Here is an 85639-nt window from a genome sequence, read left to right on the forward strand (position 1 = left end):
GGCTTCGCTGCTGCTTGTTGCTGCACAGCCTCTGTCTTGGCTGGTTCTGTATTCGAGGAACAGGCAGCTGTAGTTAGAAAGAGCAGCGAGGCTCCAAGAACGAAATATTTTCTCATCATTATTCCCCTTTCATCATTGAATTCCCCCTTATTCTACCATCGCTTGAGGAATTCTACATGATTCCAATTGATGAAATTTTGGTAAAGCCCTATTAATACATAAAAATTGTATAGAAAACTAAATGATGATGAATTGAGAATAATTGAAATATATGTCGATTTTATTCTTTTTCATGTCTTTATTATGATATGTTTATAAAGCGTGTGGTTAATTATGGATATTTTATATTTATCTAACAGAAAAAGAAAGGATGAAATTTATGTTTGGGGAAGTGTTATTTGAAGTTAGAAAAAAGCTAACACCTATGTTTGGATTACTATGGCTTTTAACCCTTATTGCAATTATTTCCTTTGCAATCTACAAAAGTCAGCATTATATACTGAGGGATACACTTGAGTATTTTTCCTTTGTGCTGAACAGTGCTCTACCGATCATCTTTCCAATTATCACCGTTTTAGTGTACGTTGCGACATTTTCGGGAGAAGTGCACCATCGATTTTTGGTCTATACCCGCATGCGCAGACCTATTCTCACCACTTTATATATCAAACTCTTAGCAAACATAATATTAACCTTTTTATTCTTTTTCAGTCTCATTTATATATGCTTTCTGTTCGCTTATTATATTGAACCTCATATTGGTATTGCTAAGTATGAACCAGCGGGATTTGGGTTAACCAAAGACAATATTGAAGCAGATACTTACACCCGATATACATTTACCCAGCTTCTCCAATATGGAACTATAACTTACAGCATTTTATACTCTTTCTGGGTGGCAATGAACGCTGCGTTATATGCAGGCATCAGCTTTTTTCTAGTATTGTTTATTAAGAATCGTTTTCTAGCGCTAAGTCTTCCTTTTATCATCTATGTAATTACTATATTTACGCTTATTTCATTAGATTTAGAAATCTATCGACTTAACTACGTTATTTTTCCTTTTGATCGTGTCCAAGATCCCCTGTGGAAACCATTTATTCCATTTATAATTCTGCTTTTAATTCTTCTTTGTTTCTTACTGTATGTAAAACGTAATCCCTCTAAAGTAGATAGCTTTTCATGAGGTATCTTAGAAGTACTCTCGATGAATTCTCAACTTGGAAATGGTCAATGTTGTTTGTTTTATTGTTTATATTTGGATCGAGTCAGCGGCAGCTTCTTATTCAATCTTCCATAACTATTCAATCTAGCTTAAATCAATGGGATATCCTCATCGGGGTCTCTGGAGATCCTATGATCCTGCTGTATCTCATTCTTCCCTTTATGATGCTACTATCCATTTTAACGATTAGAGAAACTTGGAATTCAACCTATTTTATACGTCTACAAAGCTGGCGGAACTGGATGGAATATACCATAACAAGATTTGCTCCTGTCGTAATAGTCAGTACGATTCTAATAATGATTACCTCACTTCTTCTCACTCTAGGATTACCATATGAAGCTAATTGGAGTTTATTCAGCACAGCAGACCTCTCTACCTTTAATCAAATAAGTTCACTAGCTAAAGCGTCTAATCTATCCCCTTACTTCATACTTATTCTTCAGATGGGTATACTCTCTTGCTTCTTACTCTCCTTACATGCTTTAATGGCTAGCTTTTATCTTTATTTTTCTAATTCGATGTATATAGGCATCATAAGTTTTGTTCTTTATGTATACAGTCTAATAACTTTTAGATATTTCCCGGAATTTCCAAAGCTAATTATATTTAACTATATGACATTTGCCTCAAGTTACGGAGCATATCATGCAGTATACCCAGCATTTGTGACCACGATAGGTATTATCATTATGGCTATTTATATAGTACCTCTATTAAAAAAATGGCGGTGAGTTACACCATGTGGCAGAAATCTTACTATCCATATGTAGGGTATGTGTTATTGTGCATATTGGGTATTGCTAATCCTTTTCACATTTCTTGGATTAACTCTGTTACTATCTGGGATACATTATTTCTTCGCTTCTACGGTGTATCCGTACAGGGTGGATTTTCATTGTTATCCTTTCTCTTTTATGTCGTTGTATTCATGGGTTTAGTGTATTTCTTTCAAGTGTATATTACAGATTACTTATCTGGCCGCTTCTACTATGCTGCAATCCGAAATCGGTCCCTCTATCGCTTATTCACGCGGCTAGGGATTCGTGTTGGAGTATGGGCTATCACCTTACTAGTTGGCTTATTCCTACTTACAACACTGATTGGACTGGCATCTGGACAATCCCTTGAACCGAAACTTACCGTAAAGGCGGATGTAGGTCTCTATCAAGTACTGTATCAGTTTCTAATTAATGGCTGGTTGCAGAGCATGAGTGGAATGATCCTCGTATTTATCTCTGCTTGGCTGTTCAAGGATGTATCCTACAGTCTAGTAATCCTAGGCTTGCTGGTCCTCGCCATTCTACCTATGTTTAATGTCGGCAGCTGGCTACCTGCGGGACTGAATAGTATGGGATATATAAGCGGTCAGTGGAAAGATCTAATTCAAATAACAGCGAAGCTTGTCGGTTATTTAATCATTGAGATCAGTGTAGTCATTTATATATTCAAGAAAAAAGACATAGCATTATATTAATTCGGGAGAAGTAGTTGCTTACACACTACAAATTTTATAAAGGACGGGGACGATGTTATGAAGCTGATAGAGGTTCAACATGTTACTAAATCTTTTAGAGGACAAGTGTTACTAGACCAAGCTAATGCAACCTTTGAAAAGGGCCATATATACGGCATTACAGGTCCCAATGGATCAGGGAAATCTGTGCTGTTCAAGCTCATTTGTGGATTCATTAAACCCGATCAGGGGGAAGTTATTATTCATCCTAATTACAGGGCAAAAAACGCTAATTTTCCTAGTAACTTTGGTATTATTATTGATCGCCCAGGTTATTTGGCGGGTCACACTGGGTTTGAGAACCTAAAAAAATGGGCTGAGATCCAGCATAAAATTAGTGATCAAGATATTCAACATACGATGCGTATAGTAGGACTCGATCCTTTTGCTCGCCAAAAGATGAAAAGCTATTCTCTTGGAATGAAACAAAAGATTGCCCTTGCTCAAGCAATCATGGAAAATCAAGAAGTGCTGATTTTGGATGAGCCGTTCAATGCGTTAGATATCGATAGCGTAAATGATATTAGATCCCTACTCCTCGACTACAAACAAGAAGGCAAAACGATTATTCTAACCAGCCATAATCAAGAAGACATTGATTTATTATGTGATCAAGTATATCAGATTAGGAATAAGAAATTAGAACTGGTAGCTCCTAAAGTAGTGACAAAACCGAAAGTTACCGTTTAGTTATAAATGACATGAAAACTAAAACGTCCTGATTCCTCCTTGCATAGGAGAAGTCAGGACTTATTTTACATTCCTTCTACGAACTCTTGAGCCTCATAATAAATTTCATGAAATAGAGCTAATTTAATAGATGATTCCTCTATTCTATAGTCAATTCCACACTTCACCCAATGCAGCTAAAAATAGATCATTCAGCTGTTCTTGTTGATCTGTCATTTCGGCAGAAGGAAATGAAGCAGCTGATTGTTCATAATGTTGAATTTGTGCCTCTATAAAATTATGGATAGACTGAATTCGCAGCTCCATATCTAGTTCGTCTCCTGCCATTTTGCGCCTAAGTAAGTCTTGAATCTGCTTATCCAAGTCACTTCCCTTAGGTACTAGCATATCCACTAACTGTTGGAACTCCATGGGTGGCATGGTGTTATACTTCTCAATCCACTGGCAGGCTAAAAGAGGCCGCAGCACGTAGAAGTATTTTTTCAGCTTGACCTGTTCCCCTTGCAGATATTGGCGAAAGTTCCCCTTTGCCATGTGCAGATAATGATAACAGCAAGCCCTTGGTGAAAATGTATCTGCCGAGAACGCACGAATCTGTTCCGTAATAGAGTAATTTTCTTGATACAGTATAGGGGATTGCAGCCACTCAAGTAGGGGTGGATTCGATTTGGCGAATAGCTTCAGCGCTTTCTGAAGATCCCAGCCATTAATATCTAGCAAATTGTTAATTGGACGCTCAATGACATCCCTTTTCTCATAGAGAGATAAGTACCACTCTACAGGGCGGATGTAGATGAACCTCACATCATAATCACTATCCTGAGAGGGGAATCCCCATGCTCGACTGCCCGATTCACAGGCATACAAAATACGTACGTGTTCTTCTATTTCAATACGGCGTAATTCTTCTAAAATTTGCTTTCTATAGTTGGGCATGAATCTTACCTCCTGATATGTATTGCGCTTTGATATATCTGTTATTTATACAAGAATCATCGTTCATTGGAGTGGATCTGAACATGGCAAAAGTATTACGAATCATGAAATGTTTTCCTTAACGCCCTACTAAGTCGCCTGTTACAATGGGTGTACTTGATGAACGGGGGATTATAGTGGCTAAGGAAAGTTTTGATAAAGAAATCCAGTTTCTACGTATGCTTGTATTAACAAGCGGAGCTTATACACGCCAACAGTTCGCCGAGCGGCTGGGCATTTCTGTACATACCTACGATAAAACGGTACGTAAGCTCAAAGATATCGTAACTACGACTCACCATCATATGCCGCAAAAACAAGGTCAAGAATTCGCAGATACTCTTCGGTTCAACTATTACGATTCCACAGGTCCCATGCTGCTCTTCTTATTTAGAGCCAAATCCATGAAAGAATCGGAGTCCTACCGATTGTCCTTGCTCCTTGAAGCCCTGAACGAGAGTGCGCTGACTACCAAAGAACTCTTAGACCTATGCTGTACTAAATTCCCTTCAGACCTTCCTCAGCCTGATGAGAAGACGATTCGCTCGGACTTAAAATATCTGGAAGAGGTGGGCGTTATTGCTCGGACTGTTGGAGTACGCCCTTACCGCTATCGTATTCGCAACGAACTGGTACAAGAATTAACAAGTGAAGAATTATATGATCTATATGCATTCATAGATGTAATGGCAAATACACAGGTGCCTTCGGTACAGGGCTTTCTTCTTCGTGATGGTCTGCACAAACATCTACTGCACAAACATCCGGCCCCTGGCTTAGACGTCCTGCCTTTCCTGTATAAGTATCACTACTACTCCCGAATTCTGGACGAGGCACATCTATATACCTTACTTGGAGCTATACGAACTCATCACAAGATCCAGTTTCTATACTTCTCACCCAAATCGGACAAAAGTTATGCTTCCCAGAACACGAATCCAAATTTCGAACGAGAGACTACGGGTACGCTTCAAAAAATACTGCCCCTGAAGATCGTCTATGATCATCAATATGGGAGATGGTATTTGCTAGCGAATGCAAGAGAGGGCATTCGTAAATTCCGCGTGGAAGGCATGACCCAGATTGAGGAACATGTACAGGTCCACGCAGACTATTTTGAGAGTAAACGGAAGGAACTTGAGGCCAAAATCCAGTTCAGTTGGTTGATTGATACGGGCAAACCGGTTGAGGTCGTGGTGCGCTTCTTCAGTCCTGGTAAGCATGAGCCTAACTTTGTGAAGCAACGTGTTCTCTTGCAGGGGCAATGGGGCCAGATCGTAGAGGAAGACGAAGCGGGCTTCCTGTATAAGATCACCGTGAATGGAACTACCGAGATTAAACCTTGGCTGCGAAGTTTCGGGTCAAGCTGTGAGATTATAGAGCCCAGACACCTCCGACAAGAGATGATTGCCGAATGGAAGGAGATTGCAACGTATTATGAGTCTATTTGAAAAAATATTTAACTATCAGATTCTCAGCCGTCTCGAAGAGTCCGGTACGTTCATGATCACTTCTCAAGAAAGAGATTGGCTCACGCTAATGCTACAGCACCCTGCCGCTACAATGGCCTTCTCGGCGGAGACGCTGGAGACGTTGAATATGCTTTTCCCTAAGCCATCGCTAGCTGAGGCATTGGATGAGAACCTACTAATTGAGAAGGCGCGAAGCCGGGAAGTTCAAGTCTTTCACCCTTTGCTCCCATCACTACGTGGGCACATTATGCATCAGCATGGGCTTCAGATAGCTTATGAGATTCGGAACGGACGTATGCAATCGGCCCAAGGATTTCCCTACAAATTAGAATACTCTATGGTCAAAAGAGAATGGTACCTGCTCTGGTATCACCGCTCAAATCGCACACTAATGAATACCAGATTAAGCAAGATTATCTCCTTTGATCTAGAACCCATAGTAAAAGATGAAGCAGACCGTATGCTTGCTGAGATTTCCCGCCTCTTAGAATCTAGCCAAACCGAAGTCACTATTGAGGTGGTGCCCCGATATAACCAAGAATTATCCCGCATTTTGTATGCATTCTCCTGCTTCGAGAAAGAAGTAAGCTATGAGGCAGAGCAAGACCAGTACCACATACGAATAAGGTTACCTATGAATGAATATGAGTATTTGCTGTCGAAAATTCGTTTTCTCGGCCAGCGGGTTCGTGTCATTGAGGGGGATTATCTACAGCGACGGATGCGAGAAGCATCACGCAAAGCACTAGCTCGTTATGGAGAGGATTAAGAATGAGACGAATGTAGAGAGAAAGCAGCACAAATAAAGAGCCCCTGCGGGCTCTTTATTTGTTGGCGGTATGAGGTGGACTGGTCCACCTCAACTTTTTTACAGAGGGTAATATACTTTTGATTTTTGTATTTCAATATATAAAATTCTCCAAGGAAAAGGTATGACTCAGTTACACCTTTGCTTGGCGAACTAATGATATTGATTAACGGATAGAGTGACGGAGGTGATCCTGCCACTGTATTTGTTCCAATTCTAGACTCATGGAGGGTTGTGTATGCGATTTATGTTCTCGTTGAATCATAATCTGCATAAGCTCTGATCCTCTCTGCCATGCACTTCGTTTTCGTTTATCTATTTCTTCTATTCCATGCCGTGTGAACTTCTTTGAACTCTGATTCTTCTTTGATCCTACTCCTTGAACTATATTGCGATTCGTTAACATACTTACCTCCACTTTTTTTGTGAGAGGAAGCGGTATATCAGATTTATCTCTTCCGCCCTCTCAACTCTACCCTGTCTAAGTTTGTAAATCTCATGAACCTTCTCATTTTCAGCACTCCTTTCGTTTGTTTAGAATTCCTCAATTAATTTACCATAGTGTGGGTTATATGTAATTGGATAGAATAACTTTAGTTGAATAGTAGTAGGTTTGAGCAATAGCCGTGGTTGTTCAGAAGTTTAAGGGAAGGCGGATGAGGAACGTAAAGTTAGGATCCATATACTATCTAAAGAGTGGGCTGATTCAGAAATTAAAAAAATTCGCATTCCATACGGAGTGCGACTCGCTACAAAATATAAACCTACGGAAGTTCTGGCACTTCCGTACCATATTCTATTTCGTATAGTTTGGCTACGGATCTCGACATGGGCATTTACTCCTTGGTGTATACCCGTCCTCGTGGCATAGGAAATTAGATAGCATTTAAATCTTAAATACCCCTAGTCTGTTCTGGAACAAGCTGTCAAGGCTCACTCAGACCTACTAAGGGGTATTTTGAATTCCATAATGATATGCTCCAACCTGTATATTATATTTAGAAGAAAAACATTTGTAGCATCCCCAGGACTACGGATGCCGTGACAAGCATGTTGGCAACCTTCTCCGATCTGAACTTGAAGAGCATTCCTATAACAGCTAGCAGTCCGAAAACGATGGCAACCATGCGCTCTGTCGTCTCATTTGATGGCAAAGCGGTGAAATTCATAAATGTGATTAAAATAGCCATGACTACGAGTAGTACAAAAGCTATGTTTCTCCATTTAGCATCTTTAGCGGCCAACAACATTCCAATAAATAAAATACTCGCTAGTGCAATGACTACAAATAAAATTAATAGTTCTCCCATGCTTGCATATCCCTTCTTCTAAGTATTGCTTCTTATTAACCTTTTTTAGAGAGTCTAAATAATCCCTTTTGACTAGATTAATTCAATGAAGATCTATAAAAAAAAGAACTCTGGACATAGATACCGTAATTACCGTACCCATTCTAGAATCCTTATTAAAGGTATGCATTTTTCCCATATAAAACAATTCAATCTATGCGTTAGATCTTACATTTAAAACTTTCATTTAAAACTATGACTACAACCCACTATACGTGACGTAGAATTTGAGTTTCAATTTACTATAAAATTGATCTCTTGCAGATAAGGATTACGCTGAACTAGTTGTGCCCAACGATCCATCATCCCCGGAAGTTCAGGAACATGTCCAAGTCTTTTACGCAACATCCAAGTGATGCCTGCCAAAGCTTCAAAGATATCCAACTCGGCTTGCGGAATCGGGATGGCTGCAAGATAGAATGATCGGAATAATGCCGAATACTTCTCAGGTATATACACTTGCTGGAGAACCCATGACCAAGCAAAATCATAGCGAATATCCCCCAACTGTGCATTCGTCCAATCGATTAAGGTATATCGCCCCTGCTTCTCTAGCACATTGAACAAGTGAAAATCTCCATGAATAAGATGATTCTGCTCCATCGTCACTGAAGACATAAGTCGCTGTAAAGTCGGATATAAGTCTGTGTAATGCTCAATTCCCGGATAGCTGTAGGAAACAAAATCATATTTGGGGAGATCTATATTTTTGAATATATCCATAGATAGGCTATGTAAGTCTATTAGAATTTTCACAATATCTTTTAGCTTCTCTTCGGTCAGCTGATCTGCATTCACTCCCTCATAAGTGGTGAGTAAGACAGACTCCAATTGTTCGTTAAGCCCCCAACCTAGTGGAGTAGATACCGATACGCCTTGCTTAATTAACAACGTTAATATTTGATACTGCATACGAATATCGGGCCTTGCATGTTTATTCCATACTTTTAACACATAACTATCTTCACCAGCTTGGATGCCGACCACTTCCGCTTCATACCCTTGAATCATCGCTGTAGTCGTTAAGCTATCCTCTAACTGCAATAACTCCTCTACCTTTTCCGTACGTTCTTGCCACTGAATCGTACTTAGCACATTTCCCAACTTCCTCATCCTCTCTTTTGGAACATGTAATCTGTATCAGCTCTAACCTGGTGCGTACTCATTATAAAAAGGGTGTGATTAGAGCATTATAACAAAATATAGCATTAATTTTCCAATTTATTACTTTAGCGCTAACTCTACTAAGTCTTCCTATGACAACGGTCGTAGTACCTGGTACTAATACCTGTTATACTATAAAGAAATATCATTCACATTAAAGGAGAGGTTCTATTGAAATTTCAACAGTGGAACGCACCTGAACACTATAATTTGACATCCGAGATGGAAAATCATCCTCCTGAGCAGATGGCTTTACAATGGCTCAGTGACCAAGGAGATTACGAAGAAATCACCTATGGTCAACTGATGGCTAAAGCCAATCAACTCGCACATGGCCTCCAAAAACAAGGACTTACCAAAGGCGACCGTGTGTTAGTCATCGTCCCACGCCAAATTATTGCCTACGTTATCTACCTAGCTTGCCTTAAGGTGGGACTCGTTATTATTCCTTCATCGGAGATGCTGCGGGCTAAAGATATTTCTTATCGGTTCCAGCACTCGGGCGCTAGAGCCATCATTGCTTGGTCTACGCTCACAGCCGAGGTGGATCAGATTGAAGAAGACCATCCTCACCTAGAGTTTCGTATGGCGGTAACCGAAAAAGCGAACGTGACCATCCCAGGTTGGCTGAATATAGCGAAGTTGATGGAAGATCAGCCCGATACGTTCACTACTGTGCCTACACATCGCGAAGATACGGCTATATTGGCATATACATCAGGCACAACTGGCAATCCCAAAGGTGTTGTTCACAGCCATGGCTGGGGGTATGCACATCTACGAATTGCCTCAACATTATGGCTCGACATCAAACCCGGGGATAAAGTGTGGGCCACAGCTGCACCCGGTTGGCAAAAGTGGATCTGGAGTCCATTTCTCTCCGTGCTGGGTAAAGGAGCTACTGGATTTGTATATCACGGCTCATTCCAGCCCCATCAATATCTGACAATGATCAAAGAGTACGGCATCCAAGTGCTCTGCTGCACACCTACAGAATTCAGAATCATGGCCAAAACCGACCAGTTGGAAACCTATGATCTGTCTTCCTTACGTAGTGTGGTATCCGCAGGCGAACCGCTGAATCAAGAAGTCATTGAAGTGTTCCGCAAGCATCACCAGATTACGATTCGAGATGGATACGGTCAGACCGAGAGCACACTGCTCATCGGTAACCTGATGGACAACCCCGTAAAGCTTGGCTCGATGGGTAAAGCCATTTCGCCTGGGCTCATTGAGATCATAGATGAGTCCGGTCAGCCGATGCCCGCAGGTCAGGTAGGCGATATTGCCGTTCATTTGGACATGCCTGCCTTGTTCCGCAGCTATTATAATGATCCAATGAAGAAAAAGAACAATGAACGCGGTGAATACTTTGTGACAGGAGATCGTGCACGTGTAGATGAGGAAGGTTATTTCTGGTATGAAGGCCGTAATGATGATATCATCATCAGTTCAGGCTACACTATTGGGCCTTTCGAGGTAGAAGAAGCCCTCACTAAGCATGCGGCTGTTCAAGAGTGTGCCGCTGTTGCTAGTCCGGATGAGATTCGTGGTGCCGTGGTCAAAGCTTTTATCGTACTCATGGAAGGTATTGAGCCAACGAACGAGCTGGTCAAAGAACTTCAGAACCATGTCAAGAAGCTTACTGCACCCTACAAGTATCCTCGCAAAATTGAGTTTGTAGCTTCTCTTCCTAAGACTAATTCAGGTAAAATCCGCCGTGTGGATTTGAGAGCACAGGAATATAAAAAATCATAATACAGCAACCCCCTAATTCTCTTCTTACGGAATAGGGGGGGGTTTTCTCCAAGCTTGACTTGAGTATGACTTGAGCTTGAATCCTCTTAAATTGACAATATCGTGGATACTCTAAGCATTATTACTATCAGAGAAAAGATCGATTCCTACAACCGAGGGTCAATTTCTTTTTCCCGGCTCACTTCGAAAAGAAGATTAGCCACAACTTCTTTATATGCTGTATGTTCTGGACTAATGTCTTCCCATTTAACAGCAAGCATTTGTTGCCCTAGACGATACTCATTTAATGAAGTACGAAGTTTGGACTGGATGTTCTTTTGCTTCAATAATTTGGTGTACTTATGTGGAAGGCGGTAGTCATAACCATAAATTATGGACAAATATTCTGGGTTGCGTACTTTCATATAGGGCACGGTTTTGAGATTCACAACTTCCGGCTTAATGACTACCCCCTCCATATGTTGGTCCACCGTTAACTTGGAGAAATACTCCGCTGCTTGCGCATAGCTTTCTTCTTCTGTTAGATCAAGCTTCATCCATTCATCTTCCATAAGGATATGGCACAACTCGGAAGTAGGTTCATTCGGAATTCGTTCCTCTCCATGCTCATAGATCATCTTTAATATATTAAAAGGCTTATATTCTAGCTCTCCATCTTCGGCGTAGATATCCAGCTGCTTCTTATAAGTCTCATAGGCAGCCACATGTTCTTCTAAAGGAACATATTTTTGTATGATATCATGTAGATGTTTATAGTTCTGATACACATACGAACCATACTTCTCATGTAAAGCAGATTTATTAGTATGGAACTGATCGCGCTCGAAATCACTCGCTTCATAGTCCGCCATCAGCTTGCCAAGCGCCTGATCAAAACCTTGTTGTTGCAGAAATTGGAATTCGCTCTCTAAAGCTTTCTCTATAGGCTTGAACTGCTTCTCGATTAACCCCTCCCCTAGAGCCTTCCAAGGAAGCAGCTCCCCATCTAAGATGAGCATGGAGACTTTATTCTGTTCCATGTATTCCCCGAATCGATGCAATAGCTTGGTATAAATCTCATGAAGATCGATATGTGTGATCTTATATCCATTACGGCTTACTGCGAAGCATTGGTCCCTATCCTTGTGCAAATAAAGGTTCGCCCTAGATCCCATGTATTTAGGCTGTAATACCACTTGGTTCACCCCGCGCTGAGCAAAATAATTCAGCCCTTGCTTCAGAGATTCAAGCTCGTGTGTATCTTCGTCCTTATCCGCTGGAGACATCGTTCCCGAGATGAAATTCACTTGATTTTTGGATACATAGTGCAGTCTGCGAAGCTCCTCATCACCCAGTTCTTGCAGAGTGACTTTTCGTTGTTCATGGAATAACGCTGGAAGTTTTTCGTTCATTCGGCCTTCTACCGACTTATAAGACCTCACAATTGGCTTGTACGTAATCATGACGGACGAAAGACTGTTACCCAGCACGCTTCCTGTATCGATATGAATTTTATTATGGATACGAAATGCATGCTTTGCCGCGATATGCCCAAAAATGTGATAGGGATGATTTTTTACCGCTTCCTCTTTAAGAAAACCTAGTTGCCCCTCTACGGATTCCTCATGGTTAATTCTAAAGTTACGTTGATGACGAGCAGAATGGCTATCCAGCTTGCCTATATATTTATTTTGGCATGGGGCATGCGTTACATAATATGAAGAACTACTTGAACCTTGATACTTATAGAAAGGCTTAGAATTTAGATACAAATGATTGAACTTCTCCAGCAGTGCATCATCGTTCGCTAGAACCTGCGTAGAATTAAAATAATGATCTAACAGTTCAGCATCTACCCCACTAACTTCACCCTTCATGTATTTATAGACGAAATTCTCGTGATTCCCTATCACTAATAAAAAATGCTGCTGATTCTCGTAAATGAACTCTATGATTTCCTTGGTGTGTTGACCTTTGTCAATCCAGTCCCCTGCCAATATGATCTTCGTATCTCGAACTCTGTCCGTGGCCTCAAGCTTATGATCTTCAATAATAAACCCGTAGCTTCTTAGAAGGCCTTGAAGATCATCGATACATTCATGAACATCACCAACGATAATGTACTTGCTATTATGTGGCAAAATAGTAGATAGATATTCATCCAGGTTCTCTATGACGACCTTGTAGTTCGCATTTCGCTTACCTTCTGGAACATCGTAGAAATCTTTAGCACGTATTCTATGAATCTTGGTATACCCTTCTCTGGAAAGTGAGCCAAGTACATCCTTTTTCAGACGTTGGAGATGGCTTGTGATGAGTTTCTTAGATCGATCGGAGGCGTAATAATCTTCTCTATTTCTATAATCAAATAAAATCACTTCCACATTGTAATTATGCATATGCGCAACATTACGAACCTGTGACCTGAATTCATCGGACAGACCTGTTGTATCTACTACAATAAATTCGGCATGAACAGGAAACCTAGTGGCCATCTTCAGACGTTCAAATAAAATATGGAATGCCTGCTCACTTGCCTCGAGCATCACTTGATCGTATTTATCATACTCGAACCCTAACAGATCCTGCCGAATCTGATCTGATGAGAGATATTGAACGTTAGAGCGCATCGATGTATCCGCATCCCGGAATGCAAGCTGGGGCATGAGAACTTCCTTAGCAAAGGTCGTCTTCCCGCATTCTGTGGATCCAATGAGCATAAAAATGGTGTGTACTTTTGTAATAATCTCCATGGTCAGGCTTCCTTTCTCTTAAAAATAACGCCTTGCGTCGTACAAATAGAATTCACACGGTCTCCAATAGATAAGAACTCATATTCTAGATTCATGTCCTTAGCAATGGACTGCATCCAATATTGGAAAGCCTCTTCACCCATTTCCCAGCGGTGGTCGTCATGTCTGAACTCTTCTATGGCGTAATAGATATTGAAGTCTTGGTTCGGTGTTGTGATAATGAACTGCTCAAAGTTCAGCTGGGTACAGATGTGCCGAATGAACTGCTCGGCCTCCACCTCACTCATATGTTTAATTACTTCGGTTAGAATGATGTCTACCTGTTCTCCATTATATTGCTCCACAAAACGGTCCAAGGATGAGAATGTAGCAATATGATCTACCTGCTTGGATATCGCTTTACGCTGCACAATCTCCAGAAGTTCTTCATTAATATCTATCGCATAATACATATCTTCTATTTTTGAAGCATAGGACAGGGCATAATAACCTTCGCCACAGCCTATATCCACAATCGACTTATTAAAAGGGAGTAGCCCTGCAATGTAATTTCTACGTTGTAACGCTGTTCCTCCAAAATCAAACTTGATCTCATAGCGATCTGTTTTTTCCAATGCCGCCTTGTATTTCTTATAGCGTTCTTTGGATGACAAGAAGTTCCGCACGAACAAATTACGAATATAAAAAGGGGCATCGATGATATTTATACTCTTACTATATTTGCTAAGTACGTCATCCGATATATCCAGATACTCTTTACCGAATAAGGATAAGAACAGACAAAGAACGCTAACCACATGAAGCAAATGATAGAGACTTGTCTGCGTGGTCACGGTCAAAGCATAGCTTTTATGAGCATAATGACGAATTTCAAAAGAACACTCAGGAACATGTTTCTCGAAGAACTCAATATATTGAACCCGATCGATATGAATCATATTTATAAAAAAAGAATGCGTATATCCTACTACATCCCGTTCGTCCTGAACTTTCATCGGATACGAGAGAAATTCATTAATTGCGCTCAGAGGGAACAACGGTGTATTATACCGGGATACATTGAGGTACTCGAACTGCTCATGTTCATCCTGCTTGTAGGATATTTCATTGCTAGCATCCTTAAAGTACACATTGTAGGTACAGTCATCGCTGTACCAGCCATATCCCATACCTTTTCGAATCGCACGGAGCTGCATCCCGGAATTCGGATTTTTTTTCATGAGAAAAGAAAACTGTGGATGTGAAGATTTCAATTGAATAATAGCCATGTATGGATCTTCCCCTAGTCATTAAATTTACATTGATTGTTAGTGTAGTAGTTCATGACCACTGTTCCAACTTCTGGATATATCTTCTCATACCCATCTCCTAATGAATACGGCAAAAGTATTACAATGTGTAATTTAGAGTTCACTCCATAATGTTTAAGAAATCCATAGCTCGGGTATATTTTAGTAAGCAACGCAGAAGTACCCCATACTAAGGAGGCAATAACTATGAATACTAAAAAGACGTTATTTACTACACTAGCATTGGGTGCAGTATACCTGATGAAAAACAAAGATACGCGTGATAAAATTATGAGCGGCATTCAATCCGTGTCCTCACAAGTAAAAGCTAAGAACTCGCAAGGCAACGTGTAACGCTGCCTTACAGATGATAGATTGTAAAAAAAGGGACGTCCTAGCCACAAGAAGTACTGGCTGATAGACATCCCTTTTTTTGTTGATCACTAAGTTTTAAAGACAGACACTCACGAACAGATATACAAGTACTTATCATTTCTAATGGACTTATCACCTGAAACAATCAAGTTATTTAGAACCCTTTAATTAATGCTTATACTTTAATTCATCATACATAGGAAGCCATTCTCCGTATCCGTACCTAGCTTTCACAGCACTTTCTAACATGTAAGGGCTATGAGAAGTTTGGTAATCCAAGGTCTCCCTCTCTTTACGGGATGCTTTGCGTAGTAAAATTTAACCAGTAAAATCCGTTACAAAATATCCATCGAGGGTGTCAACTTTAAACTCAGGAAAATGTATTCCTTTAGGTATTTCTGTGTTGCCCACAAGAGCCCATTCAACATTCTCAATTTGAATGCCCACAGTTATCGCGAAAAAATCAATTTTACTTTTAATAATCTCATTTAAATCAGGATCGGCACCCTTTAGTCCATCAAAAATAATTATAGTTTCTAGGCCTGTCGTTAGTACTGCTTGTCCGTACACGAATTTATTTTCACCAAGTGATATAGCAAATACGTCACCAGCTGTAAATTTAAACAGTACCAACAAATGGTAATTTATTTAATTTTAAATTACAATATAACTAATCTTGCGTATAAAGGAGTGTGATCTTATTCCTATTCAAGTCAGGAAAAGATTCATCTGTCTTCTTGCATCCATCCTATTCATTATTCTGTGGGATTACGTTACATCTCAATCTACTATATACCCAGAGAATTCTCACATTCTGAGTATTAGCTTCTCCATAGATTTTGTACTGGTCCTGCCTTTATTAATCTACTTTTTCATGTATAAGAAATTGAACAAGACCATCTTTGCTGTATTCCCCTACGCTCTATTAGGATTTTTTACATTCAGTCAGCTTTTCCCCACTACAGACCCTGCTATCCTTGAAATAACCAAGTATATTTTATTACCTTTGGAGGCTATGTTTATAGGCTATGAGTTGTATGTAGCTTCTCGCATTATCCGGAATTTCAGGAGAGATCGTTCCGTTCATTCTCATCCTATGGATACCCTTCGGAAGGCCCTTGAACATGCTTTTCCATCCTCTAAAATGATTCCTCTGCTCATCCATGATATCTCTATGTTGTATTACGTATTGTGGGCTTGGAGGAAATCCCCTTATCTTCAAAAGGGCTCTCGTTCATTCCATTATCACACCCAATCGACCTGGCTCATCACCATCATGATCCTATCCAAAGTTCTGCTTATTGAGGGTATCGGCCTTCATTTTCTGCTGATGCAATGGTCAGGAATCTTAGCTTGGATTGTATCCTTAGGAAACGTGTATCTCATCATCTTACTTATCGCGGATTACCGAGCAATGTGTCTCAACCCTATATTAGTCTCCCCTCAACAAATTCGTGTTCAATATGGCATTCAGCTTTATGCAGTTATAGATATTGAAAATATAGAATCCGTGACACGCATTCAATATAAAAAATTATCAAAAAAAGATGCGAAAACCACCTTTCTTCCTGAGGTCATAGAACCTAACATACGGATTCAATTTAAAAGTGAATTTATGATTACTAGACTGTTCGGAAGACGTCAAGCTATAGATCAAATGTATCTTTTCTTAGATGATCCACTTGAATTTGAGCAAGAATGCTCCACGATTATACAACAAAAGAAGGACAGCTAATTATTAGCTGTCCTTCTTTCTTTTCTAATTAACTCCCTATAACTACAGACTACACCATTTAAGGTGTAGGCATACCCCCATTAGCATTCAGTGTCTCACCACTGATGTAACTGGACTCTGGGCTAGCTAAGAACACATAGGCAGGAGCCATCTCAGCCGGTTGGCCTGGACGACCAAGTGGTGTTTTGGAACCAAATTCTTTAAGCTTCTCTTGCGGCTGACCGCCAGCCACTTGAAGCGGAGTCCATACCGGCCCCGGGGCTACTACATTGACGCGAATACCCTTGCTTGCCACTTGCTGCGCTAAAGATTTACTGAACGTATTAATGGCAGATTTGGTCGTGGCATAGTCTAGCAAAATAGGTGAAGGTTCATAAGCCTGAATGGATGCGGTATTGATAATTGTGCTGCCGGGCTTCATGTGCTTCAGAGCCGCTTTGCTGAGCCAAAATAGGGCATATACATTCGTCTTGAACGTCTCATCGAACTGTCCTGTCGTGAGATCTGCAATATCTTTAACAAATTGCTGTTTGCCAGCCACATTTGCCAGAATATCAATTCCGCCCAGTGTCTCCACAGCCGTAGCTATGAGCTGTTCGCAGAACTTCTCATCTTTCAGATCCCCAGGTACGGCAATCGCAGTGCGTCCCGCTTCTTCAATCAGCTTCACGACCTGCTGTGCATCCGCTTCTTCCGCAGGGAGATAGGACAGTACTACATCCGCCCCTTCACGTGCGTAAGCAATCGCTACAGCTCGTCCAATTCCACTATCGGCCCCCGTAACAATCGCTTTTCGGCCACTAAGACGACCTGTTCCACGATACGTGGTCTCTCCCGCATCGGGAACGGGAGTCATTTCCTTCTGCAGTCCCGGCTCCTCCTGCTTTTGTTCAAATTCAGGACCTGCTTGGGTATATTGCGTTGTCGGATCTTGCATCTTATATTGATCAGCCATATTCATCTTCCTCCTCTATCGTGTTGGTGTTGATATGGATATCGTTTTTATTAAGGAACTCCTTTTTGTATAACCGAGTTCTGCTGAATTTAAACAACGTCAGCTTATAACCTTAAGTGCCTTAACTGCTCAAGGTGGCTGTGAACCTCAACTGCATATTCATATCCATGCGGCCCTTCGTACAGGTTTGACGCAAGAACAAATCGTTGAAGCCTTAGTACAATGTTACCCCTACACTGGATTTCCAAAAGTGTTACATGCTATCGAAGTAGCCAAAAAGATATTTTCACCTTGAAAAAGATGTGCTCAATTCCTTAGAACACAGCATATAAATTCCTAGCTAAATTTCGGCAAATAAATCCTACCTATGTTAGCTCTTGGCTAGTATAGGCTTGCTTGGCTTCCTTTAAGGCTAATAATCCTATCATTAAGGACACCCCCCCGAGAATAATTACAAGCGCCCCTAACTCCTTTGTGTAGGAAGTAAGATCTCCACTCCGAAATGCCATGCCACGAATCAGTCGGTTCAGTGAGTTCATAGGTAATGCCCATGCGGACATTTGAAATGGCTCTGGAAATGCTAGAGGCGAGAGTTGAATTCCCGTAGCTAGAAACGAAGGATATACTACTATGCTCGTTCTTAGACCCACCTTAGATACATCTTTGGCCGTATAACCAATAAGAAGACCCATCAATGACAGAGCTAAGGCATACAGTCCTAAAGGGATAATAAATATATATGGTGAGGCCTCAAATCGCATCGCCCCAACCTGCTTCAATAACCCATAGCTTAGAAGCAGGGAGATTGAGGTCAGAACAGCGTAAGGGATACTACGTATCCAGAGATGTAGGGGGGAATTACCCATGGCAAAAAGTTGACCTTTCTGACGTAGACGAGGGGCAATGGAACCAGCTGCATTAGTCGTAATCATTAGCACAACGATATTCACAAAGCCAAGGACCATAAAGCCCACATAACTTGTTGTAGGATTAAATAACATGCGCTGCTGAAGAGACATTGGTGTAACTAGACCTTTAGCTGTTTCAGCATCCATCCCCTTTTGAATCAGACGTGTCATAGAGAGGGTCATATTATCCGTCTGAATGATTTCCTGCACTGCTGTTCGTAGATTAGTAAGTCCTGAAGGCATCGTGTTGTCTAGTAAAATGGCAATATTCGATGATAGACCTTGCTGTTGACGCACTTCCAATTCTTTTGGAAGCATAATTACAGCTACAGCTTGTTCATTCGCAAGTAACGTTTCCGGATGAATTCGACTAGCATATACGTTTGTTACCTTCATCGAGGGAGATGCATTCAGGTCAGAAATGAGCTGACGTGAATAGGAACTATGGTCCTCATCTATAACAATTATGGGCGATTCTGTAATCTGATTCTTAGAGAACATCAGTCCAAAAAACAGGGCTGCAATAAGTGGACCCATAAAGACTAGCCGTAGATACTTACTTCCGAGTACATAGTTCCACTCATCAATTAGTGATTTCATTAAGTTTCACCTCTGCAGTCATGCCCGGAAGCACATCAGCACTTGCATCCACAGCTACACGGACAAGGAACATGCTTACATCCGCTTGCCCTTTTTCCCGAGTCATACGCATGGTGGCAAATGGAAGGGCTGCGGAAATGGTAGTAACCACACCCCTCACCTGCTTAGGATGATCTATATACGGAAAATCAACACCGATGTTCTGATTCACCTTTAACTTACGAATCTCACTCTCTTGTATGTACAGATCAGTAAAATAGTTATTTTTCTGTAGAATCACCATCGGTGCTCCTTGTTTCATCAGATCTCCTGGCTTTACCATGATTTCGCTAATCAAACCATCTTGGGGTGCAAAGATACTTCCGACCGTTGTCTCATCTGACTGAATCTTAAATAGTATGTCACCTTTCTTGATAGCTTGACCTACAGCTGCACGGATCTCCTTGATTGAACCTGTCGCTTTTGGATATACCATTGTCATTTGTTCTGCTTCAAGTATCCCTTGTTTTCTGCTTTCTGCTTGAGTTACGGCATCTTTTCCTATCATCTCAAGTAGCCAACCTCCCACAATGAGTGCGATAGCTAACCCGAAATATATACTCATTTTTAATTTCACCCTTCAACATCTCCCATTCATTATCGCTAAATTTTAATACCTTACTGGCATTATCCTCTTCTAGGTACTAATGTTCGTTCTATTTGGACTCATTCATCTTACTATCGGATAGCTTGCTCCTTGGATAGTCCCTCCTTTGCAAAGTCTCGAACTAAAATATGATGATCATAATATATTATATTCATCATATTTTAAATCCGTCAATATCTAGACAAGATTAATTATGACGACTATAATATTTTAAAATACAGTACTCAGTAGCTACGGAGTGATAATTATGCCTTATCCTAAAGGACACAAATTAAAAATTAGACATACGATTGTGGAAAGTGCTGCGCAGGCTTTTCGAACCCATGGCATTCAAGAGGTAAGTGTTCCGGTTATAATGAAGGGAGCGGGTCTAACGCATGGGGGATTTTATTCACATTTTGACAATAAGGAACAGCTGGTAGGCGAGGCTTGTCGATATGCCATACATGATACAATCACGCTTTTACAAAGTGTTGCAGATCAAGAGACTCAGCATTCCAAAATAAATGCTGTGATTGATTATTATCTAAGTCCCTATCATCGCGACAATACGAGTATGGGCTGTATTATCCCTGCTCTTTCTAATGAAATCTCCCGCTCTTCCGAAGAACTTCGGCACATATTTACACAAGAAATAGAGAGAATGATCGCTTTTATCTCAGAGCTAGCACAAATCGATAATATTAAAGGCAGTGCATTGTTCAGTACCATGGTCGGTTCCCTTATTCTCGCACGATCTGTCCAAGACCTTGAACGGAGTAATACTCTGCTAATAGCAGGCAAGAAGGCTGCAAAAACGCTGATTTTACATTAGTCTATTAATGCTTTATCTTTTATCTGTTTCTAATACTATGTCAGAATACGGAACACAAAAAAGCACGCCATCTCTGGCGTGCTTCTGTTTCTTTTGTCAACTGAAAGATACGTACGATCCCTTACACGATTTAGTTCTGTACATCCGCTCTAAGTACCTTATGCGCTGCTCTTCTAATACTTTCCTTCGTCCACAGGGGTGCTTCTGGATGGCTCATAATCTCACTTGATGTCATCCAATGTACGGCATCCACCTCATCTGGTGCTTTGCTATAAGCTGTACCCTTATCATATTCACATAAAAATACCATATTAATTACGTTATATCCCTCATCGGTCACAAAAGAAGAGCTGTACACAAAATGAATACCCTCTTTTACTTCAATGCCCACTTCTTCATATAACTCTCGCTTCACCGTCCGCTCTATAATCTCAAGCGTGTTCCCTTCTACATCTACTTTGCCTCCAACAAGTGAGATGGTGCCTCCGGCATGTTCTTCTTTCGAACTTCTTGTAATCATGAGCCATTGATCATCCTTACAGACTGCCGCTTCTACATTTATAATGAACAAGTGCTACGCCCCTCTCCTTCTTTATACAATGAAGGATTATTTCCTAACGGTATAAGAGTTTTATGTGCAATGAGGTCCGTTCTAAGGTCTGTTCATTATTATAAATGGAGATATTCACCTAAAATAAGTCATATAAGTTTAAATTTATATTAAAATTTTGTCATACTATGCGTAATCTGCCGTTCCCTTAGGTTATGTATCGAAATATTCATAGTTTGTTTAATTACTGTTAAAAATTACATGGTACTATAACAATATATATTGATATAGAAAAGGAATGAAGATTCATGAGAATTTTTTTGAAATGGCTAATCTACATGATTCCTGGGCTTTTGGGCCAAATCTACATAACAACCCACTTCCATCCACCTAGAAATACTTCATTGTTCTTAAGCGTGCCCTTGTTTATTTTCTTTTCACTTATTAATTTAATGGCTTATCATCTATTCTTTGTGCCAAAAAAAATAAAAAAGAAGCTTCTACGTTCGGTAACTCTTCTTTCAAAAAGAGAACATGCATTAGAACTAGACAACAGCTTCAAGAAATTCATTACAGAAGCTAGAGATAGGCAAGCAACGTTTAATGGTTTTCGTATCCTTGAATTAAAAAGACTTGAGGAAACAGCACTTAAAAAAAGAGAGCGTCTAACTTACTTTGTTACGATTTTAGGATGGATTTTTTATATCTTTTTTTTACAGATCATTATATTTAATATACTGACGATCGGTCTCCATATTGAGATCTTCTATATTGAATGTGTGTTCGGAGTATTGTTACTATTGTTGTTCATGATATTCAGAGAGCAAAAAATTGAATGGGAGGTTCAGGCCCATACATTAAAACGTTGTATTCAGAAGTGTGGAGAAAAGGATATATTTGAGTTTGATAATAGCTACTGAGTTATTTATTCTTTTCTACTAGCCATTCATTTAGAATCTAGCTTGATTACCAAAGTCCAAATGAGGTCCATTCAAATTCTCCATACTCGTTAAAGCTTTCTCATAGATTCTCGTAATCTGCTGAATTCTTTGAAATTCTACGTCTGATGGACCTAAATCATTCATGAACATATGTTGCATGATACTTGAGTATAGGCTAATCTTCTTTCGTAGTTCTAATTGTTCAAGCTGAATGATCTCCTCTAACGTGTGTTCTTCTATGAAATCTAGAATACTATCAGGAGCATTAGATTGATCACGACTAGAATTTCGGTGATTGGACTCTACATGCCCCTCCAGATCAATAGATGTACGAAGGATCGAAAAAGGAATTCTTTCTTTGGCTAACATCACTTGAAACGATTTGTTTTGAAATAAATCACTCATTACTAACTTGCTCATCTCCATGTTGCCTAGCAAAATTCCATCAAACGGGTGTAAAATCCAAACACCCTCTTTCATATAAAGGTTAAAATTAAAATACTCCCCGCCATACAAATATGTAATATTAATAGATGACTCTGTTATACAGCTATAGTTAAACTCCGACATGCTCTGCCTCCTAGTATCTTCTAATCTTAGATATATCATAGCAGATTTTGTAAGTGGTCTCCTACGGATTTTTAAGTGCTGTTGTTGTTCAGTTCTGCAATAGATTCTGCCCTTTCAAAAGCAGCAACAAGAATAAGAGAAAGTAACAGCACAAGACAAATAACTCCTCCTAACATCGTTTCACATCCCTTAGTTTTTCCATTACTATATGAATACGATTGATATTTTATGAACAAAAAATCATGCTCCTCTAAATAATTTCTTTCGTACAACGTGCGTAATTTCATCCTCCTTGTCGGTGTGTCTTGTATATTCCTATACATTAAAAAACAGCAACCTTTGAAATTCAAAGGCTGCCGTTGGTTAAAATTCCAATCCTAAGTTAATCAAGCAGTTCATTCCATTGGGTGGGTACCTCTGACCCTTGTCCTGCCTTATTACTGGGCATAAGCCCAAGCCGATTATGCATCTGCTCATTAATTTGCGCTAGACGTTTGGTGTGCTCTGTAGCAGACTGAATAATTGTACGGTTAGATTGTTCATACAAATCAATAGCTGAGAACAAATCCGTCGTAGCTCGATTGATAGATTCTAATTGTAAGGCTGGTTGACCCAGAAGATCATTCGTTTTTTGTGTCGTCTCTTTTAATAGACGAGAATTCTCCTCAAACATATGATTCAGCGTATCATTAGCAGCATTCACAGCTTGGATTGTCTGCATTTGATCTTGAAGAGCCATAGCAATCATAGCAGAGACGGTTATTAGATGTTGTGTCTTATCAATAGTGGCATCCACTGTATCGATCAACTTATCATTATTATCCATAATAATATCTGTACCGGCAATGGCTTGTTGATAGAGCATGATCATCTCTTGAAAAGATTGAATGCGTGTAACTACTTTTCTCAGTCCTCTTTCAAGATGAACTTTCTTGTTCTCATTCTCAGGCTTTGCCATCTCTTCTTCGAACAATTGACGGAGTCTCTCACCCATTTGAATGCGCATTTGTAGGTTATAGACTGCTTCGAAAGAGCTTTTCTTCAAATTTTTCATATACATGATATTTTCTTCTAACGTTTCTTTCCCATTTCTTAAAGACTGAATAATTGCATTTACATTGGTTCTCACAGACTGATATTTATAGACATAATTCTTTAGTGGCGTTTTCTTAAGTACTTTATCCAAGAAGCTGAGTTGCTTGCTTTTACTTAGCCCATCAATTTCTGAACGAAGCTTCAAAATGTCTTTAGACACCTCACTACTTTTCCCAGACATGAGCTCGTTCACAGGTCGTTCCAGCATCGCCAAGGATTGACCTGCTTGCTCCATCGTTCTCGAACCCATGCGTCCCATCTGATCCATAAGCGTATCTAGTTCTATCGCATCCGAAGTTGCCACTTTTTGAATCCATTGCTTTGCTTCTTGGTCTACTTTTATCCTATCCGTCTCTTTAAGCTGCACAGTCTGAATAGACATGAATGAACCTCCTTAGTCTGTTGAGCGATAACGTTGTTGGATCAAATCCATACGTGTTTGCAGTTCGATAAGATCTTTTTGTTCGATAGTCTCAACATAGATGGATAGCTTAGAGTTGATATCTTTAATGCCGTCTAGCAATAACCGTCGGTTTAACCTTTTCCCTTCACCACTTAACTTTAAAAAAGGATTAATCGCACCGTTCAGATCTTTGAACACGAGTCGCTGAATATTGTGATTGACGCCTGAATCATTCAATTCTTTTAGTTGAGGGATTAAGCGGGTTATTCTGGAGAGAAGACTTAACACCTTATCTACAATTTCATTGTCGAGCATGTTTTTTTGTCCCTCTGAAATTATCGTCTCTTGAATGACATAGGTATATTCAAGAAAAGGGCCCCAAAATGGATCATGTTCCTGAGGTGAACGTGCATCTTCCTTTTGAATTCTAGTATCTAAGTCTATCAACTGTGGATTAGAATCTAGAGATTTTTGCGTATTATGATCCTTTTTCTCCCTACTTAAAAGATAGATCGGCCCAAGTGCGAATGCAGTGGGAATACATAAACTAATAAATTCAGGCACTAAACTTGAAGTGAAAAGACTTAATAAGAACCCCACCATTAAGATCATAATCGAAACTCTAAATCTCTTAGACAAATGTGAGCACCTCCTGTCTATATCCCCTATATTCACTCATTCATATATATCCCATCTTAAATCATAGCTTTTATAATTTCCAATATTATCAAGCATTGCTTATAATCAATTCTTTCTCGATATGCGTTGCTGTAATGTCTAATTTGGGCTCTTGTACATGTACTTCTCCACCAAGTAAGCTTTTCAGAGCTAAATAGGGGAAGTTCACACCACTTAAGCAGGACATATACAGTCCGCCAGAAGCCCTTGGATTGATCTCTAATAATTTGGGGACGTTATGCTGATAAATAAATTGAACGTTGAAATTGTATTGAAGTGAAAGCACCTTCTGTATCGCCCGGCTTAGTTCAATCAATTCCGCGTTCGCTTCAAGCTTACGTATCCGTCCCTCTACTTTTTTACGCGGTACTGCAGCAAGTAGTTCATTCTCTCGCCCTAGGCAATCCACACTGTACTCGTGACCTTCAAGTAATTCCATCACCATTAAGGCATCAAAATGATCAACGCTAGACAATAGTTCAATAAGATCCTCAAGGAGAAGCGTATTGGTTACAGGCTCATATATACTCCAAATATCCGCGGGAGTCTCTTCGATAATACGGAAACCCCCACCTCCCTCACCCTTAACCGGTTTAATACAGATACGGTGTCCCTTTTCCTTCAGTGTCCGGTAGGCCTGTTGAAATTCATTCACTGTAGTTGCGATGAAATAATCTGGTAAGGTGAGCCCTTCAACTGAGCTCAGAGCCTGGAACAACCGGCCTTTATCCCCTACGACTTCCAGAAGTGTAGGATCTCCGCCTATCAACACTTGGGTACCTATCTGCTGAAACGCTGAGCCGTGATAAGAAATTTCGGTCAGTCCAAAATGAGGGATAAACACGTCGATCTGATGCTTTTTACAGAAATCTAAGCAATAGGCTATATATTCGTCCATAGGTAAAATGGGTTCGATCTCTGAATAGTCGGCAACTTGGAGCATCGGTGAGTGTTGTCTAGGGTGAGTTGCGTATATGATAAATTTCTCACGGTCCTCATTATTTCGAATCATCTCAATATAATGGCTTGCAGCCGAGAATGTACGATTAAACCAAATTCGTGTGGACATAGTTGTATTCACTCTTCCGTATGTGGGGTATTGGCGAAACTATCCGTCAACTAAAGAGGCTAGAAGCCTCATCTCTTGCTTAATGCCAAGTAACAATTCCTCTGAAGCTCTAATTCCCGCACTAGTAGTGAACTTGTAGATGTTCGATGCTGCATATACATTAAATAATTCTCCATGTCCCGGGGCAATAGCATAGTCAGCGACAGCTAATAGACTTTCATCTAAAAGAGAATCGCCCGCTGCTGCGACATAGGAAGTCCCTAGGCGATCCATAATGTAACGAAGCGCATCCCCTTTATTAATTCTGGATGGAATTAAGTACATCTTTCGGCCTTGTACCGAGATCGACCATCCAAGTAGGGACAATTGATCTCTCAGACTATCTAGAACTTCCTCAGGCATTATATTTCGATCGATAATGATGGTATAGAACATCCCATCGCAAAGTCTTCCTCTTAAGGCCCAATCAGGAGTGGATAAGGTATCGAATAACTCCTTAATCTCTTGATGTTCTGCCGATGTTAGCATCGCTGTCTGCACCAGAGATGCCCACTCTTGATCAGGAGTGCCATCTATTAAAATATTCCCTCCGTTACTCGTAATCGCATATTTAGGCGAGAATGTATCCTTAATGCCAAAGATTCTCTGGTATTGTTCAATAGTTCGAGTCGTAACAGGAATAAACGTTGCGATATCGGAGATCTCTTTAAGTAACGTAAGAGATTGCACCGTCATAAAAGATAGAACTTCGTTGTTATATAACTCTACAGGCATAAGTTCATCTTCGGGAATGCCCTCACCCATGGAATTTCTAGAATAGATGAGCGTACGATCGAGATCACTTGCAAATATCAACTTATTCACCACCTTCCATGGGCTTAATGATGCCACAACATGAATAGGTCAATTCAGGATAGACTTCTACAGGGACTTGACGATCCTGTGCCAATAAAAGAATATGCTGCAAATTCGGATTATCCATATGATCCACAAGTATTTTCCAAGGAATTCTTCGTAAAAGAACTCGGGTTGTCTCTCCTACGCCTGGTTTTATGAGATTCACATCCCTTATACCATAGTCCGCTTGAATTCTCTGAATGTCTTGCATTCCTTGCCAAGTTGCTACATCGGGTTGAGTGTGCAGCCATATATCCGATTGGGCTTTTGCCTCCGCAGATACGGTATGAAAATAAGCTGAAATTTTATCAACAAATAAATTAGAAAGATCCTCAGATTCCCATTCTTTATAGTACTTCGCTCCATGAAAATCGCTTGCTCCAATGAGGTCATCTCGGAGAACGGTTCTGCTCATTAATCCAGATACCGTGGAGTTTAGACAAGCACTTGGAATCAAGAAATCTTCTTGAGTTCCAAACGTTTCTGAACATTTGCCTGGATCGGCTAATACAGCAAGATCATCGTTAAGAAAAATCCCTTGAAGCGCCAGCTTGTCCTTAGCCGCTATTAAGACTTTTCGAATTGCTCCTTTTCCCGTCCAACCATCTACAAACTGGATCTCCATTCCGGGATGTTGTTGTAACATATAATGAATTGCATTCTCGTCAATTCCTTTTCCGCGAATGATGGATATGCTGTAATGTGGCACATCTAATCCGTACGTCTCCTTGAGATATCTTTTTATTAATACCCCAATGGGTGTACCGGCACGGGCTAAAGAAGCAAGGATGATGTTCGTTCCTCGCTTCCTTAGGATGAGTTCAGATACGATTGCACAAGCCTTCGCAACTTTCTCTGCTGTATGATCCAATGTGTCATGAAATAGCTTAATATACTCTGGCGTAGGTTGATATTCAACGGGTAACATCTCGGAGTAATGGGTCCCCGATTGAATGGCCTCTTCGCGATCTTCTGTACTTTTTTCAAGAGATACGTTACTTAAATCCTTCAATAGAAAGATGACATCCTCCGCTTTATAACTTCCTACTTGCGCAGGAGCTGCGAGAGTCTTGCTTGTTGGAATACTCATGGACATGTTCCCCCCTAAATATTAAGTAGCTAAATCCACAATGTGGATTCTATTAACCTTAGTAGATTCCAGCGCTTGCAGTAGAGGTGTGAGGCGCAATCTATCCTTCTCTCTCTCCATGAATACGAAGATTTCATCGTATAGATCCCCAGTAATGTTGTAAAAAAAATTAGGTATACTACCGTCTTCTGGACAATCAAATGGGTATACATGATGAATAGCATACGTATCCTCAGGACTTGGGTGAATGGGACTGCGTGTAGTAGATTGATACGAAATTCCTTGACCCATCTGCGCCGCAATCCGCATAGGAATATACATGAATTCCCCTGTTCCCAGACAAAGGGTGCGGCTACCCATTCTTTTTTGTTCAAGATATGAAGCACATGCATCGACTTGTTGATCTAACCCGGATATGTCAGCCCCCGTCATCCCAAATCGACCTGTAGATTTGAGATAGGGTAATGTATTCACCTGATCGGCAGAGTGAAGTGACGAATAACGATAATGTTCAAAGAAGTGTCCAACTGGGTGGTTGTAAATTTGAGCTTTAGATTCCTTTAAAGTTCCCTCATTAGCCGGGGCCCCTGCCTCTATGGGACTCCCACTTACAGAAATAGAACCTTGGATTAATGAAAGCGTAGAAATGGTAATGCCCAATTGCTGTTCGACTTCATGAAACCGAAGGATGTCTTGATCGGAACGCCAATCCAGCAAGCTAGCAATAACATACTGATTTCTTGGATATTTTTGATGAAGGTCTTGAATAATGTTCAGTGCTGTTCTCCCTGTTGTTATCTCATCGTCAATAAGGACAACCGGTTCATCTCCTGTAAAGAAGTCCGATTGGGCATAACATCGATGGGCAGTAGCATGAGAATGTTCTTCTTCAAATTGAAGAACGGGTTCCACTTCAGCTATACAATCTCGGGTTGTATGCACATACTTCGTAGGGCCCGAAAATATATCGAACATACTATGTCCCAGAGCGGTCGCTGTTTCCGCAAAGCCGATAAATAAGGTAGGCTCTTTTACAGCTAAAGGGCGGCTTTTTAAATTTCGGTAGATCTCTTCAGCCTTATCCTCTTGATAGAAACCTTCAATAATGTCTTCGATACGATGCTCTGATCGGCCCCCACATTGCTGTTGATATAGAATTCCCAAGGCTGCGCCACTTAGTAAAGATACATGCGGATTTACAGGCAAATGCTTTCCGAGTACTTTACTCACAAACAAAAAACTTCTTTTTTTATTGATCCGTGCCGCCATTTCGAAGAGCAAATCTAGCGGTAACTGAAATGGATTCCTAGTTACTTCAATAGTCACTTCGAGATCTTCGAGAATATTATACAAATGCTTCTCTTTGGGCAAATTCATCTTGTCCGATGAGAAGGGAAGTGAAGTTTTTATGTTCATTGAGCACCCCATATATTTTTGAACGTTTCAAGATTCCATCGGCCCAATTCAGGTGTGGCTTGATTTCATTCATTTTATTTTTGTACTGACTTTTAAATACGCCAAGATTACCATGATTATGTTCCATAATATTAAGCGCATCGCAATACTCTTCATGCGTAACCGCATACAAAGATTGCACAGGAAGAATGTGACTAGGATGAATAATAGTCTTTCCAATGATCCCGTTTTCTTTGTCTAACATAACCTCTCGAAGAAGACCGTCTACATAAATATTAATATAATCCATTCGCAGTTTACGCCCATCTGAACCTGCAGCATCTTCAAAAGGAGTCTGTCTCAATTGAGGTTTGAGCACTCGGTCACTTTTGAAATACTCCCATACGGGACCAGAGATGACAAAATGATCTTGGAATCGTCCAAACATATTCACGATATCCGCAATGCAGTCACGAATCACGCTGATATCATAAATGGTCATATCGGGGCTACGACGAAGCCCAAACAAACTCGAAAAATCAGTTGCACCAATCCGCACATTGAGAACAAAGTCCTTATACTCATGAAGTAAAGATTTAATATTAAGAAGTGTATCTGTTCTAGACTCCAGATAAATTACGTCAGCGGTTTCAAGAATAGGCATCCCATATAAAGTTGGAAAAGATGAGGGCTTTTTCATGTTATAGCTACTGATTATTTCGAAATATTGCTTACCATTCTCCATACTGAATTTGGGGAGTGTAAACCCGGTAATGACGGCTATACTCTCCCCCAGTGTATCGATTAATCGCTGCAATTGCTCCCCGTTACGTACACGAATAAAAATTAGCGGGAGATGACTACTGTCTATACTGCCCGTTGTTATTAATGAATGTACCTTCCAGATTTGTTGACATAATGATTCTTCAGCCAATGGAACTTGATTCTCCCCAATAGCATCTTCTAAGTCGATTACTTTCGTAACTAGCCCTTTAATTTTCCTATTTAAGATCTCATCGGAGATGCCTTCTCTAGTAGCGGGCATATAAAGCGCAGCTCCTACAGCATAGGCAAGAATATCTTTTGGAGAATAATTGGAGAACGACGTAGGGGCAGAATAAAAAAGACTATTTTCTTCTTCGCTCGATAAGTAATCGAAGTAACGCATTGTTGTACCTCCACGATCATAGTATCCACACTATTATTCATAACAAGAACTCATTCGATATTGTATAAGGAATAAAAAAATCCCACGGTCTGAATGCGGGATATTTAGGAAATATGAAGTTACAACTTTTTATGCGGATTTCGAAGATTGTTCCGACTTTCTACGCACTACACTAACGATCATCGTTCCTACAAATACAGCGATCAATAAGCCAAAGAATAAGAAATGCGACATTTCATACCCAGCTACACCAGCAAGCATTTTCGCTCCAATAATAATAATAAGTATAAATGCTGCTTTCTCAAGTTCTGGGAAACGTTCAATAAGTCTTAAGAAGACCTGAGCTACTCCGCGCATCATAAGCACACCCAAAATACCGCCTAAGAACAACACCCATACTTTATCACTGATACCAAAAGCGGCAATTACACTATCGATACTAAATGCAATATCCATTAATTCAACAGTTAAGACGGTACGCCAGAAGCCGGCGCCTTTATTCTCCACCCCATCCTCCTCATCCGCTTTTTTAGCGATAAAAGGAAGAACAGGAATATTGCCAAGGCGAGCCCACCGGACTTCCAGATCAAACAGATTACTACAAGCAATCCATAATAGATAAAGACCTCCAGCAATTTTCACCCATGTAATCTTAACTAAGAAGGTACCGATGCTGATTGCAATAAAGCGGAAGATATAGGCACCGATGATTCCATAGAATAGAGCTTTCTTTTGTTGATCCTTAGGTAAATGTTTGACAAGTACCGCAAGAACAAGCGCATTATCTGCGGACAGAAGTCCTTCTAGTAGAATTAGCGATGCTATAATGCCCCAACTTAATGGGTCAGAGAGGATCGCTGCGGTGTGTTCCCAATTGAAAAATTCAAGAAAGTTATTAAAAAAACTAGATATAAACTCAGACATAATATTGCTTTCCCCCTAAATTGACCTACTATTTACTACCGGCCGTCCACCTCATATTCCAATTGTAAGCGGCATCCATTTCCTTATGACCTTGGTGATATTCTACTAATCTTTCAATACTGAATGTCTGATTGTTCACATTTCTAATCATAGCTATAGCACACATGCGCTTATGATTGTTATGTTCTGTAAGGCGTACCTCAATATCTGGGCCTCCGGCTTGCTTAATCGTAACAAGGCCATCCGCTTCAGACCAGTTGGTAATTCCTTCGTAAATAAAAGCATAAATAACAATCCGTTCGATTTCGGACAGATATTTGCCATTAATTCTAAGATTCTCCCCTGTGGTAACAGATCCTGTACGATCATCTCCATCCAGAGATATATAAGGATAGCGGTTCAGGTCTCCGAACGAGTTACCTAAAGCTTGAATCGCCCCTTTTCCTCCATCCTTCATCTCAAATAAACAAGCTAGGTCGAGATCGACACCCTTTGAACGGAAAAAGGATGGAGATTTCTGATTCCAATTGAGATTAACGAGGATTTCGCCCATGGGACCTGCATTCTTCTGTAAATTGATAACGTCCCCTCTTTTTTTCAACTCGATCTTCTGAAGATTAATAGGAGGAATGGAGGGTGGAGTAGGTGGCGCAACAGATTCTGACTTAACTTCAATACCAAAACTACTACATAGAGCTTCTAAACCCCCGGAATAACCTGAACCAATAGCATTGAACTTCCATTCCCCGTTGTATCTATATAATTCGCCTACGACAATGGCAGTTTCTACGGAGAAGTCTTTTCCAATGTTATAGTGAATTAGTTCTTTTCCGCTTAAAGAATCTATGATCCGTATGTAACTATCATCAATATGAGAAAAATTTTGTCCTCTCTTTTCGCCCTCATAGATGGTTAAAGCAAAGGATATCCGCTCATATGAAGATGGAACATGCTGGAGGTTTATAGAGAGCTGTGCCTGATCTACTAATCCTGAATAATTCTGCTTGCCCGATTCGATCACTGTAATAGACCCGCCGGGTCCTTGAGGATTTCCGTAAAAGATTAAATCTTCATCTTTGGTTACTTTGGATGTTGCAGATAATAGAAAGGCAGAAAAATCAACTTCAATAGAACTATTCGGCGTCTTCCACCCCATACCAACAATAAGGTTGTTCAAACCTGGATTGGTTTTGGTAAGATCGGCTTTTTGGCCTTTTGTTAAGGAAGTCATCATGCGAAATCAACCTTTCAACTCGTGATATAGCGGATGCCAAGACTTGGCATCCGTTCAACCTTCAATTATTGAGCATCTAGTCCATAATTTTTGCAAAGTGCTGCTAAACCACCACTAAAGCCAGAACCAATCGCTTGGAATTTCCAATCGGTCCCTTGACGATACAGCTCACAAATAACTACAGCTGTCTCCAAAGAGAAATCTTCCCCTAAATCATAACGAAGGACTTCTCTGTCTGAGACGGCATCAACGAGGCGCACAAAAGCATTAGATACATGTCCGAAGTTCTGATTCCGTTGTTGTGCTTCATGAATGGTGACCGTAATACCAATCCGATCAATATGTGCAGGCACTTTTGAGAAATCGAGGATGATTTGTTCATCGTCGCCATCCCCTTCACCTGTACGATTATCGCCCGTATGCACAACTGCTCCATTATATAGATTGGCATTGTTATAGAAAAGAAAATCTTCTATACCTTTTGCTTTACCATTTGCATCTAACAGAAAAGCGGAAGCGTCTAAGTCGTAGTCCTGACCCGTGTTATATTTATTAATATCCCAGCCCAATCCTATGACTACTTTTGTTAGACCAGGATTTGTTTTGGTAAGGTCGATGCGTTGGCCCTTAGATAGACTTATTGTCATGTATCTCCACTCCTAATAAATGTATTAAAAGGGCCGCCCAACAAAAGACGGCTCTCTACAAAGATTTATGCTAGACCAAAATCTTTTACAAGTCCTTCAAGACCGTTCTGATAACCACTTCCGACTGCACTGAACTTCCATTCCGTACCATGACGATATAATTCACCAACTACAATTGCAGTTTCTACAGAAAAATCTTCGCCTAGATCATAACGAATAATCTCCTCATTCGTATCTTCATTCACTATACGTACATAGGCATTGGATACTTGTCCGAAATTCTGACTGCGCTCTTGAGCTTCATGGATAGTAATGCAGAACGAGACCTTTTGAACTTCCCCAGGAATTGTGGACAGATCAACTTTCAACTGTTCATCATCGCCATCCCCATCACCTGTACGATTGTCACCCGTATGTAGAACGGAGCCATTGGAGTTCTGGCTATTGTTGAAGAAGATAAAATCTTTCTCGGATGAAGCTTTGCCTGATTCATTCAAACAGAAAGCAGAAGCATCCAAATCAAAGTCTTTGCCTCCATCATATTTGTTGGTATCCCAGCCAAGCCCCACAAGAACTTTACTAAGACCTGGATTTGTTTTGGTCAGATCAATTTTTTGACCTTTAGATAGATTGATAGCCATGATAACATTCTCCTCAATAATTGTAGTAGTTTATGAGTACCTTTGTGCCAAAATATTAATATGAGCCGCATGAGCTCCTTCACCTATAGCATTAAACTTCCATTCTCCCTGATTACGGTAGAGTTCTCCTACGATTAGAGCTGTCATGCCCGCATAACTATCCGTTAGATTGAACCGGCATAATTCTTTATCATCTTGTGAATTCATCACACGAATATATGCAGACTGGATCATACCGAAATCTTGACCCCGTTGTTCACATTGATAGATATTTACGCATGCAAGAATTCTGTGGACATCCGCAGGAATTTTGTTCAGATCAATCTGAATTTGCTCATCATCGCCTTCGCCTTCCCCGGTAAGGTTATCCCCAGAATGGCGTACAGATCCACAAGGACTCGTTAGGTTATGAAAGCACACTAGATTTTGCATACCGGAAAGCTTCCCATTTGCATCAAGGAGAATTGCAGAAGCATCACAATCAATATTGGGCGCAACCTTTTTGGTACCAAAAAAACCTTTCTTCTCCGTGGACACGGGATCCCAACCTAGGCCAATAGTCATACTTGTTAAACCGATATTCCCTTTGGTTAAATCAATTTTCTGACCTTTCACCAATGAAATTGTCATTTGATACACCTCCTCTCAAGGAAAATCTTACTAATTTCAGTATAAACAGTTTCGCTATTAACAGCAATTTTTGGCGATAATATTTACTTATTTAACTAATATTAATCGATTTTGGCTAATAAAATGTTTACTTTTGTCAGATTATATCAAAAAAATCCTTGCGCTCTCGTGGACATATACTTTTAATAAATATAAAAAGAACCGCTAACACTCTAGCGGTCCTTAAGACTTACTTCATTTTGTTAGAGACCGAATTCTCCTGGATTGAGACTAAGAACATTACAGATATCACGAACAGCGGCTTTTTCTTGATCATCAAAATCTCCGTCTGCTGCACCTACAGCGCAACATACGCCAACAATGACGCGTCCTACGTCTGGTTTTGTTTTGAATTTCCCAATGACTCGAAGTGCCTCTTGCTTTCCGACCATGACATCAAAATCCATATTTCCAGCATAATGATTAAAACGTTCGATGACTTCACTCATATTAAATACATTCAGTTCAGAACTTCTTCCTAAGTAAGCTGCCATTTTTTGTTTTTCTGAAGCATCAATCGTACCATCTGCTACAGATACAACTGCACAGCCTGCCACAATAGCTTCCATCAGATCTTTACTCTTGAATTTTTTGACTCCATCTGAAATATTACCTTTTGTTCTTGATAACCAATTCGAGAATGAACCTAGTGTACCCATATAACATTCCTCCAACTTTTTATTGTGTGTTCTATTTAATGATAGATTTACTTCTAGCTTCTTTCAACCATGCTGGAAACTCAGCTAGCAAAGAATCATATAACTCCCCATCCGACAAAGTCCCCATATCTCTGACTTGGAAGAAATTAGCGTTATCTATGAATCTACCCTCCATATCGTCCAGTTCCTTCAAAAATGTAAACTGTTCATCCCCAACACCAACAAATTGAAAGAAAACACCCAGCCTAGAAGCTAGAGTAATAATGTCTTTGGTTTCGGCATAGTCTTGACAGTTCCCATCTGTTATAAAAATGATATATACCGGTTCTTGGTGCTGATATTTTGAAGTGTCCACTATCCTTTCTGACTTCAACCCCAAAAAACCACTTTTCTTTGTAGTAAAAGCACCAGGGAAATAGTATTCTACAATTCTACGGATTACACCCGAATATCGAGTGCCACCTTCGAGTTCATATTTCGAATATATTTCTCGATTTACGAATTCATAAAAGTTCTCCTTCTGAATCTCCCCCACTGTATAGTCTTTGACTCCAAATAGAAATACATCTGCCGCTTGATTATCATCAAAATTCATGCCCAAAGCTAATGTCTGTTCTGTTACAGCCTGAACTGTGCCTCGTTTATATAAGTTAGTCATCGATGCTGAAATGTCTAGAGCCAGCCCTACACGTGCCGTAACGCCATTTAAGCCTTTTTTGCTTAACGTAATCGTAGCTTTCTTAGATAAATCAATTAGCTTTTCTTCTGCTTTTTTTCGCAGATCAATACTCATAGGATCCCTCCTTCAGCAAAGTGAGTTCCTCTATAGTGTATACATATAAGAATAATTTGACAATTTCTCTTAAAATATTTAATTTTTTTACTAAAAAAAAAGATATAATGCATGAACGTGTCAATGCGCTATACGTCAAGTTCGGTCTCCTGCAACTAGAACAAGCCCATTCCATTTGATCCTTCTATTTACTCATCAATAAAAAAACACCTCAGAGTTCATCTCTGAGGTGTCGGCAGGTCAAGTATTCAGCCGTAATTCATAAAAATATTGTACAATGGGATGCTTTAACTTCATCTGCTCGGACATATTGATAAGCCGCTTTTTCCCCACTCGCCTATCGATTAAAGCCAAAATATTGAATAAGATGTCCTTACTCTCCATGCTGTCATCTATAGAAGTAGACAGGAACGCCGTGGCTACCCCTATAAAATTCGATCTGCTTAATATAGCTTGAGCTGACATGATTTCTTTTGCATACTCGGTGATTTTGCGATTTCTTGCAATGACTTTTAGACGATCCTCCGGAACGACTCCCTTTGTGTCTAATCTAATAGCTTCGATTTCTTCAGGATAAATTGGAAGTTGGATATCTGGATCATTTTTAATTTCCAGCTCCGTCTGGTACCACTTCATGAAGTTTGTGCTGTCATTCATATTGAGAATCTTCTTTTTATCTACTGCAATATAACAAATGCCTGCTTTATCAGGTAAGTAACGGTAACTAGATGAAAGATACTCCACCCGTCCCTCTAATGCAGGCGCACGAAAACTCTCCAGTTGTTGCTTCAGTTTACTCCAGGACATGGTTCCTCCTATACTTGTAAAGCTTACATGCTTGTAGACTCTGTCAGGGTATAATACTAATTGTAGACTAATCTAGAATAACCTTAAAAACATTTTTTTTACATATTATCTTTTTCCGTGGTTATTTTATAGGCATTACTTCAATAGACAATTATTTCTTTAGGCTTATCCATACAACTAGCTATCTACTTTGTAGGGCGCACACTAAAATTATGAGTATTTAGATTTTAGTGGCTGATTCCCAAAGATAAGGGGAAGTTATTATTTCTTTACGTACATAATCGTCTCGGTATAATAAGGGTCGTCTACTTCGTCCGCATTCAAATTCATCAGGCTCGCTGTAACTGAAAATGAAGCTGTTGTATATGTGACATTGAGGTCAAGGTCACCGGTGGTAATCGCAGTTTTTTGCAAATCATAAGGTCTGTTCGCGTACTTTGTAGCATATTGCGCCTGAACATCTTCGTCCGAATTCCACAAGAAGTCAGGCGTTACGGCACCTTTGTTATATATCTTTTCGAGGTAGACTTTATCCTTTTTGTAGGCAGACAAAGCTGCATCGTAATCATCGGGATGATGATCGAATAAGAAATCAACCTCGCTCAATGTTCCTCTCTTAAAAATGTAATTCATACCGCCTTTAATACCATTCGAGAGTGTTACATCATCGTACATCAGGTAAGCATCGCCGTTCTTATCTTGGCTACCTTCGAGTAGTTTGCCCTTCTCCATTTTCTTCACCTGATTGTAGGTCATTCCGAAGCTCACTTGGAAATAACGATCGACCACCGCGGGCTTGCCAATCTGAATAACTTGGTTCAATTTATCATATACCGCAGCGATCTTTATCGTGTCGGTTATGAATGATAGGGGTACGTACACCGTGCCACCGATCATTTTTGGAGAGAGCGTCAATTTCTTTTTCTTCTCGTTGACGAATACGAATTTACTCCCAACTGTGAATTTAATGGTGACACCTGCACTCTTGAGCATGTACATCTTCCCTTTAGCGCTATATGAGGCCGTGTATCCGAGTGCTCCAAAAACAGATTTATATGGTACGTACACACCCATCTTATCTACAACAGGCCTACTCTCAGCTATAATACGCTGACCATTAATGAACAATGGAAGATCTGCTTTCCCCGTGGCAGCTGCTGGTAGTGCCCACGAGACAAATAGAATTAGAGCGAGTAGTAAGGGTACAAATTTTTTCATAGTCAAGCCTCCTAAATATACAAACTGAATTATAACTAAAACTGAACACTGCTTAAAGTCATCTCATTCTCAACTTAAAATATCTGCATCCGTCCTCCGAGTCTTCTATTAAAGTAAGTTTAGTTAACTTTTCCCATTTTCTTATCATAGCACTAAACAACCTAAATCCTCTCATTAATATTACAATTTAAGCGAGTACGCCGATTTCTTGAAATACATATACTTAATAGAATTTTCCCATCTTAATCATATGGATTCTAGCATATATAACATTCGTCTTTTAATATAGACTTATCATTTCAAGCAGATTATAATAACAAATACATCGCAGAAAACGAACATTAAGGGGTTATACATGACTAATTATAAGCAAATATTTCAAGGTACAGCTTTTACTAGCAAATCGCACACCGAAATTCAGATTCTAAAAGACTATCTTTTTTGTATCAATGAAGACGGGATGATTGAACAGATTGTCTCACCCGAAGACTCGAACTATCAACCTCTGATGGATACTTATCAAGGTACCCACCGTTTTCATCCATTAGCGGAAGGGCAGTATTTCTTGCCGGGTTTCGTCGATTTGCATGTTCATGCGCCGCAATGGGCTCAGTCTGGGACTGCTTTAGACATCCCCCTTTACGACTGGCTGAATACCTATACATTTCCGCTGGAATCTAAATTTTCAGATCTAGATTTTGCACAAAAGGTCTATGATGATGTGGTAAGCACTTTACTCGCCAACGGAACAACTACTGCCTTATATTTTGCAACGGTACATAAAGAAGCAAGTATATTGTTAGCTGAGATTTGTGCCGCCAAAGGCCAACGTGGACTAGTGGGAAAAGTGGTTATGGATGATCCCGAGCAGACACCAGACAACTACCGTGATGCAGACACCCACACAGCATTAGTGGAGACGGAAGAGTTTATTATCGCTGTCAAAGATCTAGCCAAGTCCACCAAACAAGGCGTGTATCCGGTCGTGACACCAAGATTCATTCCAAGCTGTACGGATCAAGCACTAGAAGGGTTAGGACAACTGGCTGAAAAATATGATACTTATGTTCAGTCACACTGCAGCGAAAGTGATTGGGCTCATTCCTATGTACAAGATCGTTATCAAAAAAACGATGCCTTTGCTCTGCATGATTTTGGACTGTTACGGGACAAGTCCGTCATGGCGCATTGCAATTTTTTATCCGATGAAGATGCTGACTTGTTTGTGGAGACGGGAACCGCTATTGCTCATTGCCCGATATCCAATGCGTATTTTGCTAATAGTGTCCTACCTCTCGCTCATTTTCATGCCAAAGGGGTAGAGATTGGACTTGGCTCAGATATCTCCGGAGGTTTCTCGCCCAGTCTATTCGATAACATCAGGCAGACTGTCATGTCCTCTCGAATGCTAGAAGATGGCGTAGATACCTCCCTTTCTGCTGAAGATCGCGGCGTACCGAAATCTCGTGTAACGCTTCATGAAGCATTCTATCTGGCTACGGCTGGCGGCGGTGAAAGTCTAAGCTTGTTTATCGGCCGCATTCAAGAGAACTATGCATGGGATGTCCAAGTGATTGATACGAGACTCCCTTCCGCCAAAATGCCCATCTTCCATGGTGATGAAGACTTACATGATATTTTCCAAAAGATCATCTATCTTGCACGGCCCGAACATATCCGCGAAGTCTGGGTTCAGGGCGAGAAGGTGCATTCACGTTAAGCGCACAAAAAGGTCAGAAGAATCGAATTAAAGCCCTTGAGCCCCCATCTTCTAAGGAAGATGAGGGCTATTTTTTGCGTAGCGTAGAGATGATAAAGAAATAATGTGGATTACATTAATGAAGAAATAATTATACTAGATTTCTGCTTAGCATACATATGTATTGAAACTAAATAGCCCTTCTCCAATTGAATTGATATTAACTGAAATATACTGTAACGTTGTTTTAACTTATATACGATTCCCGGTTCAACTATATAGGAGGTTGAAATAATGAAAAATCCTCTGAAGTGGATAAAAGTTCGACTAAATCTTAGAGATAATCCGTTTAATATCTTTTATTGGATACTGCTAATATTTTTTGTATATGTTTTGGTAGGTATCTATGGAATGAGCTGGTCATATCTACCTTCCTTTGATTGAGCAAACTGCCACAGACGTTGATTTAATTACCAAAATGAAAAAGGGTTTCTTAAGATCACTTTGCAGTTGAGGATACACATCATGATAAAAACCTTCATCCGTGTAGACTAAGTAGTCCGTATTATTAGTCTTCTTTTTAATCCATAATGCAATCTTGTTTAGATTATCCATATCCATTTTGAAGGATCCAATCATTTTACAATTATTTTTTAGAACACCATGAATGAATTTCTGCGTTATAAGCTGTGTATTTAAATGATGTTGGAAGTTAATTCAAACGTATAATATTGTACCTCATACCTAGCAGCAGGATTCCTGTTAGTATAAAAATCCCAGCAAGCCTAAGCCCACCTGTAATCATTGTTTTCTCGGAAGAAGTCCATTTTCTTTTCATTGTCCCACTCCTTACAACAGATTTTAAAATTCCATCTATCTGTATACAAAATATAAAATCTACTTGAGGTTCCCTCTAGCCTTTGTAAGCGAATACTCTCCATCCGGGCCACCCCAAATTCTTAAGGATTCATGACTTAGAACAGCTTCATATCTGAATCTGCTGCAATATTTTTCCGTCTTGGGAACGAGCCGTAACCGTAGCACCTGTAATTTCTACTCCTTTAGCTATTAAAAACCAGAACTTTTCACCCTGGTTATTAACAATAATTTTTGCTGTATACTTCTTACCGCTAGTAGTATCTACAAGTATGTCTACGATTTGTGTGTCTAGGATTTCCCCATAGAGAACGCCTTTGTAATTAGGAAATTCATTTCTTAAATCACTATATGACAATCCTATTTTATAATCCTTCGGGGATACCATAGTTGACCCACTAATTAAGTGCCAACCCAACACGTCTTTCTTTAGACTCGCAATCCCAAAAGAATCTTCGGGTGCTATACCCCATTGATAAAACGCAATAGCTTGATTGCTATTTAATGTTTCAATATGAACTAACTTGGTCATTGGCTGGTTCAGAGAAAATACAACCTTTTCAATTTCTTTGGTATTGTCTTTAAATCCTTGAATTAGTAAATATATAATAATTAATGCTACCGCGAGGGAACAAAATCCGGTAATTCTCCATTTCTTCGACAAAAAAACAACTCCCTATAATAAACGTTTTTAGATTAGAACTGGTGTGATCTGCACTAATATAACGTTTTATATTTTTGGAAGTTGCTTTATAGAACAAATTAATTACTAAAATAATTATGACAATCTTCTCCAACTAAGCTTCCCCATCATGTTCCTTACTCGCAAACTCACTCAATAACGTACGAACTTCACCTGATGACTTTGCGTTCATTAAGCTGTTTCTCAATTCGCTTGCCCCTCGAAATCCACGGACATATATTTTGAAGAACCTGGAGAGAGGTCTGAACGAACGTGGTTCCTGCGTAGAATATTGATCGTGAAGATCCAGATGAAGCCTAAGCAGATCAAGCAGTTCTTCACTACTATGATCCTTTGGCTCCCGTTCAAACGCAAATGGGTTCTGAAAAATTCCGCGACCAATCATAATTCCATCCACACGATATTGCTCAGCTAGCTTCAGGCCCGTCTCCCGATCAGGGATATCCCCATTAATGGTCAGAAGTGTATCAGGAGCCACTTCATCACGAAGTTTCTTAATTTCGGAAATCAGCTCCCAGTGGGCATCCACTTTACTCATTTCCTCTCTGGTGCGCAGATGAATCGACAGATTCACAATATCTTGCTGCAAAATATGAGTTAACCAGTCACGCCATTCATCGATTTCGCTGAAACCGAGTCTAGTTTTCACACTGACCGGCAGTCCTCCCGCTTTTGCGGCTTGAATAATATCTGCTGCGAGATCGGGGCGACAGATTAGACCGCTACCCTTCCCATTCTCTGCTACATTGGCTACAGGACATCCCATATTAATATCGATGCCTTTAAATCCTTCTTTCGCCATACCGATGCTCATCTGCCGAAAATATTCTGGCTTGTCTCCCCAGATATGCGCTACGATGGGCTGTTCATCCTCTGTGAAAGCCAACCGCCCGCGCACACTGTGGTTCCCCTCCGGGTGACAATAACTCTCTGTATTCGCAAACTCCGTAAAAAACACATCCGGCTTCCCCGCTTCACTAACGACATGGCGAAACACAACATCCGTCACATCTTCCATCGGCGCCAGTATAAAAAAAGGACGTGGCAAGTCACGCCAAAAATTATTCGTCATCTCAAAAACCTCCATGTAAATACCAGGACATTCTTTTAGCCTGTGTTGGTACAATCACTAAACATAACGTATATCATACCATTAGTTGTACTTCATTAAAAATAAATACTTAGATATACTTAGATATACTTAATTCCATATTTCATTCATATTAATATGTACTATTCAACTCTGGAATACTTCCCCCACTCTTTCAACTCAATTATAGTTCGCAGATTAATCATGTACTCTCATACAATTAAGCTCTACTAAATCTTGACCAGCCGACGATCTAATACTTTTCCTAATACGCTAATTAACAAAGCCGCAGGTCTCTGAACATAGTACACCCTACCATATCGCATTCCCTATCTTAACTATGATGCAATACATGATTCAGTTTTTCCGGGTTCCTTACAAAATACAGATGGCGTAATAAATCCCCCTCGACATGCATAAGTACAACGGTCTCAACACCCTGGGTTGTTTGAATCACAACTCCTGTTTGGCCGTTTAGTTCTCTTATAGCCACTTGTATACCTTCTTCTTCGTGCGCAGACTTACGAACAAGGCCAAGAAGGAAGCGGGTGACGAGATCACGTGATGTAATAGGATGTACAGCGGCAGATACTTTGCCCCCTCCATCAGACACCAATACAACATCTTCTGCCAGCATAGATACAACTGCATTTACATTGTTCTGTTCGAGAGCTGTAATGAATCGGTGGACCCATGCTTCACTTGCTACATCCCCATGAATCTGCTGTTCGTTAGTTATTCCTATTTTTACCTTTGCGCGGCTTAGCATCTTGCGGCAATTGGTTTCACTTTTGTTGATCATCTCTGCAATGTCGCTGTATTCAAAACCGAATGCCTCCCTTAGCACGAAAACCGCCCGTTCTAATAGAGATAACCTTTCCAGTAGCACAAGCATCGAATAAAACAACATCTCTTTACGTACGACGAATTCAAAGGACTCATCATTTGAAGTAAGAATGGGTTCAGGAAGCCATGGTCCGAAATATTGTTCTCGCTTCTTACGAGCGGATTTGAGCAGATCCCAACAGCGATGAGTTACCATTTTGCATAAATATGCTTTCGGCTCAACCACAAGCTCCAGATCCACCTCATATATCTTCAAAAATACGTCCTGCACAACATCTTCCGCATCGGAAGTCGATCCAGTTAGTTGGTAGGCAAGCGTAAACAGCAAGCCTTTATACTGCTCATATAACTCTTGCACACCACCATCTCCATTCATACCGAAATATCATCTGTCTTTACTTTAACAGGCTTGCTGAATTCCATGTGAATTTTCTCAGACCCCTTCCGAGCTTACCCGTAAAAATAAAATGGAATCCGCATATCTGTGTCCATGCCATTCCCTGATTCGGTCCTAGACCAAAGCAAAAGAAATCCATATATCTTTTATGCTCCGGGGCTGGACGACCTTCAAGATCGGCCAATACAATTTTTGCAAGCCTTGTAGCTTGAGCAATGGCTTCCTTACACGTCTTTCCATCCGTCTGCCCACTAGCTGAATCTACGATTCTTGCGCAGTCTCCTATACTGTATACTCCACAAGCACCCTCTACACGGTAGTTTGTATCAACAATCAGGTGCCCATCCAAAGTGATGGGTAGCCCAAAGTTTCGTAGCATAGGATTAGGCAATAGCCCCAGCGTCCAAATACATAGGCCAACAGGTATCTTTTTGCCACTAGACAAGGTGAGAACTCCCTCATTTTCCTGTACTATTTTAACGTCGTGCGTCACCGTTACCCCACTAGTTCGAAGAGAACGTTCTAAGATGAGCCCCACTTTAGACGGACCAGCCGGAAATAGACTCTTGTTCGAGTTAAATAGATGTATCCTTACCCTACTCGGGTCAAGTCCTATACTTTCGGCCTCTTTACTTACGTAATGAGCCAATTCGGCAGCGGTCTCCATACCGCTTATACCTGCACCACCAATGGCAATGGTCATTAATCGCTGACGCTCGGTGGCGTCTGTCTCAATGAAAGCTTTCTTTAAGTTCGCATGCCACGTTTCCTTGATTGTATGTGAGGCGTCCAAACTCGCCAATGCAATCCCTCCTTGGGCAATGTCTGGTTGCCGCACGATACTGCCTATCGCAACAACAATCATGTCATAATGCATCGATTTCAATTTTCCTGCACCATCTTGGTAGTTCAACTTCTTATCAACGGATTCGATGTTCTTTGCGGTACCTTGAATGAATTCAACATCTTCAGGAAATAGCTTGGTCAAAGGAATCCTAATATCCTCGTTCGTAACCGCTGGCTTAAAGAGCAATACTTTACGAGTGTGAAATGGATTTTGGTCCATTACAATAATTCGAAGAGCGTGTTTATTTGCTTTGCCCTCAAATGTTTTTCGAATCGCTTTAATGGCATGAATACCCGCATATCCTCCCCCAACGACTATACAGATCCGTTCTTTCATTACAATCACCCCTATTGGTTTTGCACATATGACGAGAATAGGATGATATTTGTGACATCAGAGACTTAATGGATACATTTCTAGATAGGCAAACGCTAAACCGCAGAATGCCTTTGGACAATTATAAAAGAGGACACCCTCATGGGGCTGTAGAATTAAAGAGATAATACTACTGTGTTCAGGTAAAGGAGGATGATTATGCATATTGAAGTGGCGAGGGAACGGATTGAGAGGTATATTGAGGCCTACAATTCTTTTAATGTGGAAGGTATGGTTAACCTCTTACATAAGGATATCCTGTTCAGGAACTTTTCCGATGGAGCACTTAATTTGGAGACGCAGGGAATAGAGAAATTTAGGGAGCTGGCAGAGAGTTCCGCACAGATGTTTTCCAGTCGTCATCAGACAATTGTTGACTATAAGTCAGTTGATGACAGAATCGAAGTTCAAATTAATTACGAAGGAAGACTAGCTGTTGATTTGCCTAGTGGATTAAAAGCTGGGGAGACAATGCAACTACATGGGAAGTCCATATTTGAGCTTAGAGATGGGAAGATACTACTAATTGAAGATTATAGTTAATTATTAACGGATTAATTGAAACACATGAAGATTGGTTTTGAACTTCGATCTTATAGTATTAAGCTCTTCAACCTTATTTTCCAGTCTATCTAAGAAGTAATACAATTGAACATTAACATCATAAGACTCTTGATATCCTGAACTAAGTTCCCAAGCAGTCTCTTTTCTATAATGTACGGTCGAATTGATTATATTGTCATTTTTAGGTCTAACAATAATATCACCCATATTATATGAATGAGTTGATCCGATACCAAGCAATTGCGTAACTTCATGTACACAGTAAACAATACGGAGCTTTACATTTCAGATCAAGTACTTATCCAGAGAAATCTATTATTTGGTGTAAGAAAAAGCCCTTTTCACACAATATGTTCTCAATTCTTCTATCCGACAAACTTATCATCTAAGGAATTCTATCTCAAAAATTTCATATATGCTATTGTTCATATTGTCATAGTGCCTATTAAACTATATCTACCAATCTTAATATTTAAATTGCTTATATAGGAAAAGCAACGAACATTACCAACGAAAATTTCTCTACTTAGTCTTTATAATATATTTATTATTTTTCGAAAAATTTAATATTGCCTTAATTGTAGTTATGCTAGTTATTATGCATCCTAATGCAGCTGTAGGTCTAACCTCCCACATTCCATTGATTTGCTTTTTTTTCTACGTCCAGCTATATTTCGTATATCACCAACAGCAAGTGAAATATTTTTTTAAAGGTATGTTTTATATAAGGAACTGAAATCATATTATTTATCAGCTTACCTAAAATACCGCCCTTAATTAATTAATTTTTTAAAAACAAGAAGCGGGATTTACCCGCTCCGTTCTTGTATACGCTAATACACCTCAACTATTAGTCTCTACTGACCAACTGTATGCAACACATGGCTTGAGTGTTCATTAACGAATTCATTTCAAATTAAAATATGGATTCACTTTTGTGATCCAGTAACTTAGCTAAAATTAAACTTTTAAGTTCACTATCTGGATTCTGTTCAACTTCATTTTTTATATTATCTATGATTTCATCTATATCAGTATTATTACTTCGCAAGAATAGTAACTTATCTATATTAGCTTCAATTTCCTCTTCGAAAGCAACAATATATTTTGAAACAATTTTTGATTTTTCACCGACAAAGTATTTTATATTATTATCATTTTCAGAATGACTGAAGATATGGTCAACAAACAATCTAGTTAATTCAGGATAATCTAAATGTAGATTATTCATTGTCGAACGACAATCGTGTGAATAGTATAGACCTTCTTTCGTTCCTTCAATCAGTATCTCTTCTACCAATGTAACTTTCATTTCGTCAGAAACATTATTCAGCCAATTTTCTTTCGGCATAGTTTTAAATACGCTTATTGCCCGATTTCCTCTATTAAAATCGTAACCAAATACGTTTTCAGTTATTAATTTTAGCCAGTACTCATACAAACTTTTTTCGTTTAATAGTATTAACACATCTCTTAAATTTGGTTCCATGTAATTTTCTAAAGTAAAGCTCTTACTGCACGCTCTTCCAAGCATTTTTTTAAAATCAACTGAACAATTATCGTTTTGGAGTAGCATTTTTACAATTTCATACCGTATATCTCTCTTATCAAAACCAAGATTAAATTCACTGAAATTGGTTAAAATTGAACCGATATTCTCTATATACTGAGGCGCTTGTAGTCTCTCTGATAAAATAATATTTATCCAAGTGTTGATGCTGTTAATTTCACTCGACTTTAAATTAGTATCCAATTTACTTATAATTTTTTCAATGCTTGTATCGGATAAGACCCTTAAAATATCAATATTAATTTCAAATAAAATTAGAAGTTCTCCTTCATACTGGTCCTTATCAATGAATTCAGATACATATTGTCCATATTCAGCGACATTGTTAACTGATAAGGCTAGGAACCTTAAAGCATTAGTTTTTTGAATTGGTGAATTTGGTGCTTTAATCGTTGCGCTCAGCAATTTGAAAAAAGGATCTATAGCTTTTCTTTGGAATCTATCCAGCTTTTCGCATATAATGACCTTCATTCTTGATGCATCAACAACCGGAAAAAAAGTTCTTTCCTCCATTTCAGCAATTAGATTTCTCATATGTTTGAATCCAAATAGAACAGGTTTTGATGCTAATATATCGATAACCGAAGAATATATATCACGAGCTTTTTCTGGAGAGCATATAAAATTGCTTGGATGCGCACAATCATTTCTAGTATCTAAACAACGTTGTAGTTCCTTTAATTCACTATTATTTAACATATCAATTTCTTCAGTTGCACATTGTTCAAATAAATATTTCTCGTATACTTCGAGCGACCTCTTTCTACGCTCAATCTCATTATCTAGATTTCTATAGCTTGGATCGCTCCCTGCCAATGCTTTTACTTTTTTATGTAAGTCGTATACTCCAGCTATAACACTCATAATAACGCAAGCCCTATAAGAGCCTCCCATATAGCATTTTAGTGCCTCTTTCAAATAATCTTTTATTTCATTATCGTATACATTATTCAAAAGGTCTTCCATGTCTCTCAACATTCTGTCATCTCCTAAAAGTGCTAACTAAGCTAGACTCAGTATTCGACATATTTCCGTATTTCCCCTTTTATTCTCGAATATTCAATTTGTCCATTCATAAAAATAGAGATCAGAGCTTCAGCCCTGACCTCTCTAGCCCACCAAATCTCCCAAAAGCAGTACTGATAATGATTCGATGACTTATAAGTGAACTTTTCACATCTCATTTTTTCGAATCATCAAAATGACCGACTCCACATGCACCGTATGCGGGAACATATCCACCGGTTGCACCTCCACCGTACGATACCCGCCATCCTCTAGTACCCGCAAGTCCCGGGCCAAGGTCGAAGGATTGCAGCTTACATACACCACGCGCTCTGGCTTCATCTCTAGGATCGTATTCAATAGTTGTTCGTCGCAGCCTTTGCGAGGGGGATCGACGACGATGACATCGGCTTCGATGCCCTGCTCTTTCCAGCGAGGGATGACGACTTCGGAGGCACCGACTTCAAACTTCACATTACGCATATCGTTAAGCTGTGCATTGATTCTTGCATCGTCGATCGCTTCCTTCACGATCTCTACGCCATAGACCTGATCTGCATGCTGGGCGAGGAAAAGCGAAATCGTACCGATCCCGCAATACGCATCAATTACGGTCTCTTTTCCTGTGAGTCCCGCATATTCCACTGTCTTCCCGTACAGCACTTCAGTCTGAACTGGATTCACCTGATAAAAGGATCTCGCCGAAATCGCAAACTGCACATCGCCAATATAATCATATATAACGTCACGGCCCCACAGGACCCGGGTCTCATCTCCAAAAATCACATTGGTCTTCTTCGTATTTATGTTCTGACAGATGCTTACGACATGGGGGATTTGCTCTCGAATTAAGCCAATCCATGCATCAGCATGCGGAATATCGCGGCCATTGGTCACGAGAACGAGCATCATCTCACCTGTGTGAAACGCCTTTTTCACCACAACATGTCGAAGCAGACCTTTACCCGTCTCTTCGTTGTAGGCGCTGATATCTAGCGTTCGGCCAATCTCTTTGACCCGATTGACTATGTCATCGTTGTGCTCGTGCTGTATGAGACATGTCTCCATATCGACAATGCGGTGGCTGCCTTTTGCATAAAAACCACCTACCAATCCCCCATCCACCACACCTATAGGCACCTGCGCCTTATTGCGGTAACGCCAAGGCTCACTCATGCCGAGCGTAGGTAATACAGTAATGCCTTCTAGCTTCCCAATCCGCTCCAAAGCATCCACAACATGCTGCCGCTTCCAAGCCAACTGTCCAGCATAGCTCATATGCTGTAATTGGCATCCACCACATTGATCGTAGATCGCACATGGCGCATCTACACGATCTGGACTAGCCTGAGTGACATCCAAAAGTTTGGCATAACCATATTGTTTCTTAGTCTTTAGTACCCGCACTTTTGCTTTCTCGCCGGGTAGGGCCCCGGGAATGAACAATGTGTACCCCTCTGCTCGTCCCACACCTTCCCCATCATGGTTCATACCAATTACGTCCACAATAAGTTCATCATTTTTTGCCACAGGGAGTCCTTCGATTACTGCAGAAGTAACCCGGTCTGACAGTTCTGCATGTCTACGTTGACCCGAATTACGCGTGCTACCCGTTCCTCTAGAATCTCGCTTTGAAGGCTTCCGCCCGGAGCCTTTGGTATGTAGCGGACGACTTGCACTTGCACTTGCACTTGCACTTGCACTTACATTAGTGCTGTCCTTTGCACTTCCTAGAGTTCTTTCACCGCTCCCGTTACCCATCTCCCTACTTACCCTTCTCACTTTATCCGTTCCACTTCCAGACGACCTGCGCCGGTCTTTGCTTCCTACCGATGCATCGCCAAGGCGATTACGAGTACGTTCCCGATTCTGCCCCTCACTACTGACTTTGCGCGTATTTTTGCCCGTAAAACCTGAAGGACTATGCTCTTCCTTCCGCAAATCACTTCTACGGTTACGATCTTCATTACGATTACCATTACGATTACCATTACCATTCCCGTTTCCATTCCCTGTCCCATTACCATTAAGATATCGTGAATCCTCATGGCTACTCACACGTCTACCCTTATCCAAACTGGTCTTAGACTTATCCGATCTTGGCTTAGTTGTATTCAAATCGCTCATTCTTCCAGAAGATTGAGCTTTACTTTTCCTAGATTCATTGGACATATCATGATTCATTCTTCTTCCACTACTGCTGTCCACACGACCCGTACTATGATTACGATCCGTTCGCCCGTCGCGACGATTCATGTCCTTCACTTCTTTCCTCAAAATGCTAAATCTATCGCTCTAATAAAACGAAAGAAAGAACATCCACCCCGCGCCCTAATGAGCCGCAGAATAGCGTTCTCTTTCATGAAAATTCATTGTTATAGGAAGATACTATTTCTATTAATACAAGCCATTTACTATTTATATCATGAAGTAACTAATTTAAATTAAAGCAATGCTATCCATGAATCTCAAGTTCATTGTATACCTATTCATAGCAAATTACTTAGAACTCAGCCGAATTACTAACATCCATTGATAAAATAACACACTTCCATCTTATACCCTTACGTACTCTTACATCCCTATTTCCTTGCAAAAAATCCTTAGGTTCGAGGGTAGAATCTCGAACAATCCCGGCAGCTCGCCTCCGAGCTCGCCGTCCAGGTTCAGCTGCACCCGCCCCGGCGAAGTCACTTCCATCCGCTTCGTCTTGAAATAGACGACATGCGGATCGCTGAAGTGCTCGCCTCGGAGCGCGAGCGTAAGCAATCTCAGGAATTCCCCGAGATTGCATTTCTTCACGGCGATGACGTCAAGCATGCCGTCATCGATGCGGGCTCCCGGCGCCAAGCGCTCGAAGCCGCCAATGCTGTTGCTGTTCGCAATTAGGAACAGCATGAACTCGCCATGCAGCTGCGCACGACCTTCGGCTTTAATGACGAGTTCGGTCGGTGACAGACTTGCCACTTTCTCGATCCCCTTCATATAATAAGCCAACTGACCAATCATGGTCTTGAGCCGGCTCGGTACTTCATAAGTCAGCTCTGTTAAGGAGCCTCCCCCGGCAATGTTGATAAAATAACGATCGTTCGCCTTCCCGACATCGATCGGGCGGGTATGATTCTGGATTACCAGATCACAATACTCTTCCCACTTTTTCGGAATACCCATGGCACGGGCAAAATCATTCGTCGTTCCCAGCGGAAATAACCCTAGTGGAGGCAAGTTATCTTTGCCTGCCATCCCGTTCACGACCTCATTCAGCGTCCCATCTCCGCCCGCAGCAATGATAATATCGTAACCGCGAGCAACCGCATGAGCAGCTTCCCGAGTTGCATCACCTTCGCCGCTTGTTGCGAAGCAGGAGGTCTCGATACCGCCTCGGTCCAGCCGATGCAGTACATCAGGAAGTAGACGCCGCATTTCCTCCCGTCCAGAGGACGGATTGTAGATCAGTCTGGCTCTCTTCATATATAGTTACGCCACCCGTTTTATGAGAATGTCAATGATTTCATTATAGCCATGATCTGCCTATGAATCCACTGCGAAAGCAGAGGGTGCGGCAGCAGAGCTTGTCCCGAATAGCGGTATGTTAACCCTTCAAGTCTTGCGGGAATTGTTTTTTTCGTAAAATAACCTTCACTTAAGAACACTGGAGCGACTAACACCTCCATGCCTCTTTCTTGTTGCCAGTAGCTCACTTTCGATCTTACACTGTCGGGATTCAGCAGAGCATAGTCCGTATGCAGCATTCCACTGACGTCCTGCACATGTGCAGCCAGTCCCAGCATGCCTTGCTCCCAGCGTTGACGGAAGCCTTCGTGCACACTGCCATGGGCCACCAACAATATCACTTCCCGATCTGACTGAACGGACAGAGGAGCAAGCTTACTCCACACCATCCGAGCTACCTCCAGATCATCATCCATAGGTACACCAAAATGTATTCGAGCATCGACCCGAAAGCGTTCCAAATCTGTCTCTTTGTCTGGCACTGGCTTCACACCAAGAGCCCAAGCAATTTCATCTACATGTGTACTGCCTGAAGAGACGAACAACGGAATCACGAGGATATCCGTCATGCCCAACGCTTCCAGTGCATCGATCCCACTTTGAATTCCGCGTCCTCCCTGAACCTCAAGAAACGAAGCTATTACCGGCACCCCCGCCGGCAATTTCAGCTCCGCTACTGAAGCGTCCACCAGATGCATCCATGATGCGTCTGGTGAACCATGACTTATAACCAATACACCTGAGTTCATACCTTAACGTCCCAAGCGTTCCAAAGACATTTTATAACCATCATTACCATAATTAAGACATCTCTTCACCCGAGAAATGGTAGCCGTACTTGCTCCAGTCTCCGCTTCGATCTGATTATATGTGCACCCTTTGCCTAGCATACGAGCAACTTCAAGACGCTGTGAGAGTGATTGAATCTCGTTCACCGTACAAAGATCATCGAAGAATACATAACATTCCTCTACATTTTTGAGTGTGAGAACGGCTTCAAATAATTGGTCAATACTTTTATCATTCAACTTCTTAAGTTGCACTGATTTATCATCCCCTACTGTTACTGTACCCTCATTGTACTTTGCGGGCCCAACCTTTTCAAGCATTAACGATTTCACGCACTACAGGAGTCCACCGCCCAAATCCGCAATAGCCACCATAATCAGGACATTCGTCTATACCGGTAGTTCGCCTAACGCATACATTGGTATAAGAATTCAGACTATGAAGGCAAAGGAATGTGATTCCCAATGCAACAATATTATTCTCCCCAGCGAAGTGTAATTCCTCCGGGGTATCCATACGGGGCACCTTATCCCGGACTTGGGGCGAGCACCTCATCCCTTGTTCCCCTTGCCCCAGCCGCAGTAGCCCCTGTAGCCGCCGAAGCCACTTCACTTGTTGCACCTGCTGCGGCAGCTGCCAAGACCGGATTCTCTCTCCCGAACATCGGTGCCCTCAAAGGCATCATCGATGGGATGGGCGGAATCGACGGCGTTCTGAACACTATGGGTAAAGTTCAGCAAATGATGCAAGGTGTGCAGCAGTTCGCCCCTATGGCTAAGCTCGTGATGGGCGGCCTTCTCCCAGGTGGTAAAGGCAAGACCAATGCTTCCAAAAATCAAGAACTCGATGAGTATCGCCCTCGCCGCCGTAAGTCTAGATCCAAGAGTGGTGTAGGCACGAAAAAAAGAAAGTCCACTAGTGGCAAACGTCCTGCATCCCGCCGCCCCGCAAGCAAAAAACGCCGCCGGTAATCATCCGGCGGATTTCATTTGAACCACCCGCGCCGATTGAACCACATAATCATGGCCACGGTAAGCACAATCATCCCACCAATAACAAAGAAATAACCGTATTTCAAGCCAAGCTCTGGCATATTCACGAAATTCATTCCGTAGATTCCCGCAATAAGTGTTAGCGGCATAAAGATCGTCGTAATGACTGTGAGGGTCTTCATAATACTATTCATGCGGTTCGAGTTCAGCGAAATATAGGAATCTCTTAAATCAGCCGTCATTTCTCGGTCCGCTTCAATCATGTCTGTTAGCTTGAGCAGATGGTCATAGATATCGGCAAAATAAGCCCTCGGTTCCTTATCCCCTTGAATATGTTCGGAATTGACCACGCGGTACATCAAATCCCGCATCGGAACGATCGTCCGGCGAAGCTTAAGCAAGCGGCTGCGCAGATCAAAGACTTGATTCATCAAATCTTCTACCGACTCGCGGCTCCCCTTTTTCTCCAGTTCATCCAGCTCATCTTCAATAGAGAAGACACAAGGGAAATACAAATCGACCAAATCGTCAATAACAAGATACGCCGCGGACATCGGCCCACGTGCCCAGATTCTCCGTTCATTAGCCCGCCGAACGACTTTCTCCCACGCACTATTCACTTCCGGTAGATCCTTATGATGGTACGTGACCAAATAGTGATGCCCGACGAACAAATCTACTTCTACCGTGTCGAGCGTGAGTGCATCCAAGGAATGGACAACCATAAATTGATAGTCGTCATAGAAATCCAGCTTCGGGCGCTGAAGAACATGCAGACAATCTTCAATCGCCAAGGGATGAAAATGAAATAATGTATCTAACAGATGCGATTCTTCAGGAGTGGGCGCCATAAAATCGGCCCAAATCCAGGCATATTGACCATTCATCAGTTGATCTAGCGGAACATCATGTTCTACTTTATGCTCATAGGTAATCCCTAGTGTACGGATCATATCCTTCCCCCTCTACATTCCTATCGGAATTACAGACGTCCCTCTTTATGCCCCACGCAAAAAGCCAACTGTAACAGTTGGCTTAGCAGACGTACTTCATTACTAGAACAGAATCATAAAGATCAGACCTGCTAACACTGCCACAATCGGAATCGTAATAACCCATGCAATAACAATCCGTCCAGCGAGTCCCCATTTGACAGCAGAGAATCGTTTGGCGGAACCTACACCCAAGATGGCAGAAGTAATCGCATGTGTTGTACTTACCGGCAAGTGAAGCCATGTAGCTGAGAAGATCACGGATGCAGCAGAGATGTCCGCAGCGAATCCATTAATCGGTTCGATTTTAAAAATTTTTGTACCCATCGTCTTGATAATCTTCCAGCCTCCGATGGATGTACCCAAGGCCATAGCCGTTGCCGCTGCAATTTTGACCCATACCGGAACTTCCATTTCCGTTTGGTACTTTGCCGTAACCAAGGCGAAGGTGATGATCCCCATCGCTTTTTGAGCATCGTTCGTTCCGTGCGTGAAGGATTGCAAAGCAGCCGTTACAATCTGCATCGTCCGGAATCCTTTGTTCACGGTGTGTGGACTACGGGAAGCAAAGATCCATTTGAGAATTGTCATGACCACATAACCGATGGCAAAGGCAATTAGAGGGGACAGGACCAGTCCTTCAATAATCGTCTTGAAACCGCTCCAATTCACTTTGTCTGAACCGGCTCCTACATACACGGCACCCGCAAGCGCACCAATCAGTGCATGGGAGGATGAGGAAGGAATGCCGATCCACCATGTGATAAGATTCCATATGATCGCAGCCAGAAGCGTTGCAATTAGAATCTCAAGACCATTATCGAGGTCGGCCGGATTCGCCACACTGCCCCCAATCGTCTTGGCTACTCCTGTGAACAGCATTGCGCCCAAGAAGTTCATGAAAGCTGCCATCAAAATTGCTGTTCTAGGCTTGAGGGCCCTAGTAGAGACTGAGGTGGCTATCGCATTGGCGGTATCATGGAATCCATTGATGAAATCGAATCCAAGCGCCAAGATAATTACAATGAGTATGACGATAAAGCTAGTATCCATGGTCTTATTATTGCACGTACAAGCAATGAGACTACGCGCAATTCAACCTCCTCTTGGGTATATTATGAATTACGCATGATGATCGATTCCAGCATGTTCGCCACGTGCTCACAAGCATCTGTTGTCGTCTCAAGTCGTTCGTAAATTTCTTTTTTCTTAATCAATTCAATAGGATCACTTACTTTTACGAAGAGCTCCTTAATGGCAATACGTAGTAGCTCGTCTCCTTGATTCTCTAGATCATTCAGACGAATGGTGTATTCGCGAATGGCTAGCAGCTTCTTCTGAGATAGTAGACGAATCGCCTTCTGAATCTCATAAGCGGAGGTACGAAGAATTTCGGAGAAATTAATGATGTGTTGATCCGGCTCATTCATGGTATACATGTAGAAACGGGAAGCCGTAGCTTCAAGTCCATCAAGAACGTCATCCAGCGTGGTTGTCAGATTCATGATGTCATCGCGCTCAATTGGCGTAATGAACGTCTTGTTCAGTTCAATAATAATCGTGTGCGTGAAGCTATCACAACGACTCTCGAGCACCTTCATTTCTTTGGCGAAGGTCTCCACGTCCTTCAAATTCGACACCTGATCGGCAAAATAATCAGCAGCTTGAACTACTGTATCCGCCATATTCTCTAAGGTTTGGAAAAAGATATCTTTCTTTTTCACTCGCATGTGATATCCCCTTTTCTGAAAATCTTCTGTCTACTACAGTATGATTCCTGTGACAACCCTTGTTATCTTACCATAACTAATCATCCGATTGTAAAGGAATTGTAAAGACAAAAACCTAACTTTTTTACATAGTATTTGTTATCAATACCCTAATCTTTCCATTGTTATTCTTATAGCTCCCAATTCTTACAAATCCCGTTTATATTTAGGGAATCATCTGAACATGACTCTCAAAACTCGGAGTGTTCGGCACGATATTGAAATAGGTCTGTCCCGGATAAAAAGGGACCTCCTTGCCATCCTTCATAAAGCGAATGATATCATTCTTCTTATGAACCCATTCACCGCGAATGACCTTACCCCGCTGGAAAAGAAGAGCCTTTCCCCCAGACTCCATATCCACACTTAGGCGACCGACGTTGTCGAGTGTTTTATGATTCGCTCCGAGGACCACTATATTCATAGCTGTGAGCTGCTTTCCGCTATCCAAATCCTTATGAGGCTGACCATTGATGAAGCGAGCATACATATGGGTTGAAGCATTATGCCTATAGGACACTTTGTAATTATTCAGTAGAAATTTGATCTCTATTCCGGCGACCGCGCTTCCTTCGGGGAGGGCTGAATTCTTATCGGAGTAAAAAGTATAGGCAGGTACCTGATCATCGATCAATGCGTACCCTCGCTTTTTGGCGCCTGCCAGCAATTTCTGAGGATTCGAGTATAGATTATGAGGGGCCTTCCGAGACTTGTCCCGCCAGAAGTACGCACCGGCATTGGATATCTCATCCAGGTCTTCTTTATGAAGCGTCTGAATTAGCGCATAAGCATCTGTACTTCCGCCTGCATGCACAAGTACGCCATGATAGCTTTCTCCAAGATCAATGAGATAGGGCCGAATACTGCGGATGGGGCCCACTTTGGTCTCTTTCAGACTACTCTGATAAATAGCCACAAGTCGGGTAATCCCCCCTTCTGCCAGCACTTCATACACGATATCTGCTTCAAGCAGACCGGATTGGGGTCTGGCTGCGGGCGCATTATTCACCATGACAGCAAGTGGCCTTGTATTCGCCTGTGCCTGATCTTGAGGACGTCCCGTTAGTTTCGATACTAAAGGTGTCGTGTCACCTTCTACAGGTGCAGGCTTCGAGTTATTCCCATCTCCTCCCGGCTTCGCAGTATCCGTTGCAGTTGGTTTGCTTGTGGTGGGTATCCTTTCTTGCTCCTTACTTTGACATGCAGTTAATGCCAAGCTTAGGGCCGCTAACATCCATATCGTCTTATATAGAGGGCGAGAGTTCATCGTATTCCTCCCTATTACAAGTTATTTATTCCCATTATAATTCGAAATGCGCTGAGGTTCCTAGTCTTCTTTGAGGCAAGCAAAAAAGACGCAAGTTCTTAAAAAACAGAACCTGCGTCTTATATTTAATCTTCAGGAAGGTAAATAGGCTCGCCACCAAATTGCCAGCAGCTTAAGCTAAGACTGCTATAGGCATAATCCTGAAATAATCGGTAAGCCTTTCGTTCTTCATCCGCTGTCCCCATAGCATAGAATAGGGGAGCTAAATGTTCTTGAGCGTACGTAGGCACGGCACTGAGTGCGTGGGGTGCATTCTTCTCATAATGATATAGAGAAGGTAGTCGCCAGGATGCTAATTGTTCAGCAATCCAAGTATCAAATTCAGTAGCCCAGGAGGCGGGTTCACTGCCCTGTTCTAATTTTCTGAGATTATGAACCGTTCCGCCACTGCCTAAGATGAGCACATTCTGCTCTCGAAGGGATTGTAACATTTGGCCAATCTGATACTGCTCCGCAGGGGAACGCTTCGAATCAATAGAGAGTTCAATCACAGGAATGTTCCCCTCAGGATACATCGCTCTAAGCACAATCCAAGCTCCATGATCTAAACCTCGGTTAGATACCTTCCGATAAGGTAAATTCCCAAGCCTGAATAAAGAGCCGATCGACTCTTCAACAACGGGTGCATCCGCAGCAGGATACTTAATCTGATACAGCGCCTCAGGAAATCCATAGAAATCATGTAAGGTCTTCAAGGATCCCTCATTCAGATCATCTCTAGTGGTAAAAAGCTGTTCCGCATCATCCCAATGGGCAGAGAAGATCGCAATTGCAGAAGGCGTAGGCAGAGACTTTCCTAATCTGTGCAGAAAGCGCGTGTACTTAGTATCCTCTAACGCTAATGCTGGCGAACCATGTGCGACGAACAATGCTGGTAATGTCACGACAACGCAACCCCCATACGGCAAAATAAAGTCCTCTTTATTGTACCGTTTTCACTGTTTTATTACCATAATCCATTAAGGTAGGTTACGAATGTGATCGTTAGATCATCCAGTGCTGCCAATCGGTCTGAATCGCTTCTTGCCCATTGAGCCAGTCTTTGGTGCGCTGAATCAATTGTGTACGGTGCTCATGGGTAGAATACGTGTGATTGGCCTGAAAAATGATCTCTTTATCACATCTACCTTCGGATCTCATCCAGAATACCTTCTGATAAAGGAACGCGTAATCCACGGGAATAACATCATCCGACGTACCATGAATAACAAGCACATGTCCATTGAATTTGATCGCCTCTTGAAAGGGCTGAGAAATGCCTAACGATTCAAAAAAGACAGGCGTAAATTCATAGCCTAAATAATCGGAGTGGCCCAGTTTGATTGCGTCATCATACACTTTACGTTCCGTAATTTTAACGATATCATTGAAGGGATAACCCACGGAAGACCATAGAATTAAATTTTTGATTCTGCGATCTCGCACGGCTGTTAACAAGGCTACGGCTCCGCCGAGACTATGACCTAGAAGCGTTACACGAGTAGGATCTACATCTCCGATACTCAGGCCATATTCAAGTACGGTTCTCGTCTGAGCTACCATAGAGTCGATTCCTTCACGACCATATTCACCGCTGCTCTCTCCACAGCCGATATAATCAAAACGAACAACTAAATACCCCTCTTGGGCGAACGTCCTAGCACTCTCCACAAAGAGACGGTCCACCCCAATACGGCTTCCTACAAAACCGTGACAAATGACAATTAAAGGCACCCTATCCTTACAACGGCCATCCTTCTTCGCAAGTTGTGCAGGATAGTGAATACTTGCTGTAAGATGTTCATGATCGTGAGCGATCACAATTTGTCGTTCCATAGCCATAATCAACCCGCCTCCAAACCCAAATCAAAGTATATTCAATAAATCCGATAAGTTTAATGTGAATTATTGAAATTATCTTATCATTCTGGCTGAGACGTGTCAATTATAAAGCTCTATTATTCGTAAGATTCACGGTATAAATCACGCGTTTTCTTCTGTCCCTCTCCATTCAAAAATACCTCGTTCTCCATACTCTCATTACTTCCTTCTATTTCATCTTCCGAACCGAACTCTACATCTTCATGATCTTGTACTACTTCATCCAAGCCTTCTCTGGAATGACTGTTCAATAGATATCTACGTGTTAATTCTGATTCGAATTTACTTTTCATGATTTGTTACATCCTCCTTAAGTTAGGTTGTACATCCTGGTGTAGGCATGTACAATTTCATCCTAGTTTGGTAGAGAACGACTTTCTTTATGCGTCACTACATTTAACATTCTGGCCTTAATATTTTTATCTTGCCAATACGATGAATGCTTGTTTAAATATACCCGTACTCTTTTTGATGAACTTAAAAAGAACTTAAAAGGATGGTGATCTTTTAATGAGTGTAAATGTACAACAATTCATTAAGACACAGTTAGAAGCCGTGTGGACTGAGGACGCATGGATTGTGCCAATTAGCCGTGCGCTGGCTGATGTAACCGCGAAGCAAGCCGCTTGGCAACCACCGGGTGAAGGAGATACGAATAGCATTTGGCAACTAGTGAACCATATGAATTACTATAATGATGAAGTACTTCATCGGCTAAAGGGAATCTCCATCCCCGCAAAAACGACTACCAACACTAGCACCTTTGGCGAAGTAGGAGATCCTCAAGATGAAGCGGGTTGGCAACGTACGCGAGAACATGCATTTGAACTATACGAACAACTTCAGGCTCATTTAAGTTCAATGCAAGATGAAGACTATGTAAAAGAATATGAAGGCAGACCTCAGTGGAAGCTCATCGCACGTTGGATTAGCCATGACAGTTATCATAATGGACAGATTGTACTCATCCGCAAACTTCAAAATAGCTGGCCTACTACCATTTGGCCTTAATTAATATAATTATAAATTTTATCCATATTTAGGTATTTTTAATAGTTCGACTGTTTTGGGTCGAGCTTTTTTTTAGTTATCCTATAAATCCCTGTTCTTGACCCTGACTCAAGTCCTACGTACACATCGCTAGTCCCTTGCGGGTCTGCGAGTGCTTGAAGTATACTACAGGCAATTGTATATCCCCTTCACGCCCGATCTGATTGCTGCTCGGGTCGCTGTCAGCTTAATTTTTGAATGGTAATATTAGGATTTCATAACGGACATCATTAGAAACCGCGTGTAGATCTTACATACACTTGGCACAGGAGGAGATTTAACAAATATGTACATTCATGAAATGATCAAGGAAACCCATAGGCTTCGTGATTATATGACGCCGGAGAATGATGCTTATTTCGGAGAAATGGTACGCACGCTCCGTTCTAGCCGTCTCAACGAAGCCGAAGGTGAAGAAGTCTTGCTTCGTCTAGCTAAGGAAATCCTTAAAGGTCAAGACCAGAACAAGACTGCCCTTGACCTGTATGAAGAGGCCCCAGAAGTTCATGCGCAAAGACTCGTAGATACTTTATTCGTAAGGCAACCCCGCTCCACGAAGGACAAGATTAAATATTACATTATGATTCCATGGGTAGCCCTGACATGGGTATTTTTCATCATGACGTTGACTGGTTTTTTTAGTAAATGGTTCGGTGGAGATCTGACATACACTCGAATCAGTACAGCCACATTGCTTCTGATTGCCGGAGGCTCTATTATTTTAATAGAAGGTCTTACCCGCTTTATGAAGCCTGAGGCGAAGAAAGAAGAATTGGTAGCTGATCAGAAAATGAATCCCAGAACCATGGGCATATATATCGGCATCGCGGCTGGTATACTGATTGTTGCTGTCTTGTTGGTGAGATTTTTACCGGCATTTGTGCTTTCTCCTTGGGATAGCCTTATCTTGTTTGTCATTGGTCTTGCAGGACAAAAATTTTACTTCCTTCGCAAAACTACCAATACAAAATCTTATGCATGATTGAAACTCATAAATTAAAGCTGAAAAAGGCGACCGCATTCAGAGGTTCTGAAATGCGGTCGCCTTTTTTTATTAGGTGAGTTAAATTAATAGATTAAATAAATTTAAATCCCGATTCAGCTCCGTAAAGGCAATGCCTTTAGCATTCAAGCGTTCAATGAGAGGGCCGTAGTCATCAGGATGAGATAACTCAATTCCGACAAGTGCCGGGCCGTTTTCTTTGTCGTGTTTTTTCGTATATTCAAAGCGAGCAATATCATCTTCTGGACCCAGCACATCCCTTAAAAATTCACGCAGCGCCCCCGCACGTTGGGGAAAGTTAATTAGGAAATAATGCTTGAATCCTTCGTAAATCAGCGAGCGCTCTTTGATCTCCTGCATGCGGTCGATATCATTATTCCCCCCGCTGATTACACATACGACCGTCTTGCCCCGAATTTCATCACGGTACATATCTAGTGCCGCAATCGGCAAAGCACCCGCTGGTTCCACCACAATCGCATTATCGTTATACAGTTCCAGAATGGAAGTACATGCTTTACCTTCCGGCACCTTGATGAAGTCATCCAAGACGTGGGAGCAAATCTGGAACGTCAACTCTCCTACCCGCTTGACCGCTGCACCATCGACGAACTTGTCGATCGATTCTAGCGTGACCACTTGATTTTCGCGCATCGCTTCACTCATCGACGCCGCACCTAATGGCTCAACTCCAATTACTTTGGTAGAAGGGCTGACCATTTTGACATAAGAACCTACGCCTGCCGCAAGTCCCCCGCCTCCAATTGTCACGAATACATAATCCGCTGGAGCATTTAGGCTCTCCATGATTTCTAATCCGATCGTTCCATTCCCAGCGACAATCATCGGATCATCAAAAGGATGGACGAATGTCATTCCATGCTGCGCCGAAGCTTTCATGGCCTCGGCATAAGCATCGTCATAGGTGTCCCCTGTCAAAATCACTTCGATATCCGCTCCGCCAAATCGTTTGACTTGCTTTACCTTCTGATTAGGGGTAGTACTCGGCATATAAATATGACCTTTAATTCCAAGCGCATTACATGAATAAGCAAAACCCTGCGCATGATTGCCAGCACTGGCACAGACAATTCCTTTTTCACGCTGCTCTGCACTCAAGTTGCGAATGAGGTTGTAAGAGCCACGGATTTTGAAAGAACGCACCATTTGCAGGTCTTCTCTCTTCAAGTACACATTACATTCGTATTTCGCCGACAATGTCGGATCTAGTTGGAGTGGGGTGCGTACGATGACTTCTTTGAGCACATGATGCGCTCGAATAATATCCTCCATACCTACTGTTGGGTTCTCAGCCTGACTCATCGTGATACTCCTCCATTCTCTAACCCGTGCTGTCTCTCTATGTTGCTAAAAATACACCTGTCTAGCTTTTTAACTTTAGATCCACGGGATGATCTACCTATCCATTAGTATACAACGCCTATTATGCGGCACTTACAATAACCCATAGTTTGAATCCTAACGACTCCAGTTCTTTACCCTATTTACTAATTAGGAGATGAATAAATGATTAATAACCTTCCAAAGACCTGACCTCAAAAGAAGGTAGTTTTTGTACGATCTGCTCTCTCTCCTGCTCCCATTCCTCAGGAAGCTTCAGACTTGTACCTAGTAAAGCCGCAGGTTCATCTACAGCAAATCCTGGACCATCCGTAGCAATTTCAAATAAAATACCGCCCGGTTCCCGGAAATACACCGCCGTAAAATACTGCCTATCCGTTACAGGCGTAGGACGGAGCCCCGCCGCTATCAGCTCTTCTCTCCACAGTCGTTGTTCCTCCGCATTCTTGGCACGCCAAGCCAGATGATGCACGGTTCCAGCCCCCGTCTCTACAGCAGGGATGGGAGCCGCTACGAGATCAATAGTTTGAACGGGACTCGCCGCAGTACGAAAGCGAATAATCCCCTCCTCTTCACCTAGTTGACGGAGTCCGATAACCTTCTCTAAAGTTCGCTGGGTCTGCTCTGGAGCCGTGCTGAATAACATCGCTCCACCAAATCCTTTAATCGCTTGCTCCGCTGTAATACCACTGAAGGCCCAAGCGCTGGGTTCACCAGACTCTCTCTCAACGAGGTCAACCAGCAGACCCGATGGGTCCGCAAACCGTATATATTGCTCGCCAAAACGAAGATTTTCCATCGTTTGAATGTTGTAATGCTGTAGTCTAGCCTTCCAAAAAAGCAGGCTCCCCCGCGGAATTGCATAGACTGTAATTCCTACTTGTCCCCCGCCAATCGTTCCTAGATAAGCGTCCTCGTGCGGAAAGAAAGTCATGATCGTTCCGGGAGTCCCCGACTCATTACCGAAGTACAGATGATACATATCAGGCGCGTCATAGTTGACCGTTCTTTTGACCAGACGAAGCCCCATCACCCCTGCATAGAAGTCGACGGTAGTCTGGACATCGTTCACAAAAGCCGTTATATGGTGAATACCCGCGGAAATGGGCATGATTGCTTTCTCCTCCTTGGATTGCTATTGCTATTAACCGTCCCACATCCTCCCTAGAAGAGCGGGTCACATGGGCGTTGCCCTCTGGACATCCAAAATGAATGTACTTAGTTTTATTATTGACGATATATCTATTATGCATGGAACGCTTGTCGTCCCTTCGGGACACGCTTTAACGAGGTGCGAATCATAAATATCAGTTAACTCTTGCATGTGCGTTCCTATTTTTAAAAAGATTGAATTTTATAGATTGATGTTATTATATCGATGTTCAGAGGGATTTTTCAATAAACGTCAGGTGTCCTTAATAGAATAGGAGAAATGGACGCGTACATTTATAAAAATTATTCCCCATAGATGTATATTAATTGGTATAGATATATTGAATATAATTGCTTATTTGCTCTACATTCGAAATTACTTTGATCATCATCGGACTCTCTTAATGTACTCCCTTAATATAACAAAGATCGTATTAATCCTCCCGTTCATCCAAGAAAAAAAACAACCCCTCTCTGTTCCAAAGGGATTGTTCTGTATGGTTCTGTATGGTTCTGTATGGTTCTGTATGGTTCTGTATGGTTCTGTATGGTTCTGTATGGTTCTGTATGGTTCTGTATGGTTCTGTATGATCTCTCTCTTGCTTCCGCTCGGTGTCCCCCGACCTCTATTTACATCAATGCCTTCGCAGCGATGTCTCTGCGATAATGCTTGCCTTCAAAAGTAATCCGTTCCGCTTCTGTGTAAGCTTTACTTCTTGCTTCTGCGATGCTAGCGCCGAGACCTACAACGCCGAGCACACGACCGCCGTTCGTGACAAGATCTCCGTCCGTATTCCGAGCCGTTCCAGCGTGAAATACGATTGCTTCCTGCACCTGATCATGACCTTGAATCAGAAGTCCTTTTGGATAGGCGGCCGGATAGCCCGGTGAAGCTAGCACTACACACACAGCGGCTTCGTCGCTCCAGTGTATCTCCACTTCTGCCAAAGTTCCGTTAACAGCCGCTAGAAAGATCTCCAGCAAGTCACTCTTTAGTCTTGGCAGGACGACTTGGGTCTCAGGATCACCGAACCGAGCATTGAATTCAATCGTCTTCGGCTTGCCATCTGGTGTAATCATAAGCCCGGCGAACAATACACCGCGGAATGAGCGTCCTTCGGATACCATCGCTTTGGCCGTAGGTTTGATGATGGTCTCTATAGCTTCATCTATGATGGACTGCGCAATGTGAGGTAGCGGAGAATAGGTGCCCATCCCTCCTGTGTTCGGCCCCTGGTCCTCATCAAATACCTGTTTGTGATCTTGCGCTGCTGGCATCGCACGTACCGTCTCTCCATCGACAAAGGCGAGAATAGACATCTCTTGACCTGTCATGAATTCTTCGATAACGACTTGATTCCCCGCTGCGCCAAACACTTGACTGACCATAATGTCTGCAAGCGCCTGTTCTGCTTCTTCCCGTGTAAAGGCTACAGTTACCCCTTTACCCGCCGCAAGTCCATCCGCTTTAATAACAATCGGTACAGGCTGACCCCGTAAATAGTCCAGTGCAGCTTCATAATTGTCAAATTTCTCGTACGCTGCTGTAGGAATCTCATATTTGTGCAGAAGATCCTTCATAAATGTCTTGCTGCCCTCAATATGAGCCGCATTTTTGCTTGGACCGAATACCGGAATTCCTTCAGCCTCAAACGCATCCACGATTCCTTCAGCTAACGGATCATCGGGTCCAATGACTACAAGTTCTATCTGCTTGTCCTTAGCAAAAGACGTAAGCTTATCAAATTCGCTAACGCCAATCGGAACGATCTCTGCCACCTCAGCAATACCAGCATTGCCCGGCGCACAGTAGACCGTACCTGATTTAGGACTTTTAGCTAGCGACCAGCAGATCGCATGCTCGCGGCCACCGCTACCTACTACTAATATATCCATCTGTGTATCCCCCTCTCCGACATTCTAGTGTTTAAAATGACGAACGCCTGTGAATACCATAGCGATACCGTATTGATTGGCAGCTTGGATCGACTCTTCATCTTTCACTGAGCCACCCGGCTGAATGATCGCTGTAATTCCATGCTTTGCAGCAAGTTCCACCGTATCTCCCATAGGGAAGAAGGCATCCGATGCTAACACACTGCCCTTAGCTTTATCTCCTGCCTGCTCTATAGCAATCTTCGCTGCGCCGACTCGGTTCATCTGACCCGCACCTACGCCGATCGTCATGCTGTCTTTGGCTAAGAGAATCGCATTGGACTTCACATGCTTCACAACTTTCCAGCCAAATAATAACTGCTTCAGCTCTTCTTCTGTTGGCTTGCGATCCGTAACGACACTTAGATCGGTTATATCCAAAGAGTGGACATCGCTCTCTTGAATGACCATCCCACCATCGATGGAAGTGATGATATGCTGGCTCTGTCTGTCCTGACCCGAAGCCAGTTCCCCTACTTTTAAGAGACGCAAATTTTTCTTCTGAGTAAGCACGGTCAAAGCTTCTTCCGTGAACCCTGGGGCTAAAATAATTTCTAAGAAAATTTCTTTTAGTCTCAGCGCAGTCGCTTCATCAATAATTCGGTTCGAAGCCACAATACCGCCAAAAATCGAAGTAGGATCCGCTGCGTGCGCTTTCTCGAAGGCTTCAAGCACACTGCTGCCGATGCCTACGCCACAAGGATTCATATGTTTGACGGCTACTACAGCGGGTTCTGTAAATTCTTTTACAATTTGCAGTGCCGCATTCGCATCATTAATATTGTTATAGCTTAATTCCTTGCCATGAAGCTGCTCCGCCGTTGTAAGTGTATCTTGAGATGCCAAAGGTTTGCGGTAGAAAGCTGCTTTCTGATGTGGATTCTCTCCGTAGCGAAGATCCTGAATTTTCTCGTAAGTTACCGTGTAGCGCTCTGGAAGTGGATCTCCTGTCACATTCGACAAGTAATCGGAGATGAGGGCGTCATAAGCCGCCGTATGGCGGAACACTTTTGCCGCAAGCCGTGTGCGTGTAGTTAGAGTCGTATCGCCTTCCGCACGAACCTCTTCTAACACCTTACTATAATCTGCATTGTCCACAATCACACTGACAAAAGCATGATTTTTAGCTGCCGAACGAAGCATCGTAGGTCCACCAATGTCGATATTCTCGATAGCATCTTCATATAAGACATCCGGTTTTGCAATTGTCTCTTGGAAAGGGTACAGGTTCACAACAACCAGATCAATATAATCCAGTCCAAGTTCCTTCATTTGCGCCTGATGCTCTTCGTTATCCCTAATAGCCAATAAGCCACTATGTACAGCTGGGTGAAGGGTCTTCACACGTCCGTCCATAATCTCCGGGAACCCTGTTACATCCGATATTCCGATAACAGGTACGCCTTCTTTAGCCAGAAGATTCTTGGTGCCCCCTGTTGAAATAATCTCCACTCCTAGTTGCGACAGCTCGCGGCAAAAATCCACGACACCCGTTTTATCCGATACACTAACGAGCGCTCTTTTGATACTCACGATTTAGCATCCTCCTTTGATTTGCACGGTTCCGATTCGATTTTTGCAAGTTCTACAGCGTTTTTACTACCCGTATATATTTTTCAAATATGTGGTAATATTTCTCGGGAAATAGTCGATTTCCGTTAGGCTTTGGATGAAGGTGCATGAAGAACCGTCACTTTTCGGCCTTCAATCTGAATCAGACCTTGAGCGAACCAAGATACGACTTTAGGGTACATACATTGTTCGATTCCATGGATCCGTTCCTCTATGGACGCTATTCCTTCGCCCTCTTCAATCGTTACCGTGCGCTGCGCAATAATAGGCCCCGTATCCATTCCTCCATCTACTAAATGAACCGTAGCCCCTGTTAGTTTGACTCCGTAATTGTAAGCCTGCTCGATCGCTCTAACTCCTGGAAAAGCAGGTAAAAGTGAGGGATGAATATTAATCATTTGGCCTGCGTAAGGTTCGACAAGCACGGACGTAAGTAACCGCATATAGCCGGCAAGTACGATGAGATCTACGCTTCGCTTAGTAAGTTCAGCAGCAATTTCGCGCTCATAATCTTCCCTGCTGGGATAGTCCTTAGGCTGAAAAAGGAAGACTTCAATCCCCGCCTGCTCTGCTCTGGCTACCACCGGAGCCATGGGTTTATCGCAGACAAGCAGGACAATCTCTGCACCACCAAGTTCATTACGCGCTGCTGCATCAGCCAAGGCTTGAAAATTACTTCCTTGACCTGAGGCGAACACCGCTATCCGGTATGAACCCATTAGACCTCGGCTCCTGTGAAGGTAACAATCTGCTCTCCTTCAGTTACCGATCCAATCACATAGGCCTGCTCTCCAAGTTCCCTAAGCACTTCGATAGCATAATCTGCATCTTGTTTTGCTACAATCATGACCATACCAATACCCATATTAAATGTTGTGAACATGTCCCGATTGCTGACCTCACCCTTGTCTTGAATAAGCTTGAAAATAGGCTGAATTGGCCAAGAACCGTATTCGACATCTACATTCACTTCAGCAGGAAGCACACGCGGAATATTTTCTAAAAAACCACCGCCCGTGATATGCGCCATGCCTTTGACATTCACTTTTTCAATTAAGCCTAGGACAGGTTTTACATACAGTTTTGTTGGTTCTAACAAAACATCACCCAGCACAGCGCCGCCGAGTTCAGGCAGGGAATTTTGCAAAGCTAATCCGGCTTTCTCTAATAGCACTTTGCGTACTAGGGAGAATCCATTACTATGAACGCCGCTCGATGAGAGGCCAATCACTACGTCGCCTGCAGCAATTGTGCTACCGTTGATGATTTTGCTTTTATCTACGATACCCACCGTAAACCCAGCAATATCATACTCACCTTCACTGTACATCCCCGGCATTTCTGCCGTCTCGCCGCCTATTAAAGAACAGCCTGATTGTGCGCATCCTTCTGCAATGCCTGCTACAATCGCTTCAATTTTCTCAGGAATAACTTTGTCGCATGCTAAGTAATCTAGGAAAAATAAAGGTTCTGCTCCTTGGACGACGATGTCATTCACACACATCGCTACAGCATCTATGCCGATCGTATCATGCTTGTCCATCATAAAAGCGAGCTTCAGCTTTGTACCTACGCCATCCGTTCCGGAGACTAGAACAGGCTCATCATATTTATCTTTATTCAGACTGAACAGCGCACCGAATCCGCCTAGATCGGTCATGACCTCAGGACGGAGCGTCCGTTTTACATGCTTTTTCATCCGTTCTACTGCTTCGTTTCCTGCGGATATATCGACCCCGGCATTTTTATAAGCTTCAGACACGTAGGACACGCTCCTTGTGGATGGAATGATAACTATATTAATAATGAACTCTTTGGTAAGAGATTTATAAGTTTTAAATTTTAAGGTCTAGACTTGAAATCTGCTTACATGCACGAATCAATAAAAAAAGACTTTCTGCTCTCGCTAGAACGCTATATCATTCACCTGCGAAATCTATTCGGACCTGAACTATTCATTCCATGAATTCAGTCCCAAGACTAACAACTGCAACCAAACTTTTCTTCCCCATTGAAATCGGTTCGCGTCGGATAATCATTATCGAAGCAGGCCATGCAGAGGCCTCCTTTATAATCATCCACATTGTTGCCAGCTACCGCTTCAATCAGCCCTTCTGGACTGATAAATACGAGAGAATCCGCATGAATCTCACGCCGCATTTCTTCAATAGAACGTGATGAAGCAATCAGCTCGCGGCGGTCCGGCGTATCAATGCCATAAAAGCACGGGTTCTTGAACGGCGGCGAAGTAATTCGCACATGCACTTCGGTCGCTCCTGCTTCACGCAGCAAATTCACAATTCGGCGAGAGGTAGTTCCCCGAACGATGGAGTCGTCAATCATAACGACGCGCATTCCTTCCACGACTTTGCGTACAGCGCTTAGTTTCATTTTTACGCCTTGCTCCCGCAGTTCTTGGCTAGGTTGGATGAATGTACGGCCTGTATATTTGTTCTTGATCAGGCCAAGTTCATAAGGAATGCCCGTCTGCTCGGCATACCCTATCGCTGCCGAAATGCTAGAATCCGGTACCCCTGTCACGACATCTGCATCTACAAATGATTGCTGCGCCATTATTTTGCCCATTCGTTTGCGAGCAGAGTGCAAGTTCGAACCATTCAAATCACTATCCGGCCGAGCAAAATAAATGTATTCCATCGCACAAAGTGCCTTACGCTGCGGTTCGGCGAACCGATCTTCCCTAAGGCCATTTCGATCCACAATGAGCAGTTCACCGGGTTCGATATCCCGGATGATCTTGGCACCGATAGTCTCGAAGGCACATGTCTCCGAAGAGAACAGGTAAGCATCTCCCAGTCGAGCCATGGAAATCGGCCGCAGTCCATTGGGATCTGAAGCCACGAGCAACTTATCGTTCGTCATCAGCAGGAATGCATATCCACCGACCATTTGCTGAAGTGCATCTTTGGCCGCTTCCTCAAACTCTTTGGAGGAGCGAGCGATGAGGTGAGCTATCACTTCGGTGTCACTTGTTGTCTGAAAAATCGAACCGCTTTGTTCCAGATCTCGCCGAATCTTAGGCGCATTCACAATGTTTCCATTTGTGGCTACAGCCAAATCCCCATCACGGTATTTGAATACCAACGGTTGCGCATTCGTAAGACGACTATCTCCACTAGTAGAGTAACGCACATGTCCGATAGAGCAATCGCCGACTAAGGAAGCAAGACGATCTTTATCGAATACTTCCTTCACTAGGCCCATACCTCGGTGGTAATTGAACTCCCCGCCGTCCGTTACGCACAGTCCTGCACTCTCTTCTCCGCGGTGCTGAAGAGCATGCAATCCATAATAAGAAAGACTGGCTGCTTCGGGATGACCGTACACCCCGAAGACGCCACATTCCTCTTTTAACTTATTGAAGATTCCATCATGACCAGAACCTTCGTTAAAGTAGTCTCCTGTCCATAACCCTTGCGGTATCAGTTCATCAGACATGGAATAACTTCCTCCCAGACCTGCTTTAAGCCCTCCACAGATTGGTTCAAGGCCGGAGCATGGTTGATATCGATCACAAGATTCGTTCCTTCCACACGGCCAATCCTAACAACGGGAACATTGCGTTCCTTAATAAATCTCTCCAACTCTGACGCTTGATCAGCAGAAGTAGACAGGAGAATACGAGATTGTGACTCACTGAATAGTGCAATGTCTGCGCGAAGTTCAGTATCGATATTCACCTGAGCACCGAGGCCACCGCTGATACAAGATTCAGCCAAGGCTACAGCTAGGCCGCCTTCAGATAAGTCATGCGCAGATTGAACATACCCTTGCTGAATAGCAGCTAATACCGTATCTAAAAGTTCTTTTTCAACATTCAAATCTAGAACTGGAGGACGTCCTTCTACTACGCCATGCACCGCATACTGGAATTCACTGCCTCCAAGCTCTGCCTTTGTCACGCCTAATAGCAATATAGCGTCACCTTCTTGCTTGAAGCCTTGTGTCGTAATGTGGTCGATATCATGTACCAGACCCACCATGCCCACGACAGGTGTTGGGTAGATTGCACCCTTCGCATTTTCATTATATAAGCTCACATTGCCTCCGATGACTGGAGCGTTAAGCACTCGGCAGGCTTCCGCCATACCATCGACCGATTTTTCCATTTGCCAGAAAATCTCCGGTTTCTCTGGGCTTCCAAAGTTGAGGTTATCTGTAATGGCTAGTGGTTCTGCACCTGAACATACAATGTTACGCGCCGCTTCACTTACAGCGATCCGGCCGCCGACTTCAGGGTCGAGGTAGACATACCGTCCATTGCAATCTGTGGTCATCGCTAGACCCTTACGGGTACCCTGAACCTGGATAACAGCTGCATCCGAACCTGGACGCACTGCTGTACTCGTACGGACCATATGATCATACTGTTCATAAATCCAAGCCTTGCTTGCGACGGTTGGAGAAGATAATACAATGTCCAAGGCGCCTCCAAGGTCCGTTACTTCTGGATAGCGAAGCGTATCTACCTTTGCATTCTCAGCATAATAAGCCGGTTCCGTTGAAGGCTTGTCGTAGATCGGACACTCATCGACAAGCGCCGTAACCGGCATATCGCCAACGATATCTCCATGATGAATTAGCTTCAGGCGACCATCGTCCGTAACTTTACCGACCTTAGCACAGATTACGCCCCAACGATCGAAGATCTCTTGCGCTTGCGCTTCATCCTTCGGCTCGACCACGAATAACATCCGCTCTTGGGATTCAGATAACATCATTTCGTAAGGGGTCATGCCTTCTTCACGTTGCGGTACTTGATCCAGATATAACTCTAGCCCGTTGCCAGCCTTGCTCGCCATTTCTGCACTCGAACAAGTGAGACCTGCTGCGCCCATATCCTGAATACCTAACACAATGCCAGTATCAATAAGCTCTAAGCATGATTCCATAACCAGCTTCTCCATGAAAGGATCACCAACTTGAACAGCGGTACGTCTAGCTTCCGACTCTTCCGTCAGTTCCTCCGAAGCAAAGGTTGCACCGTGAATACCATCCCGGCCTGTAGGAGGTCCTACATAGAAGACGGGATTGCCTACTCCTTTGGCTACACCACGCTGAATTTTATCGTGATCGATGAGTCCCACACACATAGCGTTAACAAGTGGATTGCCATCATAGCTGTCATCGAACATCACTTCGCCGCCCACTGTTGGAATCCCAATGCAGTTACCATACCCGGCAATTCCGGATACAACATGCTCGAACAGATATTTGACTCGGTCACTCTCTAGCTTCCCGAATCGCAATGAATTCAGCAGGGCAATCGGCCTTGCTCCCATAGAAAAAATGTCACGAATAATTCCGCCCACGCCTGTGGCAGCACCTTGATAAGGCTCGACAGCTGAAGGGTGGTTATGACTCTCAATCTTGAACACTACCGCTTGGTTGTCACCAATATCGACAATACCCGCGCCTTCACCCGGCCCCATAAGTACCCGTGGACCTGTCACTGGAAAACGACGTAACAAAGGTTTGGAGTTCTTATAAGCGCAGTGCTCAGACCACATCACACTGAATACGCCGATTTCCGTATAGTTGGGTTTACGGCCGAGAAAACCGCAGATCAGCTCGAATTCGCTATCGGATACGCCCATTTGCTTGTATACTTGCTGTTCGGCGATTTGCTCTGCCGTAGGTTCTTTAGCGGATAACTGCTGCGTCATGTCGATCCCTCCAAGTGTTCAGTATGGATGTGAACATTTTCTTGCCATCGGTTGATCCCATTAAGCTGTTCACAGCACGTTCAGGGTGGGGCATCATCCCTACCACATTGCCTTGTTCATTCGAAATTCCCGCAATATCACTTAGCGATCCGTTCGGATTGCTTCCATAACTAAATACAATTTGGTTGTTTGCTTTTAAGCTAGCCAAAGTGGCTTCATCACAATAGTAATTGCCTTCGCCATGCGCAATCGGAATTACAATCTCTTCCCCAAGCGCATATTCCTTAGTAAAAGGATTTTCATTATTCTCCACACGCAGTACCGTATCGTGACACAAAAATTTGAGTGACACATTACGGAGGAGCGTACCTGGTAGCAAGCCAGCCTCTGTCAATATTTGAAACCCATTGCAGATTCCTAGAATATATTTGCCCTGCTCAGCGGCTTTGGCCACTTCTGCCATCACAGGAGCAAACCGAGAGATTGCACCACATCTTAAGTAATCTCCATAAGAGAATCCGCCTGGTACAAGGATACAGTCGTAGGCGGATAGATCCGTCGCCGTATGCCATACATAATCGACCTGCTCGCCCATTTCTTCTACTGCTTTATAACAATCAATATCACAATTGGAACCTGGGAATACCAAGACTGCAAATCTCATGAGTGTTAGCCCTCCAATTCAAAACGGTATTCTTCCACCACCGTGTTCGCCAGCAGTTTCTCGCACATGGCAGCCACACGTTTCTCGGCTTCTGCGCGATCATCTGTGTTCAGTTCAATCTCGATGTACTTACCGATACGCAAGCTCTCTACTTCTTGAAATCCTACAGAATGCAGAGCGCCTTGAACAGCAACTCCTTGTGGATCTAGTACGCTTTGTTTGATTGTGACGTAGACGATGGCTTTCAAATGGTTTCCCTCCGGAAGGTTACACCAAAGAGCATGGCTCCAGGCTAACCGTTATTTTATATGATTTGAGAAGATTGGTCTTACTAGAATTATATAATTTAGATGTATACCCTCTACGAACTAAACAGTATGAAAATGCGAATGAAATACGCTTGGAATTTATACTACTAGGTTCCATTCAATCCGTGAGACGGTGGTAGATGGTCTGATAGCGATGTGTAGTTTCTTCTACTACATGCTGAGCCAAAGGTTCCGGAGCGCTGTTCTTGTCCCAATCGGATCCGGCCAGATAGGCACGCACCGGTTCTTTGTCCATGCTATCAATTTCAATATCGAGCGCGTAGTTTTCTTCTGCCCAGAAGCGTGATGCATCCGGCGTAAAGATCTCATCAATCAAGATCATCTCTCCGTCTACCAAACCGAATTCTAACTTGCAATCGGCGAGAATAATTCCTCGTTTAGCGCAGTAATCTCTAGCAAACTCATACAGCTCAAGACTTTTAGCCTTCATCTGCTCTCCAAGCTCGTCACCGACAATTGTTTTCATTTGAGCAAAAGGAATATCTTCATCGTGACCGACGTCGTTTTTAGCTGCTGGGGTAAAGAGGGGCTCCGGCAATTTGTCATTTTTGCGTAAACCTAAGGGAAGCTTGATGCCATTAATCTCACCATTCTCTACATATTGACGCCAGCCGCCGCCTGTAATATAGCCTCGGACGACACACTCGATATCAATGCGCTCTGCTTTGCGGGTGACCATAATTCGATCTTGGAGTAGTTCTGGATCTCTAATAATTGAACCTAATCTTGAAGCATCGGTGTGGATCACATGATTCTGAATGAGATCTGTGGTCTGCTCGAACCAGTACGCGCTAAGCTTATTCAGCACATTCCCCTTCTCAGGAACTGGGGGTTCAAGTACATAGTCAAAAGCAGATATTCGGTCCGTCACTACAATCAGATAGTGTTCTCCTAGATCATACAGCTCGCGGACTTTTCCTTTATAGAGTAGTGGTGCATCTACGTAATCTACGGCAGTAGATATAGCTTTTGATGGCATCTTACCTTCCTCCTCTTCCCAAATCAGCTTGTCTTACGATGAAGTCAGTTTTAGCTTCTTGAAAATTGTATCCACATGCTTCAAATGCCATGACGGATTAAATGCATCTTCAATTTCTTCCTTACTTAACACGGAAGTAATCTCAGGCGTCTCTTCAATGATGTCGCGGAACTGACGCTGTGATTCCCAAGCTAGCATCGCGCGCGGTTGCACCGTATCATAAGCTTCTTCACGGCTAAATCCTTTGTCGATTAACTTCGTGAGTACACGGCCTGAGAAAGGAACGCCGAACGTACGACTCATATTGCGTTTCATGTTCTCTGGGAACACCGTTAAGTTCTTAATGATATTACCAAAACGGTTGAGCATATAATTCAAAAGCATCGTAGCATCGGGTAGAATCACTCGTTCAGCGGATGAATGCGAGATATCCCGTTCATGCCACAGTCCGACATTCTCATAGGCGGTAATCATATGCCCACGAATGACACGTGACAATCCTGAGATGTTCTCACTACCGATAGGATTACGTTTATGAGGCATCGCTGAGGAACCCTTTTGACCTTTTGCAAAAGCTTCTTCCACTTCACGGAACTCACTCTTTTGTAGGGCGCGAACTTCAGTTGCGAACTTATCGAGCGATGTAGCCACAAGCGCTAATGTAGCCATATAATCCGCATGACGATCACGTTGAAGCGTCTGCGTCGAGATCGGAGCAGCTGAAGTACCCAGCTTGTCACACACGAATTGTTCCACGAAGGGGTCAATATTGGCATACGTGCCTACAGCTCCGGAGATTTTACCGAACTGCACACCACTTGCTGAAGCGCGGAAACGCTCCAAGTTACGCTTCATTTCCTCGTACCACAAAGCCATTTTTAGTCCGAATGTTGTAGGTTCAGCATGCACACCATGTGTACGACCCATCATCGGCGTATCTTTGTAGGCAATAGCTTTTTCTTTGAGAATATCAATGAAACGAATAATATCTGCTTCCAGAATCTCGTTCGCTTGTTTGAGCAAATATCCGTTAGCCGTGTCTACAACATCTGTAGAAGTTAATCCATAATGCACCCACTTGCGCTCTGCACCAAGACTCTCAGATACCGCACGAGTAAAAGCGATTACATCATGACGTGTCTCTTGTTCAATCTCATAGATTCGGTCGATATCAAATGAGGCATTTTCCCGCAGCAAGACTACGTCTTCTTTAGGAATAACGCCAAGCTCTGCCCAAGCTTCTGCTGCACAAATCTCCACTTCCAGCCATGCTTTAAATTTATTTTCTTCCGTCCAAATTGCTCTCATCTCAGGTCTACTGTAACGCTCTATCATCCTTGTTGATGCCTCCAAATATTCGTTTTTTGTATAAATTCAAGTCCATCTTCTACTTGGTCGCATAGGAGATTAATATGCCCCATTTTCCGCTTTGCTGACGGCTCTTCTTTACCGTACAGATGAACTTTAGGAATTACGTTGATATCTTGCCCATCTTGCATCCAATTTCCTTCAACCAAATGCCCAACTACAGCATCCAAATGCTCTCCAAGCACATTCACCATGACAACAGGAGTGAGTAGTTTGACAGGACTCAAAGGTAAATTGCAAATCGCTCTAACATGTTGTTCGAACTGTGAGGTAGAGCAAGCTTCCATCGTATAATGACCAGAGTTATGTGGTCTTGGCGCTAATTCATTCACATACAGTTCTCCTTCAGCTGTCAGAAAAAGTTCTACTGCTAGAAGGCCAACTGCTCCCATAGAAACTGCAATACGTCCTGCTAGTTGTTGCGCTTCTTCAAGTACAGCATTCGAAATCCTTGCAGGAACGATAGAAGCATGTAAAATGTTATCGATATGCATGTTTTCGGCAGGCGGAAACGTAATCACTTCCCCCCGGGGGCTACGGGCAGCAATCACCGAGATTTCTTTTTCAAAAGAGATGAATTGCTCAAGCACAAGTTCTGTACCCGCTTGACTAAGCGTTGCGTATGCTTCAGGTATTTCCGAGGCCTGACGAATGACCCACTGCCCCTTGCCATCGTACCCTCCCATTACCGTCTTCAGTACGGATGGAATACCTAACTTATCCACCGCCTCTTGAAGTTCCTGTTCACTGCGGATCTCCGCATAAGGAGCCACCTTCACCCCTGCTGCCTCGATAGCACGTTTCTCCCGAAGGCGATGCTGAGTCGTATATAACAATTGACTGCCCTGAGGGACATAACTTAGTTCCTCAAGTAATGAAGCAACCTCGGCATTTACATTTTCGAACTCATAGGTAATGACATCCGCTCGTGCTGCCAATTCCCGCGCTGCCTGAACATCGCTGTAATCCGCCTGAATTTGCTCAGCCACTTGGCCACATGGAGAATCCAAGGTAGGTTCAAGAGTTACAAAACGATAGCCAAGATTCGTTCCTGCCAAAGCAATCATTCTACCCAGCTGACCTCCGCCAAGAAGGCCTATCGTTGCGCCCGGACGAATCGTCTGCTTCATCTGAGTAACCTCTTCATGATTCGTATTCATCATAATGATGTTCCAAGACTGTCCGACTGATCTATTACTTCTTGAGTAATTCGCGCTCGTCTCGAATCTACTCGTTGAGAGATATCTGGATCGAATGCACCCAAGATTTGCGCAGCCAATAGTCCTGCATTGATCGCCCCAGCTTTTCCGATAGCTACCGTAGCTACAGGAATGCCGCCAGGCATTTGTACAATAGATAATAAAGAATCCAAACCATTGAGAGCAGCAGATTTCACAGGCACTCCAATAACGGGAAGGACGGTTTTAGCGGCGACCATACCCGGTAGATGAGCTGCGCCTCCAGCTCCAGCAATAATGACCTTAATCCCCCGCACAGCCGCGTGCTCCGCAAAATCAAACATAAGATCTGGTGTACGATGAGCCGAGACTACCTTTTTCTCATATGCGATTTCAAGCTCTTCTAACACGCTACATGCATGGGACATGGTCTCCCAATCTGAAGTGCTGCCCATGATTACAGATACCTGAGCTGTCATGATTCAACCCGCTTTCCTTATTATAAAATGATAGACCTGCTTAACTACATCTATATTTCGTTTCAAGTTACAAAAAAATCCGGTGGTCTCGAAAATACAAGTATTTTCTGGACACCGGACCATAAGAGAATACGAAATAGGATCCATTAATGCAATAGACGACAAAAATCGCCAATCACAATAAAAGAAGGCCCTTCGACCTTTCCTTAAGCGTGTTCCCTCATAGTCCGGAAATTCATGGTTTCCAGGTAGAGACTTCCGGGCCATATCCCCGGCGATATATGAGAGTCGTTATGAAGCACTGTTACAGCGCCTTATTCTTACTTAGTGTATCAACCCTGACATAGCCCTGTCAACCTAAACACGAACAATACATTACATCAAAAACCGAACGTTCGTCTTTAGATTAAACATCCACTACTTATTTAACCTTCTTAATTATAACTCCATAAAAAAAGGAATGCTAGATTTAGCACCCCTTCAAGAATTTTGTATTTATTTGACGACAAGGACTGGAATTCGTGCATGTTGCACAATGTTATGACTGACACTACCCAGTACAAATTCCCGGATACCGCCGTGTCCACGAGTACCCACCACAATAACATCTGCACCTTGGGATTCGGCATTTTCTAGAATGACTTCAGCGGCTGCTCCTTGAGCTAGCTCAACCTTGCCACTTACCCCCATCTCATCTAGCCGTCTCTTCGCTTCATCTGTTGTACGATTAGCCAACTCAACAAATTCCATATTCACAGAGTCAGGTACGGGTGCAAATCCTTCAGCAATATAAAAACGCGGGAAATCATACACATGCAGAATAATCAATTCGCTTTCTGGTGACAACTTCACAAGTTCTGCCGCTTTAGCTAAAGCTTTATTCGATGAGTCAGATCCATCATACGCCAATAAAATTTTTTGAAATACCATTGCAAAGCACCTCTTTCGAATTAAGGTATGTATCTAAGTAATTACCCGTTTCATCTTAAAAAGTAACCATAAAGCACCGCATTTAAGAACAAAAGTGCAGGGATTCCGACACGAAAGCTAATATGCTGCGTTTTGTGACGTTTTTTATACATTGCAATCAGCACCCCTAAGGCCCCGCCAATAAAAGCGAGCAGAAACAGTGTCCGCTCAGGCGTGCGTTCTCGTCTTCGTTGCGCTTTCTTTTTATCCTCAGCCATTACTACGTAGCCTATCATGTTCATCACGACGAACCATAAGAGCAAAATCAACTTCAATCCGCAGATGCACCTCCAGTCGAATCTTTCATCTGTTCTCATTATAGAACTTATCGCTGAGGCTGTACAAACAACACGCGTTATAAAGAAAGACCCCTTCTTTAAGGGGTCAGATCGAATCGATTACTGCTTAGGTATACCATTTAGACTCGGAGGAAGTTCCGCCTGCTTTTTCGGTTTGGATATTAAAGGCTCTTCCAAAATGCTGGCATCGTTTTTCTGGTTGCTAATTTTTTTAGGCTTGTGTTCTGGCATGAGTAAGCACCTCCACAGTTAATGTTCCTGAGGTACCCTTCTTTTATTCGCGATTGCCTAGTCCTACTAACTTATTTCTCAGGCTTAGTTCCATTCATTTAGTAGTTATTTATGTCAGTAGTTTGCTTCAATTTTTCTTCTTTTACTTTACAATTTTCAGTCTGCCATTTATCATCCGTTTTGAATTTTCTTCATTCCCTCTTCTACTTCATCTTTTACTTTTCTTATGCTTTTCTTACACTTCATCGTTTGCTTTGTCTTCTAATCACTTTTTAGTCTTATCCTCTATTTTTGTATTTTATTTTACCTCTCACCTCTCTCCTTTTCACTCCCTCTTTCTTCGCATGTGGCTTTAATTTACATGTTGCTTTATCTTACTAAAATTTTCACGTCTTGCATTGATTCTAGCCTCTTCTTCCCTTAACTTACTTTCATCTTTCTTACTTTCTTACTTTCTTACTTTCTTACTTTCTTACTTTCTTACTTTCTTTCTTACTTTCTTTCTTACTTACTTACTTAACTTATTTTCTTACTTCCTTACTTCCTTACTTCCTTACTTCCTTTACTTTCCTTCCTTTTTCTCCATTGCCGCCTTCAACAAATCACCTAAGCTGGAACCCATAGGTTCAGGCTTGGCATATTTTTTGACGAGTTGCTGTGTCTCTCGCTTATTGATATGTTTGCTATCTTTATTCATCGTTTCGGTAATTCCACACGCGAGGCATTGTACATAAAGGCCGGCTTTGCCTTCCTTCATCTCCATTTTTTTGTGACACTGCGGACAACGTCTGTTAGACAATTGTTTCTCTCCAGACCTCTTATATCCACAATCATCGCTTGGACAAGTAAGCACGATTCCCTTTCTTGTCTTCTTCTCCAGAAGACGCGTACCACAATCAGGGCAGTGGCTAGTCGATACATTATGCGGTTTGTATGCTGCACTGCTCGCTTTTACTTCCTTTACCAGACGATCCGCCATTTCCCGAATGGATTTCAAGAAAGGTTCAGGTTGTCCCTGCCCTCTAGCGATCAGTTCCAGTTGCCCTTCCCATTTCGCTGTAAGTTCCGGCGTGCGCAGGTCCTTGGAGACCAATTCAATCAGTTGCTTACCTTTACCTGTAGGATGAAGAGCATTTCCTTGACGCTCTAAGGTATCAGCGTTCACTAACTTCTCAATAATGTCCGCTCGTGTTGCTGGCGTACCTAGGCCATGTTTCTCCATTTGCGTGAGGAGATACGACTCGGTATATCGTTTTGGAGGTGAGGTGCGTCCAGGCTTAATTCGACTACGTATTACATCAAGCTGATCTCCCTGCTGAAGTACGGGCAGTATTTTGGATTCATCATCTTCCTCAGCGCCCTCTTCTACAGATTCATCGAACCCTTTTCCATCATAGACTGCATGCCATCCAGCATCTTTCATCGTCGTACCTTTTGCGTACAAGGACTCCCCTTGAACATCCACCACTACAGCTACCTGATCATAACGTGCAGGAGAATAGAAAAGACTGATAAACCGCCGGACAATAAGATCATATATTTTTCGTTCATCGGTGCTGAGGGCATTCAAAATAACCGTTTGCTCCGTAGGAATAATAGCATGATGATCCGTAACCTTACTATCATCTATAATCCGTTTCCCTAAAGACAGAGGTTTACGAAGAAGTGCACGTGCAGTTGAGGCATAAGGACCGATGCCCACAGCTTCTAATCTTTCTTTTAGAGTATCTGCCATATCTGACGTAAGATATCGAGAATCCGTCCTAGGATAAGTGACTAACTTATGGTGCTCATACAGCTTTTGTAGAAGGTTTGACGTTTGCTTGGCAGAAAATCCATATCTTCGATTGGCATCACGCTGTAGTTCGGTCAGGTCGTAAGCTAGCGCAGGAGGAACTACCTTCTCACTCTTAGATATTTTCGTTATTACTCCTCGTTGACCATCTAACTTCTGCCTAAGTTGTTCGGCTTTAGTAAGATCAAAAATTCTAGATTCCCCTCCAGCAGTTCTCCATATCGCTTCAAAAGACCCCAAGTTACAACTGATTTGTGCATATTCTTCCGATTTAAAATTCATAATATCTTGCTCACGCTGCATAATCATTCCGAGGGACGGTGTCTGTACACGCCCAGCCGAAAGAGGTGCACCATATTTTACTGTGAGTGCCCGTGTTACATTCAGACCCACCATCCAGTCCGCCTCAGCTCGGCAGCGTGCGGATTGATACAAAGAATCGAACTGCTGTCCCGGTTTTAATGAAGCAAAACCATCCTTAATCGCTTTATCCGTCTGCGATGAAATCCATAACCTCTTGAAAGGCTTATTCCATTTCGCCATATCTAGAATCCAGCGGGCTAGCAGTTCACCCTCACGAGCTGCATCTGTCGCTACAATTAATTCTTTAACATCCGGACGGCGAAGAAGCTGTTGTACCGCTTTATATTGATGGTTAGTTTCTTTTAATACTTTAAGTTTCATATGACCCGGCAAAATCGGAAGATCCTCTAAGTTCCAAGTTTGGTATTTAGGATCATAATCCTCTGGCTCCGCAAGTCCTACCAAATGACCCAAAGCCCAAGTTACTATATATTCTGGTCCTTCAAAATAGCTTTTATGCTTCTCCCGGCTCCCCATCACTCTGGCAATTTCCCGGGCTACAGATGGCTTCTCAGCCAGCACGACCTTCTTCATAACAAGTAAACTCCCCTTTCCCTATTCCATGATTATAACATCGCCATGAACTTATTTAACTTAGTCAGACCTTACTACCAAACTTCCACCATTTCTTCATCTGCCAAAGAACTCTAAACGTCATTCACCAAAACATATTTGTTAAAAAAAATTAGTACCAGGTACTAATAAATGATATACTTTAGGTGATTATCCTCTAAACCTACTTCTGTATGAACGAATAATGGCTTTGTCCTATGCAAGTCTCATTTACAATAAATTTTAAAGTAGTATGTTTGTAATTATCCTCAAATCAACCAACCTCAGCTATGAATTATATTGGTTGATTAATCATCCATTTAGTAGGTGGCTATTCTGCTAATTAATTCGGACTACTCATCGTCTTACTCTTAATTTTTTGACCTTCCAGTTGATCAAATGAATCTTTATTTTTTCCAATGTCAAGTTTAATAAATCGGCTGTTGATCAATCCGTTTTTCCATGAGTCTAATGACTCTAACTATCCTATAAATATTCACGCTAAAGGAGTCCATAAGCCATGATAACATCTCTGGCACGTATAACCGCAATCGGTTCCTATGTACCCTCAACTATTTTGACGAATGCAGATTTAGAAAAGCTCGTTGATACTCATGATGACTGGATTGTTCAACGTACAGGAATTCGAGAACGCCGGATTGCAAGGAAAGAAGAATTCACTTCACACCTCTGCATTAATGCAGTAAATAATCTAGCCGCTACCTATGCAGGTTCACTTGCTGATGTAGATTTAGTCATTGTGGCAACTACAACACCCGATTATCCCTTCCCAAGCGTCGCTTGTCTTGTCCAAAATCATCTAAAGCTCCCTCACGCAGCAGCTTTCGATTTGAATGCTACATGTGCAGGTTTCACCTATGGACTTCATTTGGCTAATGGATTAATTACTGCGGGTCTCCATCGTAAGGTTCTAGTGATTGCAGGAGAGACAATGTCGAAAGTCACGGATTATACAGATCGAAATACATGTATTCTTTTTGGCGATGGAGCCGGAGCAGCACTAGTGGAACATGATACCTCTGAACCAGGCTTTATCGGCGCTGTACTGTGGAGTGATGGGTCTGGGGGCAAGCATGTCTACCGAATGGGTTTAGCCCAAGTTATGGACGGCATTCCCCTAGAGGGAAAAGGCATGATCTATCAGAACGGTCGTGAAGTGTACAAATGGGCGGTCCGAACTGTCCCTGATGGCGTAATGCGGCTTCTACAACAAGCAGATAGGTCGCTTGAACAAGTCAATTGGTTCGTCCCTCATAGCGCTAACCTAAAGATGATCGATTCCATCGGTGAGAAATTAGGCATTTCACCCGATAAGATTCTTACGAGCGCTGAATACTTTGGCAATACTTCATCCGCTTCTATACCCTTAGCTCTTCATCAAGCACATCAACAATCTCTTTTGAAAAAAGGTGACCTCATTCTTCTATTCGGCTTCGGTGCAGGGCTAACGTATGCTGGAGTACTATTCACGTGGAATATAGCCTAGTATTATTTTAATCTACTGGAGTAAGATTCTCATATTATCCATCTCATTAAAGGATTTATGTTATATCATTTCTATAGTAATTCTCTAACATTACCTTCTTTAGGAAAAAATAATCTTGGTTTCCTAACATTGTCAACAATTATTTTTTCCTTGGTATATCAACGTTTTTAAGCAATTTAGCAACAATATTTTATAATTAGATAGCTAGAAGTGTTTAAACCGCTCCACAGCGGTTAATAGTAATCAACAACAACAAAACATAAATTAAGGAGTTGACAAGCATGGGATTCTTATGGTCATTAATTATTGGTGGTATTATCGGTTGGCTAGCAGGTTTAGTAATGGGTAGAGATATTCCGGGTGGTGTCATCGGTAACATCATCGCAGGTTTTATCGGAGCATGGTTGGGTTCACTTATTCTTGGTAACTGGGGACCAGTTATCGGAGACTTCTACTTCATTCCAGCATTAATCGGTGCAGTCGTTCTTATCTTTATTGTAAGCCTTCTGCTTCGTTCATTCGGACGTAGTCGTTCATAATTTTCTACACTGAACTTTAACCATGAGCTCAAATAAAAAGACTCCAGCATATATAGATGCTAGGGTCTTTTTATTATTTACTTAACTACTTATTGCTAAATACCGTATTGATTAATTTGATGAAATGAATACTAACTGCTATAGAAGGATCAGTCATGACCGAGATGAATTAACTATAGATTATGATAGAGCTGGGCACTGAAAGAATTATTAATAGGTTTAACTGATACTGACGATAAGAGCTATTTATTTATTTTTGCAATAAGCAAAAAATAAAGTGATTGTTCCAGTTCGTGTCATTGAAAATTTATAACCAACAACTTAAAGATAAAGTATTCTATTTATCTCATTCCTGAATGAAGCCTTATGTGAACGAATGCATAACTCAACATTAAACCGGTGCATATTTGCTCCTTAGAAATGGCCAAAATAAGATTAAGAAGAATATTAGATATGTCTGCGCGTTTCCAGAAGAAATAACTAGGATGAATCTAGTCTAATGGGTTTATCATCCCTTTGTGGGTATGAACGCTACATACGGAGGCATTAGCACTGTTAATTAAATTAGGTTAAAGCTAAACTTACATTACATTCCTGCCGCTACTAAACCTACACTCCCGCTTCTTACAAAGTAACATAGTAAATTAGGATGAAATAATAGAGAATGTCTTAACGGCTCTAAAAAGCTCTTAGTTTACAATCCTAAATATGTATCATTCATTCCTTTTTATCAAATCAAATTCTTAAATACATCGAATTCTTAAATACAGAAAAAGAAATAATGTATTCATCATTACATAATATGTACATAACAAAGAAGCACTGCGATTAGGCAGTGCTTCTATTATTCGCTTGGCAGCGTCCTACTCTCCCAGGACCCTGCGGTCCAAGTACCATCGGCGCTGGAGGACTTAACGGTCGTGTTCGGGATGGGTACGTGTGGAACCCCTCCG

General features: G+C 42.1%; 83 protein-coding genes, 1 rRNA gene, 1 pseudogene and 1 riboswitch (1 of these 86 only partly in view). Of the genes and pseudogenes, 18 read left to right on the forward strand and 67 right to left on the reverse strand.

Features of this window, described 5'->3' with window-relative positions:
• On the reverse strand, positions 1–119 hold the start of the coding sequence (locus tag J2Z69_RS09010; RefSeq protein WP_209861279.1) for a hypothetical protein. Its footprint begins 448 nt before the window's first position; the window shows 119 of its 567 coding nt (coding positions 1–119); its start codon is at positions 117–119; the stop codon falls past the left edge of the window.
• Positions 120–379: 260 nt separating this feature from the next.
• On the opposite strand from J2Z69_RS09010, the gene J2Z69_RS09015 reads away from it, so the two are divergent.
• From J2Z69_RS09015 to J2Z69_RS09025, 3 genes are all read left to right on the forward strand, one after another.
• Positions 380–1186: a hypothetical protein gene (locus J2Z69_RS09015; RefSeq protein ID WP_209861281.1), complete on the forward strand. Its 807-nt coding sequence runs from the start codon at positions 380–382 to the stop codon at positions 1184–1186.
• A gap of 781 nt (positions 1187–1967) precedes the next feature.
• Positions 1968–2702 carry a hypothetical protein gene (locus tag J2Z69_RS09020; RefSeq protein WP_209861283.1) on the forward strand — a complete coding sequence of 245 codons (735 nt, stop codon included), beginning with the start codon at positions 1968–1970 and terminating at the stop codon, positions 2700–2702.
• Between the two features lie 57 nt (positions 2703–2759).
• On the forward strand, positions 2760–3431 hold the full coding sequence (locus J2Z69_RS09025; protein WP_209861285.1) for an ATP-binding cassette domain-containing protein: 672 nt from the start codon (positions 2760–2762) through the stop codon (positions 3429–3431).
• Between the two features lie 150 nt (positions 3432–3581).
• Here the strand turns inward: J2Z69_RS09025 and J2Z69_RS09030 are convergent, their stop codons facing one another.
• Positions 3582–4367, reverse strand: coding sequence for a nucleotidyltransferase domain-containing protein (locus tag J2Z69_RS09030; protein ID WP_209861287.1), 786 nt, complete (start codon positions 4365–4367; stop codon positions 3582–3584).
• Positions 4368–4543: 176 nt separating this feature from the next.
• Here J2Z69_RS09030 and J2Z69_RS09035 point away from each other — a divergent pair, with 176 nt between their 5' ends.
• Positions 4544–5857 (forward strand): helix-turn-helix transcriptional regulator, encoded by a 1314-nt coding sequence (locus J2Z69_RS09035; RefSeq protein ID WP_209861458.1) that lies wholly within the window; start codon positions 4544–4546, stop codon positions 5855–5857.
• Positions 5844–6647 (forward strand): WYL domain-containing protein, encoded by an 804-nt coding sequence (locus J2Z69_RS09040; protein WP_209861289.1) that lies wholly within the window; start codon positions 5844–5846, stop codon positions 6645–6647. Before J2Z69_RS09035 ends, J2Z69_RS09040 begins: the two co-directional genes overlap by 14 nt.
• Positions 6648–6852: 205 nt before the next feature.
• Here J2Z69_RS09040 and J2Z69_RS09045 read toward each other — a convergent pair whose 3' ends face one another.
• From J2Z69_RS09045 to J2Z69_RS09055, 3 genes are all read right to left on the reverse strand, one after another.
• A complete protein-coding gene (locus tag J2Z69_RS09045; protein ID WP_209861291.1) occupies positions 6853–7092 on the reverse strand; it encodes a hypothetical protein in 240 nt (79 codons plus the stop codon).
• A 592-nt stretch (positions 7093–7684) separates the two neighbouring features.
• Entirely contained in the window at positions 7685–7996 is a 312-nt protein-coding gene (locus tag J2Z69_RS09050) for a hypothetical protein (RefSeq protein ID WP_209861292.1), read from the reverse strand.
• Positions 7997–8269: 273 nt separating this feature from the next.
• Positions 8270–9130, reverse strand: a complete 861-nt coding sequence (locus J2Z69_RS09055) for an aminoglycoside phosphotransferase family protein (protein WP_342591577.1) — start codon at positions 9128–9130, stop codon at positions 8270–8272.
• A 291-nt stretch (positions 9131–9421) separates the two neighbouring features.
• Between J2Z69_RS09055 and J2Z69_RS09060 the strand changes: the two genes are divergently transcribed.
• On the forward strand, positions 9422–10957 hold the full coding sequence (locus tag J2Z69_RS09060; RefSeq protein ID WP_209861460.1) for an acetate--CoA ligase: 1536 nt from the start codon (positions 9422–9424) through the stop codon (positions 10955–10957).
• Between the two features lie 146 nt (positions 10958–11103).
• On the opposite strand, the gene J2Z69_RS09065 is transcribed toward J2Z69_RS09060, so the two are convergent.
• Positions 11104–13689 carry a metallophosphoesterase gene (locus J2Z69_RS09065; RefSeq protein ID WP_209861294.1) on the reverse strand — a complete coding sequence of 862 codons (2586 nt, stop codon included), beginning with the start codon at positions 13687–13689 and terminating at the stop codon, positions 11104–11106.
• A 2-nt stretch (positions 13690–13691) separates the two neighbouring features.
• A complete protein-coding gene (locus J2Z69_RS09070) occupies positions 13692–14957 on the reverse strand; it encodes a class I SAM-dependent methyltransferase (protein WP_209861295.1) in 1266 nt (421 codons plus the stop codon).
• A gap of 228 nt (positions 14958–15185) precedes the next feature.
• Here J2Z69_RS09070 and J2Z69_RS09075 point away from each other — a divergent pair, with 228 nt between their 5' ends.
• Positions 15186–15332, forward strand: coding sequence for a hypothetical protein (locus J2Z69_RS09075; protein WP_209861296.1), 147 nt, complete (start codon positions 15186–15188; stop codon positions 15330–15332).
• 339 nt (positions 15333–15671) lie between these two features.
• Here J2Z69_RS09075 and J2Z69_RS09080 read toward each other — a convergent pair whose 3' ends face one another.
• On the reverse strand, positions 15672–15989 hold the full coding sequence (locus J2Z69_RS09080) for an Imm26 family immunity protein (protein WP_342591576.1): 318 nt from the start codon (positions 15987–15989) through the stop codon (positions 15672–15674).
• A 238-nt stretch (positions 15990–16227) separates the two neighbouring features.
• Between J2Z69_RS09080 and J2Z69_RS09085 the strand changes: the two genes are divergently transcribed.
• A complete protein-coding gene (locus J2Z69_RS09085; protein ID WP_209861298.1) occupies positions 16228–17088 on the forward strand; it encodes a hypothetical protein in 861 nt (286 codons plus the stop codon).
• Between the two features lie 58 nt (positions 17089–17146).
• On the opposite strand, the gene J2Z69_RS09090 is transcribed toward J2Z69_RS09085, so the two are convergent.
• A complete protein-coding gene (locus J2Z69_RS09090; protein ID WP_209861300.1) occupies positions 17147–18043 on the reverse strand; it encodes an SDR family oxidoreductase in 897 nt (298 codons plus the stop codon).
• 100 nt (positions 18044–18143) lie between these two features.
• On the opposite strand from J2Z69_RS09090, the pseudogene J2Z69_RS09095 reads away from it, so the two are divergent.
• Positions 18144–18338 (forward strand): annotated as a pseudogene (locus tag J2Z69_RS09095) (carboxymuconolactone decarboxylase family protein); the annotation flags it as partial.
• Positions 18339–18408: 70 nt separating this feature from the next.
• On the opposite strand, the gene J2Z69_RS09100 reads toward J2Z69_RS09095, so the two are convergent.
• Together J2Z69_RS09100 and J2Z69_RS09105 are read right to left on the reverse strand one after the other, a co-directional pair.
• Entirely contained in the window at positions 18409–19551 is a 1143-nt protein-coding gene (locus tag J2Z69_RS09100; RefSeq protein ID WP_209861302.1) for an ABC transporter permease, read from the reverse strand.
• Positions 19535–20155 (reverse strand): biotin/lipoyl-containing protein, encoded by a 621-nt coding sequence (locus J2Z69_RS09105; protein WP_245339107.1) that lies wholly within the window; start codon positions 20153–20155, stop codon positions 19535–19537. Before J2Z69_RS09105 ends, J2Z69_RS09100 begins: the two co-directional genes overlap by 17 nt.
• Positions 20156–20444: 289 nt before the next feature.
• On the opposite strand from J2Z69_RS09105, the gene J2Z69_RS09110 reads away from it, so the two are divergent.
• Positions 20445–21011, forward strand: a complete 567-nt coding sequence (locus tag J2Z69_RS09110) for a TetR/AcrR family transcriptional regulator (RefSeq protein ID WP_209861305.1) — start codon at positions 20445–20447, stop codon at positions 21009–21011.
• 130 nt (positions 21012–21141) lie between these two features.
• Here the strand turns inward: J2Z69_RS09110 and J2Z69_RS09115 are convergent, their stop codons facing one another.
• Complete coding sequence (locus tag J2Z69_RS09115; RefSeq protein ID WP_209861307.1) at positions 21142–21582, reverse strand: NUDIX hydrolase; 441 nt, start codon at positions 21580–21582, stop codon at positions 21142–21144.
• A gap of 287 nt (positions 21583–21869) precedes the next feature.
• Here J2Z69_RS09115 and J2Z69_RS09120 point away from each other — a divergent pair, with 287 nt between their 5' ends.
• Positions 21870–22481 (forward strand): hypothetical protein, encoded by a 612-nt coding sequence (locus J2Z69_RS09120; protein WP_209861309.1) that lies wholly within the window; start codon positions 21870–21872, stop codon positions 22479–22481.
• A gap of 30 nt (positions 22482–22511) precedes the next feature.
• Here J2Z69_RS09120 and J2Z69_RS09125 read toward each other — a convergent pair whose 3' ends face one another.
• From J2Z69_RS09125 to J2Z69_RS09210, 18 genes are all read right to left on the reverse strand, one after another.
• The gene (locus J2Z69_RS09125) at positions 22512–23072 is read right to left on the reverse strand and encodes a hypothetical protein (protein ID WP_209861311.1); all 561 of its coding nucleotides are present in this window, start codon (positions 23070–23072) and stop codon (positions 22512–22514) included.
• A 71-nt stretch (positions 23073–23143) separates the two neighbouring features.
• Positions 23144–23359, reverse strand: coding sequence for a hypothetical protein (locus tag J2Z69_RS09130; RefSeq protein ID WP_209861312.1), 216 nt, complete (start codon positions 23357–23359; stop codon positions 23144–23146).
• Between the two features lie 95 nt (positions 23360–23454).
• A complete protein-coding gene (locus J2Z69_RS09135) occupies positions 23455–24549 on the reverse strand; it encodes a toxic anion resistance protein (RefSeq protein WP_209861314.1) in 1095 nt (364 codons plus the stop codon).
• Between the two features lie 12 nt (positions 24550–24561).
• Complete coding sequence (locus J2Z69_RS09140; RefSeq protein WP_209861316.1) at positions 24562–25209, reverse strand: hypothetical protein; 648 nt, start codon at positions 25207–25209, stop codon at positions 24562–24564.
• Between the two features lie 88 nt (positions 25210–25297).
• Positions 25298–26317, reverse strand: a complete 1020-nt coding sequence (locus J2Z69_RS09145) for an ATP-grasp domain-containing protein (RefSeq protein ID WP_209861318.1) — start codon at positions 26315–26317, stop codon at positions 25298–25300.
• A 39-nt stretch (positions 26318–26356) separates the two neighbouring features.
• Positions 26357–27172, reverse strand: a complete 816-nt coding sequence (locus J2Z69_RS09150; protein ID WP_209861320.1) for an HAD family hydrolase — start codon at positions 27170–27172, stop codon at positions 26357–26359.
• Position 27173: 1 nt separating this feature from the next.
• Positions 27174–28304 carry a cysteine protease StiP family protein gene (locus tag J2Z69_RS09155; protein ID WP_209861322.1) on the reverse strand — a complete coding sequence of 377 codons (1131 nt, stop codon included), beginning with the start codon at positions 28302–28304 and terminating at the stop codon, positions 27174–27176.
• 21 nt (positions 28305–28325) lie between these two features.
• Positions 28326–29720, reverse strand: coding sequence for a phosphoribosyltransferase family protein (locus J2Z69_RS09160; RefSeq protein ID WP_245339108.1), 1395 nt, complete (start codon positions 29718–29720; stop codon positions 28326–28328).
• The gene (locus tag J2Z69_RS09165; protein WP_209861324.1) at positions 29650–30867 is read right to left on the reverse strand and encodes an HpcH/HpaI aldolase/citrate lyase family protein; all 1218 of its coding nucleotides are present in this window, start codon (positions 30865–30867) and stop codon (positions 29650–29652) included. Before J2Z69_RS09165 ends, J2Z69_RS09160 begins: the two co-directional genes overlap by 71 nt.
• A gap of 129 nt (positions 30868–30996) precedes the next feature.
• On the reverse strand, positions 30997–31794 hold the full coding sequence (locus J2Z69_RS09170) for a TerC family protein (RefSeq protein ID WP_425354994.1): 798 nt from the start codon (positions 31792–31794) through the stop codon (positions 30997–30999).
• 25 nt (positions 31795–31819) lie between these two features.
• Positions 31820–33025 (reverse strand): TerD family protein, encoded by a 1206-nt coding sequence (locus J2Z69_RS09175; protein ID WP_209861328.1) that lies wholly within the window; start codon positions 33023–33025, stop codon positions 31820–31822.
• Between the two features lie 65 nt (positions 33026–33090).
• Positions 33091–33672 (reverse strand): TerD family protein, encoded by a 582-nt coding sequence (locus J2Z69_RS09180; protein WP_209861329.1) that lies wholly within the window; start codon positions 33670–33672, stop codon positions 33091–33093.
• Between the two features lie 65 nt (positions 33673–33737).
• Positions 33738–34313: a TerD family protein gene (locus tag J2Z69_RS09185; protein WP_209861331.1), complete on the reverse strand. Its 576-nt coding sequence runs from the start codon at positions 34311–34313 to the stop codon at positions 33738–33740.
• Between the two features lie 30 nt (positions 34314–34343).
• The gene (locus J2Z69_RS09190) at positions 34344–34943 is read right to left on the reverse strand and encodes a TerD family protein (RefSeq protein WP_209861333.1); all 600 of its coding nucleotides are present in this window, start codon (positions 34941–34943) and stop codon (positions 34344–34346) included.
• A 242-nt stretch (positions 34944–35185) separates the two neighbouring features.
• Positions 35186–35641: a tellurite resistance TerB family protein gene (locus J2Z69_RS09195; protein ID WP_209861336.1), complete on the reverse strand. Its 456-nt coding sequence runs from the start codon at positions 35639–35641 to the stop codon at positions 35186–35188.
• 31 nt (positions 35642–35672) lie between these two features.
• Complete coding sequence (locus tag J2Z69_RS09200) at positions 35673–36434, reverse strand: VWA domain-containing protein (RefSeq protein WP_209861338.1); 762 nt, start codon at positions 36432–36434, stop codon at positions 35673–35675.
• Between the two features lie 240 nt (positions 36435–36674).
• On the reverse strand, positions 36675–37241 hold the full coding sequence (locus J2Z69_RS09205; RefSeq protein WP_209861340.1) for an SF0329 family protein: 567 nt from the start codon (positions 37239–37241) through the stop codon (positions 36675–36677).
• A gap of 261 nt (positions 37242–37502) precedes the next feature.
• Complete coding sequence (locus J2Z69_RS09210) at positions 37503–38459, reverse strand: copper amine oxidase N-terminal domain-containing protein (RefSeq protein ID WP_209861342.1); 957 nt, start codon at positions 38457–38459, stop codon at positions 37503–37505.
• Positions 38460–38814: 355 nt separating this feature from the next.
• On the opposite strand from J2Z69_RS09210, the gene guaD reads away from it, so the two are divergent.
• Positions 38815–40179, forward strand: a complete 1365-nt coding sequence (gene guaD, locus J2Z69_RS09215) for a guanine deaminase (RefSeq protein ID WP_209861344.1) — start codon at positions 38815–38817, stop codon at positions 40177–40179.
• A gap of 691 nt (positions 40180–40870) precedes the next feature.
• Here the strand turns inward: guaD and J2Z69_RS19280 are convergent.
• The 5 genes from J2Z69_RS19280 to J2Z69_RS09235 all read right to left on the reverse strand — a co-directional run bounded on the left by J2Z69_RS19280 (position 40871) and on the right by J2Z69_RS09235 (position 45253).
• Positions 40871–40996, reverse strand: a complete 126-nt coding sequence (locus J2Z69_RS19280) for a hypothetical protein (protein WP_281069390.1) — start codon at positions 40994–40996, stop codon at positions 40871–40873.
• Between the two features lie 147 nt (positions 40997–41143).
• Positions 41144–41698: a hypothetical protein gene (locus tag J2Z69_RS09220; RefSeq protein WP_209861346.1), complete on the reverse strand. Its 555-nt coding sequence runs from the start codon at positions 41696–41698 to the stop codon at positions 41144–41146.
• Positions 41699–41831: 133 nt separating this feature from the next.
• Positions 41832–42809, reverse strand: a complete 978-nt coding sequence (locus J2Z69_RS09225; protein WP_209861348.1) for a tRNA dihydrouridine synthase — start codon at positions 42807–42809, stop codon at positions 41832–41834.
• 352 nt (positions 42810–43161) lie between these two features.
• Positions 43162–44049, reverse strand: coding sequence for an RNA polymerase sigma factor SigJ (gene sigJ / locus J2Z69_RS09230; protein WP_245339109.1), 888 nt, complete (start codon positions 44047–44049; stop codon positions 43162–43164).
• Between the two features lie 19 nt (positions 44050–44068).
• Positions 44069–45253, reverse strand: a complete 1185-nt coding sequence (locus J2Z69_RS09235; RefSeq protein ID WP_209861350.1) for an NAD(P)/FAD-dependent oxidoreductase — start codon at positions 45251–45253, stop codon at positions 44069–44071.
• A 198-nt stretch (positions 45254–45451) separates the two neighbouring features.
• Between J2Z69_RS09235 and J2Z69_RS09240 the strand changes: the two genes are divergently transcribed.
• On the forward strand, positions 45452–45835 hold the full coding sequence (locus J2Z69_RS09240; protein WP_209861352.1) for a nuclear transport factor 2 family protein: 384 nt from the start codon (positions 45452–45454) through the stop codon (positions 45833–45835).
• A gap of 3 nt (positions 45836–45838) precedes the next feature.
• On the opposite strand, the gene J2Z69_RS19480 is transcribed toward J2Z69_RS09240, so the two are convergent.
• The 6 genes from J2Z69_RS19480 to J2Z69_RS09270 all read right to left on the reverse strand — a co-directional run bounded on the left by J2Z69_RS19480 (position 45839) and on the right by J2Z69_RS09270 (position 52987).
• Positions 45839–46126 (reverse strand): DUF4279 domain-containing protein, encoded by a 288-nt coding sequence (locus tag J2Z69_RS19480; protein WP_425354995.1) that lies wholly within the window; start codon positions 46124–46126, stop codon positions 45839–45841.
• A gap of 646 nt (positions 46127–46772) precedes the next feature.
• A complete protein-coding gene (locus J2Z69_RS09250; protein WP_209861356.1) occupies positions 46773–48404 on the reverse strand; it encodes a hypothetical protein in 1632 nt (543 codons plus the stop codon).
• 195 nt (positions 48405–48599) lie between these two features.
• A complete protein-coding gene (rlmD, locus tag J2Z69_RS09255; protein ID WP_209861469.1) occupies positions 48600–50192 on the reverse strand; it encodes a 23S rRNA (uracil(1939)-C(5))-methyltransferase RlmD in 1593 nt (530 codons plus the stop codon).
• Positions 50193–51005: 813 nt separating this feature from the next.
• Positions 51006–51902: a diacylglycerol kinase gene (locus J2Z69_RS09260; RefSeq protein WP_209861358.1), complete on the reverse strand. Its 897-nt coding sequence runs from the start codon at positions 51900–51902 to the stop codon at positions 51006–51008.
• A 20-nt stretch (positions 51903–51922) separates the two neighbouring features.
• Complete coding sequence (locus J2Z69_RS09265; protein WP_209861360.1) at positions 51923–52693, reverse strand: sirohydrochlorin chelatase; 771 nt, start codon at positions 52691–52693, stop codon at positions 51923–51925.
• Positions 52694–52696: 3 nt separating this feature from the next.
• Complete coding sequence (locus tag J2Z69_RS09270; protein ID WP_209861471.1) at positions 52697–52987, reverse strand: YerC/YecD family TrpR-related protein; 291 nt, start codon at positions 52985–52987, stop codon at positions 52697–52699.
• Positions 52988–53197: 210 nt separating this feature from the next.
• On the opposite strand from J2Z69_RS09270, the gene J2Z69_RS09275 reads away from it, so the two are divergent.
• A complete protein-coding gene (locus J2Z69_RS09275; RefSeq protein WP_209861362.1) occupies positions 53198–53704 on the forward strand; it encodes a hypothetical protein in 507 nt (168 codons plus the stop codon).
• A gap of 14 nt (positions 53705–53718) precedes the next feature.
• Here J2Z69_RS09275 and corA read toward each other — a convergent pair whose 3' ends face one another.
• From corA to J2Z69_RS09310, 7 genes are all read right to left on the reverse strand, one after another.
• Positions 53719–54678, reverse strand: coding sequence for a magnesium/cobalt transporter CorA (gene corA, locus J2Z69_RS09280; RefSeq protein ID WP_209861364.1), 960 nt, complete (start codon positions 54676–54678; stop codon positions 53719–53721).
• A 102-nt stretch (positions 54679–54780) separates the two neighbouring features.
• Positions 54781–55770, reverse strand: coding sequence for an inorganic phosphate transporter (locus J2Z69_RS09285; protein WP_209861366.1), 990 nt, complete (start codon positions 55768–55770; stop codon positions 54781–54783).
• 62 nt (positions 55771–55832) lie between these two features.
• The gene (locus J2Z69_RS09290) at positions 55833–56447 is read right to left on the reverse strand and encodes a DUF47 domain-containing protein (RefSeq protein ID WP_209861368.1); all 615 of its coding nucleotides are present in this window, start codon (positions 56445–56447) and stop codon (positions 55833–55835) included.
• A 205-nt stretch (positions 56448–56652) separates the two neighbouring features.
• Positions 56653–57753 (reverse strand): DUF3048 domain-containing protein, encoded by a 1101-nt coding sequence (locus J2Z69_RS09295; protein ID WP_209861370.1) that lies wholly within the window; start codon positions 57751–57753, stop codon positions 56653–56655.
• Between the two features lie 125 nt (positions 57754–57878).
• A complete protein-coding gene (locus J2Z69_RS09300) occupies positions 57879–58697 on the reverse strand; it encodes a DODA-type extradiol aromatic ring-opening family dioxygenase (RefSeq protein ID WP_209861372.1) in 819 nt (272 codons plus the stop codon).
• Positions 58698–58797: 100 nt separating this feature from the next.
• Positions 58798–59628: an alpha/beta hydrolase gene (locus tag J2Z69_RS09305; protein WP_209861473.1), complete on the reverse strand. Its 831-nt coding sequence runs from the start codon at positions 59626–59628 to the stop codon at positions 58798–58800.
• 122 nt (positions 59629–59750) lie between these two features.
• Positions 59751–59966, reverse strand: coding sequence for a hypothetical protein (locus J2Z69_RS09310; protein ID WP_209861374.1), 216 nt, complete (start codon positions 59964–59966; stop codon positions 59751–59753).
• Between the two features lie 217 nt (positions 59967–60183).
• Here J2Z69_RS09310 and J2Z69_RS09315 point away from each other — a divergent pair, with 217 nt between their 5' ends.
• Entirely contained in the window at positions 60184–60684 is a 501-nt protein-coding gene (locus J2Z69_RS09315) for a DinB family protein (RefSeq protein WP_209861376.1), read from the forward strand.
• A 325-nt stretch (positions 60685–61009) separates the two neighbouring features.
• Complete coding sequence (locus J2Z69_RS09320; protein ID WP_209861378.1) at positions 61010–61705, forward strand: DUF1129 family protein; 696 nt, start codon at positions 61010–61012, stop codon at positions 61703–61705.
• A gap of 81 nt (positions 61706–61786) precedes the next feature.
• Here the strand turns inward: J2Z69_RS09320 and ilvA are convergent, their stop codons facing one another.
• The 18 genes from ilvA to J2Z69_RS09405 all read right to left on the reverse strand — a co-directional run bounded on the left by ilvA (position 61787) and on the right by J2Z69_RS09405 (position 82622).
• Positions 61787–63049 carry a threonine ammonia-lyase IlvA gene (ilvA, locus tag J2Z69_RS09325; RefSeq protein ID WP_209861381.1) on the reverse strand — a complete coding sequence of 421 codons (1263 nt, stop codon included), beginning with the start codon at positions 63047–63049 and terminating at the stop codon, positions 61787–61789.
• Between the two features lie 208 nt (positions 63050–63257).
• Positions 63258–64199 carry a VOC family protein gene (locus tag J2Z69_RS09330; protein WP_209861383.1) on the reverse strand — a complete coding sequence of 314 codons (942 nt, stop codon included), beginning with the start codon at positions 64197–64199 and terminating at the stop codon, positions 63258–63260.
• 671 nt (positions 64200–64870) lie between these two features.
• Positions 64871–66136, reverse strand: coding sequence for a phosphoribosylamine--glycine ligase (gene purD, locus J2Z69_RS09335; protein ID WP_209861385.1), 1266 nt, complete (start codon positions 66134–66136; stop codon positions 64871–64873).
• A 24-nt stretch (positions 66137–66160) separates the two neighbouring features.
• Complete coding sequence (purH, locus tag J2Z69_RS09340) at positions 66161–67708, reverse strand: bifunctional phosphoribosylaminoimidazolecarboxamide formyltransferase/IMP cyclohydrolase (RefSeq protein ID WP_209861387.1); 1548 nt, start codon at positions 67706–67708, stop codon at positions 66161–66163.
• A 125-nt stretch (positions 67709–67833) separates the two neighbouring features.
• The gene (gene purN / locus J2Z69_RS09345) at positions 67834–68466 is read right to left on the reverse strand and encodes a phosphoribosylglycinamide formyltransferase (protein ID WP_209861389.1); all 633 of its coding nucleotides are present in this window, start codon (positions 68464–68466) and stop codon (positions 67834–67836) included.
• Positions 68466–69509, reverse strand: a complete 1044-nt coding sequence (purM, locus tag J2Z69_RS09350) for a phosphoribosylformylglycinamidine cyclo-ligase (RefSeq protein ID WP_209861391.1) — start codon at positions 69507–69509, stop codon at positions 68466–68468. The genes purN and purM overlap by 1 nt, the downstream gene beginning before the upstream one ends.
• A gap of 218 nt (positions 69510–69727) precedes the next feature.
• A complete protein-coding gene (gene purF, locus J2Z69_RS09355) occupies positions 69728–71206 on the reverse strand; it encodes an amidophosphoribosyltransferase (RefSeq protein ID WP_209861393.1) in 1479 nt (492 codons plus the stop codon).
• Positions 71191–73434 (reverse strand): phosphoribosylformylglycinamidine synthase subunit PurL, encoded by a 2244-nt coding sequence (gene purL, locus J2Z69_RS09360; RefSeq protein ID WP_209861395.1) that lies wholly within the window; start codon positions 73432–73434, stop codon positions 71191–71193. Before purL ends, purF begins: the two co-directional genes overlap by 16 nt.
• Positions 73412–74098, reverse strand: a complete 687-nt coding sequence (purQ, locus tag J2Z69_RS09365; RefSeq protein ID WP_209861397.1) for a phosphoribosylformylglycinamidine synthase subunit PurQ — start codon at positions 74096–74098, stop codon at positions 73412–73414. The genes purL and purQ overlap by 23 nt, the downstream gene beginning before the upstream one ends.
• 5 nt (positions 74099–74103) lie before the next feature.
• The gene (purS, locus tag J2Z69_RS09370) at positions 74104–74346 is read right to left on the reverse strand and encodes a phosphoribosylformylglycinamidine synthase subunit PurS (protein ID WP_127199388.1); all 243 of its coding nucleotides are present in this window, start codon (positions 74344–74346) and stop codon (positions 74104–74106) included.
• A 178-nt stretch (positions 74347–74524) separates the two neighbouring features.
• The gene (locus J2Z69_RS09375; RefSeq protein ID WP_209861398.1) at positions 74525–75406 is read right to left on the reverse strand and encodes a phosphoribosylaminoimidazolesuccinocarboxamide synthase; all 882 of its coding nucleotides are present in this window, start codon (positions 75404–75406) and stop codon (positions 74525–74527) included.
• Between the two features lie 33 nt (positions 75407–75439).
• Complete coding sequence (purB, locus tag J2Z69_RS09380) at positions 75440–76741, reverse strand: adenylosuccinate lyase (RefSeq protein ID WP_209861399.1); 1302 nt, start codon at positions 76739–76741, stop codon at positions 75440–75442.
• On the reverse strand, positions 76738–77934 hold the full coding sequence (purK, locus tag J2Z69_RS09385) for a 5-(carboxyamino)imidazole ribonucleotide synthase (protein WP_245339111.1): 1197 nt from the start codon (positions 77932–77934) through the stop codon (positions 76738–76740). The genes purB and purK overlap by 4 nt, the downstream gene beginning before the upstream one ends.
• On the reverse strand, positions 77934–78431 hold the full coding sequence (gene purE, locus J2Z69_RS09390; protein ID WP_209861401.1) for a 5-(carboxyamino)imidazole ribonucleotide mutase: 498 nt from the start codon (positions 78429–78431) through the stop codon (positions 77934–77936). The genes purK and purE overlap by 1 nt, the downstream gene beginning before the upstream one ends.
• A 203-nt stretch (positions 78432–78634) precedes the next feature.
• A riboswitch (purine riboswitch) is annotated at positions 78635–78736 on the reverse strand.
• Between the two features lie 190 nt (positions 78737–78926).
• On the reverse strand, positions 78927–79361 hold the full coding sequence (locus tag J2Z69_RS09395) for a universal stress protein (RefSeq protein WP_209861402.1): 435 nt from the start codon (positions 79359–79361) through the stop codon (positions 78927–78929).
• Positions 79362–79411: 50 nt separating this feature from the next.
• Positions 79412–79717, reverse strand: coding sequence for a DUF1294 domain-containing protein (locus J2Z69_RS09400; RefSeq protein WP_425354992.1), 306 nt, complete (start codon positions 79715–79717; stop codon positions 79412–79414).
• Positions 79718–79798: 81 nt separating this feature from the next.
• Positions 79799–79930, reverse strand: a complete 132-nt coding sequence (locus tag J2Z69_RS19285) for a hypothetical protein (protein ID WP_281069391.1) — start codon at positions 79928–79930, stop codon at positions 79799–79801.
• A gap of 562 nt (positions 79931–80492) precedes the next feature.
• Complete coding sequence (locus J2Z69_RS09405) at positions 80493–82622, reverse strand: DNA topoisomerase III (protein ID WP_209861404.1); 2130 nt, start codon at positions 82620–82622, stop codon at positions 80493–80495.
• A gap of 541 nt (positions 82623–83163) precedes the next feature.
• Here J2Z69_RS09405 and J2Z69_RS09410 point away from each other — a divergent pair.
• A complete protein-coding gene (locus J2Z69_RS09410) occupies positions 83164–84147 on the forward strand; it encodes a ketoacyl-ACP synthase III (RefSeq protein ID WP_425354996.1) in 984 nt (327 codons plus the stop codon).
• Positions 84148–84428: 281 nt separating this feature from the next.
• Positions 84429–84686 carry a GlsB/YeaQ/YmgE family stress response membrane protein gene (locus tag J2Z69_RS09415; protein WP_209861406.1) on the forward strand — a complete coding sequence of 86 codons (258 nt, stop codon included), beginning with the start codon at positions 84429–84431 and terminating at the stop codon, positions 84684–84686.
• An 850-nt stretch (positions 84687–85536) separates the two neighbouring features.
• Here the strand turns inward: J2Z69_RS09415 and rrf are convergent.
• Positions 85537–85639 (reverse strand): 5S ribosomal RNA (gene rrf / locus J2Z69_RS09420); the annotation flags it as partial.

The sequence above is a fragment of the Paenibacillus shirakamiensis genome (genome assembly GCF_017874255.1).
GTDB classification, from domain to species: domain Bacteria; phylum Bacillota; class Bacilli; order Paenibacillales; family Paenibacillaceae; genus Fontibacillus; species Fontibacillus shirakamiensis.

Bases quoted from the DNA above. Each gene is read 5' to 3' on its own strand.
- purL (WP_209861395.1), bottom strand. From the start codon at position 73,434: ATGACGCAGCAGTTATCCGCTAAAGAACCTACGGCAGAGCAAATCGCC.
- J2Z69_RS09240 (WP_209861352.1), top strand. From the start codon at position 45,452: ATGCATATTGAAGTGGCGAGGGAACGGATTGAGAGGTATATTGAGGCC.
- J2Z69_RS09315 (WP_209861376.1), top strand. From the start codon at position 60,184: ATGAGTGTAAATGTACAACAATTCATTAAGACACAGTTAGAAGCCGTG.
- J2Z69_RS09030 (WP_209861287.1), bottom strand. From the start codon at position 4,367: ATGCCCAACTATAGAAAGCAAATTTTAGAAGAATTACGCCGTATTGAA.
- J2Z69_RS09375 (WP_209861398.1), bottom strand. From the start codon at position 75,406: ATGCCATCAAAAGCTATATCTACTGCCGTAGATTACGTAGATGCACCA.
- J2Z69_RS09285 (WP_209861366.1), bottom strand. From the start codon at position 55,770: ATGGATACTAGCTTTATCGTCATACTCATTGTAATTATCTTGGCGCTT.
- purF (WP_209861393.1), bottom strand. From the start codon at position 71,206: ATGTCTGATGAACTGATACCGCAAGGGTTATGGACAGGAGACTACTTT.
- purD (WP_209861385.1), bottom strand. From the start codon at position 66,136: ATGGATATATTAGTAGTAGGTAGCGGTGGCCGCGAGCATGCGATCTGC.
- J2Z69_RS09050 (WP_209861292.1), bottom strand. From the start codon at position 7,996: ATGGGAGAACTATTAATTTTATTTGTAGTCATTGCACTAGCGAGTATT.
- purK (WP_245339111.1), bottom strand. From the start codon at position 77,934: ATGAATACGAATCATGAAGAGGTTACTCAGATGAAGCAGACGATTCGT.
- J2Z69_RS09180 (WP_209861329.1), bottom strand. From the start codon at position 33,672: ATGACAATAAGTCTATCTAAGGGCCAACGCATCGACCTTACCAAAACA.
- J2Z69_RS09210 (WP_209861342.1), bottom strand. From the start codon at position 38,459: ATGAAAAAATTTGTACCCTTACTACTCGCTCTAATTCTATTTGTCTCG.
- J2Z69_RS09130 (WP_209861312.1), bottom strand. From the start codon at position 23,359: ATGAAATTACGCACGTTGTACGAAAGAAATTATTTAGAGGAGCATGAT.
- J2Z69_RS09225 (WP_209861348.1), bottom strand. From the start codon at position 42,809: ATGACGAATAATTTTTGGCGTGACTTGCCACGTCCTTTTTTTATACTG.
- J2Z69_RS09105 (WP_245339107.1), bottom strand. From the start codon at position 20,155: ATGAGTATATATTTCGGGTTAGCTATCGCACTCATTGTGGGAGGTTGG.
- ilvA (WP_209861381.1), bottom strand. From the start codon at position 63,049: ATGAGTCAGGCTGAGAACCCAACAGTAGGTATGGAGGATATTATTCGA.
- J2Z69_RS09110 (WP_209861305.1), top strand. From the start codon at position 20,445: ATGCCTTATCCTAAAGGACACAAATTAAAAATTAGACATACGATTGTG.
- J2Z69_RS09100 (WP_209861302.1), bottom strand. From the start codon at position 19,551: ATGAAATCACTAATTGATGAGTGGAACTATGTACTCGGAAGTAAGTAT.
- J2Z69_RS09020 (WP_209861283.1), top strand. From the start codon at position 1,968: ATGTGGCAGAAATCTTACTATCCATATGTAGGGTATGTGTTATTGTGC.
- J2Z69_RS09145 (WP_209861318.1), bottom strand. From the start codon at position 26,317: ATGTCCACACGAATTTGGTTTAATCGTACATTCTCGGCTGCAAGCCAT.
- sigJ (WP_245339109.1), bottom strand. From the start codon at position 44,049: ATGAATGGAGATGGTGGTGTGCAAGAGTTATATGAGCAGTATAAAGGC.
- J2Z69_RS09090 (WP_209861300.1), bottom strand. From the start codon at position 18,043: ATGGCTGATCAATATAAGATGCAAGATCCGACAACGCAATATACCCAA.
- J2Z69_RS09260 (WP_209861358.1), bottom strand. From the start codon at position 51,902: ATGAAGAGAGCCAGACTGATCTACAATCCGTCCTCTGGACGGGAGGAA.
- purE (WP_209861401.1), bottom strand. From the start codon at position 78,431: ATGACAGCTCAGGTATCTGTAATCATGGGCAGCACTTCAGATTGGGAG.
- rlmD (WP_209861469.1), bottom strand. From the start codon at position 50,192: ATGGGTAACGGGAGCGGTGAAAGAACTCTAGGAAGTGCAAAGGACAGC.
- J2Z69_RS09135 (WP_209861314.1), bottom strand. From the start codon at position 24,549: ATGTCTATTCAGACTGTGCAGCTTAAAGAGACGGATAGGATAAAAGTA.
- J2Z69_RS09250 (WP_209861356.1), bottom strand. From the start codon at position 48,404: ATGTTGAGAGACATGGAAGACCTTTTGAATAATGTATACGATAATGAA.
- purN (WP_209861389.1), bottom strand. From the start codon at position 68,466: ATGGGTTCATACCGGATAGCGGTGTTCGCCTCAGGTCAAGGAAGTAAT.
- J2Z69_RS09165 (WP_209861324.1), bottom strand. From the start codon at position 30,867: ATGCGTTACTTCGATTACTTATCGAGCGAAGAAGAAAATAGTCTTTTT.
- J2Z69_RS09195 (WP_209861336.1), bottom strand. From the start codon at position 35,641: ATGGGTACACTAGGTTCATTCTCGAATTGGTTATCAAGAACAAAAGGT.
- J2Z69_RS09175 (WP_209861328.1), bottom strand. From the start codon at position 33,025: ATGATGACTTCCTTAACAAAAGGCCAAAAAGCCGATCTTACCAAAACC.
- J2Z69_RS19285 (WP_281069391.1), bottom strand. From the start codon at position 79,930: ATGCCAGAACACAAGCCTAAAAAAATTAGCAACCAGAAAAACGATGCC.
- J2Z69_RS09400 (WP_425354992.1), bottom strand. From the start codon at position 79,717: ATGAGAACAGATGAAAGATTCGACTGGAGGTGCATCTGCGGATTGAAG.
- J2Z69_RS09185 (WP_209861331.1), bottom strand. From the start codon at position 34,313: ATGGCTATCAATCTATCTAAAGGTCAAAAAATTGATCTGACCAAAACA.
- J2Z69_RS09060 (WP_209861460.1), top strand. From the start codon at position 9,422: ATGGAAAATCATCCTCCTGAGCAGATGGCTTTACAATGGCTCAGTGAC.
- corA (WP_209861364.1), bottom strand. From the start codon at position 54,678: ATGATCCGTACACTAGGGATTACCTATGAGCATAAAGTAGAACATGAT.
- J2Z69_RS09415 (WP_209861406.1), top strand. From the start codon at position 84,429: ATGGGATTCTTATGGTCATTAATTATTGGTGGTATTATCGGTTGGCTA.
- J2Z69_RS09330 (WP_209861383.1), bottom strand. From the start codon at position 64,199: ATGCCCATTTCCGCGGGTATTCACCATATAACGGCTTTTGTGAACGAT.
- purB (WP_209861399.1), bottom strand. From the start codon at position 76,741: ATGATAGAGCGTTACAGTAGACCTGAGATGAGAGCAATTTGGACGGAA.
- J2Z69_RS19280 (WP_281069390.1), bottom strand. From the start codon at position 40,996: ATGAAAAGAAAATGGACTTCTTCCGAGAAAACAATGATTACAGGTGGG.
- purQ (WP_209861397.1), bottom strand. From the start codon at position 74,098: ATGAGATTTGCAGTCTTGGTATTCCCAGGTTCCAATTGTGATATTGAT.
- J2Z69_RS09025 (WP_209861285.1), top strand. From the start codon at position 2,760: ATGAAGCTGATAGAGGTTCAACATGTTACTAAATCTTTTAGAGGACAA.
- guaD (WP_209861344.1), top strand. From the start codon at position 38,815: ATGACTAATTATAAGCAAATATTTCAAGGTACAGCTTTTACTAGCAAA.
- J2Z69_RS09320 (WP_209861378.1), top strand. From the start codon at position 61,010: ATGTACATTCATGAAATGATCAAGGAAACCCATAGGCTTCGTGATTAT.
- J2Z69_RS09235 (WP_209861350.1), bottom strand. From the start codon at position 45,253: ATGAAAGAACGGATCTGTATAGTCGTTGGGGGAGGATATGCGGGTATT.
- J2Z69_RS09160 (WP_245339108.1), bottom strand. From the start codon at position 29,720: ATGAACATAAAAACTTCACTTCCCTTCTCATCGGACAAGATGAATTTG.
- J2Z69_RS09015 (WP_209861281.1), top strand. From the start codon at position 380: ATGTTTGGGGAAGTGTTATTTGAAGTTAGAAAAAAGCTAACACCTATG.
- J2Z69_RS09275 (WP_209861362.1), top strand. From the start codon at position 53,198: ATGCAACAATATTATTCTCCCCAGCGAAGTGTAATTCCTCCGGGGTAT.
- J2Z69_RS09075 (WP_209861296.1), top strand. From the start codon at position 15,186: ATGAATACTAAAAAGACGTTATTTACTACACTAGCATTGGGTGCAGTA.
- J2Z69_RS09200 (WP_209861338.1), bottom strand. From the start codon at position 36,434: ATGAGTATTGATCTGCGAAAAAAAGCAGAAGAAAAGCTAATTGATTTA.
- J2Z69_RS09205 (WP_209861340.1), bottom strand. From the start codon at position 37,241: ATGTCCTGGAGTAAACTGAAGCAACAACTGGAGAGTTTTCGTGCGCCT.
- J2Z69_RS09405 (WP_209861404.1), bottom strand. From the start codon at position 82,622: ATGAAGAAGGTCGTGCTGGCTGAGAAGCCATCTGTAGCCCGGGAAATT.
- J2Z69_RS09395 (WP_209861402.1), bottom strand. From the start codon at position 79,361: ATGGTATTTCAAAAAATTTTATTGGCGTATGATGGATCTGACTCATCG.
- J2Z69_RS09295 (WP_209861370.1), bottom strand. From the start codon at position 57,753: ATGAACTCTCGCCCTCTATATAAGACGATATGGATGTTAGCGGCCCTA.
- J2Z69_RS09065 (WP_209861294.1), bottom strand. From the start codon at position 13,689: ATGGAGATTATTACAAAAGTACACACCATTTTTATGCTCATTGGATCC.
- J2Z69_RS09190 (WP_209861333.1), bottom strand. From the start codon at position 34,943: ATGACAATTTCATTGGTGAAAGGTCAGAAAATTGATTTAACCAAAGGG.
- J2Z69_RS09265 (WP_209861360.1), bottom strand. From the start codon at position 52,693: ATGAACTCAGGTGTATTGGTTATAAGTCATGGTTCACCAGACGCATCA.
- J2Z69_RS09125 (WP_209861311.1), bottom strand. From the start codon at position 23,072: ATGTCGGAGTTTAACTATAGCTGTATAACAGAGTCATCTATTAATATT.
- J2Z69_RS09155 (WP_209861322.1), bottom strand. From the start codon at position 28,304: ATGAGTATTCCAACAAGCAAGACTCTCGCAGCTCCTGCGCAAGTAGGA.
- J2Z69_RS09305 (WP_209861473.1), bottom strand. From the start codon at position 59,628: ATGGAACGACAAATTGTGATCGCTCACGATCATGAACATCTTACAGCA.
- J2Z69_RS09070 (WP_209861295.1), bottom strand. From the start codon at position 14,957: ATGGCTATTATTCAATTGAAATCTTCACATCCACAGTTTTCTTTTCTC.
- J2Z69_RS09085 (WP_209861298.1), top strand. From the start codon at position 16,228: ATGTATAAGAAATTGAACAAGACCATCTTTGCTGTATTCCCCTACGCT.
- J2Z69_RS09290 (WP_209861368.1), bottom strand. From the start codon at position 56,447: ATGCGAGTGAAAAAGAAAGATATCTTTTTCCAAACCTTAGAGAATATG.
- J2Z69_RS09045 (WP_209861291.1), bottom strand. From the start codon at position 7,092: ATGTTAACGAATCGCAATATAGTTCAAGGAGTAGGATCAAAGAAGAAT.
- J2Z69_RS09120 (WP_209861309.1), top strand. From the start codon at position 21,870: ATGAGAATTTTTTTGAAATGGCTAATCTACATGATTCCTGGGCTTTTG.
- J2Z69_RS09040 (WP_209861289.1), top strand. From the start codon at position 5,844: ATGAGTCTATTTGAAAAAATATTTAACTATCAGATTCTCAGCCGTCTC.
- J2Z69_RS09310 (WP_209861374.1), bottom strand. From the start codon at position 59,966: ATGAAAAGTAAATTCGAATCAGAATTAACACGTAGATATCTATTGAAC.